Consider the following 112296-nt stretch of genomic DNA (forward strand, 5'->3'; position numbering starts at 1 on the left):
GGTGCGCTTGACACAATCAGCAAAAACGAAGAGTTCATCAAAATGACACTGGCGTTGCTGATGGCGCCGGAGTGATGTCGTCTGGGGGACACATGCCGCGCGGCGCCTAATTCCTCCGTGGGCGAAAGTATCCAAACTATCCCGTTGGGTAACTGCCTGAAAAACGCTTCTGCAACTCGACCGCTGTCACCCTCCTCAGACTGCCATTATCTGTTGACAAAAGGCAACAATCGGCCAAAAGCAGACGCTCAGCGATGGGGGCTAAGCGATGTATTTCATCCCATAATAAGCTTCAGAAAGCTTTCAGCCTCAGAACGGTTATGGAACATCAAAGTGAAGGTGCCCAGCGTAAGCAAGCAGCAAGGGGGAGATTCGATTTCTTCGAAAACGATTTTCACAGACGTCCTCCAGTCAAACCTTAATTACGTAGTTACAGGAAGTAGCGGTTTGACCTGCCTTCCATCCTGAAACACCCGATCCTTACCATCATGCTTGGCTTTATACATATTGCTGTCGGCGCATTTGAGCACCGTTGACATGTCCGATGTCGCTCGGAACGGCGCGACGCCCGCGCTGCAAGTGAATTGATGCGGAGGCAATACGCTGCTACGGATGTTGGCCAGCAGGCGCAACGCATATTCATTAGCAACCGCATCATCTTCGCCCAACAACAAGACACCGAACTCCTCACCTCCAATCCGTCCGACACTGTGGCTGCCAGCGGTGGTTTTCAGGCACCCGGCCATGGCACACAAAATCTTGTCGCCGACATCGTGACCGTACTGATCGTTTTTTAATTTAAAGTCGTCAATGTCCAACATTATGAAGTAGCCGCTAGGACCTTCAGCCAATGCCTTTTTGAAGGTCTCTATAAAGGCCCGCCGGTTAAGTAAGGAGGTGAGAAAGTCTGTCTCCGCCAATGTCCTGAACTCACTTTCGACCAACAATACCGACCGCATGCTTCTTAAAAAGGTAAAGCTAAGAGTAAAACCAATGGACATGGAGGCAACGCAAAAAATCACCACATAAACTTCCAGTCCCCGGTAAAAGCCAACGTCCAAAGTGGGCCACATCAGCATCCAGACCAGTAATGTAGAAAAAAGATAGTCCTGAACTGTGACGAATAAGATAGCACTGCTTACAACGATGATCACAGCAAGGGGCAGCGTAAAGACGCGTAACTGCACATCGGTGTCAATCACATATGCAAAACCGAGTGACAAAATCAATATATAGACGCCGCCAAGCATTCTCCATATGCGGAAATCAGCAACTACGCGATGGACGTACCAAATAACAAACAACAATGTTGTGACCAATAGGTTGGGTAGATTTAACGTTGTCGCAGGCTCAATCAGCAAAACGCAAAGCCAGGAAACAATTCCTGCCATTTCAATCTTGGTAACCGCTGGTGACAGCAGCGTTCGCATTCTTGGTCGGATTTTGAAAATCGCCGGCATCCCTAAACTCCTTTTCCGAAACGGCCTGAATGTGACGTGAACGTGTGACCAATGACTTAAGTGTATTTCGGCATCTATACTCCTGTTATCAATCGGAAAAGACTGCACGCAAAAACTTTCATATTGCTTTCACCATCAACGAAGAGGCGTTACCGCGACGCAGATAGAGCATTCAATGCAGGTCGCTGGTGACTCTGCCAATGGCTTTCACGACTTGCTTTGCGCCTGACTGGATAGCCACCATCGCCATACCTGCCTGTTCGGACAGTTCCAATAAAACGTCGGCTTGGTCTCTGCTGCACTGGACATGCAACGCTGCTGCGCCGGCCAATTCTCGGTTTTGCCTGACCACGCCGTTAATCTCCCGCGTGGCTGCACTGGTACTGCCGGCGAGCTTGCGCACTTCATCCGCCACAACAGCGAATCCTCGCCCATGCACTCCAGCGCGTGCAGCTTCGATAGCGGCGTTAAGCGCTAAAAGATTGGTCTGAGTGGCAATGGCGCCAATCGTGTCGACGATGGAACCGATCAACTGCGACTGCGATTCAAGCGCGGTCATGCTGTCGGTCACCAAGGCCATCTGTTGGGCGATATTCTGTGTTCCAAGTACGGAGTCGGCGACCAATTCCATACCTCGGTTAGCTTTTACATCGGTATCTAGCGACACGTCGTAAGCCATGGTCGCTGCTTGTTTGATTTGGTCGGCTTTTTCAACTTGCTCGGTCACTACACTAGCGAATTTGGCAATTTTATAAACCCGACCGGAAGCGTCTCTGATGGGATTGTAAGTGGCCTCTAGCCACACCACTTTTCCGCTTTTATCTACCCGGCGAAAGCGACCAGCGTTAAACACGCCCTTGTTCAGACTCTTCCAGAACTCGGCGTAATGCGCCGACGCCACGTCCTCCGCCAGGCAGAACAGGCGGTGATGCTTGCCCTGTATCTCCGCAAGGCTATAACCCATGGCCTGGACGAACGATTCATTGGCGTAAATGACCTCACCCGCGAGACTGAACTGAATCATCGCCATCGAGCGGTTCAGTGCGTTGAACATTTCGATGACCTCCTGTTCGTCTTGCGCCAGAGGTGGTGCAACCATGCCGTAGCCTTGAAACGTCCGGTTCGCTGCAGCGATCCAACCTACATTGAGTGTCACAGCACGGCCGTCGGAGGCACGATAGCGTTGCCGTTGGATGGCGCACAGGTTGGGTGCAAAATCATTCTGCGGTTCCGTGTTGATGTTACTCATTGCCATATTTGAAAGCTGTTCCAGCGAGTATCCCAGCGTTTGCGCAAACCGCTGGTTGGCCGAGATAATCCGACCAGCACCATCGACACGTATTGAAAGAAAAACCGCTTCGATACCGGCAACTGTACCGAGCGACAGGGACAGTTCCTCTTGGCAGGCAAAAAGAGCATTCTTTATCTGGCGATTAAACACGCTGAACTCCGGTATAAACAATTACAACAGAAAAAGACATTGCTCAGTGTTTAAGTCGATCCCGAGAGGGAAGGTTAAATAACAAACGAACTTATTGGGGCTAGCGTCCACAAATAATGCAAATACCGCCAGACTTGTTTTCCACTTCGCTTTCATCAACTCCCAGTTCCATGCTGACCCGTGCAACTGCGAAGTAAATTGACATGGCCCGCCGCATCAGTTCGAGAAAGGCTGAGCTCAACTCCACCAAGCGTTTATCGCATTTGAAATAGCCGTGTAACTGGCCTTCCTTGATCATGCGCTGCATGTGTGTTTTGGATACGCCCAGACGCGATGAAAGCTCAACGTAAGAGGATACTTTGTAGCCAGTCTCTAACGAGCCGTTGCGCAAGGCATCAGCATAGAGTGCGAGCATCGGCAGGTGACCGCCATCCCGGTTGAGAATCCATTTCGCTTCAGGCAAAAGCTTGTCGAGCAGGAAGTCGCCTTCAAGTATTCTGGCAAATCCTCGAAAAAAAACGCGCAATAGATCCGCACTTTTCCCCAGGCCCGACAACCAACTGTCGTATGGAGAGATCATCTGCGAAGGCAGTAGATACGATTTGATTAGCTGCGCGGTATTGCACAGCGCTTTATCCGTGGGTCGGAAGCTACGTTGGCGTCCGTCCTGGACATGTAACCGGACATCCAGATATCCGGCGATAGATAAAAACGAGCAATATGAGTCCAGGCTGTTGCGAGACATATAGCCACGCTCTTGGCAAAATGCTTTCACTTTGGACAAGGGAACTTGCTCATCTTTATAACTAAAGCTCAACAAAGACAGTGCTACCATGAATCGGTCATATTTCAACAGGTTTTTATAGAATGAAGGCTTTTGTCGATAGTTCTCCATAACCAAATCGAAATGCAGGAGAACAGCTTCGTCTATATTGCCTCGGGTCATTTCGTAACTGGTCTCTTTCAAATTCTCAAGCAGATCAGTCTTGTTCATCGAGTACACACCCCTTAATCGGCAATATCAAACGGCTACCATTCGCAATACGCACAGTATATGTGTATTCGAACCGCTGGCAGGTTCACCCCAAAAATGTTTTATGACCTGACGCGCTTCGATTATCGGTCATCCGCAAGCGTGTCTGATCGATGCCCTCCGGCTTAAAGACGCGCTGCGTGCATGAATCTGTTCGACCAATTGCAGCCAACAACACATCACGATAATTCCCGCCCGTTCTTGCATCATGATCCTCGCCACGTTCCCCTCGTGCCACCGAACTATAGTTGTAGGATCTAACCCATCTTGGAGTAGGCCGGCGCGAATTCATCGTCCAGGATCCTGCTGACGGTTGTCTCGTCAGGTTGGTAGCGCGGTTGGGTGAGAGGCCGACTTACTCAATCTGAATTTGAATCTAAGCCAAGCCGATGTTCAGGTTTCGGGTTCAGCGGACGTAGTTCATCGTCCGCTAATGGCCGATTCTGTTGAAAAAGTCGGTTCGTCCAGACTGCCCAATCCTTGGATCGACTGGGCTCGCAAGCAGGCTGATCTCTTGGATCCTTTGAAGGGGAATCTGGCATTMATTACCACKTTGGASGTAGAGYTAGAAAGCTGGTTCAGTGGCTCACACTACGGACAGGCAGARAAAGGTTGGTGGTCTGAGTAGTCGGCRACGATGTAGACCTCAGGAAACACGACTTTGAATKGGCYCTAATCGCAACGTTTAGASAATTGGTCATCGCAAATTTYCCTACTGCTACGCTKTCCTCACACGGAGAATAACCAATGACCAATTCAGACCTGCTCCCTTCCCTGCTTTTCAAGATCAATCAAAACCAACTCGCCCTCGRAGCTGCCATCATGGAGCTAACACTTTGGGTCGAGCATCGCGGRTCTGCTGAMGTMGCCGAGAATGTTCGCGGTGCGCTTGACACAATCAGCAAAAACGAAGAGTTCATCAAAATGACACTCGCGGTGCTGATGGCGCCGGAGTGACGTCGTCTGGAGAGTCGCAAGTCATTGCGAACACTCAGTACAGTACGAGTTTCTAGATACTACGGAGTGCTGGAACTTCTCCTTCATCGCTGAATTACGAAAACGCAACATCATGATTTTTCTAAACAAATACTGGGCTTCGCGGTTTTTTATATACGGAAAAAATAGTGCGTTTGATGACCCAGTTTGAAAATCGCCTGACCGGCATTAATCAGAATACGAGCGATCAGCGTTCGACGCATTTCCGATTAGAAAAGAGACGTTTATGAGCGATACTAGTAAGCGACTTAGGGAAGAGCGTGTGCGATTGGAATACACGCAGGCTGCTTTGGCTAAGGTGGGCGGTGTTTTGGTAAATACGCAATATAAGCATGAGGAGAGTAAGCGAAGTCGAGCGCTTTGTATCTTGCTCTATTAGCTAAAATTGAAGTGACCTTGTGTATGTGTTGACTGGGAGACGTTCCCAACAGGTCTGAATGGGCGCCATCCACCCTGCTAAAAAGGGCTGGTACTGTGTTGTGCAAATGGGCGTACACTCGTCATTCAATCGTATGCATCATGATGCAGGGAAAGTAAGCCATGAACGACGAGAAAAATGAGCTGCATTCAAACAGCCTAGAAGCCTTCGAGTTACTTTCCAAGATCGCTACGGCAACCAGCCGATTAGAGGCAATCAAGCTTGATTTTTCTATGCATGCTCTGTTGTGGGGTTCGGAAGCTCATGGAAAGTTAAGCCGACTCGACGCGGATAATTTATGTATTGTGTTCCGAGTCGCATTTGAAAAGCGCATGTTTGAACTGGCTTCTTCACAAGAGAACACCAAAATTCCAAGATAACTTCCCCAGATCTGGAGACACCTTTATCTTGCCTGGGCTGCCGTCGACACGGTTAATATCTGTGTCTGCCTAGACTGGTTCGTCGACTTGCAAATCGTTTCCAATGCATCGCTCCCCTCCCCCCTAACGCACATCATTCAGTCGTCAATCAGTTCACTTTTACGCATAGTCGAGCGTCCTGCTATCCGGTGTTTACGAGCTCGGTCCATCAGCTCATTTTTGCTCATGTCCTCTAATAGCTGATCAGGACGCGGGACCGCTCGTCGTGTCGCTGCAGCTCGCAGGACTGATGATTCTCGGGCTTTAGCTTTTGTAGCTCCGCTTGTCTTCTGGCCAGAGCCACCCTTCCGGTTACCGCCACCTGATTGTTTATTTACTGTTCCCCAAGCACGGCTTTCGGCCTGATCTTTGGACACCCCGTTTGCCACGTAGCTATCTTCAATATGTTCTGCTTTACGTTTTTGCTTGTCGGTGTACTTATCTTTATTCCCACGTGGCATAGTTCCACCCTCCTAGTTGCTAAGCAATTCGCCTAAAACTGTAGAGCGCCGAAACGAAACCGGGTTCAGGCCAACCGATAAAAGTTTTCTCGAATACCATTGCCAATGTCAACTGCTTTCGGGCAAGAAAGCCTCATCATTAATATGGGCACATCACTCGTTTAGCAGCGCCTAACCAAATCAGGCAATTTATCTCAATCACCACTAATTGATGTATATGTCTTTGGCCTAAGCGATTAACGACCGCCCGGGCCATCAATCACTACTCATTATCATCGGCCCTGCCCTCTTGCATCTGTACAGAAGACTTCGTGCCACTCGAATTGCCTTTCGTTGCGTTATCGGCGTTGTCAAAACATCCATGTAGCATGAAGGCGCTGCACAAAGCTAAACAAATAGATAACCTTTTCATGATCGTTCACCTTCCAGCAAGTAGTTCATAAAAGGCACGAGATTTCAGACCGATCATCGCACCCCATTTAGCTTACTTTTCAAAGTCCGACTTTAAGCGCGAGCCACCATAAACTTAGGCGTGCTGTGCTTTTTTCCACTACTGAGGTGCCGAACGCTCGCGCGTCGCACCTAGGTACAGCTTGTTCTCCACTCATACCTGCGCCTTTAACGGCATCAGCCATCGTTGGTCGTTGACGCACCTCAGCCGGAATAATTTTTGAATGGCTAGTAGCCATCAAAACCAGCAAGCTTATTCAGCACCTTCTGCATCTCGGTAAAAAGTACGTAACATCCTCTTTGTGCCACTCAAGGCGAGCGGAGAAACAGAAAGTTTGTCCGGCTCACGAGTGGATCTTCCAATAAACACTGCCCCCCCCCGATTGTCGAGAGCGCAATGGCGAACTTATGACGGCTTTTGAACATCCCCCCTCAAACTGCCTTGACTCTAAGCGCTCAATACACTTCAGTAAGCAAAGAGATTTATCTTCACAAAAAACCATTCCGATACCAGCCGGCAAAGAATTGGCTAATCAGCTCACACTGCTGGTTTGAGCACGACCTTCGTCCAGCCATCGTCACGTGCGTCGAAATGCTTATAAGCATCTGGGCCCTCAGCGAGCTTGAGACGGTGAGAAATGATCTGAGAAGGTTTAGCACGTCCATGGTGAATGAGCTCGGCAAGGCGGCGGTTGTAGACCTTGACATTGGCCTGGCCGGTTCGAATCTGCTGGCCCTTAAACCAAAAGGCACCGAAGTCGAAGGCCATCTTTCCCGCCTTTGCCAGCTCATTTTTTGCACCTAGATCCTGCGGAACGAATACGCCTACAACGCCGATCCCGCCGGTGGCTTTGGTTGAAGCGACAAGGTTATTCATGGTCAGGTGATTTACTTCATGACCGTTGCGATCGCAGCATTGGTAACCCACACACTCACAGCCGCGATCCGTACCTTTGCCATGGGTCAGATTCAATATTTGATCCACTGCTTCCTTTTCGAGCGAGTTGATGGGCGTGGCGCCAATCTGAGCGGCCAGCTTCAAACGGTCAGGATGGTTATCGACCACAAAGACTTGGGAGGCGCCCTTGATCATGGCTGAATGGGCTGCCATCAATCCCACCGGTCCGGCGCCGTAGATGGCGATGCTTTCTCCAGGAAGCAGGCCGGCCAACTCGGTCGCATGCCAACCCGTAGGGAAAATGTCAGATAGCATGACGTAGTCCTCTTCACGCTCTTGTGCGTCATCGGGCAACACCAGACAGTTGAAGTCGGCGTACGGCACTCGAAGCAGCTGAGCCTGCCCGCCTTGATAGGGTCCCATGTCGGCAAACCCATAGGCCGCACCGGCACTCCCTGGGTTAGCCGTCAGGCAAAAACCGGTCAGGCCCTTCTCACAATTTTCGCAAAAACCGCAGCCGATGTTGAACGGCAAGCAAACTCGGTCGCCTATCTTGACCCGATCAACCCCTACACCAACTTCAATCACCTCGCCCAAATTCTCATGCCCAAAAACTCTTCCAGCTTCAAACGAGGTTCGGCCTTCGTACATGTGCAGATCAGATCCGCAGATGTTGGTGGCGGTTACGCGCACCAAAACATCGGTAGGCTTTTCGATCTTAGCGTCCGGTACATTTTGCACACTGACGTCACGAGGGCCGTTGTAAACAATAGCTTTCATTGCGTTCTCCCAGAGGCAAGACGAAAGGGAATTTTCGTCAGCGCATGTTTATCTGTCCGGAAGAGGAAATCGTATGTTCAAGAAATCCACCTGCAGCCTGACGAGCGGTAATTCTCAGATCCGATCAAAAAAGTCTGAATTATTCGCCCGTACGTCCCTCTCTCATCTAAACCGTTAGGAGATTGATTGGAGGAGTTGTCTTGAGTTATCTGGACTGGGTTCAGTGGCCTGCCATGGCAGTAACAGTGGTCGCGGCGTGGCTTATCGGCTCTCAACGCCCGGCGACAAGAATGGCGGGGTTCTTCTGCTTCATATTGAGCAATATTCTTTGGGTTATATGGGGTGCTTACGCTGGGGCCTATGCATTGATCGTGCTGCAGATCTGCCTCTGTTCGATGAACCTGCGCGGGTTTAAGAAGAATTTTCAGAGTCAGTAATCGCGATTCAACCGGAGGCCCGGTTGCCGCGTTGATTTTTCCTGAACCCGCGAGCGTTCATGCCCAGCAAAATGCACTCGAGCGTAATCAGACCGAAAGCATTTGCGTGCCATCCCCAAACAACCCACAGCGCATTGCTGAGGATGAAGCCCCAGAAAGCAATCATGCGTCGGCGCGGTCGTTGAGATCCGATAAACCAGGCCGAGATGACCGTCACGACCATGGCTGGCCATTGCACCCAGTCAATCAGATCCACACATCACCCCTTCCGGGGCTGAGAGCTGAACTCATGGAAGGTTCAACTCCGTGGGGGGCATGGTAGGCATAGGGAAGCCAGGTACGTTTTGGGCAGAAATCACACCCCCCTATCATTGATATCCCCTCCACCTTGCCAAGTGTCTTCAGCAATCGACACTGCGCGAACGCGAAAGGTTTAAGTCAGCTGGATATTCGGACTTAACCCGATCTCGACAAGGGGCGCCCGCACTCCAGTGCCACCACCGCGCCAGTATTTACGTAAATATATTCTGAGCTAGCCTTGGGGTGTCCAAATCTTCAAGCACGGTGATCAAATGGACACACTGACCAAAATGGAAATTGAGATAGCCCTTTCGACCCGCCTGCCTAATTGCGGGGTGAAGTGCAAAATCAATCCGGATGGCACCTTGTCCATCACCGTGTTGGCACATGGCGCTGACCAATTCACCATCGCCAACATCGATCGCGCCCGGTATCACGGAGAACAGGGAGTCACCAGGCTCATCCGTGAAATATTGGAAGAAATGGTGATGTCCAGACAGTCTTCCCGACTGTCGTCCACAGGGTAGAAATGCGAGGTCTTTTTATGTCTGATTTTATTGAAGCCACCGCGCGGGTCATCAAGATCGACTACCTTCAAGACACACTGTTCGGTGTGAATGCGCTTACCTGTGAGTGCATGGCACATGTCGCGCGTACTGCTTCCGGGTGGCAGTTGCGGCTGACTCCGCCATGGCCCTCGCGGTTAAAGGATGCCCATACGATTGCGTTCGAATGGGACGGTGTTGCCTGCCATGGCCTCATCAAGGACGTGCAACCATTGCCCCCAGGTGAACTGCTAGTGGCAATTGAAATACAGCCGTGAAAGCAAAAATGTCCCGCAGCAACGCATTGACGTTATGCGGCATACCGGCTCAACCGCAAGCAAGCGAGAGGCTCCAGCAAGCCGGATAACCGGTCTTAACTGCGAGGAAAGTATCGATGAAAACGTCATCCGTCACTGCGCTGAAGGCATCGATGGCTTTAATGTTCGTTTTGGCCACCTCTTCGGCCCTGGCTGCCGGCTGCGATGTGGTTACGCGCCCTCAAAGTGACAAGGTACCCATGGTTGAACAACACACCTGTTACGCCTACGAAGGTGTGCCGGCAGATGACATCGATTGGTCGTGTAGCAACGAACACACTGACATGTTGGCCACGCAAAAAACCAGGGTTGCCCAATGTCCCGGCGACTTTTCCGCCAGTTGCAAGGCCACGTTGACCCAGGAGGCGCTTGCCAATCCTCATGCAACGTCCAAAGCTCCCGGTCATGCCGGGGCTATGCTCCCCAACAATGCCCGGGTGGTGACTTACCACTATGCCGCTCAGGATCTCAAACAGGCCAAAGTCGATTGTGAAAAAGACGGCGGGCAGTGGACATGGCAGTCAGCCCAATAGCCGTCACACGCTCAATCGGAGTTTTTAGATGACTGTTTCTAAGACTGATTCACCGACGCCAACGTCCCTGATGTTCGAGCCCAATCACCCCGTGCCGAACAACTCTGACCTCCCGGTGCTCGTGTACACCCAAGTGCTATCACCACAGCTCGTCGACCTGGCCACGCGCTTTGAGGAAATGTTCACCACTCAGGGCTGGCCGCCCAAGTGGCGCAGTCGGGTTTATGACTATCACCACTACCATACCGAAGGGCATGAGGTGCTTGGTATCGCGACAGGCCATGCCCAACTGATGCTTGGTGGCCTTAACGGGCATGTTCTGGAGGTGCGCACTGGAGATGTCCTGCTGCTGCCCGTCGGGACCGGGCACCGCAATATCAGCGCCAGCGAAAACTTCCTGGTGGTAGGCGCTTACCCGCCGGGCCAGCATGCGGACATCTGTCGCGAAGCGCCCAGCCAGGCGCAGTTGGCGAGGATCAAACAGCTGCCGTTTCCTGATCAAAGTCCCGTAAAGGGTGATGACGAGACGTATCGCGGCCTTTGGATAGGTCGACGTACCGGCTAACCCTGCGCACCCAAGCTGCGCGAACAGTAGGCGGTTAGGGCCGGCTTTAACCTTTCAATTTGAACGCACGCAACAGGATGGAACCTATGAGGCTTGACACTGGAACGCCGCGGGCTGCCGCCTCACTTTGCCTGGCCGCGCTCCTTGCCCTGCTCAGCGCATGCGCCGGCAACACTTCACCCTCAAACGTCGAAGCACCCGGCAAGCCTGAAACCCCAAGCACACAAACGCTGGAGGCCGGCGCCGCCCTGTTGCAGTCGCGTCCGCCGATAGACGCACTGAACGCCTACCTGGATGGTTTCCACTTCTACAACGGGCATCCCGATGTGCAGATGGAAGCCCATCATTACTGCGCGATTCTCAACGAGGAGGTGATCCAGTGTGTGATCTATGACGGCAATCGCAAGGACGCCAAGCTGATGGGTGTGGAATACATCATCAGTGAAGCGCTGTTCAAAGGCCTGCCCACGCCGGAGAAAGCGTTGTGGCACAGCCATGTGCATGAAGTGAAATCGGGTCAACTGGTCGCACCAGGGATCCCTGCGGTAGCCGAGCATGCCCTGATGGAAAAGCTGGTGCATACCTACGGCAAAACCTGGCACACCTGGCATACCGACCTCAACAAACGCCTGCCCTTGGGCATGCCTCAACTGATGATGGGCTTCACCGCCGATGGGCAGGCGGACGCACACATGGTCGCTGAGCGGGACCAGCGGATGGGGATCGACAGCGCCCGGAAAAAACAGGCACGCACAGACATCGTCGCACCGCCCATTGCGCCAGGCGCAGATGCCTGGCGTCAGGGCAACATCATTCAGATCGTCGACCCGACCGCGCCGCCGCACGCCCACTGACAGTGCCTTTCGGTCATTCCGATGGAACGATCATTTACGCCGCCTTCTCTATCGCAAAACACGTGAATGGAGGATGTCGTGATGATCGACTCAGCAACCGGCATGAAGCCCGGCGAACGGTATGCTGTGCACAACCTGGAGCGAACCCACAATTTCGGCGGGTTTTTCCTCGATGGAAAATACTACCTCGGCCCGGAACTGATGACGGCGGTCGGGTGGCTGGAAGGCCAGACGTTTTTGTACGACGAACTCGATGCGTCGGGAGAACCGGTTTTTCCAGACCGGGTCACAGGCGTTATCGATGACCTGACCCTGTTAATGAACGATGGCGCGCGGCTGAAGTTGCATACCGCGCAGGTGCATGTGCAGCCTCCCAGCGATCACCCCGAGTTCTCACACACCCCGGCTAAAATAAGCGGGCAACTGCTCGGTAAGACCGTAGTGATTACGGGTGCCTCCAGCGGGATTGGCCGTGCCGCCGCGCACGCCTTCGCCGAGCAAGGCGCACGTCTGGTGCTTGCCGCCCGGGACGACAGCGCGCTGGCCAACGTCGTCGAAGAATGTGCCGCACGCGGCGCCGAGGCGGTTGCGGTCAAGACCGACGTGATCCACAGCGATCAGATGAGGGCCCTGGCCTCCAAGGCCGCTGCGTTCGGTCATGGCCGTATCGATATCTGGATCAACAACGCCGGCGTGGGCGCCGTAGGCAGCTTTGAAGACACGCCCCTGGCAGCCCACGAACAGGTGCTGCAGACAGACTTGCTGGGTTACATGCGCGGTGCCTACGTGGCATGGCCGTATTTCAAGGCACAAAAGGCCGGCATCCTGATCAACACACTGTCACTCGGTAGTTGGGTTGCCCAGCCCTACGCCGTCGCCTATTCGGCGAGTAAATACGGCCTGCGTGGCCTCAGCGAAGCGCTGCGCGCAGAGTTGACAGGGCTGCCGAATATTCACGTGTGCGACATTTACCTGGCGGTGATGGACACGCCAGGCTTTCGGGATGGCGCCAACTTCACTGGTCATGCACTGAAGTCGCCATCCCCAGTGTATGACCCTCAGCAGGTGGCAGAGGCGATGGTTGCCTGTGCGCTCCAGCCTCGCAAAAGCACCACCGTGGGCGGCGCTGCAATAGCTGCTCGGGTTGCACACTTCCTGGTGCCGGGCTTCGCACAGCTTTCCGGCTGGCTGACGCGCTTCGCGCTGGGTCGTAGCCCCCAAGCCGATACCTCGTCGGGCAACCTGTTTAGCGCTTCCGCGGGGCAACGCCGGGTAGAGGGGGGATGGCGCCAAGCCAACCGACCCGCGCCCTTTCTGCTCATAGCAGTTGGCGCTGCGTTGTTACTGGGCGGCGTTGCGATTGCGCGCACCTATCAATCAACTAACAAACATCAACAATGACCGCTCTCGTTAAATGAGGTAGCCCTAATGCCTTACGATTACCAAGGTAGTGCCAGTGTGATTACCGCCTCACGGCACCTGGGAACACAATCGGATGAACGCCTGAACGCGTCCGTCTCGATCCACCTGACCAGCAGCGGCAAACCCACGCTTGCGCGGTTGAGCTTCGAGATCCCGCTCGACTGGCCCGGCAACCCCAACTTTGTCACGGTCAACTTGCCCGACGGCTCTTCCGTGAGCGGTGTAATTGCCGAAATTGAACGACCGAACACTGGCCCGGGCTGGGTGACGTTCACGGTGGACGACTGATGGTTTTCGCAGGTCGTGTCGCTCATCGAATTGTCGAACAATTTCTTTGAATTTTTTTTGACGCCAAAAATCTGTAGTTCATGAGCATAAGGAGGCCTCATGAACCACAACGAATTATTTACGATCAGCTATCAACTGCACGGTGAGCGCAAGTCGTTCATCGTGCGGGCGCAGGGCATGGACAACGGCGAAGCCTGGCATTGGGCCAGTTGCGATGCCGGCGTCGCGGTCATACCTAAGTTTGGCCAGCAAAAACTCAAACGTGTCTCCAAACCGATGGCCGAAAAATACGGCATCACTGACGTGCACTGGCGCGGCGCGGCAGCGATCCGGTGGACGGAGGGTGTATCGCAATGAGCGGTCAACTACTCAGTTACACATCCCGGCAGGCCTGGAATGACGAAATGGCGCGCACCCACCAAATGTTTTTCGAGGCCGATAGGCTGGATGCAATAGCCTACAAAATTATCGGGACCTACCAAGGTGATGCGCACACCTGGGCACGCTTTATCGAGGCCAAGAAGATTGCGGACGCGCAACGTACCGCCGCGTACCAAGAGTGGATGCGTATTAACCGCGCGAAGCGCAAATGAACGGCCAGCCCTGCCGAAAACAGGGCTGGCGCGCCAGCGTGGTGTCACGCCCCTGACTCTGGGTCTTTCGAAGGCCCGCCAGGGGCAACGCCGCCCTGCTCGGTCTCGACTTTCCAAGGGCGGTCGACATTCGGGTTTTCCGATTTGTCGTTTCGTTTGGCCGTTTCAGGGCGTACTTTTTGCCCGGCATGGGTGCCTGGGATGGGTTTTGAATGCTCGCTCATACCACCTCCTCAATCGCTGACGTGCAATACAACTTTGCCGTGCACGTGTCCGTTAGCAAGGAAGTCCAATGCTTGCTTGGCCTCTTCCAGTTCAAATGTCTTGGCCACATACACCTGCACATTGCCCGCCGCGATCAGCCCGGCGATCTCGGTCAGTTCCTCACCGCGCGGGTCGGCGGTGAACCGTGTGCCGGTCTTGCCTGCCGCTTGGGGATGGTGCGCATCGGGCATGGTCAGGGTCGAGACCAATCGCCCGCCCTCGCCAAGCACCTGCCATGAACGCGCTTGGGTGTCGCCGCCGATCAAATCGATAACCAGGTCGAAGTCCTTGCAGATGTCCTCGAACCGTTCGGTCTTGTAATCAATGGCGCGTTCGACGCCCAGCTCGCGCAGGAACGGCAGGCTGTCAGTGGATGCGGTGGCATACACTTCGGCGCCCTTGACCTTGGCAAATTGCACCGCGAAATGGCCGACGCCACCGGTGCCTCCATGGATCAACACCTTTTGCCCTTGCTCGAGCTGACCGTGCTCGACCAAGGCCTGCCAGGCAGTGTGCCCGGCCAGCGGCACGCCGGCAGCGGACGGCCAATCGAGGCCTTCAGGGATCAGCGCCAGATGCTCGGCAGGCACCCGCGAGTACTCGGCATAACCGCCGTCGGCACCGATCATGGCAAACACGCGGTCGCCCGGCTTGAAACCACTGACGCCTTGCCCAACCTTTTCAATCACCCCGGCGACTTCCCGGCCCAACGTCAGCGGCAATTTGTCCTGCTTGACCTCAGGGTACTGACCCTCGCGAATCTTGTAGTCCACGGGGTTGATACCCACAAAGACATTCCTGACCAGCAACTCACCCGCCTTGGGTTCCGGCACCTCGACCTCGCGTACGTGCATGACCTCGGGGCCGCCAAATTGCTCAATCCTGATTGCTTTCATGCCACTTACCTCTTCGTCTTTTCAGAACACACAGGGGTGTGGAGGACGCTCGGCGGCCATGGGTTCACTCGGTGTTGCGCAGCGCAGACAAACGGCACCTCCCGTCCGGCATTCCGCTCGAACCTTTGCCCTGACGGCCCGTCCCAAGGTTATCCAGCCAGCGCCCGGGAGTGCCACGATGCTCATTCATCCCAAGACCCATTTCCAGCCCTACACCCACGCGAGCGGAGGCTGGGGCTCGGCCAAATCGGTGATGCAGATCCTGTGGCGCGAACAGGCCCTGATCAAGGCGCCCGTTGCGCTGCTCAAGCAAAACAAGCCCGACGGGTTCGCTTGCGTCAGCTGCGCCTGGGCCAAACCCGGTCGCCCGCATGCGTTGGAGTTCTGCGAGAACGGCGCCAAGGCCACTGCCTGGGAGCTGACCTCAATGAAGACCGACCCGGCGTTTTTTGCCGCACACACCCTCAGTGAATTACGCGACTGGCCCGACTATGCGCTTGAGCAACAGGGCCGCCTGACCCATCCGTTGCGTTATGACCCGCAGAGCGACCGCTACCGTGAGACGTCGTGGGACGAGGCCTATCAGGCAATTGGCGTGCAGCTCAAGGCGATGGAGCCCGACAGCGTGGTGTTCTATGCCTCCGGGCGCGCCTCGCTGGAAACCTCGTTCATGTACCAGTTATTCGCCCGGGCCTACGGCACCAACAACCTGCCCGACAGTTCCAACATGTGCCACGAGAGCACCTCAGTCGGCTTGCAGGAAAGCATCGGCGTGCCGGTCGGCACGGTAACCCTGGACGACTTCGAGCACACCGACTGCCTGTTTTTCTTCGGCCAAAACGTCGGCAGTAACAGCCCGCGCATGCTGCATCAATTGCAGGACGTGCGCCGGCGCGACGTGCCGATCATCACCTTCAACCCTTTGCGCGAGCGCGGGCTGGAGCGCTTCGTCAATCCGCAATCGCCCAGCGAAATGCTCACGCCCGAGTCGACCCTGATCAGTACCCAATACCACCAGGTGGCGATCGGCGGGGACACGGCCGCCATCACCGGCATCGCCAAGGCGCTGCTGGAAATGGATGACTGCGCCACTGAACGCGGCACACCGGCCATGCTCGACTACGACTTCATCGCCACCCACACCGAAGGTTTCGAGGCGTTCACCACCTACGTGCGTGACTGCACGTGGCCGCAACTGGAGCACAAAAGCGGGCTCACGCGCGGCGCACTCGAAGCCGCCGCCACGGTGTACGCCAGCAGCCAACGGGTGATGTTCGTCTATGGCATGGGCCTGACCCAGCACCGGCACGGGGTGGCGAATGTGCAGATGCTGGTGAACCTGATGCTGATGCGCGGCAATATCGGCAAACCCGGCGCCGGCATCTGCCCGGTGCGCGGCCATTCCAATGTGCAGGGCCAGCGCACCGTGGGTATCACCGAAGACCCGAAAAAGGTCCCGGCGGACCTGATCGAGCGGCACTTCGGCTTCAAGGTCCCGGCGCAAAAGGGCCTGTGCACCGTGGACGCCTGCGAAGGCATTCTGCAGGGACAGGTGCGCGGGTTCATCGGGCTGGGCGGCAATTTCCTGCGGGCGATACCCGACACCTCGCGTATGGAGCCGGCGTGGCAAGGGCTGGAACTGAATGTGCAGGTCGCCACCAAACTCAATCGCACCCACCTGCTGCCCGCCCGAAATATGTGGCTGCTGCCGTGCCTGGGGCGCATAGAAATTGACCGGCAAAAAGGCGTGGCGCAAACCTACACCACCGAGGACAGCACCGGTTGCATCCACGGCTGGCACGGCAGCGCCGAACCGGTCGGCCCGCAGGTGCGCGCCGAAGCCAGCATCGTCGCCGGCCTGGCCATGGCCGCCTTGGCGCCCGGTAACCGCATCGACTGGCAAGCCTGGAGCGACGATTACTCGACGGTCAGGACCGCCATCGGCACGATCTACCCGCAGATTTTTCATGACATGGAAACCCGCATGGCTGAGCCCGGCGGTTTCCACAGGCCGATTGCCGCCGCGCAACGCGAATGGCTGACCCCGACGGGCAAGGCGCAGTTCATCACCCCCGTGACGCTGGCCGAAGACGATGACGTCAACCTCGCCGAACCGGCGCGCGACGTGCTGCAACTGATGACGCTGCGCAGCAATGACCAGTTCAACACCACCATCTATGGGTATGACGACCGTTTTCGCGGGGTCAGCGGCACGCGCGAAGTGATTTTCATGCATTGCAACGACATCGTGCGCCTGGGGTTCAAGGTCGGCGAGCAGGTGCTGTTGACCACCGCCATCGAGCCGGAGGTAAAGCGTCAGGTCGGCCCGTTCGAAATCATTGCCTACGATATTCCCGAAGGCTGCGCCGCCGCCTACTACCCGGAGTGCAACCCGCTGGTGCCGCTCTGGCACCACGCCGAACGCAGTAAAGTGCCGGCGGCCAAGTCGGTGCCGGTGCGCCTGAGTTCAGCGGGTGGCTGATTCACCGAGGATAAACACCACCATCACCAGCAGCCACAGCAGGTACACCCAGCCAAACAGGCGCGCCCAACCGCGGTGACGGTAAAGCCCTAGGTAGAACAGCAACGACAGCAGGAACTGCGCACCGGCGGCGAGCATGACCACACCGCCCTGTCGGGGCCAGAACGTTGCACACAGCGACTGCAGCGCCAACAGCAGCAGCAATCCGGCGTAGACCTTCAGTGCGCCCGCCTTGCTCATCTCAACGCCCTACCAAGTAGAGGGTGGGGAACAACACAATCCAGATCCCGTCGACCAAGTGCCAATACAGGCTGATCATTTCCAGCCGCGTGTCGGCCTGATGCACCGCCAGCGTGCCGCGTCCCAGCGAACGGTACAGCCACAGCGCCAGGCCGACGGCGACCAGCACATGCACGCCGTGCAGCGCCGTGGCGATGAAATACAGGTTCATGAACAACTGCGCCGAGGGCACTTGCCAATGCGATGCCTGGGCGAAACCAGGCAACACGCCCTCTTGAATCTCCAAGCCATACTCAATGCCCTTGCAGCCCAGGAACAGCACGCCCAACAGTGCAGCGCCGAGCAGCCAGTGACGCACGCGGCGCGGCTCACCGGCGGCCATCGCCAGAGTCAACAGCAAGCTGCTGGTCAACAGCAGGAACGTATTGCCGGCCGCCAGCCAGTAATGCAGCCCTGCCACCGCCTCCGCCACCCCGTCCGGGTGCTGCAACCGCAGCAACCAGGCGACCATGATCAGGCTGCCGAACATCATTGCTTCGCTGGCCAGGAACAGCCACATGCCCAGGCGTGCGGCGTCGCGCTGCTGGGCCCAGGCCACGAACGGCTCGGCCGGTTTCTCGTCAGAGCGGATCACGACGCGCCTCGGGAGAATAGTCGTAGGCTTCGAAATCCACCGTCACCGACGCTTCGAAATTATGCACTGGCGGCGGTGATGCCACGCGCCACTCAAGCCCGGCAGCCTCCCAGGGATTGATGGGCGCCCGCTCGCCCCAACGCAACGAGCCCAGCAGGTAAAAGAACGGCAGCACGTAGGCCACGGCCAGGATCGACGCGCCGGCGGAGGACAACACATTGAGGAACTGAAAGTCAGGGTCATAGCTGTGATAACGCCGGGGCATGCCCAGGTAGCCGAGCAAAAACTGCGGGAAAAACGTCAGGTTGAACCCGCAGAAAATCAGGATCGCGGTGATCTTGCCCCACAGCTGCGAGTACAGCCGGCCAGTGATTTTCGGCCACCAGAAATGCAGCGCGCCAAAGTACCCCGCCACCGCCGCCCCGACCATGATGTAGTGAAAATGCGCGACCACGAAATACGTGTCGTGCGCATGCAAATCTGCCGCCAGCAGCGCGAGAAACAGCCCGGTGACGCCACCGATGATGAACAAGCCGATAAAGGTCAGGGCGAACAGGAACGGTGCGTGCAGCGTCAGGTCACTTTTGTACAGCGTGGCGCTCCAGTTGTAGGCTTTGATCGCCGATGGAATCGACACCAGAAAACTCAACAGCGAGAACACCAGGCTCGCGTACATCGACTGCCCGGCCACAAACATGTGATGGCCCCATACCAAAAAGCCAATGACAGCAATCGCCACGCTCGACCAAGCGACAAAGCGATAACCAAAAATGCGCTTGTGCCCCGCCGCCGTGATCAGTTCGCTGACCACGCCCATGGCCGGCAAAATCATGATGTACACCGCCGGGTGGCTGTAGAACCAAAACAAATGCTGGAACAGCAACGGGTCGCCGCCCAGTTTTGGGTCGAACACGCCAATGTTGAACAGGTGCTCGGCAGCCACCAGCACCAGCGTGATCGCCAGCACCGGCGTGGCCAGTACCAGGATGATTGAGGTCGCGTACATCGACCAGATAAACAGCGGCAGGCGCATCCAGGTCATGCCCGGCGCGCGCAAGGTATGCACGGTGGCGATGATATTGACGCCGGTGAAAATCGACGAAAACCCCGCGATAAACACCCCGCAAATCACCGCGACCACATGACCGTTGCTGAACATCGTCGACAACGGCGTGTAGAAGGTCCAGCCAGTGTCGACCCCACCCAACAGCAGCGCGAGCAGGGTGAACAAACCACCGCCCAGCAACAGGTACCAACTGAACAGGTTCAGGCGCGGAAACGCCATGTCTTTGGCCCCGATCATGATCGGCACCAGAAAATTGCCGAACACGCTGGGAATCGAGGGAATCAGGAAAAACCAGACCATGATCACCCCGTGCAGGGTAAACGCGCGGTTGTAACCATCGGCGGTGAGCAAGTCGCCTTCCGGGGTCACCAGTTCAATACGGATCAGGCTCGCCGCCAGTCCGCCGGCAAAGAAAAAGAAGGTCACGGTGAGCATGTACAGCACCGCGATGCGCTTGTGGTCGCGGGTCAGGAACCACGAGCGCAGACCTTGTTTATGCAGGTAGCTGGGTTGGCTCATTTGGGATCTCCAGGCAGTGCGCGCAGATAGGCCACCAGGCGCTGCACGGCCTCTTCGTCCAGCAGGTTGCTGTAGGTCGGCATGATCGGCAGGTAGCCGGCCACCAGTTGTTTTTGCGGCAACAGGATACTGTCGCGCAGGTAGGCTTCATCAGCCTTCACCTGGCTCCCATCGGCCAGCTGTACTGTGCGATTGAACACCCCGGCCAGCCGCGGCGCGTTGCCCGAATCGTGGCAACTGCCACAGCCGTATTGGCGGTACAGGGTTTCGCCCTGGCTGGCGAGGTCGGCGGCGCTGCCGTTTTCAGTCAGCCAGTGCTCGTAGTCGGCGGGGTCCAGCACCACCAGGCGTGCCAGCATGGCCGCATGGTCGGTGCCGCAGTATTCGGCGCAGTACACCTCGTAGGTGCCGCTGTGCTCGGCCTGGAACCACAGCATGCTGTAGCGTCCTGGCAGCACGTCCTGCTTGATGCGCAGGCTGGGGAAAAACAGACTGTGGATCACGTCCTCGGAAATCATCGTCAACTTCACCGGGCGCCGGGCCGGCACATGCAAGGTGTTGATCTCGCGCTGGCCGCCCTGGTGCTGGAATTTCCACATCCATTGCCGGGCGGTGACCTGCACTTCCAACGCGTCATCCGGCGGCGTACGCGCGATGAAAAACAACCGCGCGGAAAACAGGAAGACCACCAGCGAGCCAATGAACGGCAGGATGATCCAGGCCAGTTCAATGGGCAGATTGCTTTGTGGACGGTGGTCGCGGTCTGCCACGCGGCCGCGTCGATAGCGCCAGATAAACACCCACAACGCCACGAAGACCGGCACCACAAACAGCGCCATCATGGCGGTGAAGCCAATCACCAGCCAATCCACCGACACCGCATAATCCGAGGCTTGCGCCGGCCACAGGCGCAGGAAATGTTCGTTCATGGCGCCCTCCGACGTTCGCGGCGCACGGCAACGCCGATAAACAGGCCCAGCACCAACACGGTGGCGACGCCGGCCACTTGCAGCAACAAGATAATCCGGCTGCTGTAGGTGCCGCTTTGGGGGTCGTAGTGGTAGCACAGCAACAACAGCTGCTCCTTGATTGCGCCGAGCTTACCCTGCCCGGCTTCGGTGAGTGCCAGGCGCAGGTCGCTGGCCTGGTAGCCCAGGCCATAAAGCCAGCGCGACAAACGTCCGTCAGCGGTGACCAGAGCCACCGCCGAACTGTGGGCGTATTGTTGTTGCTGCGGATCGAAGCGGTAACCGAACCCGATCGAGTCGGCCAAAGCCTGGCTGGCAGCCGCGTCGCCGGTCATTAGGTGCAGGCCGGGCGCGTTGGCCAATGCCGGCCAGTGCTGGCTGAGCTTGGCCAGTTCTTCGCGGGCGGCGCTCACGTCCTCACGCGGGTCGAAGCTGAAGGCGATGACCTGGAAGTCCCGTCCCAGGCGATAAGGCTGGTTGGCCAGTTGGCTGAACAAGGTCGAGAGCGCCGCACCACACACATTCGGGCAGCGGAAGTACAACGGCACCAGCAGCGTCGGTTGGCCGTTTAGCAAATCGCCCAGGCGCACCGAGCCGCCGTGCTGATCAGTAAAGCGCGTGTCCAGGGCCAGGCGGCTGCCCACGCGGCTGCTGTCGATGCCGGCGGCGGTAAACGGGTCGAAGCCTTGGGCCATGACCGGTTGCAACACCAGGCACGCCAGCAGCGCCAGCACGGGTTTAATGCTCATGGCCATCGTCCTCTGGTGCAGGCCAGCCTCGCTCCAGCATCAACTGTCGGGCCTGCGCCAAGGGCAGATGCACGATGTGACGCTCGCGGTCGACCCAGCCGAAGCTGTCCAGGTGCACGCGCTGGCGGGCGAGTTGTGCTTCGCCGGCCTGCCTGGGGTTGGCTTGCAAGCGCGGTTCGGGCGGCAGCAGGCGCTGGCGTTCCAGTTCGCTCAAGGGCGGCTGTTGCGCATGCTGGCGATAGCCACTCAACAGCCAGGCCACGCCACCCAATGCCAGCGCAACCGCCATGAACAGCAGCAGGATCACGCGCCAGGCTTTTTTGCCGTCAAAATTGTTGGGTTGGTAATCAGGTGTCATGGCGCCTCCTTTGCCATTGCCGACGCCACCACATGAACAGGCCCGCCGCGTAGACGCCCTGGCAAAGCACGGCGGTCAGCACGGGGCCGGCGCCTGCTTCAGGGAATATCGACGGCAGGCTGATCCAGATGGACTCCAGCGCCCCCAGCAGCAGGATCGCCACGCAGCCCCACATCAATACCCACATCCGCGCGCCCCACGGCGACGCGAGCACCAGCAGACACGCCAGTTGCCCCAGCATCAACAAAGCGGTCAACACGCCCCACAACCCGGCTTCCCGCAGGCGATACCAGAGCGTTTCATGCTCCAGGTTCACCGACCAGATAATCAGGTACTGCATGAAGTGCACATACACCCAAAATCCCAGGGCACTTACCAACAGGCCACGCAATACGACGCACTGCCGGGCCGGCAACAGCACCACGTTCCAGCACATCGCACAAAGCCCGGCGAACGCCAGGCCATCGAGTAAGTGCCTGGAAATCAACAACAGGCCGAAAATGCTGGAGACAAACTCCTGCTGCAGCGACATCAGCCAGTCCACCGCCGCCAGGCTGGCCGTCAACCCGTAGAGGATCAGCCCCGCGGCGTTGTGCCGACCGGCCCAGCGCAGCACCCGCCAAGCCAGCCCGGCATACAGCAAGGTGCGCAGCGCAAAAAACCACGGTGACAACCAGAGTCCGCGAAAACCCTGGGTCTCCTGGCTGTACCACGGGTACACCCACGCCATTGCCAGCAGCACCGGCAGCAGCATCGGCACCATCAGGATCACCGCGCTCGCGCCCAGGCGGCTGCCCGGTTCCAGCAACGGTTGCCAGCGCCCGCTGACCAAGGGCGTCAGCACGGCGAGCAGCACGCAGCCGAGCACGATGCTGGTGCAATTCACTGCCGCCGCCAGGGCGCCCGCGCCGACCCAGGCCGGCTGCCAAAGGCCAAACAGCGCGAGCCCGAGGGCTGCGATGGCGACCAGCAGCGGCAGGCGTTTCATTGCGTGTGCGCCCCGAACGCCTGGCGCAGCGGCGCCGGCAGGCTGTCAAGGTCGGCATGTTGGCTCAATTGCAACACGCGCAGATGGGCGACGATGGCCCAGCGCTCCTGCGGCTGGATGCGCGATTCGTAGCCATACATCAATCCTTGCCCATGGGCGATGACGTGCATCAGTTGCTCATCGGTTGCGTTCAACAGCCGAGGCTCGATGAATGACGGCGGCGCCGGAAAACCGCGACCGACCACCAAGCCATCGCCGAGCCCGCTCAGGCCATGGCAGGGTGTACAAAAGGTTTGATAGCCAGCCTCGCCCCGGGCAAGCAATGCCGCACTCAGCGCCGGGCGCTGCTGCACGCTTGCCTCGCGCTGCAACTGCCCGCGCGCCACGCTGCCCGCCGGTGGCTGACGGCTGCTGAGGCCGTCGGCGAACAACGCACCCGCGCGCTGCTCCAGCACCTTGGCCTGACGCGACATATCATCGCAGCCACTGCACAGCAACGCCAGGCACAGCGCCCACGGCCAGCGACTCACGGTTGCACCGCCTGCACGTTGAGCGCGTATTCGGCCAGCCAAGCACGGGTGTTTTCAAGGTCGAACAGCGGGTCACGCGCGTCGATAAACAGGAAAAACCCGTCATCACTGGCGGCGTCGAACCCCTCTGCCGCAAATAACGGATGGTGCAGGCGTGGCAGGCGGATGCAAATCAACCACGTCAGCACCGCCGCCGCGCCAGCAAACACCACCGCGAACAAAAACGTCACCACCCACAACTGCGGCAACGCAATCAACGGACGCCCGCCGACGTTCAGCGGATAAACCCACACCGAGCCGATCTGCATCAACAGTGCCAGCCCGGCGCCGACTGCGGCGCCGACACACGCCATGCGCGGCACGCGGTTGGCCCTGGCCGCCAATACCGGCTCCAATGCTTCCAGCGCAAACGGCGCAAACGCGTCCAGGCGTCGATAGCCCAGGTCCCAGGCGCGCAGCCCCGCCTCCACCAGCGGTCGGGGTGCGGAAAAACGCGCGAGCAGCCCCAGGCAGTCAGCCATCGCCGCGCTCCTGATGCAGCGCCTGCTTGACCTCGAACGCCGAGACCATCGGCAGGTACCGCAGGAACAGGCTATAGGGCACCAGAAATACGCCGAAGCTGCCAATAAACAGTGACCAGTCCCACAGCGTTGGCGAATAGTCGCCCCAACTCGACACCAGCAGGTCGCGAGTCTGGGGCGGAATCAGCAACATGAAGCGTTCGGCCCACATGCCCACCAGCACCGTCAGCGCGACTAGGGCCAAGCGCCTCGGTTGCTGGCGCACCTGGCGCCACCACAGCGCCTGAAGTACGCCGACATTGCAGACAATCGCCAGCCAGAAACTCCAGGCATGCGGGCCATTGATGCGCGTGAGCAGCACCTCGATTTCATGTGCATCGCCGCTGTAGATCGGCATGAACAGATCCGCCAGGTAACCGTAGGCCGTCAGCCAACCGGTGGCCAGCAGCAAGCGGCCGAGCATGTCCAGATGGTGCGCGGTAATCAAGCTTTCGATGCACAGCATCCAGCGCACGCCAATCGCCAGCAACGCCACCAGAGCAAACCCGGAAAACACCGCGCCGGCGACGAAATACGCCGGGAACAACGTTGAATGCCAGCCGCTCTGGGGGCCCATGGTCATCAGGAACGAGTAACCGCTGGAGACCGCAAACACCAGCGGTATCGCCAGGATCGCCAGCACCCGCGTGGTGCGTCGCCATAACGCCCAGTGCCGTTGCGAACCGCGCCAACCGACCGCGAGCAGGCCATACAGAACTTGCCGCAGCGGCGTTCTGGCGCGGTCACGGGCGGTGGCGAAATCCGGTATGGCGCCCACCAGCAGGAACAACACCGACACCGTGAGGTACGACAGGATCGCAAACATGTCCCACGCAGTGGGGCTCTTGAATTGCGGCCATAGCCCCATATCATTCGGGTACGGCATGGTCCAGTAGAACAGCCAGGGACGGCCCAGGTGCAGGATCGGGTACAGCGCGGCGCAGATCACCGCCATCAGCGTCATCAATTCGGCCAGGCGATTGAGGGTATGCCGCCAAGGCCGTTCGATCAGCAGCAATAACGCCGAAATAAACGTGCCGGCGTGGCCGATGCCCAACCACCAGATGTAATTGAGAATGCCGAAGCCCCACAGCACCGGCTGGTTATTGCCCCACATGCCCACGCCCTTGGCCAACAACACCGCGACCGAGCCCAGGTAGACCAGCAACAGCACGACGCCGACGCCAAACAACCAGCGCCAGGCCACACGCCGTGGGAACTGTTGCAGCGACCCGAACACCTGGCGCGACACCTGCTGGTCACTCAGGTCTTTCGGCAAGAAATGCACGGTGTCGTGCAGCAACGGCTCAGTGCTCATCGGCGGCGCCCTCCTCTTCGATCCGCGCCAGGTAACTGGTGCGCGGTCGCGTGCCGAGGGCTTCGAGCAGGCGGTAATGGCGTGGGTCCCGGCGTGCCTGGCTGACGGCGCTCGCCGGGTCGGCGATGTCACCAAAACGGATGGCCTGGCTGGGGCACGTTTGCTGGCAGGCGGTGACCACGCCGGAAGGGTCGAAGTCAGCGCCTTGCTGCTTGTCGTCAATTCGCGCACTGCTGATGCGCTGGATGCAGTAGGTGCACTTTTCCATGACGCCTCGGGCGCGCACCGTCACCTCGGGGTTGCGCTGGGCCTGGAGTGACGGCGCCGCATCAGCGCCGTAGTCGAGCCAATTGAAGCGGCGGACTTTGTACGGGCAATAGGAGGCACACGTGCGCGTGCCGATGCAGCGGTTGTAGACCATCTGATTCAAACCATCGCGACTGTGCACCGTGGCATTGACCGGGCAGCCGGTTTCGCAGGGCGCCTGTTCGCAATGCATGCACGGCAACGGCTGGAAGCGTGAGCGCGGTGCCTCCAGCGGGCCCTGGTAGTAATGGTCTATGCGCAGCCAGTGCAGGCTGCGGCCTTGGGCGACCTGGTCGGCGCCGACCACGGCGATGTTGTTCTCGGCCTGGCAGGCGACGACACAGGCGTTGCAACCGGTGCACAGGTCAAGGTCAATGACCATGCCCCATTGCGGGCCGCTGTCGGCGGCCGGGCTGTAGAGCGACACCGGAATCGATTCGGTGGGCAGTTGCGGCGCATCGCGCGCGACCACTCGGATGGGTGGGTCTTCATCGCCGGGAAGGTGGTGATGGGCCTGCGTGGCGGCCAACCGATAACGCTCGCCCGTGGCACGCAGGGTCGCGCCAACGGAAAGCTGTTCGAGCGGCCTGACGGCGTAGCCGAGGTGGTTACCGACACGCCCGGAGTGGGTTCGGCCATAACCGGTGTACAGGGCGATGACCTCGTCGGCCTGTCCTGGCTCGATCCACACGGGCCCGCGCACGACCTGGTCGGCCAGGGTTGCTTCAACACCGTCACCATTGCCAAGGCCCAACTGCTCCGCCTGGCGCGGCGAAAGCCCGATCACGTTGCTCCAGGTGAGGGTACTGATCGGCTTGGGCAACTCTTGCAGCCAACCGCAATTGGCGAAGCGCCCGTCCCACACCGTCGGGTCCGGGCGGATGACCGCCTGTAGGCCGTCGATGTCGGTCAACGCGGGCGTTGCCGCTGGCGCGTCGGCGACTTCTATGCGCGGCGCAGCCGGTTCGATCCAGCCGTCCGCCAAGGCCTGGCGCCATTGAGCCTCAGGGATATGCGCCCACGTGGCGCGCACCAGTTGCAGGGCATCGACCTCCGCGGCGTTGAACAGCATGTCGACCACCTGATGCAGCGTACGGGTCGCGTACATCGGTTCGATCAGCGGCTGCACAATGCAGGCGCTGCCATCCGCCGCGCGGGCGTCACTCCAGCCCTCCAGTGCATGGTTGAGGGGCAGGTGCCAGTGGCATTCAGCGGCGCTTTCGTCGTAATAGAGCCCGGCGTGCAGGCGGAACGGCACCTGCTGCAGGTCGCGCGCAAGCTGTGAAGTCTGCAGCGGGTTGCAATCAAGCATGAGCAAGTGAGTCACGCGCCCCGCTGTCAGCTCGCGATTCAGTTGATCCAGCGAATCCCAACGGCGTTGCAGCGCATAACCCAGCAGGCTCGGCACCTGCCAGTCCGGATGGCCGAGACGCTGGTTCAGGTGCATGACCTGCGCCTGCAGCGCCTCAGGCGCCTGAGGGCTGACGCCGATGAACCCTCGGCCTGGATGCGCCTTGAGCGCGGCGGCGGCCGCGTCAACCCAATGCTGCTGCGCTGCCGTCAAGCGCGTCGTGGTCGAAAGCGTTTCGCCCAAGGCTTGGCTCAAAGCCAGCAACAGGTCCGGCAGGCGTGATGGCGCAATCGGCAGGCGTGCCGTGGCGGCTGCGCCGGTGAGGGTTGGAATGCTTTCAGCCACGAACGCCAATGCGGCGCCCTCGCCTTTGGCCGCCCGCCGCCGCCGCTCGGCCCAGCCGCGCTGCAACGCCGTCTGGCGGGGACCGCTGCCCAACGGATCGTATTCCAGGCACACCAGCACGTCAGCCTGTTCGAAGTGCACGCGCGGGCTCAGCGGCTGGCCGAACACCCGTTCGCTGCTGTGCAGGGCGACGGTCTCGTTGAATGCCTCAGCGTGGTACAGCCTCGCCTCGGGCCAGCGTTCTTGCAGTTGATCGAGCTGTCGCCCGAGGGTCGGCGAACTGCTGGCGCCGCAGGCGATGTGCAGGCCTTTGCCGTGGACGCCATCCAGCGCCTGTTGCATGCCCGACAGTGCCGCAAGCACGTGCGACCAGCTGGTTTCGCCGCCTTTGAAGCGCGGCGCCTGGGAGCGGTCGGGGTCATAGAGTTGCAGGATCGCCGCCTGGGTGAACGCGTCACAGGTGCCGCCGGACATCGGGTGTTCGGGGTTGCCTTCCAGCTTGATCGGGCGTCCGGCGACAGTCTTGCCCAACACCGGCTGAGCGACGCCGCAAAAGGGTATGGCGGTGGCATACCAGGCGGCGACACCCGGTGTCAGTGAAACCGGCTGATTAACCGCCGTAACGGCCTGTTCCGGGGTTTTGCCGCACGCGGCCAACCCGGCCATGGCGAGGCTGGCCGCCATCAGTTGCAGGAAGCTTCGGCGGTCCATCAACGGTGCCGCTCCCGGAAACTCCGCTTCCATCAGCGCTTGGGTCTCGGGGGACGCCGCCAGCGCCTCAAGCCCGCGCCAATAGGCCTGGCCCTTGAGCCCGGCCAGTTGCCCGCGCAAGGTGGCGAAATCCAGTGGCGCGCTCATCGGTGGCACGTCCCGCAGTCGGTCAGACCTCGGATTTCAATAGGGTGCGTCTTCATAAGCCGCTCACCCAGCGCGCGGCGATCCTCATCGCTACGCCATTGCATATTGGTCACCTGATCCACCGGCCGCAGGTGCGGTGCCGGGTCGCGGTGACAGGCCAGGCACTGGCCCATGTTCAGCGGCTGGGCCTTGAACATCAGTTGCATACGGTCAACCTGGCCGTGGCATTCGCTACAGCCAACACCGGCGTTTACATGCACGCCGTGATGGAAGTATACGTAGTCCGGCAACTCGACCACGCGCTGCCAGTGCATCGGCTCATGCTCGCGCAGGCTCTTGCGCAACGGCGCCAGCACGTCGGCGTTTTTCCAGACCTGGGAATGACAGCTCATACAGGTTTCGGTGGGCGGCAGGCTGGCGATAGCCGAGGACTGCACCGCGCTGTGGCAGTAGCGACAGTCAATCTTCAGCTCGCCCGCGTGGTGGGCATGACTGAAGGGCAAGGGCTGTTCGACCACCCAATTACGCCCGGTGCGGTAGTCGGTGCCCTCCAGGGTCAATGCCACAAGCAAGCCTCCCGAGAGGCCGACGATCAGCAGCAGCAGTCCCACGCGCAACCAAGTGTCGGCCGAGCGCCTGAAAATCTGCGTCATCGCCGGATTCTCATGTCCATGTCCTTACAGATATGGCTGCGCGGGTGCGCAGGAGTTCGTTATTTTTGTTATCGGCGCGGGCTGTCTATGGCTTCGCGCGCCCCGGCAAGACACTCGCCAGCACTTGCTTGGCAGTTTGCACAATCACCCCGGCCTCATCCGGATCGCCCTGGAGCAGCGTGGAAGCAAATTTCTTCGCTTGTTCCAGCTTGAAATGCGGTGGCAGCGGCGGCACGTTGGGGTCGGTCTTGAACTCGATCAACACCGGCACATCCGACGCGAGCGCTTGCTCCCAGGCCGACGCGACGTCTTCTTCGTGCTCGACGAAGATACCCTTGAGCCCCAGCGAGATCGCAAACAGGTGGTACGGCACGTCGGGAATGTTCTGCGAAGCCTCGAACTTGGGATCGCCTTCCATCACCCGTTGCTCCCAGGTGACCTGGTTCAAGTCCTCGTTATTGAAGACTGCGCAGATCCATTTCGGGCTCTGCCACTGCCGCCAGTATTTGGCGACGGTGATCAACTCGGCCATGTTGTTCATTTGCATCGCGCCATCGCCTACCAGCGCGATCACCGTTTGCTGCGGATGGGCGAATTTGGCCGCAATCGCATAGGGCACGGCGGCGCCCATCGACGCCAGGCCGCCGGACAGCGAACACTGCATGCCTCGGCGGATCTTCAGGTCACGCGCATACCAGTTGGCGCAGGAGCCGGAGTCGCTGGTGATAATCGCGTGGTCGGGCAAGCGCGGCGAAAGTTCGTATACCACGCGCTGTGGGTTGATCGGCTTGGCCTTGGCCAGGGCGCGTTTCTCCAGGGTTTTCTCCCAGCTTGCGCGCCAGCCTTCGACCTTTTTGCGCCACGTGCGCGTGGTTTTGTGTTCCAGCAGCGGCAGCAGTGCGGCGAGGGTTTCGGCCGCATCGCCGAGCAGGTTCACCTCCATAGGGTAACGCAGGCTCAGCATGTCGGGTTGCAGGTCAATCTGTATGCCGCGGGCTTGGCCTTCCTTGGGCAGGAATTCGGAATAGGGAAAACCCGAACCGATCATCAACAAGGTGTCACATTCGGTCATCAACTTGTAGCTGGGCTCGGTGCCGAGCAGGCCGATGCTGCCGGTCACCCACGACAGGTCATCGGGCAACACCGCCTTGCCGAGCAACGCCTTGGCGGCGCCTGCACCCAATGCTTCGGCCACGGCGATCACCTGGTCAGTCGCCGTCAGTGCCCCGGCGCCGACCAGAATCGCAACTTTTTTGCCAGCATTGAGTACGTCAGCCGCGCGTTGCAGGTCGGCGTCATAGGGTACGACCTTGGGTTTGCTGTAGCCCACACCGGAATGCACCGTGCCATGGGTCCTGGCGGGCAGCTCGTAGGCAGCTTCCTGCAAGTCGTTAGGCAATATAATCGCGGTGACCCGGCGCTCGCCAACAGCGGTACGCACCGCGCGGTCAATCAGGTGGCGCACCTGCGACGGCACCAAGGCCTGTTGCACAAAGGCGCCGGCCACATCCTTGAACATCGAGACCAGGTCCAGCTCTTGCTGGTAATGGCCGCCCAGCGCCGCCCGGGCTTGTTGCCCGACAATCGCCAGTACCGGCATGTGGTCCATACGCGCGTCATACAGTCCAGTGATCAAATGCGACGCACCCGGCCCGGAGGTGGCAATACACACGCCCAGTTCGCCGGTAAATTTAGCGTGGGCCGAAGCCATGAAGGCGGCCATTTCTTCGTGACGGGCCTGGATGAACTCAATCTTGCCGTTAGCGCGACTCAAGGCACCAAACACGCCGTTGATGCCGTCACCCGGATAACCAAAAATCCGCGTGACGCCCCACTGGGCAAGCCGTTCAACCAGAAAGTCACCTACTGTCGTTGTCATTGGAACCCTCGCTTAAAGCAGGTCGAATGAAAACCGGCGCAACACGTTGCGCCGGTCATGCGTCAGAGAATAGGTTTACCGCCCGTCACGCCGTAGCGTTCGCCGGAGATGTAACTGCCCTCATCGGATGCCAGCAGTACATAAATCGGCGCCACTTCGACCGGTTGGCCTGGGCGACCCAGGGGCGTATTGCTGCCGAAGTTCTTCACCGACTCTTCAGGCATCGTCGACACAATCAAAGGCGTCCAGATCGGCCCTGGCGCGACGCTGTTAACACGAATACCGCGCTTACCGAGCAACTGCGCCAGGCCTGCGGTGAAATTGGCGATGGCGCCTTTGGTGGCCGCATAACACAGGAGTGTCGGGTTGGGCGCATCGGAGTTGACGGAGCTGGTGTTAATGATCGAGCTGCCTGCGGCCATATTGGGCAGCGCGGCCTTGCAGATCCGAAACATGGCGGTGACATTGACGTCGAATGTCTTCACCCATTCCTCGTCAGCAATTTCTTCCAACGTTTCATGGGTCATCTGAAAGGCTGCGTTGTTAACCAAAATATCGATACGCCCAAAGGCCTTCACCGTGTCATTCACGATGGCCGCGCAGTGCGGCTGGCGGCTCAAATCACCCGGCAAAAGCACGCACTGGCGGCCGGCCGCTTCGACCCAGCGCGCGGTTTCCTTGGCGTCCTCGTGCTCGTCAAGATAAGAGATCGCCACGTCCGCACCCTCACGTGCGAAGGCAATGGCGACGGCTCGGCCGATGCCGCTGTCGGCGCCGGTGATCAAGGCTATTTTGTTCGCCAGACGGCCTGAACCCTTATAGGTTTTTTCACCACAATCGGGTTGCGGGTCCATCCGGTATTGGTCGCCGGGCACCGCTTGCTGTTGGGGTTTGAACGGTGGTTTTGGGTAGTTGCTCATCGGAGGTCCTCCTTCGTCTGCCTATTCTTGCGAGGACTCACCGCAGGCAATAGTTCAGACGAAATTGCAAAATCCGGATTAGCGTTGCGGTGGCGCGATACCACCCGTCGATCTGAATAAACCTTCCGCAAGGTTTGCGCCTCAACCGAATAACAGGGATTATCGTGCGATCTAAAAACGTCTTTGCTGGCCAGTTTTTAGGCTATATTTCGCACTTCTTTATCAATCCTTATCCGTCTGAATCGAGGCCGTGTGATAACGGACTTTCAGCGCGCTGTTAACCAAGGTTTACCTCATGAAGTCTGCCCCACCACGGTCCCCGAATGTTCCGCAACGCACGGACCTGACGCCCAGTAACCTGAAATTTCCGGTCGTAGGTATCGGTGCGTCGGCGGGCGGGCTGCAAGCGGTGAAGGCATTTTTCGAACACATGCCCAAAGACTGCGGCATGGCCTTCGTGGTGATTCTGCATCTGTCGCCCGACCATCAAAGCGTGGCCGACAAAATCATCCAGGAGTCGACGCGGATGCCGGTGCTGCAAGTCACCGACACCACACCCATCGAAAAAAACCACGTCTACGTCATCTCCCCCGCACAACATTTGGCGATGAATGATGGCTACCTGGCGGTTTCGCCTTCGATACGCGAAGGCGGCTCGCACATTGCAATCGACCTATTTTTCCGCGACCTGGCAGACACGCATAAGGAGCGCGCCTTTTGCGTGATCCTTTCCGGCACCGGCTCCGACGGCGCAGTTGGGTTGTCGCGTATCAAGGAGCAAGGCGGAGTCACCTTGGTACAAACGCCGGAAGATGCCGAGTTCGACGGCATGCCGCTCGCCGCCATCGAAACGCAGATGGTCGACCTGGCGCTTCCGGTGGTGGAAATGCCGCAAAAACTGCTTGAGCTGTGGCGTAACGCTCAATCGATCATCCTGCCCACGGCCGGTGACCCAGAGATTCACACCACCCCGCCGGCGACCGAACGGGATGTTGCTTTGGCCGAACAACTGCTGCTGGACATCCTGATCCAGTTGCGCGCCACTACCGGGCATGATTTCAAGCACTACAAGCGGGCCACGGTGTTGCGCCGCATTGAGCGGCGCCTGCAGGTGACCGCCCAACCGGACCTGGCCAGCTATTACAATTTTCTGCAGGCCCACCCCGAGGAAACCAAGGCGCTGCTCGGCGATATGCTGATCGGCGTCACGAACTTCTTTCGCGACCGCGAGGCTTTCGAAGCGCTTGAGCGTGACGTGATTCCCAACCTGGTCAAGACCCTGGAAGACAGCGTCCCGCATCGCGAGGAGGTGCGTGTCTGGTCGGCCGGTTGTTCGACTGGCGAAGAAGCCTACAGCTTGGCGATGCTGGTCGCCGAGCAACTGGTGCTGGACGCCAGCGGGGCAAAAATGCAGGTGTTCGCCACCGATATCGACGAGCGCGCGATCAGCCATGGCCGCAATGGCGTGTACCCCGAAGCGATCATCACCGACGTGCCACCCACGCGCCTGCGCCAGTATTTCTCCAAGGAGCAAAACCAACATTACCGAGTGCGCAAGGAAATTCGCGAAAAGGTATTGTTTGCCAAACACAGCCTGATGGCCGACCCGCCGTTCTCGCAGATCGACCTGATTGTGTGCCGCAACCTGCTGATCTACCTGGACCGGGAAGTACAACGCGACATCCTGCAGATGTTCCATTTCGCCTTGCGCCCCGGCGGCTATCTGTTCCTTGGCTCGTCGGAATCAGCCGATGGCTGCCTTGACCTGTTTGTGCCGGTGGACAAGCGCAACCGCATCTTTCGCGTGCGCGCCGGCTCGACCTCGGTGCGCCGCGCGCCCACCATGCCGCGTGGTGGCTACTTGCGCCCCAACATCCTGCCAGCCATCACTGAAATCAAGATGCCAACGAAGGTCTCGTTCGCCGAGATTCACCTGCGCGCCCTGGAAAAAGCTGCGCCGCCGAGCGTCATCGTCGATGTACACGCCGATATCTTGCACATCAGCGAAGGGGCCGGGCGCTTCCTGCGCTACGTAGCAGGGGAAATGACGCGCAATTTGCTCGCGTTGGTGCACCCCGACCTGCGCCTGGATATTCGCACGACGCTGTTTCAGGTCCAGCAATCCAGTCTGCCGGTCACCTCGCGCAAAGTGCAGATGGAGCGTGGCCAGGAATTGTTCATGGTGGACATCACTGCCCTTCCCCACCGGGATGACGCCACCGAAAGCGATTTTGTCCTGGTGATTTTCAAAGAGACCCGGGTCGACTCACCGCAATCGGGCGAGTCCACCGTCAACCTCGTCGAAAACCAGATGATGAGCAATCTGGAACGTGAGCTGCAGCGTACCAAGCTGCACCTGCAGGACACCATCGAGCAATCGGAAGTCTCCAGCGAGGAACTCAAGGCCTCCAACGAAGAGATGCAGGCGGTCAACGAAGAATTGCGTTCGGCCACTGAAGAATTGGAGACCAGCAAGGAAGAGTTGCAGTCGATCAACGAAGAGTTGCTCACCGTCAACTATGAACTCAAGACCAAGGTTGAAGAAACCGACAAGGTCAACGACTACCTGACCAACCTGATTGCGTCAACCGACATCGCTACCGTGTTTGTCGACCGCAATATGCGCATCCGCTGGTTTACCCCGCGCGCCACGGACATCTTCAGCATGCTGCCGGTGGACACCGGGCGCTCCTTGATGGACATCACCCACCGCCTCAACTACCCGGAAATGGCAGGTGACGCGACGAATGTCTTCGAATCATTGAGCATGATCGAGCGCGAGATCAGCAGTAAGGATGAGCGTTGGTACATCGCGCGTCTGCTGCCTTACCGCTCCAGTGAAGACCATATCGACGGCACCGTGTTGACCTTTATCGACATCACCAAACGTCGCCTGGCCGAGGAAGAACTCAGGTTGGGAGAAGAGCGCATGCGTCTCGTGGCCGAAAGCACCCATGACTTCGCCATCATCATTCTGGACGACCATGGGGCTATCACCGACTGGAATACAGGCGCGGAATTGATCTTCGGCTACACCAAAGAAGAAGTGCTGGGCGCTTACTACGACCTGATCTTTTCCCCGGAGGACCGCACCGACGGCGTGCCGGAAAATGAACTGCGTTCTGCCCGCGAACATGGCCGGGGTGAAGACGAGCGCTGGCATGTGCGCAAGGACGGCAGCCGGTTCTATTGCAGTGGTGAAGTCACTCAGCTCAAGAGCGACAGCCTACGCGGCTACGTCAAGATCGCCCGCGACCTCACTGGCCATAAACGCATGCATGATGAGCAACACAAGCGGCTGATGGAAACCCAGACCAACAGCCATCTCAAGGACGAGTTTTTCGCGGTGATGTCTCACGAGCTCAAACACCCGTTGAACCTGATCCAGCTCAACGCCGAATTGCTGCGCCGCCTGCCGGCCACCAAGTCGGCGGGCCCGGCGATCAAGGCCGTTGATACGATCTGCGAGGCCGTTTCCAGCCAGGCACGGATTATTGACGACCTGCTTGACGTGGCAAGGGTGCGGACCGGCAAGCTCAAGCTGAAGAAACAGCCAGTCGACCTGGTTAAGACGCTTCAGGACATCTACAACGTGGTGCTCATCGATGACCACCGTTGCCAGGTGACGCTGGATATTTCCCTCGCGCCGCAGACCACGCTGCTCGTCGATGCCGACCCTACGCGGCTTGAGCAGGTGATTTGGAACCTGGTCAACAACGCGCTGAAATTCACCCCGGACAATGGCCGCGTGCAGTTGATCCTCAGCCGCGTGGATGGGCACGCGCGGCTGGACGTCATCGACAGCGGCATTGGGCTGGCCGAGCAGAGCCAGGACAAGATTTTCGACCTGTTCAGCCAGGCCGAAAACCAGCACCAGACGCATCAGCGTGAGGGCCTCGGGATCGGCCTGTCGCTGGTTCGACAATTGGTTGAGGCTCACGGTGGTCATGTGAGCGTGCACTCCAAGGGGCTGGGCTTTGGCTGCGCATTCTCGGTGCTGTTGCCCCTGAGCGAGCAGCACGATGATCTACCGGCCACCCCGGAAACCTCGGATGAGGATAACCGTCTCGGCGGGTTGACAGTCCTGCTGGTCGACGACTCCGAAGACGTGCTGCTGGTGCTGCAGATGCTGCTTGAAATGGAAGGTGCCGACGTAAAGGCCTTCGGCGATCCGCGACTGGCGCTTGAAGCCGCGAACACCAACCGATATGACCTGATCATTTCGGACATCGGCATGCCGGTCATGGACGGCCATGAATTGATGAAAAAGCTTCGTAAGCTGGATCACTTGCAGGCCACGCCATCCATTGCACTGACGGGCTATGGCGCCGCAAACGATCAGAAAAAAACCGCCGAGTCAGGCTTTAACCATCATGTCAGCAAGCCGGTGGCTCATGAGTCGCTGATTGAACTGATCAATAGTTTGCGCAGCGCGCGCGATTGAGGACAAGCGCTCACGTTATCGTTGCTGGCGCCGCGCCAGCAATGCATACAATTTATTGACACTTTCCTGTAACGCATCTTCGACGCGTTGATCAAGATTGATTTTTCGGCAGATGGGGCAGCACGGATCATGCCCAATGAATGCCATATGCGCTTGGCTTTCAAGCGAGGGAAAGTACTCCACCTGACAGGCCACACAGCTTCTTCCCACTTGTTGATGAGACATACCCACTCCATCCCTTGACGTCTAGTTCGCATCATTAACAAGCGATATCAATAAGCCTGCCAAGTTTCAAGCCACGTCCTCAAAAATCTTCAAACAAGCGCTTACTTGATTTCACTGTGCCGCTACCTGAAATCCTGCCAGCACACCGCTCAATCCGCGCCGTCGTTATCCGGCCCAGGCACGATGTCGATGCCGGGGGTGCCGTTGGGTGGAGGCTGCGAGTCTTCGTCCGTGCCTTTGCGGTGTTGCGGGTCATCGGGATGATCCCAGTCGGTCGTGGCGTTCGGGTCTTCATCCCGCCCGGCAGTGCCGACGACGAAGCCGTCATCATTCGGCTCTCGAGGATTTTTTACTGGGGCGGACTCGGTATTGGACGGGTCGTTTGTCATGGCGAAACTCTCCAATTAATAGCTAACAGCGTATGGATCTGTTTCGAGTCGCTAGCGGTGTCGAAGTGCAACGTAAAAGATGAATGGCACGCAGGTCAACTCGCCAGAACGATTTGCCCCTCTCGACTCTCTGCCGCCAGCCCGTCTACCACGGCCTGCCAGCGCTCCTCGGCAGGCGCCGCGCTTGCCTCATACCAACCTGACTGCCGCTGAGCGCTGGTGCCATCGCTGAGTATGTTCCGGGCCTGGGCAAATACGCCCTCCTCACCCAACGCGCAGGCAGTGGCGCCAAAGCGTCGCTCTGCCAGCGTCAGCCATTGTTCAAGCGACAGCGCGGGCGTCTGGGGCGCCAACACGAAACGCCCCTGGTGCCCCCAACGCCTGGCTTGATTCCGGTTTTCCTTGAGCAACCAATGGCATTCGATACTGTATTGACTGCCAGGCACAGGCAACATGCAGGCATGTTTGACCATCACCCGAAACAGCCCGGCCAAAGCCAGCGCGTCGCTCAATCGCGGGCAGGCGTCGGTCATGCGCAGCTCCAGCGTCGGGTAGCTCAAAGAGGGGCGACAACCCCACCAGATATTTGCGTCGCTGGCCACCGCGCCGGTCCGTTTGAGTAAGCCCAAGTAGTGCTGGAAACCGGGCTCATCCAGCAGGTATTCGGGGATGCCCATACGCGGCCACTCGTCACACACCACTTGCCGGTAGCTGCAATAGCCACTGAGTTGGCCCTGCCACAACGGCGATGAAACGCTCAGGGCCAGCAGCATCGGCAACCAGGGCAATACCTCGTTCATCACCGCGATGCGATCGACACCTGTCGGGATCTCTGCGTGAACGTGCAGACCGCTGAGCACGCTACGCTGCGCGACGATTCGGAACTCATCGAACAACCGCTGGAAATGCGCCTGCGGGGTAGCCCGTTGCGCCTGCCAACCGGCCATTGGGTGCGCGCCGCTGCTGATAAACCCCAGCCCGTGTTCGGCCAATGCCTGGTTCAGTTCTCGGCGCACGCGGCCAAGGTAGGTGGCAGCGTATACGGCATCGTCAAACACCGGCGATGCCACTTCGACCTGGCCTTGGAACATCTCATAGGAAAAGCCCTCGCCAATTGCCTCGCGACAGGCTGCCAACACCCCCGCCGACGGTTCGGCAAGCAGGCGTCGGCTGCGCAGATCGATGATGAAATATTCTTCTTCAATGCCAAAGCGCTGTCCGCGGTCCCTGGCCACTCAGCTCAGGCGGGTAACGGTCAGCGCCACTGCGGCAATGCGCTCGACCCGCTCGTAGCCGGGCTTTTCCAACTCTTCGCCGAACACGTCGGGGTCCAGTTCGCGGTAGATCCAGCCAAAGGCGTCGCTGGTCAACACGGCACGGGCGGCCTCAAGAAACGCATCGCGACCGTCGACCATCGCCACGCCGGTGTAGAGCAACAAGGTGCCGTCGCGCGCCAGGCGCGGCAGCGCTTCACGCAAGATGCGCAACGACAGCGCTTCACCCAGTTCGCCGCCGCCGTGGCGGTAGGCCCGCTGTTGACCGTCCTTCATGTAGGGCGGGTTGGCGAGGATCAGATCAAAGCAGCCGTCGACGCTGTCGAGTACGTCACTGTGGTACACGCTGACGTTCGGCGTCTCGGCTAGTTCGGCATTGACCGCGCTCAGGCGCAGCGCCCTGGGGTTGATGTCCACCGCCAGCACCTCAGCGTTATGCCGTGCGCGCGCCACCAGCAAGGCACCGGCGCCCGAGCCACAGCCGATGTCCACGGCGCGGCGGATCGGCGCAAAGCGCTCGCGCAGACAGTCATCAATGACGCCGGCAAAACGGTAGGTGTCGGGGCCGAAAAACACCGAGTCTGCGTCCTCGGTTGGAAACGCCGAATGCGCCAACAGCAGCGGGCCCAGGGTCGACCAGCGTACCGTGCTGTACCAGCGCCCGTGCGCCTTGACGACAATGCCAGCTTCTTGCAGCTCCCGCCATTCGGCGGGCTCGAACACCTGCGCATCAAAGGGTCGCGACCAGCCGAAAATCCCGCGCATGTCGCTGGCCGGCGCGTTATCTAAACGGGTAATCACCCGTGTGTGGGTCAACGGCGTGGGCGTGATGAAGCGATAGTCATCCGCCTGCAGGCGTCGGCCCAAATGCAGCAGCGCGCGGTCGGCGCGTGATTGGGCCGATGAAATGGGAGACGATGAATACAGCAGCGGATCGACCATGAGTGCATTCCTTTGTCAGTCAGCGCAGGCCTGCGCGCAATTGAATAAAACGCCGGGTGGCAAACAAACCAGCGGGGCGATGATGCCGGTCAGGGCGCAGCCATGGTAGTAACAGAGTTAACTGCTGCTCGCCGCTGCGCAGCGCCAGTGCCTCTTGGAGTGCATGAGCCTCGGGGTCGTCGGGCGCATACGCGCTTGACGACACGGGCATCGCCGGGCGTGGGCGCGCACTACGTTTTGCATCGCACCAATCCCCGGCGATCCAGTCGCGCAGCAATTGTTTTTCATAGCCACTGAACACGCCGAACATGGCAGCCCCCGCGCCGTCAATCAGTTGCCAGAAACGACTGTCTTCAGGGGGCTGGTTCTGCTTAATCCAGCCCTTGTTCTGCAAGGCCCGCAAGAAATTGCGAACCTGCCCCGGCTGCGCTAACCATTGATTGACAGTCTTGCCTTCAAAGCGGCAGTAATCGGAATGCATGTGCTGGCCGAATGGACGCTTGCGCTCAAGCATTGCGACCAACTCCTGCTCCAGGTCAAACGCCTGGATCACCGCCGTGGATCCCACGCCCAGATCGTTCAGCTGGTAACCGCGACATACCCGTTGCCAATATTCGGTCGCATCCATGCCCTCGGGCATCAACGCCAGAACCGCTTGCACCGCGCGGCGGGCATGGCCGCTGCTGGCGTTGTCGATGGTCACATGAAGACTGAAATAATAGGGGTCGATTCCCAGCTCCGTGAGCTCGTAAGCGCAGATGAGCAGGTGCAGCGGCAGTTGCTCATAGCCGAGGTTATAGCCGAGGATTTCCGGCATGTGCGCCTGGGCGCTGTGGCCAAGCGCCAACTGGATGGCGCCTTGGTGGAAGTGCTGATCCTGCCAGTCAAAATCGCCGTCGCAGCCTTGCTCGGCCAACAGGCGTTGGTAAATCGCGACATGGTTCTGTGCCGGTTCGCCATCACCGAGTTCTTCTAAGTAGGTGGTCAAAAGCCCGTCGTAGCGATAATCGCGCCAGTGCGTAAGTACGCCGTAAAGCCAGGCCCCATCGACGTGTTTGGTCGGCGCCACGCACTGCAGGAAATACAGGGCGTGCGCTTTATTTTGAAAATAGCGGCGGTCTTCGCCTTGCTGCCGACCGTGCAGGTACTGCGCGTACTCCTGGGCAACCGCCGTGCAATTGTGTTCGACCCACTTCATCAGTTGGTCAAGCGACGCGGGCAACGGCGCGCCCTCAACGGGCCCGACAAGTCCCAGCTGCGCCTGCAGAAAATCCGATGCCCGCTGCGAAGATTCGGCATCCCATTCGGCAAGCAAATATTGGTACTGGCTACGCAAAGCGCCCTCACGCTGCCACTGGCTGGATGCATTTTTCAGGGTTTGAAAGACAGTCATGAAAAGCTCCTTGGGTGGCTTACCCGGCACATCCGCCAGCGGCCACCGACGGGCAAGTACACGCCGAGCGCAACGGGACAAAACAGGAAAGCTATGTAACCGGGCAATGCAGGCATGGCAGGCTCCATCCGCATATTTTTATTCGGGCCTCGGCGACTGCCGACACCTATTACGGGGCGTTTTTTCGCCTCTATTACGAAAGAGCCGCACACTGCGCAAAAAATTCCATCGGCGTGCGCCAGCGCTGGACCAAGTGATGGGGCTGCCCGCGGAGCGTCCAGTGAGTTCAAGGCTTCAAACGCTTTTCATCTTCAGGGCCTGGGGTAACCCGCGCGCCCTTACCGTTTGAATCCGGATTGCGATCGCCTTCCCTGGACACACGCTCATCGTCACTGAGCCCTTGGCCGAGGTCCTTTTCCGGAAGCTGTTCAGGCGCGTCGGCGTCAGGTTGGGTGGTGGTAGATGGCGTGTTCATCGGCATAGCCTCCTCTGCTGAATCATAGGGAATGATTGAAATTTTTCCGTTGCGCTCAAGAATCGCGAATTTAATCTGACTCATATCCGTAATGCCCTGTGCGGACCGCGACGCTTCAAGGATGTCTTCTTCGTCCAGCCGCGCGTGCTTCAAGCGTTGGTGCAGGGCGCGGCCTTGCTCAACCAAAATTGTCGGGCCGCCGTCGAGCAGGCGCGAAAACCATCGCGAACGCTGCTTGACCAATGAGAAACCGATGTCGATTGCAATCAGCGTAACGATCACCAGCACTGCATTGACCAACGAGAAATCATCGCCCAACAACGCCTGTTGTGTGGCCTCGCCAATCACCATCAACAGCACCAAGTCGAACGTGGTGAGTTCCGCCAAGGAGCGCCGGCCAGCGATCTTGAACAGCACCATCAGCACTAAGTAAATCGCGGCTGCACGCAGGACCGAATCCATGAGAGTCCCTAGGGATAAATGAATTGAGAGAAGCGCACGGAGGCGCCACTGGTTCGCGTCACTCGGGTCGCGAATTTGCCTACGCCGTCGCTGCGCAGGGTCATGTACAACGTCGCCTGGCCGTCGCTATCGCTTAGTACCCAAAGCTTCACGCCCTCATCGGCGGCGCTGGCTTTGAGCGGCTGCGGCTGCAACATTTCGATATTGAAACCGCGTAGCAGCTCGCCATTGATCTCGACTTCAAGGGGCTCGCGCGCCCGCCCCTGCAGGTGAATGACCAGCCCGCCGGAGGAACCGTTGCGCAGGAACCGCTGGTATTCCACACGCACTCGTCCGTCAGCACTGCGCACCTCGCCTTGGCTCAGCGGCCCCTTGGAAAACAGCCCGGCCAACGTCAGCCCTATCAGCACGACCAGCGCATACCAGCCCAGCCGCTCAAAGCGCCAGACCTTGCGTTGCAAGACCATGTCCTCTCTCACCGGAGCGTTGCGGCTTTGCAGATCGTCAGATTCAGGAGCGTTCATATCAGGCCCGCATTCAACCCTTGCTGTGCTCGGGCGAGGACGGCCCCTTAGTTACGCCGCGCGGGCCGGCGACGGCCCATATCGCGGCGCCTAGAAATGGCAATAGCACGACCACGGCGGTCCAACAGGCCTTGCTACCCGATGCGCTATCGCTTCGCCAGACACTATTGATGATCCACAAGTCGATCAGTATGAGAACAACGGCCAAGCCTATCCAAAAGTACGTGGTTTGCATGATTCACCTCCGGGTTATGCATCTTTAGGTTTCGAATGCACATGCAGGGTTCATTATTTTTGTGTGCAAGATCCAAGCGGTAAGCACGGCCTCGACAACGCCACTAATTCAACATCATCCACACTCAAAACGTTGCACGACGGGGCGTTCTTCAGCGAGCCTTTAATATATTTACGTTTCGTTTTTACCGTTCATCTTCTTTTCATTAATTTTTTTAAGTGAAATTAAAACATATTGGTCCGAGTAGACATTAGGAGCATTAATTCACAACTAGCGAACCGAGACTTTATTCCAGATGGATCTCGATTTCGTCGAAATTAACCTCGTAGTCTACGTTGAGTACTCGCAGCTTTAACCAACATGAGCCCTTGACCGATGCCATCAGCGCCTATAAAAGTTTGGTAGCCGGACACGAGTTAGGATCAAGGTCAGCTTGGAGACAGATGGATGAGCAGCGCATTCCGTTATGCTAAAGCTATTCGTATAGCACTACCCGACATCATGATCTGGTTTAACGGACTGTTGTCGAGATATCTGCAGCCACAGTCGGTAGCGCATCCTTGATCACGCTGAAGCCCGCCGAGACAGTCGTACTCTTCGATGGCACCTGCAAACTCTGTAACGGCTGGGCGCGGCTTATCATCCAGCATGACGTAGCACATCGCATCAGGCTGGCCACGGTCCAGTCAGAACAGGGGCAAGCGTTATTAGCATGGGCAGGACTACCACAGCACGCATTCAACACAATTGTATTGGTCGCTGGTGATCGATTTTATGTGCGATCTGAGGCCATGTTCCAAATAGTCACGCGTCTGCCCTGGTATTGGCGCTGGGCATTGGTAGCGCGCCTAATTCCTGGGCCATTCCGGGACTGGCTTTACGACAAAATTGCGATGAATCGCTACCGGATATTTGGAAAGTACAGCTCATCCCGAACGCCAGTCGCCGATCACAAATATCGTTTCTTGAGTTAAGGAAAAGCGGGGCGACCGCCGTCGTCTAATAAAAGCGCCCTATTAGGTAACTACTGCTAGGCATAGACCAGATCAAAAAATAAGATAAGTCATGGCGACAACAATCGTTAAAGCTATCAAATTTTCAGGTCAAATCCTTTGGATACCAAGTCGAATAGCTTCGGTCAAACACCTATGAAAGCGCGAACACGTACAACCAGTTGATTAGGTGACTTTTATGCAACTTAACCATAAAGATACAAAACTAATGGCTCGCCGCCGCCTTGCGTTTGAGCAAAATCAACGGATTTTCCGTGAAGCAAACGCAATCAACTGCAGCGCATGGGCGCTTCTGGATCGTCCAGACCTTGACTGCGAAATATTCGATGAATACTTACACGTGCGACTCAGAGCCAATGCGCTGTTCCGAGAAGCAATTGTCCACCTCAAATTGCTCAACGAGATTTTTCCACAGTCCTTTACGTTCGCGACGGCTGAACGAACGACCGTACATGAAGATCTAAAGGAAACTGCCTGATGATGGATAGTAAATCCCAAGCCTGGGCGCTAGCGATGGCCCTGATTGCCAGCGGAAAAATCCCGTTCGATCCCGCGAATATGGCGGGATCAATACACATTTTGGCTCGATACCTACAGGAACTGGAAGACGCCCTTGAGGGCGAAAACATCACAAACGAACCGGCTGCATCGGCCACAGCCTAATACTGGTTTACCGCGCTGCACCGCCCAACAACGCGGCCTACTGGATTGCGCCAACCCCTCCCAGTGATCCGGTTATGCTCTTCGCCACAACCCGTGCAAATACGCACGCCACGATAGTCACGCTGGCAGAACAGGGAGTCAGGGATATTTCACGGACACTTCCGCTACCGTGAATTTTCACAGTGATACAACACCCCAGTTGCAATGCGGACAGGTCATTCCTCGCGCCGGCTAAGCTTGTGAACGCTTATAAAGCCTAGCGAAATAGTACAGCCTTCCAAGTTCTGTGGGTCGGATCTAGTTCCTCACCAAATGCAGTGCTCCAACGGACCGATGGCGGCTTGGGCGCTAAGTTGACCATAGATTTCCAGCGGTAGCGCCACCTGTACTGCAGCTACTGCAGCGCTTTACAGGTATATACCAACCCACACGGCCCAATCGAAATGCTTATTGCCACGACGATACATGCAGCGATCAATTGATTATCGCTGATATTCAGGGCAGCCTCGATACTCGGGAATATCAGTGAACCGAAACTCGCGGCGAGCATCATCACAGCAGCGAATCCCAACCCAGCGGCCTATCTGCGAGTGGCAACATCTCACAGCACACCGCGATCAACGCAACTGGCCATCGCGGCAAAGTCGCTGAGCCCTGCGGGGGCCCACCAGCGCACTACAACCGCTGGCCCAAGAGCAAAAAGACCAATGCCAGGTTGAAGAACCAGAACATAGTGGCCGTCCGCCCTTGGTCCGAAGCATGTCGTAGCTAACTGCACTGCTCATGCTGACGACAAAAGGTCAGGCAGCAACCTTTCCCGCTTGCACGAATGAATATATGAAATGGCTCGCCGTGCTAAAGCCGCTCCCTTGGTTATCTGAAAGTGCGAAGCGCCAAATTTTGAAACAAATTCAGTCTGCCACGATGAGCGGCAGCCGGTTACCGCACTGACCGTCATGCGAGTGCTGATCAGACGCCAATAACCGCAGGCGCTCCTAGAAAAGCAAGGCGTTACAGCTTCGCTATGTTTCCCGCCGCCTCACCAATCCCAGCCAAGACTTCCTCCATATCCGTTATATCGTCCGCAAGCCTTTTGAATGACATGTGCAGCGCTTCATCGTCGTCTACTGTCTGTCTTCCTCGGAGAGTAGCCAGATGGTTTTCTTCAGTAAGTTGAAGGGCACTCACGGCAGTTCGAATCGTCCCCAATTGCTGGAAGATAATAGCTATCTGATCGGCCGAGCGGCGGCTCATGGTCGTATCCCTTTGCGTCAAGTACGCTTTTTAGAGCTCCGGTTTTTGGACAAGTTCAGCAGCGTTCCCTAGAGGCACATCTTGCAGTCTCAAACGCTGGATAGCGTGGCGATGCAGTCCGAGCATGCACGGTATCGATCTGCTCGGCCATATGGTAGGCAATGAGCAGATGGTTTGATTAACGAGGACGAAAAGCCCACAGTGATTACAGTGTATGCGTCCGGCCAAGTCATCTACGTTTGAGCGCAATAATGAGGAGGGCTAACCCGCGTAGCTTTATTCAGAATGCATTCTCCTGTCCCAGCCAAAGGTGTCAGCACAGGGTGCCAACCACTGCTGGATTTTTGCATTGTGCGCTAGCTCATTGGGCTTCAGTAAGCGTGCGCCAAAATCGACGTGGCGAAGGAATTGAATCTCAAGACTCTGTTCCAACTGCTCTGCCAGCAGTGGAAAGTCCATAAGCCTCTGCATGCGCGGCCACCTGACGAGCTTACGGTAGCGTAGTTGCTGAGACTCAATACGCAGATCATCATTCGGGCGCCACTGGACATTGAATAGGTCGTCATGACGTGACAAATCGACGCGCCAGTTACCGTTGGATGGGATACACAGATCGAGCTTAAGGCTGTCAGGCCGCAATTTGTTGCGTTTGAAAAACCAATGCTCAGGTGGTTCGGTCATCAAATCTATAGAGCAAACGCTGTATGACACCTCAGCTATGTCGAATCGAGAGAACCATTCGGCGATTTCGGGACAGACCGGATGATCGAACACACTTGACCTCTTCCTGAGTAGTTGTCGGATAGCCGGGCAGCTTACTCGCTTGAGCCCTGCGGGTCATTCAACGTTGCCCTAGCATGTATGATCAGAAGGCGATTGATCGAGCCCAGGAAACAAAGATTCGGACACCATTGGCGTGGTCTGACATAAATTAAGGACAAAATATGTTTACCAAATCTCAAATTATTACCGTCCCAGTCTTGATCTCATAGGTACTTTTACTCACCGGCTGCCCGCCACCAGCATCTTTCACCCAATGGAAACGCATTTCTACCCCTGTCGATGGTGTCAGAGCAGCAATGGCACAGTGTGGAGACCCTGTAGCAGGGCCACAAAACCATTATCCTATAACGAACAGGTGCTTCACTTTCAATGCATGAAGCGCCTCGTTTTTACTCGCAAAGACGGCTTTGAATACTGTGCAATAATGAAGAATATGCCAGCCTGCGTCGAAGAACGGCAGGGCCGTCCGCTCAGCTTGTTCCAGCTCGAAGCGTTGCCGTTTGTCGAAGATGGAGCATTTCATCTAATCAAGCCTAATTCAGGCCGGGATGAACGTATGCAGGTCTCATGGCGTAAAGCGGGAGCATCACTCCATTTCTCATTCGAGGTAGCCAATGATAGTGAAGCCCTGCCGGTAATGTATTCGTGCGGCTATGCGAAACCACTTGGGTCGAATCTGGACGTCGCCAGCATCGGGCGCACTGCAGAAGTGCAGCGCTGCATGATTGATAATGGTTTTGAGCCCAAAAAAACGAAATTATGCTGGTTTGCCAGACTTACCCAAAAGTGACGGGCTGTTCGTTGACAACTCCACTGAGTTGACGCAGATAGAGAGCAGAGCCAAGAAGGTTTGCTCTTTAGAGTAGGCGCACGACGTTTCAACTCATCGGCCCAGCTGCGCTTTCTACATTGATTTAACCGATACCAATTCCACGTACTTGTATTTCTTCCTGGCAGTCTTCACAGCCTCCTGCTCAGCAAGCAACGAGCTCAACGTATCAGCCTCGTGAATCAACTCGATCATTTTTCCCTCAAACTCGTTCCCAACGCGTACCGTGACCCTCAGCCTAGGCGTAAATGCTTTCGCCACTTTCTTCTTGGCTGCTGGAGCGACCACCGGTTTTGCGAGCACAACCTCTTCCACAGGCTCCTTTACTAGAGGAGCAGATATCTGCTCTTGGGGCTGAGTCGCACCGAACAGGGCACGACGCATTTCTTCTTCAGTTAATTCAGCGTTCATAGAACATCTCAAAGGGGGCGGTAGTCAGCTCGACGATTCTACTAGGATCGCTGCTCCAGCGTGTCCTCTGGAAGCGTTTATGACCACTGTGAGTTCGGGTTACATGCGCGCAACATTTCAGCGTGGTAATGGGTCTCATAGCGATAAAAATGATACAGCGTTAGCTAGGCTATTGAGGGCTTAGGGGTTCATCACAATGGTTGTATAGCTTCGTCTTCGACAACTGAGTGAACTGCTCCAACGCGTTTTGGAAGTCCTCCGATGCAAAGCTTACCGGCTTGCTCTCGGCGATCCATTTTGTCGAGATTCCAACTTCCAGTTTGTTCGAAATACTTCGACCGAAGCGCCGCCAATGTAAGGTGTCAGCATCGATTACCTGCTCTGCGGCCAAGACGGTACAGTTAAAGTTCATGTCATCGCTACAGACCAGCAACGGCACGATTGTAGAGCTTCCATCCGCCGCCGGGATGATGCGACGGTTCGCAAGAGCGTGTTCGTCTTCGTCGATAAGCCAGATCAGAGAAAGACCAAGCCTTGCGACGTCTGACCATTCGAGATGAGTGGACAGCCATTGCTCAATGCCAATGCCGTCAATCATTAACCATGCGCAAGCGCTCCTGGCGAATACAGGTCGGTGGTAGGTGTGTTCGCCATCCGCTTACATTGCAGTAGCTGGCCATAGGCCTAATCGGTGCAGGGGAATCGCTTGGGGTACTTGCGCATGGAACAACTCAGCTAAGACACTGATAACCATCGCAATATTCATCGGGTCGCCGTAGATATCGCCGACCATGAGATCAGGATGCAACGCCACATAATCCCAACGGCTATGCTCTGCACGCTTTCTCAGTTGGGCTTCCTGAGCAACGTACAGGTTCGGTGGCGTATGCCCCGCATCTCTCTCTCGTGCAGGCGTGCGAACCTTGCCCCAAGGTGGGAGCGGTAAATTTTAAAGCCCTAATAGATGACCAGCGCCGCAACCCAGAATTGGCTTGCTCCAGTCCGTCGAGCACGTTGGCCAACATGGCGGCGCTGCGACTGGCTTCCACCACCAGACTCCCTCCGACTGCCTGATGAGCCGCCAACTAGGTCCATCTCCGCCCTCCATCACCAAACTTCCTCGGGGGAGCATTGGCGCACCGAAATCTTGCGCCCATCTCCTCCCCAAGAGGTGAGGATTCCACCGAAAGCCGGCCGTTTTGTAGGGGTAAAAACAATCAAAAATAAAAAGGGGTCGCGAGATAAAATCTCGCAACCCCTTGATTTATATGGTCGGGACGGAGTGATTCGAACACTCGACCCCTAGCACCCCATGCTAGTGCGCTACCGGACTGCGCTACGCCCCGACTAGGCGTGTTACTGGGTTCGCTTCGCAACGAAGCGATCAGGAATATACCGCAAGCTTTTGAAATGTGGAAGTATTTTAAAAGCCGGAATTACTTCTTCAAAACCACCAGCACATCTTCGAGTTCGGAGATCATCTGGCGGATCATTTGCTTGTATTGGGTGGTGTCGTCTTTGGCTTCATCACCGGACATACGCTGGCGCGCGCCGCTGATGGTAAACCCCTGGTCGTACAGCAACGCACGGATCTGTCGGATCATCAGCACATCCTGGCGCTGATAATACCGACGGTTCCCGGTGCGTTTGACGGGGTTGAGTTGAGGAAACTCCTGCTCCCAATAGCGCAGCACGTGCGGCTTTACCGCACAGAGCTCGCTGACTTCACCAATGGTGAAGTAGCGTTTGCCTGGGATGACGGGCAGTTCGTCGTTATGACTTGGTTCCAGCATAAGCCTCAACTCGGGCCTTCAACTTCTGCCCTGGACGAAAGGTGACCACACGGCGAGCCGTGATCGGGATTTCTTCTCCCGTTTTTGGATTGCGGCCAGGCCGCTGGCGTTTGTCCCGCAGGTCAAAATTGCCGAAACCGGACAATTTGACCTGTTCGTTGTCTTCAAGTGCGTGCCTGATTTCTTCAAAGAACAGCTCGACCAATTCCTTGGCCTCGCGCTTGTTCAGGCCCAGCTCTTCATACAGACGTTCCGCCATCTCAGCTTTCGTCAAAGCCCCCATACGTCACTTCCTTAACGTGGCGTTCAACCTTTGTTCGAGCGAGGTGAGGATATTTTGCGTCGTCGTATTCACCTCATCGTCATTAAGAGTGCGCGATGGATGCTGCCAGGTCAAGCCAACTGCAAGGCTTTTTCTATGCGGATCAATGCCTTTACCCTGATAGACGTCAAATAGCCTGAGGTCTGTCAGCCATTCCCCTGCATTTTCACGGATTACGTCCAGAACAGCACTGGCCGCAACACCTTGATCGGCAATCAGCGCCAGATCACGTCGTACTTCAGGGAAACGCGACAACTCGCTGAATTTAGGCATTTTGCCCGAGGCCACTTCAGCCAAGACTAGCTCAAAAACGAAGACTGGACGGTCCAGCCCCAAGGTTTTCGACAGTTCGGGGTGAATCGCGCCAACGAAGCCCACCAGGCGACCTTCACGTTCGATACGGGCGGTCTGGCCCGGGTGCAACGCCGGGTGTTTGCCAGGGGTGAAAGTGAAGGCATCCAGCGCACCGGCAAAGCCCAGCACCGCTTCCACATCGGCCTTGACGTCGAAGAAGTCGACAGTGTCGCGACCTTGTGCCCAGCCTTCCGGCAGACGGCTGCCGCAAACCACGCCAGCCAGCATCGGCTCTTGCTTCAGGCCATCCAGCTGACCGACGAAACGCAGGCCGCTTTCAAACATGCGCACGCGGTCTTGCTGACGGTTCAGGTTGTGGGACAGCGCCTTAACCAGACCCGGCCACAGCGACGAGCGCATGGCGGCCATGTCGTTGGAGATCGGGTTAGCCAGCAACAGCGGCTCGACACCCGGGTTGAACAGTTCGAATTGCTTTGGATCGATGAAGCTGTAGGTCACTGCTTCCTGATAACCACGGGCAACCAGCAGGCGACGCAGTTCCGGCAGGTGTGCACGGGCTTCGGCTTTCGGCTGCGGCGCCAGGCGCGCTTGCGGGTAACGAACCGGCAGGCGGTTGTAGCCGTACAGGCGGGCCAGTTCTTCGATCAGGTCGACTTCCAGGCTGATATCGAAGCGATGGCTTGGCACTTCTACGTGCCACTGCCCTGCTTCACCGGCCGAGATGCCGAGGCCGAGTGCCGACAGCAGGCGCTCGATTTCAACCGGCTCGATCACTAGGCCGAGCATTTGCTCAACGGCCTTGGCGCGCAGGATGATCGGTGCAACCGACGGCAGGTGCTGTTCGCTGACGGTTTCGATGATCGGGCCGGCTTCGCCGCCAGTGATTTCCAGCAGCAGGCCAGTGGCGCGCTCCATGGCTTCACGGGCCAGCTGCCAGTCCACGCCACGCTCGTAGCGGTGCGAGGCGTCGGTGTGCAGGCCATAGGAACGGGCCTTGCCAGCGATGGCGATCTGATCGAAGAAAGCGCTTTCGAGAAAGATGTCGCGAGTGGTTGCGGACACGCCACTGTGCTCACCCCCCATCACGCCGGCAATCGCCAGGGCGCGGGAATGGTCAGCGATCACCAGGGTGTCGGCACGCAGGCTAACTTCCTGGCCGTCGAGCAGTACCAGCTTCTCGCCTTCTTCGGCCATGCGCACGCGGATGCCGCCGTTGATTTCGGCGAGATCGAAGGCGTGCAGCGGTTGGCCCAGTTCCAGCATCACGTAGTTGGTGATGTCGACGGCAGCGTCGATGCTGCGCACTTCGGAACGGCGCAGGCGCTCAACCATCCACAGCGGGGTTGGCTTGGACAGGTCGACGTTACGGATCACGCGACCCAGGTAACGTGGGCAGGCATTGGGGGCGAGCACTTCGATCGAACGCACTTCGTCGTGCACGGCAGGTACCGCTGCAACCACCGGGCGGGTCACGTTCGCGGCGTACAGTGCGCCGACTTCACGCGCCAGGCCCGCCAGCGACAGGCAGTCGCCACGGTTCGGGGTCAGGTCGACCTCGATGCTGGCGTCTTCCAGTTCCAGATAGACACGGATGTCCTGGCCCACTGGCGCATCGGCCGGCAGTTCCATCAGGCCATCGTTGCCTTCACCGACCTGCAGTTCCGCCTGGGAGCACAGCATGCCGTTGGACTCAACGCCACGCAGCTTGGCCTTCTTGATCTTGAAGTCGCCTGGCAGCTCGGCACCGATCATGGCGAACGGGATTTTCAGGCCCGGGCGCACGTTTGGCGCTCCGCACACGACCTGGAAGGTTTCCGCGCCGTTGCTGACCTGGCACACACGCAACTTGTCAGCGTCCGGGTGTTGCTCGGTGCTCAGCACCTCACCCACAACCACACCACTGAAAACACCGGCGGCCGGCGTAACGCTATCGACCTCAAGGCCGGCCATCGACAGACGAGCAACCAGCTCGTCGCGACTTACCTGCGGGCTTACCCAGCCACGCAGCCATTGTTCACTGAATTTCATCCTGCTCTCCTAAAGATCCGTTACGACTAGCGAAATTGCGCGAGGAACCGCAAGTCGTTGTCGAAGAACAGACGCAAGTCGTTCACGCCGTAACGCAGCATGGCCAGACGCTCAACGCCCATGCCGAAGGCAAAGCCCGAGAATTCTTCCGGGTCGATCCCGGACATGCGCAGTACGTTGGGGTGAACCATGCCGCAACCCATCACTTCCAGCCAGCCGGTCTGTTTGCAGACGCGGCAGCCTTTACCGCTGCACATCACGCATTCCATATCGACTTCAGCGGATGGCTCGGTGAACGGGAAGAATGAAGGACGGAAACGTACCGCCAGCTCCTTCTCGAAGAACACCCGCAGGAATTCTTCGATGGTGCCTTTGAGGTCGGCGAAGTTGATGTCGCGATCAACCAGCAGGCCTTCGACCTGGTGGAACATCGGCGAGTGGGTGATATCGGAGTCGCTGCGATACACACGGCCTGGGCAGACGATGCGGATCGGCGGCTTCTGCGATTCCATGGTGCGGACCTGTACCGGCGAGGTATGGGTGCGCAGCAGCATGTTCGCGTTGAAATAGAAGGTGTCATGCATCGACCGGGCCGGGTGGTGGCCTGGGATGTTGAGCGCCTCGAAGTTGTGATAGTCGTCTTCGACCTCAGGGCCTTCGGCAATGCCGTAGCCGATGTGGGTGAAGAACTGCTCGATACGTTCCAGAGTCCGGGTAATCGGATGCAGGCCGCCCGAGGTCTGGCCACGGCCAGGCAGGGTCACGTCAATGGATTCGGCGGCGAGCTTGGCCGCAAGATCAGCCTCCTCGAGCGACGCCTTGCGCGCATTGAGAACCTCTGTAACACGCTCCTTGGCCACGTTGATCAGCGCACCGACTTGCGGACGCTCTTCAGCCGGCAAATTCCCCAGGGTCTTCATCACCTGAGTCAATTCACCCTTTTTGCCAAGGTAGTGAACCCGGATTTGCTCCAGGGCATTGATATCTTCTGCGCTTTGCACAGCCTCTAGTGCTTGAGAGACCAGCGCATCCAGGTTTTCCATGTACAGACTCCAGATACAAAATAGGGGAAGAGCTTGAAGGCTCTTCCCCTATTTAAGACGTTTAACACCGTGGGCCGCGGAAGCGACCCAGGGTGACTGTCGGGGGTACTTAAGCCAAGGTGGCTTTAGCTTTCTCGACAATCGCAGCAAACGCCGCTTTTTCGTTCACTGCCAGATCAGCCAGAACCTTACGGTCGATCTCGATGGACGCTTTTTTCAGGCCAGCGATGAAACGGCTGTAGGACAGACCGTTAACACGTGCACCAGCGTTGATACGAGCGATCCACAGAGCGCGGAACTGACGTTTTTTCTGACGACGGTCACGGTAGGCGTATTGGCCAGCCTTGATAACCGCTTGCTTGGCAACACGGAATACGCGTGAACGCGCGCCGTAGTAGCCTTTAGCAAGTTTCAGAATTTTCTTGTGGCGCTTACGCGCCATGACGCCACGCTTTACACGAGCCATGAGTTACTTCCTCTATTCTTGACTAAAATTAACGAAGGCGCAGCATGCGCTCGACTTTTGCCACGTCAGACGGATGCAGCAAGCTGCTACCGCGCAGTTGACGCTTACGCTTGGTCGACATTTTAGTCAGGATGTGGCTCTTGAAAGCGTGCTTGTGCTTGATACCGTTAGCAGTTTTCAGAAACCGCTTAGCAGCACCACTTTTAGTTTTCATCTTTGGCATGTTCGGTACTCCGCATTCAGTTGATAAACATAATCAGAAGGCCTGCCGTGCCCTATTGATTACTTCTTCTTTTTCGGGGCGATGACCATAATAAGCTGGCGTCCTTCCATCTTAGGATGCTGTTCGACCGAACCGTACTCGAGCAGGTCAGCTTCAACCCGCTTGAGGAGTTCCATCCCCAGCTCCTGGTGGGCCATCTCACGGCCGCGGAATCGCAAGGATACCTTGGCCCTGTCCCCATCACTCAGGAAACGTACCAGGTTGCGCAGTTTTACCTGGTAATCCCCTTCCTCCGTCCCTGGACGAAACTTGATTTCTTTTACTTGAATCTGCTTCTGGTTCTTCTTCGCCGCGGCAATCTGCTTCTTCTTCTCGAAGATCGACTTGCCGTAGTCCATCACCCGGCAAACGGGTGGGATTGCGTCGGCGGAGATTTCCACCAGGTCCAATTTGGACTCTTCAGCAATACGAAGCGCTTCATCAATCGAGACGATGCCAATCTGCTCGCCGTCAGCGCCAATTAACCGAACCTCGCGTGCCGAGATATTCTCGTTGATCGGGGCTTTCGGTGCAGCTCGTTTATCTTGTCTCATTTCACGCTTAATAATAATTACTCCGAATCTGGGCGACCACGCCGGGAAACCGCTTGCGCGAGGAACTCAGCGAACTGGGCGACGGGCATCGAGCCCAGGTCAGCACCTTCACGAGTACGCACAGCGACAGTCTGCATCTCGACTTCCCGATCTCCGATAACCAAAAGATAGGGAACCTTGAGCAAAGTATGCTCGCGGATTTTAAAGCCGATCTTTTCATTTCTCAAGTCGGACTTGGCACGAAATCCGCTTTCATTGAGAGTTTTTTCAACTTCAGCGGCAAAATCTGCCTGTTTATCAGTGATATTCATGATCACTGCCTGGGTCGGAGCCAGCCACGCAGGGAATGCACCCTCGTAGTGCTCGATCAGGATCCCGACGAACCGTTCGAACGAGCCGAGGATCGCCCGGTGCAGCATAACCGGGTGTTTACGGCTGTTGTCTTCGGAGACGTATTCGGCTCCCAGACGGATCGGCAGGTTAAAATCGAGCTGCAGGGTACCACACTGCCAGACGCGACCAAGGCAATCTTTCAGCGAGAACTCGATCTTCGGACCGTAGAACGCGCCCTCGCCCGGCTGCAAGTCGTATGCAAGCCCCGCACTGTCCAGCGCTGCGGCCAGTGCAGCTTCGGCTCGGTCCCACAGCTCGTCGGAACCGACGCGTTTTTCCGGACGAGTGGACAGCTTCATCTCGACTTCGGTGAAACCGAAATCGCGGTACACGTCCATGGTCAGCTTGATGAATGCAGCGGATTCGGCCTGCATCTGCTCTTCGGTGCAGAAGATGTGGGCGTCATCCTGAGTGAAGCCGCGCACGCGCATGATGCCGTGCAGTGCACCCGATGGCTCGTTACGGTGGCAGGCACCGAACTCGGCCAGGCGCATCGGCAACTCGCGGTAGCTCTTCAGGCCCTGGTTGAACACCTGTACGTGGCACGGGCAGTTCATCGGCTTGATGGCGTAGTCGCGGTTTTCCGACTGGGTGGTGAACATGTTGTCGGCGTAGTTGGCCCAGTGCCCGGATTTCTCCCACAGGCTGCGGTCAACGACTTGCGGCGTCTTGATCTCCAGGTAGCCGTTGTCGCGCTGAACCTTGCGCATGTACTGCTCGAGCACCTGGTACAGGGTCCAGCCGTTCGGGTGCCAGAACACCATGCCCGGCGCTTCTTCCTGGAGGTGGAACAGGTTCAGGCGCTTGCCGATCTTGCGATGGTCGCGTTTTTCGGCTTCTTCGATGCGCTGGATGTAGGCCGCCAGCTGCTTCTTGTCAGCCCAGGCAGTGCCGTAGATCCGCTGCAGTTGTTCGTTCTTCGCGTCACCGCGCCAGTAGGCACCGGACAGCTTGGTCAGCTTGAACGACTTGAGGAAGCGTGTGTTCGGCACGTGCGGGCCACGGCACATGTCGACATATTCTTCGTGGTAATACAGGCCCATGGCCTGCTCGTCCGGCATGTCTTCCACCAGGCGCAGCTTGTAGTCTTCGCCGCGGGCGGTGAACACGTCGATCACTTCGGCACGCGGAGTGACTTTCTTGATGACGTCGTAATCTTTTTCGATCAGCGCGTGCATGCGCTGTTCGATAGCCGCCAGGTCGTCCGGGGTGAAAGGACGCTCGTAGGCGATGTCGTAATAGAAGCCTTCGTCGATGACCGGGCCGATGACCATCTTCGCGGTTGGGTACAGCTGCTTGACCGCATGGCCAATCAGGTGCGCGCAAGAGTGGCGAATGATCTCCAGCCCCTCTTGATCCTTGGGCGTGATGATTTGCAGGCTGGCATCGCCGGTGATCAGGTCGCTGGCGTCGACCAGCTTGCCGTCGACCTTGCCGGCCACGGTGGCCTTGGCCAGGCCGGCACCAATGGATGCGGCGACCTCGGCTACGGAAACCGAATGATCGAATGAACGTTGACTGCCGTCGGGAAGAGTAATAGTTGGCATGGCGCCTCCTCTCCTAGTGGTGACCCCTACCAAAGGTCACGTGGGTTGGGATGAGCCAGTACAAGATCCAATACCAGGCCGTTCAGTGATGAACGCCTGCCTTACAGCGGCAGGAGCCTTTCGGCCAACCGATAATCGAACCAGAGTGACTGGAGTTAAACAAAAAAGACCTTGGCAAGGCGGCATAGGGCGCGCCGGAAAATAGCCAAGCGGAAGATGCTAGCACAGATGAACGGTCATGGCGCCGAAGCCGCTTCACGAAACGAAAATTCCCGGCTTTTAAGGGCAAAAGTGAACTTGAACTGTACGGCAGCCCTCAAACACACCGAGAATCGCCGTTCGTCCACGACTCCAGGAGCATTTGATTATGCGTTTTACCTCGACTTTCGCCCTTGCTGCATCCCTGACCCTCATGTCCCTGGGTGCGCACGCCGCAGCCCCGTCGAACTGGCCTGCCGGTGCGCGGGACAGCTTCATCAAGGATTGCAGCGCAGCCGCCCAGCAAAGTGTTGATGCCAAAACCGCCAAAGACCACTGTGAATGTGGCGCGGACAAAATCAATGCCGAATTGAGCAGTGCCGAAATCAAGGAACTCATGACCAACCAGAACGCAGATCCCGCGCTCAAGACCAAAGCTGTGACGGCTATTTCGTCCTGCAAAGTCGTGAAGAAAAAGTAATTTTTACACCCTGCCGGACCGGCTGAAGGACCAAAAATCGCCATGAAAACTGCCATTTCTCACAAATTACGCAGCTTTTACGGCTTTTTTTAATAGCTGATATTTCGCCTGAAAGCCCCGTAGATCGGGGCTTTCAGCCAACCAAGGCATGAAACACAACGCGATTGATTAGCAAACAATGCCTTGGGGGGGCTCCCAAGCCGAACATTTCGACTATGATAGCTCGGTGTGCCCAGTTGGCCTGAGCAGCACAGCACTACTGAAAATATATGTTTCTTGGAGATACACCATGTCTAATCGCCAAACCGGCACCGTTAAATGGTTCAACGATGAAAAAGGCTTCGGCTTCATCACTCCTCAAGGTGGCGGTGACGACCTGTTCGTACACTTCAAAGCTATCGAAAGCGACGGTTTCAAAAGCCTGAAAGAAGGCCAAACCGTTTCCTTCGTGGCTGAGAAAGGCCAAAAGGGTATGCAAGCTGCACAGGTTCGCCCAGAGTAATTCTGCGCCGAACTAAAAAAACCCCGTCCATGTGACGGGGTTTTTTATGGCCTGGAGAAAAGCGCTGGAGCAATCAGCCGCAATTGACCCGATTGATCACAAGGTTGTCATCGGTATTGAGGTTCAGGCGATCGGAGCGGTATTCCAGCGTGACCATGTCATCTGGCTTGAGAATGCGTGCGTTCTGCGCTCCGGCGCGGCTACGGGCCTGTTCCAGCAATTGTGGCGAAGCTTTCTGGCCGATTGCGAACTCGGCAGCTTTCGCCTCACAGCGGCTATGACCAGCATCGGTCACGGCAGTGTCTTTGGCTGGCTCAGAGGTACCCGGGGTGCTGCAACCCGACAAGGCGAGCGCAGCCAACAAAGTACCGAATGATGCGAGCTTCCAAGGCATGAAGCCTCCTTTGAGAAAAAATGGACAGAGATCGTGCGACCGTGGTTTGGCCGATTGGTTTCAGAATTGTCACAATTGGCTGTGGGCCAGTCTGCCTGAGTCGACACCGGGCGCTGGCGAATCAATCGTCACCAGATATGAACGCACTCAGTAGATGTCGATGTAATCAAACGGCGGGGTTGGCCAATTCTGCTTGAGCGCGTTGAAAATCTGCATCACCCACACCTCGTCGCTGGCTGCGACGTTGCCGACATAACCCGAACCCGCCGCCCAGGTCTCCAGGCGGAACAGAAGGCCGTCGATATCGACGCCACCCACCACGCCCGAAGAAATGTAGGCAATGCCGGCCTTGGTAACGCGCAATTGGGTGTGAACGTTGTCACTGGCGGACGCAAGCAGCTGCCGCACAGCGTCCAGCGTCAGGTTGTCGGGGTTGTTCAAGTCGATCTGCACGCGGTTTGCCCTGGCAATTAAACAGGCGGACAGTGTCGCACAGCCCTCCCCTCATGCCTAAGTAGCAGTGCCAAACACGGCGCAAAATGGTTAACTCCACACGCAGAACGCACTAACCGCCTTTCAGCCCCGCGAGACACCCATGACCATCGTCACGATCCACGCCGACATCAAAGCCAAGTGGCCCCACGGGCAAAGCTCCTATAGCCCGGGCAGCCCGGAGGAGTTGGCAATCATCGGTATCGACCTGCTGGTCAAGGAACTGGGCACACAGGCCGCGCAGGCATTCATCGGCCAGGTATTCGAGAAATACCCGGCCGATCACATGGGGGCGCCAGACCCCGAGCGCGAATAAGACCCGGCCGACGAACGTCGACCGGCAGGCTGTTTACTTCAGGCGACCAAGGCGTTCGGTCAGCAGATCGAAGAAGCCCTGGGCATCGCCATTTTCAACCCAGAACGCGTTCTTCGGTTGTTTCAGGCCATCGTACCAGTCGACGATGGTCTGGCCGAAGGTCGGGCCTTCACGGCTGTCCACCACCACGTTGACCTCACGGCCGCTGAACAGCGCAGGCTTGAGCAGGTAGGCAATGACGGTAGCGTCATGCACCGGGCCGCCCGGGATGCCGTAGTGCTCCATGTCGCCCTTGACGTATTCATTGAGAATATCGCCCACCACCTTGCTCGCGTTGTTGTTCAGCGCAGCGATTTGCTTCAGGCGTGCGTCGCTGGTCAGGACCTTGTGGGTCACGTCCAACGGCAGGTAGGTCAGCTTGACGCCGCTCTTGAGCACGATCTCGGCCGCGATCGGGTCGGCGAACAGGTTGAACTCGGCCACCGGCGTGATATTGCCGCCGTTGAAGTGCGCGCCGCCCATCACCACCACTTCCTTGATGCCTTGAGTGATCTCCGGCGCCTGGGTCAATGCCAGCGCCAGGTTGGTCTGCGGACCGAGCATGGCGATGGTGATGCTGTGGGGCTTGGCGGTGCTGAGGGTCTTGATCAGGTAATCAACGGCATTGCCTTCGGCCAGGCCTTTTTTCGGCTCATGCACGGTGACGCCGGAGATGCCTTCCTTGCCATGGATGTTTTCAGCGTAGATCGGCGTGCGCAGCATCGGTTTCGGTGCACCGGCATATACCGGGATGTCCTCGCGCCCTGCCCATTCGCGGGCCAGGCGTGCGTTGCGGGAGGTCTTGTCGAGGCGCACGTTACCGGCAACGGTGGTCAGCGCGCGGATCTGCAGTTCATCGGGCGAAGCCATGGCGAACAGCAAGGCAACCACGTCGTCGGCACCGGGGTCGGTGTCGATGATCAGGTCGATTTTTTCCGCCGCGTGGGCGCTTGCAGCAGTTAGCACGGACAAAAGCAGCACACTCCGGAACAGGTGTCGCAGGGTTTGGGTACCACGTTGCATGACGCACTCCTTGTCGTTGGGGAATTCTAGAACGTTACGCCGGAAACCAGCGCGATATTGCAGTAGGGCTGGCACTCGCCGGTGCGCACCACCGCCCTCGCCTTGCGGCTGAGCTGCTTGAACTCTTCATGGCTGACCAGGCGGCGCTCGCCGAGGGCGGCCTGTTCGGTCAGGGTATTGAGATCCGCCAGGGCCGGCGGTTGCTTGAGCAGGATTTCTTCCGCGAGCACGTGGCTTTCCACCTGCATCTCGCTGAGGACGATGCGCAAGGTACTGACGAAATCCGGAATGCCTTTGGTCAGCGCCAGGTCGATCAGCTCGACACCCGGCGGCACCGGCAAGCCGGCATCACCGATCACCAGAATGTCGCCATGGCCAAGGGATGCGATCACCCGCGACAGCGCGATATTGAGCAAGGGAGTCTTTTTCATGAGGGCACAAAACCTTGGACGTCATGCAATGTGGGAATAGAGGGTTGCGCACCCGCGCGGGTCACGGACAGCGCGGCGGCTACCTGGCCGAAACGAATGGCCTCGGCCTCGCTCCTGCCGTTGGCCAGCGCGGCTGCGAAACCGCCGACGAAGGTGTCACCGGCAGCCGTGGTATCGACCGCCTTGACCTTGGGCGCGACCAGGTGCTCGAAGCCTTGGCCATCGGCAAACAACGCGCCTTCGGAGCCGAGGGTAATGATCACTTTGCCAGCACCGGCCTTGATCAGGCGTGTCGCGGCGGCCTTGGCGCTGTCCAGCGAGTCGACCACCACGCCGCTCAAGGCCGAGGCTTCGCTTTCATTGGGAATCAGGTAGTCGATGGCGGCGTACCAATCCTCGGGCAGCGGACCACTGGCCGGCGCCGGGTTCAGGATCACCGTTTTGCCCAGCTCGCGACCGCGCTTGAGGGCATGGCCGACAGTCTCCATCGGCGTTTCCAGCTGGCAGACAATCACGTCGGCAGCCTGCAGCACACTGTCAAATGCCTGTAATTTGGCTGGGGTCAGCTCGCCATTGCTACCGGCGACAATAACGATCGCATTCTGGCTGCTGTCATCCACCACGATCAGCGCCACGCCGCTGGAACCGTCGACGGTGCTGACGGCCTGGCAATCAATGCCCTCCACCAGCAACGCGTCGCGCAATTGCGCGCCATAGGCATCGGTGCCCACGCAGCCGACCATGGCGACCTCAGCCCCGAGGCGCGCCGAAGCGACCGCCTGGTTCGCGCCCTTGCCGCCGGGAACGGTGGAAAACGATTGGCCGATCAGGGTCTCACCGGCGCGGGGCAGCCGGCTGGCCCGGGTGACCAGGTCCATGTTCAGGCTGCCTATTACCACTACTTTTGCTGGCATACATCAGTACTCATCAATTCGGTTCAGCGGTATTGGGCAAACACACCGGCCAACGGCGCCGTCGACTCGCGCAGGACAATACTCGGCGTCACGATGCGCTGATCGATCGGCAATTGGGGTGTCGCAATTCGTCGCAGTAAAAGCTCGGCCGCCATCTCTCCCAACTGCAGGATCGACTGGCCCACGGTGGTCAGCGCCGGGTACACGTACTGGCTCATCTGGATATCATCAAACCCGATCACCGACAGCTCACCGGGCACCCGGATATTACGTTCGGCAGCGGCGCGCAAGACGCCGAAGCCAATCATGTCGTTGCCGGCAAAAATCGCGCTGGGGGGATTATCCGCCAGCAATTGCGCCGCGGCCGCGTAACCACCGGTACTGGTGAAATCACTTTCCAGCACACGGCCGGCCGGCACTTCGAGCCCCGCCTCGGCCAAGGCGCGGTAGTAGCCCGCCATCCGCATTTGCGCCACGCGGGTATGACTCGGGCCACCAATGCAGGCAATGTCGCGATGCCCCAGATCGAGCAAGTGCCGGGTCGCCAGGTAAGCGCCCTGTTCATGGTCGATGCGCACCAGGTCGACATCAATCCCGTCCAGTGCACGGTCGACGATGACCATCGGCGTGCGTACCGCCTTGAGGCCTGTCGCCAGGCCGCTGTCGTCGCCGCCCACCGAGGTCACGATCAAGCCGTCGATGCGTTTTTCCAGCAGCACCCTCAGGTAGCTGCGCTGCTTTTCGGCATTATCGTCGGAGTTGCAGAGGATCACGCAATAGCCGTTACGCTCGCAGTAATCCTCGATGCCCCGGGCCAGTTCCGCAAAATACGGGTTGAGGCTGTTGGGCACCAACAGGCCGATGGTGGCTGTGGTCTTGGCCTTCAGCGAGCGCGCGACCGCACTGGGTACATAGTCGAGCTGCTTGATGGCCGCCTCGACCTTGATCCGTACCGGCTCGCTGACCGGGCGCGTCTTGTTCACCACATGAGACACCGTGGTGTAGGAAATCCCCGCCAGCGCGGCCACATCCTTGATCGTTGCCATGGCTCAGGCTCGCCGACTGGCGCGCTGGCTGCGGTAAGTATCGAGCACCACCGCGATCACGATCACGGCACCGGTGATGATACGTTTGGTCGGCTCGGTGGCGCCAATCTGCGCCAGCCCTGCCGCCAGTACCGAGATGATCAGCACGCCGAAGAAGGTACTGATGACCGAGCCACGCCCGCCCATCAGGCTGGTGCCACCGATCACTACCGCAGCGATCACTTGCAGCTCCAGGCCGGAACCGGCGTTGGGATCGGCCGCTTCCAGGCGCGAAATCTGGAACAGCGCCGCCACACCCGCCAGCAGGCCCATCAGGCTGAACACCAGGATCTTGTAGGGCTTGGGATTGATACCCGCCAGGCGCACGGCCTCTTCGTTGGTGCCGATGCCGATCAGGTAGCGACCGAACACGGTACGGGTCAGCACCAGCTGCGCGGCGATGATCACCAGCAACGCGATGATGAACGAAGGTGAAATGCCGAAGGCCACCGGATTGGACAGCCAGGCAAACGAATCACCGATGTATGCGGTACGCGAGCCGGTCATCTGGTACGCCACGCCGCGCGCCATTTCCAGCACGCCGAGGGACACGATGAATGACGGGATCCGCCAGGCCACTGTGATCGAACCGGTAATGGTCCCGGCCAACGCGGCGCAGCCCATGCCCAGCACGGCTGCCGGCAACACACTCCAGCCCCAGCCGAGAATCGCCACGCTGACGGCCGATGCGGCCAGGGCCAGCACGGAGCCTACCGACAGGTCGATGCCGCCGATGATCAGCACGAAGGTCATGCCGACTGCCAACACCATCAGGTCGGGAATCTGGTTGGCCAGGGTGCTGAAGGTGTCGTACGAGAGGAAGTGGTCGCTCAGGAACGAGAACAGCGCAATCATCGCCAGCAAGGCGCCGGCCAGGCCCAGGTAGGTGCCCAGGCCATAGAAGTTGCCGCCACGTTTTGCGGTGGAGGAAGTGGTTTTCATGGGGTATTCCTAGGCGCTGCGTCGTTGAGCAGCGCATCACGTTTCTGATAGCCGGCAAAAGCAGCGGCAAGCAATTCGTCCTGGGTCCAGCTGTCGCGCTCGAAGGTCTCGATCAGGCGCCCGGCGGAAAGTACCCCGATGCGGTCGCAGATCAGCATCAACTCACGCAGGTCGCTGGACACCACCACCAGCGCCTTGCCCTGGCGGGTCAGGTCGCCGAGCAACGCATAGATATCGAATTTGGCGCCGACGTCGATGCCTCGGGTCGGTTCATCGAACAGCATCACCGCGCAATCGCGCTCCAGCCAGCGGCCAATCACCACCTTCTGCTGGTTGCCACCCGACAGCTCGGACACCAGCTGCGCCGGACTGGAACTGCGGATACGCATGGCGTCGACCTGGCGCTTGGCCAAGGCCGTTTCGTCACGACTGTTCACCAGGCCACCGCTGGACACCTTCGGCATGTTGCCCAAGGCAATGTTGGCGCCGATGGATTGGGTCAGCAGCAGGCCTTCGCCCTTGCGGTCCTCGGTGATCAGGGCGATGCCATGGCCAACCGCGTCGACGGGCGAGCGAATGCTGACGACTTGCGCAGGTGTGCCCAGGGCCACGGTGCCGCTGTCGGCCAGGTCGGCGCCGAAGATCAGGCGCAGCAACTCCGTACGGCCCGCACCGATCAGGCCGGAGATGCCGTAGATTTCGCCGGCACGCACTTCAAACGACACGTCGCGGACCTTGTCCGAGCGGGTCAGGCCTTTTACCGTCAACAGCGGCGCGCCGATGGTGCGCGGGCCCAGGTCGATTTTCTCGCCCAGTTCGCGGCCCACCATCAGCGTGACCAGTTGCTCACTGTTGTAGTTGGCCATCGGCTCGACACACACCAGCTTGCCGTCACGCAGCACCGCAATGCGCTGGGCAACCCGGGCCAGTTCTTCGAGCCGGTGGGAAATATAGATAATCGCCACGCCCCGGGCCTGCAGGCGGGTGATTTGTTCGAACAGCATCTCGACTTCACGGGCGGTCAGCATCGCCGTGGGTTCGTCGAGGATCAGTACGTGGCAATCGCCGATCAGGTTGCGGGCAATTTCGACCATCTGTTGGTGGCCGATGCCGAGGCTGCCGACCAGGGTGTCCGGGTCGATAGCGTCCAGGCCGACCTGGGCCATGGCTTCAATGGCGGCCTTGCGCAGTTGCTTGCGGCTGATCCAGCCACCGTGGCTGGGCAGGTTATCGAGGAACAGGTTTTCAGCGACCGTCAGGGTTGGCAGCAGGTTAAGCTCCTGCATGACCATGCGGATGCCCTGCTCTTCAGCCTGGGTCCGACTGCCTGGCGTGTAGGCCTGGCCATTGAACTGCATCTGGCCGTCGGTCGGGGTGACCAGCCCGCCGATGATTTTCGACAGGGTGCTTTTCCCCGCGCCATTCTCACCGGTAAGCGCCAACACTTCCCCACGATTGAGCGTCAGGGTGATGTCGGATAGAACCGGTTGGGCATAGGTCTTGCCGATACCGCTGACCGAGAGGACAGCGTTCGGTGCGGAAGATGACATAGGAACGTCTCCAGGCGTCCGCTCGGGTGAGCGGACGCTGTTTTGTGCTGCCGGGGAATTACTTCTTGAGGATGAGTTCGACCGGGGTTTCGATCATGCCATCCACGGCATCGACTTTTTCACCCTTGACCAGCTTCAGAGCGTTCTGGATACCGAAAACGGCTTGCTGGGCAGCAGCCTGGTCGGCGGTGGCCAGGACACGGCCGTCCTGCAGCATCGGCTTGATGGCCTCGATGTTGTCGTAGCCTACGACCAGCACCTTGCCAGCCTTGCCGGCGCCACGTACGGCGGATACTGCGCCCAGTGCCATGTTGTCGTTACCGGCCAGCAGTGCCTTGATGTTCGGGTTTGCCTGGAGCATGGCAGCGGCAATCGCGTTGCCCTTGTCGATTTCCCACTCACCGGATTGGGTGGAGACGATCTTCATGCCGGCGGCATCCATCGCGTCCTTGAAGCCAGCGGTACGCTGCTGGGCGTTGGTGGTGGTGGACACACCTTCGATGATGCCAACCTGGTCACCCTTGGTGAGGTGCTTGGCCAGTTCTTCACCGACCAGGCGCGCGCCCTTGCGGTTGTCTGGACCTACGAACGGGATATCAAGGTTTTTGCTTTTCAGTACATCCACATCAAGACGGTTGTCGATGTTGACGATCTTGATGCCTTTGTCGGAGGCCTTTTTCAGCACGGTGACCAGGGCTTTCGAATCGGCGGGAGCAATGACGATCGCGTCAACCTTGGACAGGATCATCTGATTGACGATATCGATCTGTGCACTGGTATCGGTTTCGTTCTTGATCCCGTTGGTGATCATGTCGAAATCGGCGGAGTGGGCCTTCTGGTATTCCTTGGCACCGTCTTGCATGGTGACGAAGAATTCGTTGGCGAGGGATTTCATGACCAGGCCGACCTTGGGTTTGGCGGCGGTCTCGGCAGCAAATGCAGAGGAAAGAGGCAGGGCAGCGGATGCGGCAGCAAGCACAGCGACAGCAAGAAGACGTCCAGCAAATGGCAGCTTCATGGGTTCACTCCGATCTTATGATTATTGTGAGCAACGCTTGCACCGAAGAACGCTTCGGCAGCCAACCCACCCGGGCGGCTGATACGAGCTTTCACGACACTCGAGGAGGACCCCGTGAAACATCTCGCAAACGTTTGCGTTAGGTCAAACTATGAGAAGCTTGTCGAGATTTGTCAACGGGAGAAAACAGCCTTTTGATGAATCCGCTTTACGCCCTGCCCTCGAAGCCATCCGGTACCCCCTTTAAACATCCGCGTTGCTGGATCGTTCTCTGAAACGACAGGTCGCGGCGTGCCTCCTGCGTTTAAAACCAAACTTTTCCGTCATCCTTTTCGGACAACCGAACACCCGTGCACCGCTTTGTTCGGAAAGCCGGACAGAAGACCAAGCCATTTACTTACAAATCAAACAAATATAGATATAAATCAATAGGTTAAATTCTATTGCCAAACAAAATCCCGCTGGTACAAATCCTGCTCTTACTCAGCACCTCGTGGCGTTCAGAACCGCCCGAGTGTTTCTAGATGAACCTGCATCAGCACTCATCAAAACTAGAGAGAAGAATAATGAAATCTGCGTTGAAAACTTTCGTACCGGGCGCGTTAGCCCTCCTGCTGTTGTTCCCCGTTGCCGCTCAGGCAAAAGAAGCTGAAACCCAGCAAAAACTGTCCAACGTGGTGATCCTTGCCACCGGCGGCACCATCGCCGGCGCCGGCGCCAGCGCGGCCAACAGTGCGACCTACCAGGCCGCCAAGGTCGGCATCGAACAATTGATCGCCGGTGTTCCTGAGCTTAGCCAGATCGCCAATGTCCGCGGCGAACAAGTATTGCAAATTGCCTCCGAAAGCATCACCAACGAAAACCTCCTGCAACTGGGTCGTCGTGTCGCCGAACTGGCCGACAGCAAGGACGTCGACGGCATCGTGATCACCCACGGTACCGACACCCTGGAAGAGACTGCCTACTTCCTCAACCTGGTGGAAAAGACCGACAAGCCAATCGTCGTGGTCGGCTCGATGCGCCCAGGCACCGCCATGTCGGCTGATGGCATGCTCAACCTGTACAACGCCGTTGCCGTCGCCGGCAGCAAGGACGCCCGCGGCAAAGGCGTACTGGTGACCATGAACGACGAGATCCAGTCGGGTCGCGACGTCAGCAAGATGATCAACATCAAGACTGAAGCGTTCAAGAGCCCATGGGGCCCGCTGGGCATGGTGGTTGAAGGCAAATCCTACTGGTTCCGCCTGCCAGCCAAGCGTCACACCATGAACTCGGAATTCGACATCAAGACCATCAAAAGCCTGCCGGACGTCGAAATCGCCTATTCCTATGGCAACGTAAGCGACACCGCCTACAAGGCCCTGGCCCAGGCCGGCGCGAAAGCCATCATCCACGCCGGTACCGGCAATGGTTCGGTGTCGTCCAAGGTGGTGCCTGCCCTGCAGGAACTGCGCAAGCAAGGCGTACAGATCATTCGCTCTTCCCACGTGAATGCCGGTGGTTTCGTTCTGCGTAACGCCGAACAACCAGACGACAAATACGACTGGGTAGTTGCCCATGACCTGAACCCGCAGAAAGCCCGCATCCTGGCCATGGTCGCCCTGACCAAAACCCAGGACAGCAAGGAACTGCAACGGATGTTCTGGGAATATTGATCGCTCCCGGGCCCGGCCGGCAACGGTTGGGCCATCCCGCTCGTGGCGTACCGCGAGCGGGTCTGATTTCCCCCGCTTTATCCCCCGCGCAAAAAAAACTTTGAAAAACAAAGCGTTCCTACACCAAATCGGCAAAACCACTGTCAGAAGAACTTCTTGAATTTTAAGCAGTTGCGAAATTGCCCACAGTTAAATACTGTATGCACGTACAGCCTAATAAGGAATACTCCGTGGCAAAGCCTTCTTCCGCAGCACCCGCAGCGCCTGACGCCTATCAACGCCTGGCCGTTCGCGTGCAAAAAATCATCAATTCCACCAACGCCCAGAAGAACAAGGCGGCGTTGATCTTCCGTTTGCCGGAGGAACCGGAAGACGAGTGGGCACGACTACTGGAGGAGATCGCAGAAAACGACAACGTCACCCTCGCCTATCGCGATGACGGCGGCGTGCAGATTTTCTGGGTTGTGCCGAAGGAAGATTGAGTCAATGAGTGTCCGTTTTATCAGTCTGTTGTGTGTGTTTTTTGCTGTTACCGCTCAAGCCCAAGCCCCCAGGACATTCAGCGAAGCCAAGAAAATCGCCTGGAAACTGTATGAACCGCAATCCACGGAGTTCTATTGCGGCTGCAAATACAACGGCAACCGGGTAGACCTGAAAGCCTGCGGCTATATCCCGCGCAAAAACGCCAACCGGGCAGCACGTATTGAATGGGAACACATTGTTCCGGCCTGGCAGATCGGCCATCAGCGCCAGTGCTGGCAGGATGGCGGGCGCAAGAACTGCACCCGCAAGGACGCGGTCTACAAGCGGGCCGAAGCCGACCTGCACAACCTGGTGCCGAGCATCGGCGAGGTGAATGGCGACCGAAACAATTTCAGTTTTGGCTGGCTGCCGGTACAAAGCGGCCAATATGGATCATGCCTGACCCAGGTGGACTTCAAGGCCAAGAAGGTCATGCCCCGCCCTTCCATTCGCGGCATGATCGCCCGAACCTATTTCTATATGAGCAAGCAGTATGGCCTGCGCCTGTCGAAACAGGATCGCCAGCTGTATGAAGCCTGGAACAAGACCTACCCGGTACAGCCCTGGGAACGCCAGCGCAATCAAACCGTGGCGTGCGTGATGGGGCGCGGCAATGAATTTGTCGGCCCGGTGAACTTGAAAGCCTGCGGCTGAACGAAAAAAGCGGGAGCGCCATGGCCTCCCGCTTGTCGACTCTTTACTGCGCAACCTTGTGTTCGATGACCTCGGACACCGTGTCATTCTTCTTCGCAGTGGCCAGTTTCTCGGTCAACTGCGCTTGTTTCGCCTCGGCCTCGGCCTTGGTGCTGAATGGGCCCAGCAGCACCTGGTCCTTACCGTCTTCCTTCGCCAGATAGAAACTGAAACCGTGTTCCAGCAACCACGCGGTCAGGTCAGTCATCGCCTGCAGCTTGTGATCCGGCGGCCCCACCCATACATCCCATTCTTGAGAGGCGATCGCGCCGACCGCAGGTTGCGCCTGGGCGGGCGCCTCGGCAACGGCAGGCCTGGCCTTGGGGGCGTCGACACTTTTACCTTCACCGCAACCGGCCAATGCCAACACCGCAATTGCCATCGCTACTTTACGCACTACCCTGCTCCTTAGAGGATCAAAGAGGCGACTTTATCATTCACTGTCTATTCTGGCCGTCATAAACGTTGGCTTAAACAATGCGAATGATGTATCGCAGACCTGTATGATGGCGGCATGGGAATTAATGCCGCCTCTATGCGTCCTAAAAGAGGCAGCCACAGGGAAGCGCTTCGCAGTAAGCTACACACATCCGACATCTGCCCTGTCTGAAACATGTGTCCTTCAAAGCAATCAAGGAGAAGTCCATGCTGATACTCACCCGCAAAGTCGGTGAAAGCATAAACATCGGTGATGACATCACGATCACCATCCTGGGCGTTAGCGGCCAGCAAGTAAGAATCGGCATCAATGCTCCAAAGGACGTTGCCGTGCATCGCGAGGAGATCTACCAACGTATCCAGGCGGGCCTGACGGCTCCGGATAAAAACCAGACACCTTGAAGCGCCTCCAGTAGCCAGCCCTTTCGTTCACTGTAACGGCTGGCGAAAACCTCTTTCAGCCTGCTCGCGGCTTCCCGCGGCCAGCGCGCCCTATTCCCTTGTTCCAGCGTCAGGCCAGCGTCATCCCAGGCCGACACCGCGTGCCATGCCACTCGCTGCAATCATCATCAGCACCAGCAGTAACGCCTGCACATGGCTGATGCGCGCAAAAAGACCTGCCTGGTGCAAATCGAGGCGCGTGCCACGCGCCAACGCGATGCGCCATTTGATAAAGCGAATCATCGGCGCGAGCTCCAGTAACAAAATTAATACAAGCAGCGTCATCTTCACGTGAAACAACGGCTGGTGCAGGTAATAATCACTGCCCTTTTCGTAGCCGCCAAAGGCCCGCAGGCCACCGGTTACCAATAACACCAGGGCACTGATTCCCCAGATGTTGTCCGCGATCAATACGCGGCGCAGGGTGGATGGGTCACTATCAGATACACCGCGCAATGCCTTGCCACGCGCAAGCACGGCCGACAATGCCATGGCGAATGCCAGTAAATGGACTGCTGCAAGAAACCACTGAACCAACATAAGGCGTACTCCCTTTTGTATGACACATGGCAGGAACACTTCTCAGTAATAGTCGCTGGCTGCGTTCTACGCATGAACCATCCTGCAAACAAAGGGAACTTGTGGAGTTTTCCAGGGCCGAATCTCGTGACAAATCCCCTACAGTCTGCAGCGCGCCAAGGAGCACGTTGATGAGGCGTACCGTTAAACAGCCTTACTTATCCAAGTCTTGGTTGATTGTCACGCTGATCAGCGTGGCGTTTGTGGCGCTGGAGTATGGCCTCAAGTTCGAAATCGAAGGTTCCTCCGACAAAGCCTACTCATGGCTGGACCTGACGCTGTTCCTGAGCGCGTACTTGTTTTTCTTCTGCCTCAAGCCCATTCAGGTCGCCGTCCATCGCAGACTGTGCCGGCGCGCGCCTCACAGTGATCGCCGCAAAGCCTCATCCTGACGGCTTTGGGTTTCATCTTGAAGTTCGTTGCCCCAGCGCGGTGTATCCCGCAAGCGGGTTGAAACCGTCGCCGCACTTGCTATCAGATCGCCGGTATTTACAGCTGCGCGACACAACCTATGCTTGGGCATGCACGGTCGGTGAAAGGTTGTAGCGCTGATGGACACACTGAGTAAAAGCGAAATCGAATCAGCACTGGCAGCGCGCCTGCCGAGCTACAAAATCGTCTGCACCCTGCATGCCGATGGCACGCTTTCCGCGATTCTCAGCGGCCCGGAAGCTGATCACTTTGCGGTGACCGGCATCGTCCGCGCACACCATCGAGGGCCGGAGGCGATTGCCAGGCTTGCCAGCGAAATCCTCAAGGAAATGGTCTTGTCCCGCCAGGGGCTCAAGGGCAACCGCCTGCAGACGCTCACTGGAAACGGCTCCAACGTTGAACCGCCCCTTTACGAAGAAGGCCGATCCGGGTAACCGGGTCGGCCTTTTTTTTACGCCAGGCGCTGTAGATGCAACAGCCCGGCTTCGTCCCGCTGAACCTGTAGACGCTCATACCCGTCAATCGACGGATGCGCGGTGACCATGGGCACAAGGTGGGTCGACGTCACCACCATCACATCGGCCCCCGCCGCCTCGCCGGCGCGAATCCCGACGCTGGCATCCTCAAACACCAGGCAGTCCTGTACCGGTACTCCCAGCCGTTGCGCACCGAGCACATAACAGGCCGGATCCGGCTTGCCGCTGGCGACATCCTCCGCGGTGACCAGCACCGCCGGCGGGTTGATCCCGGCCGCCTGCATACGGCGCAGAGCCAGTGCCTTGGGGGCAGACGTAACCAGCGCCCATTGATCGCCGGGCAATGCGTTGAGGAATTCCACCGCGCCCGCAATAGCCACCACCCCTTCCACATCCTCAAGTTCAGCCTCGGTAATCCACTGCGCCTCAGCCTGCGCGTCCACACCGGGCAACGCCTGGCGGGTGATGGTATCGATGGCCCGGGCACCATGGATGGTCTTCAGAAAGGCCTCGACATCCAGCCCATGGCGTTCAGCCCAGGTGGCCCATACGCGCTCGGCGGCGGCAATGGAGTTCAGGAGTGTGCCATCCATATCGAACAGAAAGGCGCGGTAACGGTGGGCGAATACAGCTGAATCGCGGGTGGACACTGCTCGGCTTCCTCTTGCTTTCGTCACCCGGTCTTGGGCGCTGACGAACCACTTGCCTGGTGCAATCTACGGATCGGCCCAAACGCTGTAAACCTTCCCGTGGTTTGTATCGGACTGTATGGGAACCCCGCCTGGATACGCGAACCCGCATTTCGCCATGCCTGGGCACACATGGCAGATACACCCCGGCGATTAACTACGACCACCAGCCAATCCGGCTGACTCACGCGTAGGAGCCTCATCATGTTCAATCTCTCGAAAGCTTCGTCCCTGGTACTCGGCCTGACTGTCATCGCGGGCCTCGGGCTGTCATCCATGGCGTCGGCCGACACCCACGCTGGCGCGGTCAAAGACCAGCCATCCCACCTGCTCGCCGAGGGCGGCGCAGATCGCCTGCACGAACGCGGCCTGGCGGAAGGCGGCGCTGAACGCCTGCAAGCAGCCCGTACTGTCTGATGGGTCACCGTCCAACCAGGGCAGCCTTCCGGCTGCCCATTGCATTACAAACTTGTCATCAAGCTGTCAGTGTTGCCCGCACCCTCACTTCATACAGTGAAGTCGTCAGTCACCCACAGCGGGTGACCCAACTTCCCACTGAAAATGAAGCGAGGCCGCCCATGAAACCTGCAAGCAAACTCTGCCTGATCGCCGCCAGCCTGTTGATGCTGGGGACCGGCGCCGCCGTGGCCGGCCCGATTGCACCGGTGAAAGCCAATAACGTAGTGCTGGTACACGGCTCCTGGGCCGACGGTTCCAGTTGGTCCGAAGTGATTACCCGCCTGCAGGCCGCCGGCTTGCATGTAACCGCCGTGCAAAACCCGCTGACCTCAGTGGCGGATGACGTTGCCGCCACCAATCGCGTACTCGATCAACAGGACGGCCCTACCGTGCTGGTCGGCCATTCCTACGCCGGCACCGTGGTCAGCGACGCCGGGGCCAACCCCAAGGTCAGCTCCCTGGTATACGTCGCCGCCCGCGCTCCGGACGCCAACGAAGACTTCGTCGCCCTGTCCGCCAAGTACCCAAGCACACCCGTGCGGGCCGGTGTGGTGGAGCACGACGGTTACCTGACCCTGAACCAGGACGCCTTCCTCAAGTACTTTGCCGCCGATGTACCCCACGCCAAGGCCATGGAGCTGTACGCCGTGCAACAACCGATCGCCAAGACCCTGTTCAGCGGTCGCACCGTCAACGCCGCGTGGCACACCAAGCCGTCCTGGTATGCGGTGTCCAGCAATGACCAGACCATCAACCCGGACCTGGAACGCTTTCTCGCCAAGCGCATGAACGCCACCACCATCGAGGTGCCATCGAGCCACTTGTCCCTGGTTTCCCACGCCAAGGAAATCACCGACCTGATCCTCGAAGCGTCCGGCCGCCAGCCTTAAGCCCTTCATTACGATCTTGTCATCATCCTGTTGGCTGGCTGTTTGTGTCGCCTGGTTACTGTGAACTCACTGCCGGATACCGGCAGCCAACCCTTAAAGAGAGATACCGCCATGAAACTGTTTATCCTCGGCTTTGCTGCCCTCCTCGCCACCGGCTCGGCCTTTGCCGATACCACCGCCACCACCTCGGTGATCCATGACACCCCCGGCTTCTTCATGCACATGGACGTGGCCAAAGTACTGTCGAGCACCGATACCTACGGCCAGTGCGGCATTGTCCCTGCGCGCCTCGACTACCTCGACAGCCAGGGCCGCGAACACGTGCTGGACTATCAAGTACAGGGCATCGGCTGCCCCAATGACAATTGATCGGGCTACACTTGCGCCACGCAAGAACTGCACATCACCAGGGCGAATCCCATGAATATCCTCGTAGTCGAAGACGAGCCCAAAGCGGGCAACTACCTGCTTAACGGCCTGCAGGAACTGGGTTACTCCGTGAGCCTTGCCCGCGATGGCGTGGACGGTTTGCACCAGGCCCTGGAAACCCCGTTCGACGTGATCGTGCTGGACGTGATGATGCCGAAGATGGACGGCTGGGAAGTGCTGCGTCGCCTGCGCAAGGAAGCCGACACGCCGGTGCTGTTCCTGACCGCCCGGGACGATATTGCCGACCGCATCAAGGGCCTGGAACTGGGCGCCGACGATTACCTGATCAAGCCGTTTTCCTTCGCCGAACTGGTGGCGCGCCTGCGCACCCTGACCCGGCGCGGGCCAAGCCGTGAAGAAGAACACTTGCAGATCGCCGACCTGCAGATCGACGTGCTCAAGCGCCGCGTCAGCCGTGGCGGCGTGCGCATCACCCTGACCAACAAGGAGTTCGCCTTGTTGCACTTGTTCGCCACCCATCAGGACCAGGTACTCTCGCGCTCGCTGATCGCCTCAAGGGTGTGGGACATGAATTTCGACAGCGACACCAATGTGGTCGACGTGGCCGTGCGCCGCCTGCGCCTGAAAATCGACGACCCGTTCCAGCTCAAGCTGATCCATAGCGTGCGCGGCATCGGCTATCGCTTCGATACGCAACCATGAGCAAGCCCCGGCATTACTCCCTGACGCTGCGCCTGGCGCTGATCTTCGCCCTGCTGGCGTTCGCCCTGCTGGCAACCCTCGGCGTGGCGCTGTACCGCGACCTTGAGCGCGAACTGATCCACCGCGACGACGCTGCGCTGATCTACCGCGTCGACCAACTGCGCAACCTGCTGAACGACAGCAACACCCTGGACCTGATCAAGACCAAGCCCGAACTGTTCCAGAACATGCTGGGCAACCGCGAATCGGTACTGAGCATCGCCGCACCCGGGCAGAAACCGCTGCTGGAAGTGAACCCCGGCAACATCGACATGCCCGACGTTGCACCGGTGCCCCGGGACCACGCCCTGGAATTCGCCGACGTGCAGCATTTACCCGGCGTCAATGGCGTCCCCTTCTCCACCCTCGCCGCCACCATCGATTCAGGCGACCTGGGCAGCCTGCAAGTCACTACCGGGCGGTTGATGACCGAGCGCACCGCAGTGCTCGCCAGCTACCGGCTGAGTGTCTATATCCTCGCCAGCATCGCGGCATTGGTACTGGCGGTGGTCGGCTACCTGATGGTGCATCGCGGCCTGCTGCCATTGCGGCGCCTGGCCGTGCATGCCCAGGGCATCGGCGTCGGCAACCTCGCCGCGCGCCTCGACAGCCACGGCGCCCCCAAAGAACTGCTGCCGATGATTGATTCGTTCAACACCATGCTCGAACGCCTGGCCAAGGGTTTTGTGCAACTGGGCCAAGTCTCCACCGACATGGCCCACGAACTGCGCACGCCGATCAATAACTTGCTCGGGGAAACCCAGGTGGCGCTGCAGCAACACCGTAGCATCGAGGCCTACCAGCAACTGCTGGCCTCCAACGTCGAAGAACTCGAACGCCTGGCGCGCATGCTCGACAACATGCTGTTCCTGGCCCGCACCGACCCGGCCAGTGCGCTGCGCCAGCGCCAGGAACTGGACGCGGCCGACGAAGTGGAACGCATGGCCGACTACTTCGAAGGCCTGGCGGGCGATGTCGACATCAGCATCCTCGCCCAGGGCGCCGGTGTGATCTGGGCCGAGCCGATGCTGCTGCGCCGTGCCCTGGCCAACCTGTGCGCCAACGCCATCAAATATGGTGCGCCCGCCTCTGAACTGCTGATCCAGGCCACACCCTGCGCCGAAGGCATCAACCTGACAGTGACCAACCACGGCGCGACCATCCCGGCGGAGCACTTGCCCAGGTTGTTCGAGCGGTTTTATCGCGTGGATGAATCACGGGAGCGTTCGGCGCATTCCAATGGATTGGGGCTGTCAATTGTCGCGACCATCATGCAGTTGCATAACGGCCGATACAGCGTGAGCAGCGAGAGCGGTGTGACCTGCTTCGCGTTGTTTTTCCCGGGACGCGAAGCCGAAAACCTCAGCTGACTTGCCCACCCGTTTCAGTGATATCCACCAGGGTATTCCAGGCCGTCAGCAGCGCAATCCGCAAGCCCTCGACCTGCATCGGCAACGCCATCGAGGCCGGCTCGGGTATTCGGCCCACCACCTGCTCGGGCAGCCACGGCACATGGATGAAACCGCTGCGTACCCCTGACCCGGCGAGCGCGTGCTGCAACAGATAGAACACCTGGTTGCACACGAAAGTGCCGGCGGTTTGCGACACGCTGGCCCCAATGCCGGCCTCGCGCACGGCCCTCACCATGGCCTTGCTCGGCAAGGTGCCGAAGTAGGCCGCAGGGCCGCCGGGCAGCACTTCCGTGTCGACAGGTTGCTCACCCAGGTTGTCCGGAATCCGCGCGTCGTTGAGGTTGATCGCGACCCGCTCGATGGAAATATCACTGCGCCCGGGGCCCAGCCCGACAGCAATGACCATCTGCGGGCGGTGTTCGGCCAACAGCTGAGCCAGGCGCTCGCCCGCCGTGGCAAAGGCACAGGGTAACTGGCGCGCGACAATCCGCACATCAGCGCCCAACTGCACACCCTCCAACAGGCGTACCGCCTCCCAGGACGGGTTGACAAGGTCTTGGTCAAACGGTTCGAAACCCGTCAGCAATACAGTGCGCATTACAGCCTCACATCAGCAGGTAGAGCAGGACAATATTGACCACCAGCATCATCAACGCGGTCGGCATCTGTGCCTTGATGACCGCGTTTTTATCCGGCAGCTCCAGCAACGCCGCCGGGACAATATTGAAGTTGGCCGCCATGGGTGTCATCAGCGTACCGCAGTAACCGGAGAACATGCCGATGGCAGCCATCACCGCCGGGTTGCCGCCGTAGATGCCCACCAGCACCGGTACGCCAACGCCGCCGGTCATCACCGGGAAGGCGGCAAAGCCATTGCCCATGATCACGGTAAACAGTGCCATGCCCAACACATACACCATCACCGCTACCAGCTTGTAATCCAGGTTGATATAGGTGGTGGTGATGTGCGCCACCGCTGTGCCCACGCCCGCTTCGTTGAACAACAGCCCGAGCATCGCCAGCATCTGCGGCAGCACCATCGCCCAGCCCAGCGCTTCGGTGAGGCGCCGGGATTCGCGAAGGGCTTGCACCGGCGTGTCCCGCGTCAGCCAGCAGGCCAGCGCCAGTGCAATCAGGCAGCCGATACCCAGGGAAACAAAGGTGGTGTTCTTCGGGTCCAGCAGCGGCACGCCGCCGATCTCGGTGTGTTTGAGCAATACCGAGCCGATCACCGTGGTCAACGGAATGGCCAATGCCGGGATAAACAGTTTATGCCCCAGGCGACCTGCGCTGGCCCGTGCGGCCTTGTCATGCAACTGGGCATGCGCGCCGCGGCCTACGCCGCCCAGGCCCGCGATGAGTGCCATCACCACCACGCCCACGCCGACCACCACCGAGGGCAGGCGCTCCCCCACCAGGAACGGAATGGCAAACAGCAGCCAGAACAACGAACTCGACCAGCGCTTGGGGTGGGTGCGATCCATCAGGATCATCCCGGCGGTGATCACCAGCAGAACGCCGGCCAGCCAGTACAGGTATTGAATGGAAATGATCATTGCGCCGCCTCCGCTGTGTTGGCCGGTAACAGCTCTCGGGTCAGCATTCGGTCAAAGCGGTGCAAGCGAATGGCGTGAATGATGAAGGCGCAGATCGCCGTCGGGATGCCCCAGACCGCAATGTGCAGAGGTTCGACATCAATCCCCGAACCCAGCAGGAAGGTGTGCATCAACGCAATCGCACCAAAGGCGACGAAGATATCCTCGCCAAAAAACAGCCCGACGTTGTCGGTCGCGGCACACATGGCCAGGACCTTGTGGCGAAGCTTGTCGGGGAGTTTGCCATAGCGTTTTTCCGCCGCACCTTCGGCCATCGGCGCCAGCAACGGGCGCACCATCTGCGGGTGCCCGCCCAGACTCGTCAGGCCCATGGCCGCTGTGGATTCACGCACAAAGAGATAGATGATCAGCAAGCGCCCGACCGTGGCCCGCTCAAAGCGCGCGATCCAGTTTTGCGCATGCAGGCGCAAGCCATGGCGCTCCAGCAAGCCGATGACAGCCAGGGGCAACAACAGGATCAATTGCAAGGCGCGAGTCTGGAGGAAGCCGTCGCCCATGGTGGCGAGGATCTTTTCCAGTGGAAAGTGGGCGGCAAACCCGGTGGCAATCGCTGCCGCCGTGACGACCAGCAGCGGATTGAAGCGCAACACAAAGCCGACCACGATGACGAGTACGCCAATCAGCGGCCATAGGTTCACAACAGTTTGCATGGTGGTGAGGTCCTTAAGTGCGCGCTGCGGCGCCAGTAAAGCAGGTAGTGAACAAAGGGTTCACTGCAAGAAAACGGCGTGCAGCCCGGCTCGATTTTTTATTGTTGACCTGGAAGGTCGAGCGTCAGTGGCCGCATCTTTGCTGCTTGGGGAGGGAGGTGTCCAACAAGAAAAATTGTTGCTGCAATCCAATAAAGTTTGTGGGTGTTTGAAGCGTTAGAGGGCATTTGTCGGCCCGTTTGAAGAGAAGGCCCAGGCGCAGAACGTGCTCAGGTACTTGAAGTCCGATAAAGGGCTGGACGGCTTGGTCACGTGGCGGTCGGTGACCCGCTAGCCCTCAGCCCAGGTGCTTCTGGAAAAAGTGGCGCGTGTGTCCTGGCGGGTACTCGGCAATATGCCCGAACTCGCTGAAACCCATCTTCCGGTAGAACCCGGGCGCCTGGAAGCTGAAGGTGTCCAGCCAGATCCCCGCACACCCTTTCTCCCGTGCCAGCTCCTCAGCCGCGAGCATCAGCCGCGAGCCCATGCCTTGAGTGCGCATTGACTCAGGCACGCTCAACAGCTCAATGAACATCCAGCCATAGGAAATTTTCCCGTACAGGCCGCCCACCACTTCCTGGCTGGCGGGATCACGCAGTAACAGCCCGAACGTTTCGAACGGGTTCTCGCCGCATTGGCTGATGTTGTATGCCCTCAGCGGCTGAAGGATGGCCTGGCGCTCTTGCTCCGTCACCTCAAACGACAGTTCCATTGCCACGTCCATCTTGATCGTCCTGTGTTGAATTCCAGATCAGCCCACAAAAACACCACCCCTTCAAGGATTGAGTTTTTCCAGGGCCGCTCGCAACGCGGTGTTGTTGCCGCCCAACGCGCTGGTGGCGATCGCCGCGTTGCGCAGCAGGATCGATGCGGCGTGGGGGATGTGTTCTTTCAGCAATCGGTCGGAGGGGCCCGACAGCGTCAACGCGCCCTTGAGCTCACCGCCCATTGCAAACACGGGGACGGAGACGGCGGTGGTTTCCGGGTCGCGTTCGCCGAACGAGCAGGCCCAGCAGCGTTCACGCTCCTGAGTCAGTGTGGCGTCACCCTGGCGTGAGAACGCGCGCAGGACCTTGCCGGAAGCCCCGGCATGCAGCGGGAACCGCGCGCCTTCCAGCACCGAGACCCGCACCGCGCGCTTGGGCTCGACACGGAACAACACCACCCGGCTGCCGTTTTCATAGACGTAAAAAGACGAGGTCTCGCCGCTCTCTTCGGTGATGGATTCCAGCAGCGGCAGGATCACATCCCGCAAGCGGAACGAGGCTTGATATAGCTGGGACAGGCGCAGAGGTTCAGGCCCGACGGCGTATTGGCCGTCACTCAAGCGCCGCACAAACCCGGCTTTTTCCAGCGAGGTGATCAGGCGCAGGATGGTGCTTTTATACAAGCCGGTGCGCCGGGCGATCTCCGCCAGGCTCAAGCTCTCCTGGTCGATATTAAAGGCCGCGAGAATGGAAAACGCGCGATCGACTGCAGCAACGCCGCCTTCCGGACTGCCGGCTTGATCAGCAAGACTGTTGTTGGGTTCGGTACTCATGGCCACTCATTGGGTATTCATCGCCGGCGCAAGCGGCGGCATCATTGCCGTCCCGGTCGCGCCAGACACTTTCAGTCGCCGTAACATACCCTTTTGCGCCGGGGTGCAGCCACCGCATTATGCTTCCCGCAGGAAAAGCCGCAGCGACATAACCATCGCGGCCGCGACGAACATGATGCACCCCATCACCATCAGGCCCGCCGTGAACGAGCCGGTGTAATCCTTGAGAAAGCCCATCAGGTATGGCCCGACAAAACCGCCAAAGGCACCAATCGAGTTAATCAGCGCAATACCACCGGCAGCGGCCTGGCCACGCAGGAACTTGCCCGGCAAGGTGTAGAAAATGGTCTTGCCGGCAATCGTCCCCACCAGCGCCAGGGTGATCCCGGCCAGGGCGGCCACCAATGTGTCCATCTGCAAGGCGACCAATAGCGCCAGGCCAGCCAGCAGCATGGCCACGGTCAGGTTGAAAATCCCCTTGCCGGTGCGGTCCACGTGTTTCGCCCAAACCAACAGGCCGATGGTTGCAAAAAAGTAGGGAATCGCCGCCACCCAGCCAATCATGCTGATCTCGACACCGTGGGCCTTGAGCATCTGCGGCAGCCAGATTCCAATGCCGTAGGAGCCCAGGGTAAAACTGAAGGTAATCGAGCTGAGGATCCACACCCGAGGGTCTTTCAGGGCAGCCTTGAAGCCGTGGCGGTGCTGGCCCTGGCTTTGCTCTTCAGCCAGCAAGCCGGTGAGCACGGCACGTTCCTTTGCCGACAGCCATTTGGCTTCGGAAGGCTGGTTGGTCAGCACTTTCAACGTGATCAGCCCGAGGATGCACGCCGGGACGCCCTCGATCAGAAACATCCATTGCCAGCCTGCCAAACCCCAGATGCCGTGCATTTGCAGGAGCCACACCGACAGCGGGCCGCCCACCAGGAACGAAATCGGCGTGGCCGCGGTAAACCATGCCAGCACCCGCGTGCGGTACTGCGCCGGAAACCACAGGGTCAGGAAAAAGATCACGCCGGGAAAGAACCCGGCCTCGGCCACACCCAGCACCAGGCGCATGGCGTAGAAGCTGTAGGGGCCGACGACCCAGGCGGTGGCAGCCGCCGCAATCCCCCAGGTAATCATGATGCGCGCCATCCACCGCCGGGCGCCAAAGCGGTACATCGCCAGGTTGCTCGGCACCTCACACAGGCAGTAGCCAACGAACATAATCCCCGCACCCAGGCCGAATTGCGTGGCGGTCAAACCCAGCTGTTCGGTCATTTGCAAGGCGGCGTAGCCAGCGCTGGTGCGGTCCAGGTAGTTGAAAAAGTAAGCCAGGGCGAGCAGCGGGATCAGACGCCAGGCGGCCTTGTGCAGGACGCGGGTTTGCTCTGCATCCAGCACCACGGCGGTGATGGCTGGGGCGCCTGATGCAGGTGTCGTGACAATTGCCATGACGGGTTTCCTCGACATTATTGTTATTGGAATGGCGACAAAAGGACCTAGCGGACCACGCCACGAGCGCGCAAGGCGTCGACATCGCTGGCGGCATAACCCAGCTCTTCAAGTAACGCCTGCGAATGGCTGCCCAGTTGTGGCACGTTCAGGCGCGTATCGAAACGCCGGCCATTCATTTCAAACGGCAGCATCGGCACCTTCACTTCCTCGCCGTTATCCAGCGTCAGGTGCGCCAGGCCGCCGGAGGCATTCAGGTGCACATCGTCAAACAGATCCTGAGGCCGCTGGATCGGCGAGAACGGCAAGCCGGCCTGCTCGCACATGTCCATGATTTGCTGCTTGGGCAGCGTGGCCAGCCGCTCCCGCACCAGCGGCAGGATTCGCGAACGGGCATGCACACGCTGGGTGTTGCGCGCCAGTTCGGGGTCGCTGCCCAGTTGTTCAAAACCAAACGCCTGGCAGAAGCTCAGCCATTGGCTGTCACTCACCACGCCCATGAACACCTGCTCGTCATCCCGGGCGTTGAACACGTCATAGATCGCCCACGCTGAAAGACGGCTGGGCATCGGCGCTGCCGGCTGGCCGGTGGTCGCCATCTGCATCATGTGCTGGCCGACCAGGAACGCGGAGTTCTCGAACAGGCCGGTCTGCACAAACTGGCCCTCCCCGGTCGCCTTGCGTTGCCACAGTGCGGCCAGGATCGAGATGGCGCTGAACATCCCGCCCATCACGTCATTCACCGAGGCACCAGCGCGTAGCGGGCGGCCTTCGGGGCCGGTCATGTACGCGAGCCCGGACATCATCTGCACCACCTCATCCAGTGCAGTGCGGTGTTCGTAAGGGCCCGGCAAAAAGCCTTTCATGGAGCTGTAGATAACGTCGGGCTTGATCGCCTTGACCTGCTCAAAGCCCAGGCCGAGTTTTTCCATGGCGCCTGGACGAAAGTTTTCGGTGACCACGTCGGCGCTTTCGATCAGCTTGCGCACCGCCGCCATCCCTTCCTCGGTCTTGATGTCGACGGCGAAGCTTTTCTTGTTGCGGTTGTAGGTCATCCAGTAGCCGGCGCCCGAACCGGTCAACCGCCGGGTGTTGTCGCCAGCCGGCGTCGGTTCGACCTTGATCACTTCGGCACCAAGATCGGCCAGCACCAGCCCGCAGGTCGGGCCCATGACCATGTGCACAAACTCGACCACGCGGATGCCCGCCAATGGCAGCGCCTGGATCTTGTGATTCTGCGTGTTCATCGTACAGCCCCTGCGTAGTGGAAGTTCTTGCCCACGCCGGCATCCGGAATGAACCCGTAGAGCGGCTCGCCTGGCAGGCCTTTTTGCAGCCATTCACGTGCCGCCACCAGCTTGTCGATATCGACGCCGGTACGCAGGCCCATGGATTCGAGCAGGTAAACCAGGTCTTCGGTCACGATGTTGCCCGACGCGCCCGGCGCATATGGGCAGCCGCCAATCCCGCCCTGTGAGGCGTCGAACGTGGTGACCCCCACATCGAGCGCCGCCACCACATTCGCCAGCCCCTGGCCGCGGGTGTTATGGAAATGGGCACTGCCAGCCTTGGCGCCGATTTCGCTGTGCAAGCGGATAAACGCCCGGCGCACCTGAGCCGGGTTGGCATAGCCGACGGTGTCCGCCAGCCCTACCTCATCCACGCCCAGCTCGGCCATGCGCAGCGCCATGCGAATCACATCGTCCTCAGGCACTTCGCCCTGGATCGTGCAACCGAATACCGTCGACAACCCAGCCTCCACTTGCACCTTCGGGAAGTGTTCGTTGCGCAGGGCAATGACCTGGCGAACCTCCTCGAACACCTGTTGATGAGTCTTGCGGATATTGGCCAAGGAATGCGGCTCGCTGACGGAGATCGGCAGGGTGATTTTCTGCACGCCGGCGTCGAAAGCGGCCTGGGCGCCCTTGAGGTTCGGCACCAGCGCCGTGACAAACACGTCCCGGCGTTGACGCATATGCACCACTAAGTGCGCCGCATCGGCCATCTGCGGCAGCAGCTTGGGGGAGACGAATGAGCCTATCTCGATTTCCTTGAGGCCGGCGTCGGCCAAAGCCGTTAGCCACTGCAATTTCAGCGCGGTAGGCATCGTCGCGGCGACGCTTTGCAGGCCATCACGCGGGCCTACCTCGCTGATCAGAATGTCGATGTTTTTATTAGGGGTCATCACCAGGCCTTTAAAGGTCAATTCGCACTTGTTCTATCTGACAGAACGATGTTCTGAAATAAATAATGAGCGCGTTAATTTTCACTGTCAACATCCGAAAAGCGCCCAGCGCTTTTTACTTATATTTGGTTGATCAACGGGCAAGCCAATTCATTGCATTGGTCTGATATGGCAAAAGACAGGGTTGACAGCCCAAGAAATAACCTCGACATTTGTTCTACTAGAAAGCACATTGTTCTATCCAGCAGAACAAAACAATAATGAGACAAGGCTTACCTCCTTTTCAGAGGTGCCTTGCCCGTTCCGTAGGAGTTGATCCTGTGAGCCTGTATGCCCCGCCTCGTGATTTGCCCACTCGCGTCTTCAGCACATTGCCGCAGGTTTTCTGCAAGGACGGAGACTCCGAGTGGGTGCACGCCAACAAACCCGGCCAGCGAGTGAAAAGCTTCCTCGAAGGACCGTCCTTCGATGTGCAGGGCAATCTCTATGTCACGGACATTCCCTACGGCCGGATCTTTCGCATCGACCCGCACGGCAACTGGACCCTGGTGGTGCAATACGACGGCTGGCCCAACGGCCTGAAGATCCATCGCGATGGGCGTATTTTCATTGCCGACTACAAGCACGGCATCCTGACCCTGGACCCTGCCAGTGGCGTCATCACACCGTTTCTGACTCACCACCGCAGCGAAGGCTTCAAGGGTGTGAACGACCTGTTCTTCGACACTGGCGGCAAGCTCTACTTCACCGACCAGGGGCAGACCGGCCAACAGGATCCCACCGGTCGTGTATTCGCCTACGACCTGGAAAATGAGACGCTCACCTGCCTGATCAACAACGGCCCGAGCCCCAACGGCCTGGTCATGGACCTGGCGCAAAACGCGCTGTTCGTCGCCATGACCCGAGGCAACGCGGTGTGGCGCCTGCCGATCCAGCGCGACGGCGGCACAAGCAAAGTCGGGATCTTCACCGCACTGGCGGGCGGCGTGAGTGGCGCCGACGGCATGGCCCTCGACGCGCTCGGCAACCTCTACGTGTGCGATGCCGGCAATGCCTGCGTCTGGGTATTCGATCCCCACGCCGTACCGCTCTATCGCATCCGCAGCTGCACCGAGGGCCGCACCCTGACCAACCTGGCGTTCGGCGGCGAGGGCAACCGGCAACTGTTCATCACCGACTCATCGACCGGCTCGATCCTGGTCGCCGACCTGGAGCACGCCGGCCAACCGATGTTTTCCCACCGCTGAATCCACCGGCACTGAACGCTGCGCGCAGCACGCAGGGACTTCGTTCGCCCTGAAAAAAGCCGGCAGTCACTTGCCTGGCGCCCTATAAGACCAACAAGAAGGCACACCCATGTTGATATTCCTGAGCTACGCCATGATCGTCTGCTTCATGTACCTGATCATGAGCAAGCGCCTGTCACCGCTGGTGGCGCTGCTGCTGGTACCAATCGTCTTCGGCTGCCTGGCCGGCTTCGCCCCGCAACTGGGCGGCATGATGTACGACGGCCTGAAGATGCTCGCCCCCACCGGCATCATGCTGACGTTCGCGATCCTGTATTTCTGCCTGATGACCGACGCAGGCCTGTTCAACCCGCTGATCAAAGTGATCCTGCGCCTGGTCAAGGGCGACCCGCGCAAGATCGTGGTCGGTACCGCCGTACTTGGCCTGTGTGTAGGCCTGGATGGCGACGGCGCCACCACTTACATCATTGCGACCGCTGCGTTTTTGCCGCTGTACCGGCTGACCGGCATCCGCCTGCAAGTCATGGCCACCGTGCTGCTGATGTCGATTGGCGTGATGAATATCCTGCCGTGGGGTGGGCCGTTTTCCCGGGCGGCCAGTGCGATGCATGTGGACATCACCGAGCTGTTCGTGAGCATGGTACCGATCATGCTGGCCGGTGCAGTGTGGGTGTTGTTCGCCGCCTGGTGGCTGGGGCGCATGGAATTCCGCCGCCTGGGCAGAGTGAGCATCAGCGAGGAAGAAGTGCTCAAGGGCTATGCGCATATTCGCCTGAGCGATCCGCGTTTTCTGTTCAACGTGGTGCTGACCATCGCCCTGATCACCTGCATGATGATCAGCCTGATGCCCTTGCCGATCCTGTTCATGATCGCCTTCGGCCTGGCCTGCCTGGTCAACTTCCCGTCCATCAAGCAGCAAAAGGAAGTCATCGCGCGGCATGCCGACAACGTGATGGCGGTGACCTTGCTGATCTTTGCCGCGGGGATTTTTGTCGGGATCATGGGCGGCACCGGCATGGTCAAGGCGATCTCCGACAACCTGATCGCGCTGCTGCCGCAACAGTCCGGGCCTTACCTGTCGGTGATCACCGCGCTGCTGAGCATGCCGTTCACCTATGTGCTGTCCAACGATGCATTCTATTTCGGCGTACTGCCCATCTGGGCACAGACCGCTGCCCACTACGGAATTGATGCGAAGGAAATGGCGATTGCCTCGCTGATCGGTCAGCCGGTGCACTTGCTCAGCCCGTTGGTGGCCTCGACGTACCTGCTGTGCGGCCTGCTGGACATCGACTACGGCGACAACCAGCGCGTCTCGCTGAAATGGACCGTGGGCACGGTGATGGTGATGTTGCTGGCGGCGATTGCGATAGGTGCAATCACCGTCATCAACTGAGGAACGACTGTCGCGGGCGGGACAGTCCTTGCGCCCTCAGCTACATACAGGTCGCAACCGCCGCTGAGGAAATACCGCGCCGCCGGTACTCTGGGGCGACCGCCCGGGAGATTTCCAATGACACTACGCACTTGCTTGGCCGCTCTATTGGTACTGACCGCCTCCACCGTCTTTGCCGCCCCTGGTTACGATCATCTTTTTGCATTCGGTGATAGCTACTCCGACAACGGCGCGGGCGAACGCTTCACCAAAACCCTGGCCACGCAGAAGGTCAAGGACGCGCAGGAACTGCCCGGTTCGTTGTATTGGAAAGGCCGCTGGAGCAACGGCCCGACTGCCGTCGAGAACCTGGCACACGCCTTGAAAATACCCTTGACCGACTACGCGGTCGGCGGGGCCAAGAGTGGCAACGGCAACTACTACACCTGGATGGAGCCGGCGCGCGACACCGGCGTTTCGGGCCAGATCGCTGATTACCTGACGTCCGCCAAGGCACACAAGGCGGACCCGAGGGCGCTGTATTTCATCTTCATTTCCGCCAACGACTTTTTTGAATGGGCGGATTTCTCGCACCCGGAATCGGTTGCAGTGCTCAGCCAGAACAGCGTGGCAAATATCCAGACGGCCACCGAGACATTGATCGCTGCAGGCGCGAAGCAGGTGATGGTGGTGGGCACGACGGATTTGACTCATGTGCCGGCGGTGGTGCAGGGCAATCAAGTCGAGAATGCAAAAAACTATCAGCAGACGCTAGAACAAAAACTTCCGGTAGTGCTGAACACATTGGCCAAAACCCACCAGGTCAGCATCAGCTACTTCGACCATGTGGCGTTCAGCGACAAACTGCGCGCCGCCCCCGAGGTTGCTGGGTTCAAAGACCTCGATACGCCCTGCCAACACACCTATCCGGACGTGAAACCGGTGTGTGAAAACCCGGATGCGCATTACTACTGGGATGAATGGCACCCGACGCGCAAGGTCCATGCCCTGGCCGCCGAGGCGATGCTTGAAACCCTGAAGTCCAGCCGCTGACAGCCGGGTTTATTCCGGCTTGAGCAGCGCCTCGTAGTCCGGGCTGATTTCCGCCAGGATCATCAACGCCGCCGCGCCCAGCGCCACGGCGTCGTGCCCGGCGGTGCCCATTTGAATGCGTGGGTGCAGGCGATCCGAGCGGCTGCTGATGGAGCGACTCAGGGGTTCGAGGCGGGCGATCAGCCGGACCAGAATCGCTTGGGGCAGAAAGCCGCTGATGAGGATTGTCTGCGGGTCGAGTACCGACTCAAGAATGTTGATGGCCTGCTTCAACGCGGGCGCCGCTTCGTCGAGCCAGGCGTCGACGCCTTCATTGAGTTCCTCGTCATTCATGACCCACGTCGCCAGGTCCTGCTCGGCCGGATGCCCCAGGTGCTCCAGCAGCGCGGCGATGGAAATGTAGCGCTCCAGGCAGCCCTGATTACCGCAGTAACAGGTCTTGCCGCCAGGGATCACGGTCATGTGCCCGATCTCGCCGGCGTTGTGCCAATGCCCGGAATACAGGCGGTTGTCCAGGTACAGCCCAGCCCCCAGGCCGCTGCCGATAAACAGATGGACGAAGTTATGCAGGCCGCTGGCGATGCCATACAGCCGCTCGCCCATGGTCGCTGCAGTGGCGTCGTTTTCAATCAGCACCGGAAGGCCGATTTCCCGCTGCAACCTTAGCGGGATGCCCGGGTCGTCCCAGCCGGACATCGCCGTGGGTCCCACGCAGGTCATGCCTTCAACACTGAAAGGCCCCGGCAAGGCAATGCCGACGCCGAGGAAGCGGCCGCCCGCACGCTGCCCGCGCAAATCCTTTACGCAGCCCACGATCAGCGGCAATGCCTGATCGAATGTAGGGTAGCTGACCGTCAATGTCACTTGCGCCACCGTCTCGCCGAGCAGGTCCAGCAACACGGCAATGATGCGATGTTGTTCGACGTGAAAGCCGATCGAGTAGCCGCCTTCGGGGTTCAGCGACAACGGTACCGGTGGCTGGCCACGGCCGCCCTTCTCGGCCGCATGGGCCAGCAAGACCCCCTCTTCCTGCAGCTCGGTGACGATGTTCGACACCGTCTGCGCCGTCAGCGAGGTCAGCCGCGTGAGATCAGCGCGGGTCAGGCGCCCGCTCTGGCGAATGGCTTCCAGGATCACCCGACGGTTGTGCTGTCGGGCATGTTCGGCGTTGGTGCCGGTGGTCACCGCACGTTTGAGCTTGGGATTTTTCATGAGCTGATAATCCGTCGCCGCGATTAATTAAATCAAGTTGAATTAATACTCGCATCGTGCTTTTCTTAGCGCCTCGGACGATTGCGCCTGCAGCAATTTCCGATTACGCCCCATAAAAACAATGACGGGTCGATAGAAGCCCTTGATGGCACGCAATCCCTTTGCAACTGCCCTTGTCCCCTTCTGTCACTCGATTAAGAGGTCGTTCCCCCATGAGCACGTTGACACCCGTCGATCCGGACTTGCCCAACGGCAAACGCAAAATCGGTCTGTTCCCCGCCATTACCCTGAACATGAGCCAGATGTGCGGTGTCGGGCCATTCATCACCATTCCCACCATGATCGTGATCATGGGCGGCCCCCAGGCTTACCTCGGCTGGATCCTCGGCGCCTTGCTCGCCCTGTGTGACGGGTTGGTATGGGCCGAACTCGGTGCCTCGCTGCCCGGCGCGGGCGGTACTTACAATTACCTGCGGGAAGCCTTCGGCAAGCGCACGGGCAAGCTGCTGCCGTTCCTGTTCGTATGGACGGCCATGTTGTTTATCCCGCTGATCATGTCCACCGGCATCATCGGCTTCGTGCAATACCTCACATGGTTCTGGCCCAACATGAGCCAGACCGCCGGCAACCTGATCGGCCTCGCCGTGATCTGGCTGGTGATCGTGATGCTGTGGCGCAAGATCGAGTCCATCGCCAAATTGAGCATCGTGCTGTGGGTGATCATGCTGATCAGCATTGGTGCGCTCATCGCCGCCGCCTTTACCAATTTCCATGCCGACCTGGCCTTCAGCTTCCCCGAGGGCGCCTTCAACCTCGGCGACAGCAGCTTCTGGCTGGGCATGGCCGGCGGCCTGACCATCGGTATTTATGACTACCTGGGCTACAACACGTCGGCGTACCTGGCCGGTGAAGTCGAGCAACCCGGGAAGGTGATTCCCAAGTCGATCGTGTTTTCGATCATGGGCATTCTCGCCATCTACCTGTTGATGCAAGTGGGTGTTTTGGGCGTGGTGGATTGGCACCGCATGCTCGACCCCGAATCCGCGGCCTACAAGTCCGTAGCCTCGGTCGTACTCAGTGAAACCTGGGGCAGCACTGCCGCCGGGATCGTCACCGTACTGATCTTGATCACTGCCGTCGCTTCAGTGTTTGCCGGGCTGCTCGGCGGTTCCCGGGTGCCGTTCGAAGCCGCAAAAGACAAGGTGTTCTTCAACGCCTTCAGCAAGGTTCACCCCAGGCACGCGTTCCCGACCTACGGCATCCTGAGCATGGGCCTGCTGACATCTGTGGGGTTCATGATTGGACGCCTGACTGACCTGAACACGCTGATTCAGCTGCTGACCACGGTGATGATCCTGGTGCAGTCTGTGGCGCAGATCATCTCGTTGCTGGTGCTGCGCAAGACCAAGCCGCACCTGGCCCGGCCTTACAAAATGTGGCTGTACCCGGTACCAGCGATTATCGCGCTGCTGGGTTGGGTTTATATCTATATGGCGTCCAACCATAACGCCCCCGGTGCTTACCCAATCCAGTGGTCGCTGGTGTGGGTAGCGGCCGGCAGCGTGGCCTATCTGCTGTGGGCGCGCGTGCAAAAACTGTGGCCTTTCGATAAGTGATGAGCGTTATGCACGAACCATTGAAAACAACGGGCGCTGCGGCGCCCCGGCAAGGGCTGCTGCTGGCGATTGATGTCGGCGGCACCAAGACGCAGGTCGCCTGCTACAACATTGCACACCCGCGCATGAACACGCGGATTCTCGCGACCCACGCCGACGGTTTATCCGGCGTGCCGGCACTGCAACGCATCCTGGATGCCGCCCATGCCTGTGTGGCCGAGTTCGGCGACCTGCCGGTGCTGAGCGTGGCGGCGGTGTTTCCCGGCGTGGTGCGCGGGCCCACCTTGCTGATGGCGCCCAACACCCCGGGCTTCGAACGCCTCGACCTGCAAGGGTTGATCGCCCAGGCGTTTGGCAATGCCCCGGTAGCCCTCGATAACGATGTAAAGGCCGGCGCCCTGGCCGAAGTCCGCTGGGGCTCGCTGGCCGGTGTCGACAACGCGATCTACCTGAACCTGGGCACGGGCCTTTCGGCGGCGGCGATTGCCAACGGCAAACTGATTCGCGGCCACAACGGCGCCGCCATGGAAATCGCCTACCTGCTGTCACCGTTTCTCGACCCAGCGCAGCCTGATCAGTGGCGTACCTATGAGCACGGTGGCGCGCCGCTGGAAGAGCTGTTTTCCGGTAACGCCTTGAGCGAGTTGGCGGTGCAGATGCTTGGGCACGGGCATCAGGCGCTGGACCTGTTTTCCAGCGTCGACCCGCAGGTACGCCAGGCGCTGGAGCTGCGGATCGCCGCGTGCGCCGTGCAAGTGGCCAACCTGGCGGTGGCGCTGGATGTGGAGCGCATCGCGATTGGTGGTGGCCTGTACCGCCAGGCCTCGACACTGGCGCCGATCCTCGAACAACTGATCCGCCGCGTGGTGCCCTTCCCGCCCACTATCGCCGCTGCGCATTTCACCCACGACGCACCGCTGTGGGGAGCCCTGAGCATGGCCATGGAAGCCGTCGGCTTGAACGCCATCGCGCAGCAGGTGCTCAACGCCGGCAACACCCTTTATCAGGAGTTGAGTCATGTCATTGATGCTCAGTGAAACCGCGTCGATCCCGACTATCCTGCAACGCATGCTTGATGATGACCGCGCCGTGCGCGCACTGGTCGCGCAGTTGGAAAGCGACTTGCCCGAACTGATCATCACCGTCGCGCGCGGCAGTTCGGACCACGCAGCCGCCTATTTCAGCTACGCGATGATGAGCCTGGTGGGCGTGCCCTGCCTGTCGATCCCGCTGTCACTGGCCAGCCTGCAACAACCGCCGCTGCGCCTGAAAAAATGCTGGGTGGCCGCCTTTTCCCAGTCCGGTAAAAGCCCGGACTTGATCGACAGCGTGAGGTATCTGCAACAACAGGGTGCGGCCTCGGTCGCACTGGTCAACACGGCGGACTCGCCACTGGCGGCCATCACCGGGCATGAAATCCTCTTGCCCGCCGGCCTGGAACAAAGCGTGGCGGCGACCAAAAGCTATGTAGCGATGTTAATGGCAAGCGCTCAAATCGTGGCCCGCCTGGCCGCAGATAACACCTTGGGTCAAGCGCTACTCTCGCTGCCACGGCAGATGAATGAAGCCGCGAGCGAGGACTGGTCACCGGTGCTCAACGTACTGCAAAGCGCCGACAAGATGATCGTGATCGGTCGCGGTGCCGCCCTGCCGATTGCCCAGGAAGCCGCGCTCAAACTCAAGGAAACCTCAGGCATTCAAGCCGAAGCGTTTTCCAGCGCCGAGGTCCGGCACGGGCCGATGGAAATCATTGAGGAAGGTTATCCCGTGCTGGCGTTCGCCCCTTCGGGCCCCGAGCAAGCGGGCACGCTGGCGTTCGCCGACGACATGCGCGCACGCGGCGCCAAGGTGATGGTAGTGGCGCCACGGGGCACCGCTTGTGCGGGATTGCTGCCCAGCGTTCCAACCGCGCATCAATTGCTGGAGCCGTTCACCATGATCCAGGGGTTTTACCTGATCGCGGCGCAACTGGCCGTGGAGCGGGGGCGTAATCCGGATCAGCCGAGGTTTTTGAAGAAGGTCACGCAAACCCACTGAGTCAGGGGGAAACCGCCCGGCGGGCGTTGGCCAGTGGCGATTGTACGTAGAAGATATCAATTAGAATCACTGCGCACTCGTCGCCTGCCGATACTGGCGCGGCGTAAACCCGGTCAACGCCTTGAACTGCCGGGTAAACGCACTGTGGTCGGTATACCCGCACTGCAACGCCACCTCAGTGATCGGCAGCTCGGTATGCAGCAGCCGGTGCGCATGTTCCAGGCGTACCTTCTGGATCATCTGGCGCGGTGTCAGGTGGAACACGCGCTTGCAGTAGCGCTCCAGCTGCGCCACGGAAATCCCGGCGATCCGCGTCAGTTCACCCAACGTGACCCGCCGATTGAAATGCGCCCGGATGTGCTCGTCCACCGCCGCCAGCCGTTGATAGGCCGGGTGGGTTTCGCTGGCGGTTTGCAGGTCGACCGAGATGCCCGCCAGGCCGATGATTGCAGCGTCGCGGCTGTACAGCGGCCATTTGTGGGTCAGGCACCAACCCGGCTCGCGGGTACCGTAGAGGTGCAGTTCCAACTGGTCTTCGAGGACAAATCCCTGCTCCAGCACCCGCCGATCCTGCTCGGTATAGCCGGGCCCCAACTGCGCGGGAAATACCTCGGCGCTGGTTTTTCCCAACAGCGGTTGCAAGTCCTTCAAGCCGCACCGCTGCACCAGGGTGCGGTTGGCCAATACGTAGCGCGCCTGCACGTCCTTGATAAAGATCGCGGCATTGGGAATCACGTCCAGCATCGGCAACAGCAACCCCACGCCGGCCAGTAATTCTTCGATGGTCTGTGGACGATTCGACTCGCTCCCTTGGCATAGGGTGGCGAACGCGCTCTGCATCATGACGCTCTCTCCTGCATTTTGCGGACAGGCCAGGCGCCCGGCGGGCGGTGCCTGGCGAGCAGATTGCCGCATGGCGGTGGCCCTGTCGAGCACTCGCAATTGTGCTGATTTCGTCATCGCAGCCTGCGCAAAACATCAATCGCGGCGCCGTCGATGGGTTCACTGTATGGCCACTGCATGCCTATCCAATAACCCACAAGAAGGCGCCGCCATGTCAGCCCAAGGCAAGTTCAAGAAACAGCTTTCATTGATCGACCTCACCTTTATCGGACTGGGAGCGATCTTCGGTTCGGGCTGGCTGTTCGCGGCCAGTCACGTCTCCGCCATCGCCGGACCGGCGGGGATTTTTTCCTGGTTGCTGGGCGGCTTCGCCGTGTTGCTGCTGGGCATCGTGTATTGCGAACTGGGGGCGGCATTGCCCCGCGCCGGCGGTGTGGTGCGCTACCCGGTCTATTCCCACGGCCCGCTGCTGGGCTACCTGATGGGCTTTATCACGCTGATCGCGTTTTCAAGCCTGGTAGCAATTGAAGTGGTCGCCTCGCGCCAATACGCCGCGGCGTGGTTTCCCGAGTTGACGCAGGCGGGTTCCAGCAACCCCACCGTCCTCGGCTGGTTCGTGCAGTTTGCGCTGCTCTCGCTGTTTTTCGCCCTCAACTACCGCAGCGTGAAGACCTTCGCCATGGCCAATAACCTGGTCAGCGTGTTCAAGTTCATCGTGCCGCTGCTGGTGATCGGCGTGCTGTTCACCTTTTTCAAGCCGGAGAATTTCCACGCCCAGGGCTTCGCGCCGTTCGGCCTGTCGGGGATTGAAATGGCCGTGTCTGCCGGCGGGGTGATTTTCGCCTACCTGGGTCTGACGCCAATCATCTCGGTGGCCAGCGAAGTGAAGAACCCGCAACGCACCATTCCGATTGCACTGATCCTGTCGGTGCTGCTCTCCACTGCAATCTACGTGCTGTTGCAGACCGCTTTCCTCGGCGGCATCCCCACCGAAATGCTCGCCAACGGCTGGGCCGGCGTCGCCAAGGAACTGGCCCTGCCGTACCGCGACATCGCGCTCGCCCTGGGCGTGGGCTGGCTGGCGTACCTGGTGGTCGCCGACGCCGTGATCTCCCCCAGCGGCTGCGGCAATATCTACATGAACGCCACGCCACGGGTGATCTACGGCTGGGCGCAAACCGGGACCTTCTTCAAGATCTTCACCCGCATCGATGAAAAGTCCGGCATCCCGCGCCCGGCGCTGTGGCTGACCTTTGGCCTGTCGGTGTTCTGGACCCTGCCCTTCCCGTCGTGGGAAGCGCTGATCAACGTGGTGTCCGCCGCGCTGGTGTTGAGCTACGCCGTGGCGCCGGTATCCGTGGCCGCCCTGCGCCGCAATGCACCTGACCTGCCGCGCCCGTTCCGGGTCAAGTGGATGGGCTTGCTCGGCCCGCTGTCGTTCATCATCGCCGCGCTGATCGTCTACTGGTCCGGCTGGAGCACCGTGTCGTGGCTGCTCGGCCTGCAAATCCTGATGTTCGTGGTGTACCTGCTGTGCGGCCGTTTTGTGCCGACCCTGCACCTGAGCCTGGGCCGCCAGGTTCGCTCCTCCGCCTGGCTGATCGGCTTCTACGCCGTGACCATCATCCTGTCGAAGCTCGGCAGCTTCGGTGGCCTGGGCATCCTCGGCCATCCCTTCGACACCGTGGTCGTCGCCGCTTGCGCGCTGGGGATTTATTACTGGGGCGCGGCCACCGGCGTGCCGGCGCACCTGGTTCGCCTGGAAACCGAAGACGACGAAAGCGAAGCCCCTGAGCCCGACATCGGCCGAGTGCAGCTTGCTTCCTGAGCCTCAGCCAACCACTGGATGGATTGTTCTATGAAACGAGTGCACATCATTGATTCCCACACCGGCGGCGAACCCACCCGCCTGGTGATGACGGGGTTTCCCACGCTGGCCGGCGAGACCATGGTCGACAAGCTCGACGACCTGCGCACCCGGCATGACCAATGGCGCAGGGCGTGCCTGCTGGAGCCCCGTGGCAACGATGTACTGGTGGGCGCGCTGTATTGCGCGCCGGTCTCGGCCGATGCCACCTGCGGCGTGATTTTCTTCAATAACGCCGGCTACCTCGGCATGTGCGGCCACGGCACCATCGGCCTGGTTGCCTCGTTGCACCACTTGGGGCAGATCGCGCCGGGGGTGCACAAGATCGACACGCCGGTAGGCCCGGTGAGCGCCACGTTGCACGCCGACGGCGCGGTCACGTTGCGCAATGTGCCCGCCTATCGCTATCGCCAGCATGTCTCGGTGCAAGTGCCTGGACATGGCTTGGTCCACGGCGATATCGCCTGGGGCGGCAATTGGTTCTTCCTGGTTTCCGATCATGGCCAAGCACTGGAAATGGACAACGTCGAAGCCCTGACCGACTACACCTGGACAATGCTCAAGGCCCTCGAAGCCCAGGGCATCCACGGCGAAGACGGCGCCCTGATCGACCATATCGAACTGTTCGCCGACGACCCCCAGGCCGACAGCCGCAACTTTGTCATGTGCCCAGGCAAGGCCTACGACCGCTCGCCCTGCGGCACCGGCACCAGCGCCAAGCTCGCATGCCTGGCGGCCGACGGGAAACTCGCCGCCGGTGAGCCGTGGATACAAGCCAGCATCACCGGCAGCCAATTCGAAGGCAGCTATGAATGGGAGGGCGAACGTGTGCGCCCTTCCATCACCGGCCGCGCCTACATGACCGCCGACAGCACCTTGCTGATCGACGAACAGGACCCCTTCGCGTGGGGCATCTGAACCGCCCCCGCCCCTTCAATCAAACTGGAGCTGAAACAATGAATACCACTATCTTCACCGGTTGCATCCCTGCATTGATGACGCCGTGCACCGCCCAGCGCAAACCGGACTTTGACGCACTGGTCGCCAAGGGCCGCGAACTGATCGATATCGGCATGAGCGCGGTGGTGTACTGCGGCTCTATGGGCGACTGGCCGTTGCTGACCGAGGCCGAGCGCCAGGAAGGCGTGGCGCGCCTGGTGGCCGCCGGTGTGCCGACCATCGTCGGCACCGGCGCGGTCAACAGCCGTGAAGCCGTGGCCCATGCAGCGCATGCGGCGAAGGTCGGCGCCCATGGTTTGATGGTCATCCCGCGGGTGCTGTCCCGTGGCGCATCGGCGACGGCGCAAAAAGATCACTTTGCAGCCATCCTCAAGGCGGCGCCAAACCTGCCGGCGGTGATCTACAACAGCCCTTACTACGGCTTCGCCACCCGCGCCGACCTGTTCTTCGAACTGCGTCGCGAGTACCCGAACCTGATCGGCTTCAAGGAATTCGGCGGTGCTGCAGACCTGCGCTACGCGGCCGAACACATCACCTCCAAGGACGATGACGTGACCTTGATGGTCGGCGTGGACACCCAAGTGGTGCACGGTTTCGTCAACTGCAACGCCACCGGCGCAATCACCGGCATCGGCAATGCACTGCCACGGGAAGTCCTGCAACTGGTGGCCTTGAGCAAGAAAGCCGCCAATGGCGACGCCACTGCACGTCGCCAGGCGCGGGAGTTGGAGTCGGCGCTGGCGGTGCTGTCGTCCTTCGACGAAGGCTGCGACCTGGTGCTGTTCTACAAGCATCTGATGGTGCTCAACGGCGACAAGGAATACACCCTGCACTTCAACGAGACCGATGCCCTCAGCGATGCCCAGCGTCGTTATGCAGAGAACCAGTACGCGCTGTTCCGCCAGTGGTACGCCAACTGGTCGGCCGAGCAGAACGTCGCTTAAAAATACTCAAGGCAGCAAAGATCAAATGTAGGAGCTGTCGAGCTCCGGCGAGGCTGCGATGGGATCACTGCGGTGTACCTGCCAGACCGCAGCGCCTGCATCGCAGCCTCGCTGGGGCTCGACAGCTCCCACAGTGGATTCTCTTCGCCAAGCCAATCTTTACTTTCCAGGACTACGCCATGACTCTGACGGGCACCATGCTGATTGGTCAGCACTCCATTCCAGGCAGCCGCGAGGCCATCCGGGCGATCAATCCTGCCACCAACCTTGCGTTGGAACCCGCCTACGCCGGCGGCACCGCCGAACATGTCGAACACGCCTGTGCGTTGGCCTGGAGCGCCTTCGATAGCTATCGCGAAACGCCGTTGGCCGCTCGCGCCGAATTCCTTGAAACCATCGCCAACGAAATCGAAGCCCTGGGCGATGAACTGATTGAACGGGCGATGGCCGAGACCGGCCTGCCCCGCCCACGCATCCAGGGCGAACGCGGGCGCACCTGCCAGCAATTGCGCACCTTTGCCCGCACCGTGCGCGCGGGTGAATGGCTGGATGTGCGGGTGGATACTGCACAACCGGAACGCCAGCCGCTGCCTCGCTCGGACCTGCGTCAACGCCACATACCGCTGGGGCCGGTGGCCGTGTTCGGCGCGAGCAATTTTCCGCTGGCATTCTCGGTGGCGGGCGGTGATACCGCGTCGGCACTGGCGGCCGGTTGCCCGGTGATCGTGAAGGCACACGGCGCGCATCCTGGCACCAGCGAACTGGTGGGCCGCGCGGTGGCCCGGGCCGTTCAGCAATGTGGCCTGCCTGAGGGTGTGTTTTCGCTGTTGTATGGCTCGGGCCGCGAGGTCGGTATCGCGCTGGTGTGCGATCCGCGCATCAAGGCCGTGGGTTTCACCGGCTCGCGCAGCGGCGGTATTGCCTTGTGCCAGGCGGCCCAGGCGCGCCCCGTGCCGATCCCGGTGTATGCAGAGATGAGCTCGATCAATCCGGTCTACCTGTTTCCCGCTGCGTTGAGCGCACGCGGTGAAGCATTGGCACAAGGTTTTGTCGTGTCCCTGACCCAGGGTGCCGGCCAGTTCTGCACCAACCCCGGGCTGGTGATTGCCGTTGCAGGGCAAGCGCTGGACCACTTCGTCGGCACGGCTGCCAACCTGCTTCAACACAGCACTGCCCAGACCATGCTGACACCGGGGATCTTCAAGGCTTACGAAGACGGCGTCAGCGCCCTGACCCGGCATGCTCAGCTCGCAGGTACCGGTCTGCCGGCAGAAGGGCCGAACCAGGGACAGGCCCATTTGTTCGTGACCCAGGCCCGGGACTTTCTCGCCAATCACAGCCTGCAAGCCGAGATATTCGGCGCCACGTCATTGATCGTGCAATGTGCCAACGTCGATGAGGTCCGCCAGGTCAGCGAACACCTGGAGGGCCAACTGACCGCAACCCTGCATCTGGATGACGACGACCTGGCAACTGCCCGCGCGCTGCTGCCGACCCTGGAACGCAAGGCCGGCCGCCTGCTGGTCAACGGCTGGCCGACCGGCGTTGAAGTGTGTGATGCGATGGTGCACGGAGGACCATTCCCGGCCACCTCGGACTCACGCACCACCTCGGTGGGCACCGCCGCGATCCTGCGATTCCTGCGGCCGGTGTGCTACCAGGATTTCCCGGATAGCTTGCTGCCGACGGCCCTGCAACACGGCAACCCATTGCTGCTGCGGCGCTTGCTCGACGGTCAGAGGGAAGCCTAGAACATGTCCGATAACGTCATGCCAGACGTCGCCGTAGTGGGCGCCGGCATCATCGGCGTCGCCTGCGCGCTGCAACTGGCGCGCCAGGGCCGGCGGGTGGTCATCATCGATCAGCAGGAACCTGGCCACGGCGCCTCGTTCGGCAATGCCGGCCACCTGGCGACCGAGCAAGTGTTCCCCATCGCGGATGCGTCGATCCTGACGCGTTTGCCCGCCATGCTCATGGACCCGATGGGCCCGCTGCGCCTGGACTGGAAATACCTGCCGCGTGCACTGCCGTGGTTTACCCGGCTGCTGCTGAACCTGCGCCCGGCGCCCTTCCAGCGCACCGTCGCCGGGATCCGCGCGCTCAATGAAGGCAGCCTGGGCGCCTGGCACCGGCTGCTGGGCAGCATCGAGCGCCCGCACCTGATGCGCGAAGACGGCTCGTTGCTGGTCTTCGAGCGCGCCGAGTCGCGACAGGCCATTGATGCATTGCAGGCACGCATGAGTCAGCAGGAAGTGCCGGTGGACCACTGGCACGCGAGCGTGGTGCAGGACGCGGCGCCACAACTCAGCAAAGGGATTCAGGGCGGGTTGTTTTTTCCACGCACCGGGCATTTTCTCGATCCCTATGGGGTGGTTTGCGAGCTGATGGAGGCGGCCAAAGCCAGCGGGGTGCAATTTCTCAAGCGTCAGGTCGTGGGCGGGAAGCTGGACGAGCACGGTGTTTCATTGCGGACCGACCAAGGCATCGTGGCCGCGTGCCAGGTGTTGATCGCATGCGGTGCGCACTCAGCCAGCCTGACCGGCGCACTGACTGGCAAAAAGGTCCCGCTGGATACAGAGCGCGGCTATCACCTGATGTTGCCCCATGAGCATGGACGGTTGCCGTTTGCGGTCACGTCATTGGAGCGCAAGTTCATCATGACGCCCATGGACGGCGGATTGCGGCTGGCAGGTACCGTGGAGTTCGCCGGCCTTGATCGCCCACCGAACATGGAACGCGCGTGGCAGTTGCATCGACTGAGCCAGGGGCTGTTTCGTCGTGACTTGAGTGCCGAGGACGCGACGCCGTGGATGGGGTTTCGCCCTTCCCTGCCGGACTCGCTGCCGATTATCGACAAGGTGTGCAAGGGCAAGGTGCTGCTTGCCTTTGGGCATCAGCATCTGGGCCTGACGCAGGCTGCGGTGACGGCGGAGTTGATTGCACGGCTGGCATCGCCTGCGGCCGCGTCCAACGGGCTGCCGGCGCTTGAGCCCTACCGGCTGGATCGTTTCTGAGATCATCGGAAACGTCTTGCTACTGTTTCGCACTTTCGGCGATACAAGGCAGGTCATTATCGTGCATGACCTTACGGTTACGCTCCGTTGAGAACCTGCCTTGAACAACCACACCTGTATGCAGCCCCGTCCATCGATGCGCAGAACGCTCCGAAGCGTTGCTTGCGGCATGCTCGCCCTATTGCTCTGCACGACAGCCCTGGCAGAACCGGGCATGCCGCTTGGCCAGAAATCATTCGAAGCGTATCGCGCCGCTACCTTGCAATGGCTGCGGGACCATCGTGACTTCCAGGGCACCGACAAGGATGCCGAACTCAACTGGAACGCCCCGCAGGAATGGCGCCCGGCTGGTGCCCCCAAGCGCGGGATCATTCTCGTGCATGGCCTGGGTGACTCACCCTGGTCTTTCCACGATATCGGCAGCGCACTGGCCGCCCGCGGCTTCCTGGTCAGGACCGTGCTGCTGCCCGGCCACGGCACGCAACCGGCCGACATGCTGCAGGTACGCATGGAAGACTGGCGCCGGGTGGTGGACGAACAGGCTGCGATCCTTCGCGCAGAGGTAGGAGAAATCTACCTCGGCGGCTTTTCCACCGGCGCCAACCTGGTACTCGACTACGCCTACAAACACGACGACGTCGCGGGGCTGCTGCTGTTCTCTCCCGCGTTCCAGTCCAGCATGACCTACGACTGGCTGACACCCCTGATCAGTTGGGCGCGCCCCTGGCTGCTGGCGCCAGACGCCAGCCGGCCACAACAGAGCCTGGTGCGCTACATGACAGTGCCCACCAACGGTTTTGCCCAGTTCTACCGCAGCAGCCGGCTAGCCCGCCAGGACCTGGAGCGGCGCCCCTATGACAAGCCGGTATTCATTGCCGTCGCAGCCCACGACTCAGTACTCGATACGCACTACGTGCTGGAGACCTTCCAGCAACGCTTCAGCAACCCCCATAGCCGCCTCGCCTGGTACGGCGCATTGCCAGAGAGCGCCTGGGATACTCGCCGTGTAAAAGCGCGTACCGACTACCTGCCGGAGTTGCGGATCAGCCAGTTCTCCCACATGGGGTTGCTGTTCTCACCCGACAACGCTCTGTATGGCGAACAGGGCAGCCTGCGGTTTTGCTGGAACGGCCAGACGGACGACGCAACCCGCGCCTGCGAACAAGGGGCCGACGTGTGGTATTCGGACTGGGGCTACCGTGAGCCGGGCAAGATGCACGCGCGGTTGACGTTCAATCCGTATTTCACCTGGCAGCTTGGGGTGATTGACGAGGTCCTGGGCAAGCAGGACCTGGCGAGTCATTAAACGGCAAATCCGGTAAACCGCGTTTATCCCGCGACGCCCAGGAACGGCAGCGCCAGGTACAACTTGATCACGATCGCATTGGTGATATCGATGAAAAAGGCGCCCACCATCGGCACCACCAGAAATGCAATCTGCGATGGCCCGAAACGCTGGGTCACCGCCTGCATGTTCGCAATGGCAGTTGGCGTGGCACCGAGCCCGAAACCGCAGTGCCCCGCCGCCAGGACCGCCGCGTCATAGTTGCTCCCCATCACCCGGAACGTCACGAAAATCGCAAACAGCGCCATCATCAACGCCTGCGCAGCCAGCAGGATGAAAATCGGCAGGGCCAGCGCGGCGAGGTCCCAGAGCTTGAGCGACATCAATGCAATCGCCAGGAACAACGACAGGCTGACATTCCCTAGCACCGAGACTTCGCGCTCGAATACCTGGTGCCAGCCCAGCGCCGACAGGCCATTACGCAACACCACACCGACAAACAAGACACACACAAACGTCGGCAGCTCAAAGGCCGTGCCCTGGATAAAACCGCTGAGGAACGTGCCCACTTGCAGGCTGATGGCGAGCAGCGCCAGGGTCTCGATAAACGAGAAGGAGGTGATCATGCGCTCTTGATTCGGCTGCTCGAATCCTTTTGGCCCTCGCGGTTGTACTGGCGCCAGGGCGGGCGTCTGGACGCGCTTGATCAGCAGGCGAGCGACCGGGCCGCCAATCAGGCCGCCGAGCACCAGGCCAAAGGTCGCGGAAGCAATGGCCAGTTCGGACGCCGACGCCACGCCATACTTCTCGCTGAACACCGCGCCCCAGGCCGCGCCGGTCCCGTGCCCACCCGACAGCGTAATGGAGCCCGCCAACAACCCCATCAACGGATCGAGCCCCAGCGCCTTGGCCAGCGCAATCCCCATCGCGTTCTGGACCACCAGGAGCGCCGTCACCACCAGCAGGAAAATCCCCAGCACCCGCCCGCCTTTCTTCAGGCTGGCGAAATCCGCATTCAAACCAATGGTGGCAAAGAAAGCCAACATCAGTGGCGTCTGCAGCGACGAATCAAACCGGACCTCAATGCCAGCGAGCATACGCAGGACCAGGAGCAGCACCGCCACCACTAAACCGCCGGCCACCGGCTCCGGAATATTGTAAGTGCGCAGGAAACCGACTCGAGCGACCAGCCCGCGCCCAAGTAAAAGCACCAGGGAGGCGGCGACCAGCGTTGAATAGAAGTCGAGTTGAAGCATGGGGCAGCTCTCTGTAGTTATTTATGACGAATCGGGGCAGGCTTATCGATCCTTCGGAACAACACAGGAAGAGTAGTAGTACGACGCCATCTTTAACCTCGGAAAAGTCCTAACGTTGCCGAACGGAATCCCCAGGACATTCAGGCGAAAGACTTGCGAAGCGCAATCTGAAGGGGCAAGACGAGAAAATCGAGTGCATGACAAGGGCTGCAGAACTGCGTCTGGACGGGCGCTTTACAGGTCCGCGGCATCCTGCCGACTCAGCGCCCATTCGAATTTGACAATCTCCGGCGTCCTGTCCAAAGCCACCTATAATCATGTCCAGTCGACAGGATCGTCGATGATAAACAGGACAACATCATGCAACGGATCGCTTTCGCAAACGCTTTGCGAGGTATTGCGGCGCTCAGCGTCGTCATTGCCCATTACATTCTGATGTTCAACTACCTCAAAGGTGGCTTCGGTGGCCTGCCACCCCTAGCTGAGCCACCCTTTCCAGCCTGGATGATCAGCATCTTTAATCCGCTCAACAACGTGAACATGGGCGGGTTCGGAGTGGGATTGTTCTTTCTGATCAGCGGTCTGGTAATTCCAATCTCGGTATCCAGCCTGAGCGGAACGGCTCTTGCGAAAACGAAATTCGTGATTGGCCGGCTTTTTCGAATATGGCCTACTTATATCATTGGCCTTCTAATCACCCTGGGTAGCCTTGAAATAGCTGCCTCATATATGGGGAACATCACGACCTACACGACTCTCCAGGTCCTCGCGCAAATGTCTTTGTTTCGAGACTGGTTTGGCAGTTCCGCACCGCTGGATGGCGTGGTGTGGACACTGGAGGTTGAAATCAAGTTCTACCTGATCGTGCTTCTGTGTTGGTCAATGATTACCAAGGGAAAATTGCTGCCGCTCGTGTTGCTGGGCGTCGCAACTGTGCTGGCCGCGAACCTATACCCTGGAAATATTTATCTCACCGGTCCGTTGGCCGCGTTCGTCTTCCCGTTCAAATACATTTTTTTCATGATGATCGGCGTTGCGTTCAACTATTACTACCGTGGACTGTTAAGCCTTGAAAAGCTGTTCGGCATAACCATCTGTATGCTCTGCGTATTCGGGTATAGCGGGTTCACTGAAGGCTGGCCGTTTGAAGTGATCGCTGCCTACTTTATGGCATTTGCGCTGTTTACCGTGTTCTACCTGTTTTGCAGCAACTGGACGGGGCCCCCGGTATTCAATTTTCTGGCCGATATCAGCTATCCGCTATACGCCTGCCATGGGGCGTTTGGTATTGTCGGGATGCGGATTATGATTGACCAGGGGATCAGCCCGATTCCTGCCCTCGTTATCCAGTCACTAGCCACCATTTTACTGTCCTGGCTTATCCATCAGGGGGTTGAAGCCCCTACCCACGTACTCGGAAAAAGAATCGCCGGCCTGTTCAGTACAAAGCCAACTAATAATTTGCTACCTGGACAATCCCAATAAAAAGCCCGCTCAATGCGCAATGCTGTTCACTTAAGCGGAGCAGCATTGCGGGTAATCGAATACCGGTTTTTTGACAGCCTCACCGCCCTAAGCCTCGCTGGCCTGGGGCGTTTTGTTATGAAGAGCACACCTATGCTGCCGCGAAGCTCTTCCATGCGTCTTGGCGTGTGTGATGGCGACACGGCGCCAGCCATGGCCACCAAGGAGTCCACGCCAGTCGTCTTGTAGGTAGCGCTCATATCCCCAGGCGTTGGCGATCCTGGGACAGCCCGCTCTTGCCCAGGAGCATCTCCTTGGCAATTCCATCGGCGCAGATATTTAATCAACGGGCGACTTCAATGACCGGCTCGCCCCTGAAAAGGGCCATCCCGACAACCAGCCAAAGCACCATATCCGAAGGCAGACGGCGACGTCGGATCGTTGCTTTATCAGCCAGCGTGGCCGCTGCTGTTATCCATCAGGAATATGATCGGCGAACACCTCAAGACGTGAGAGTGGTCGCTCAGCAAAATCCAGAACGGTGTTTAAATCCTGAGCAACAGGCATAAAAAATCCGAAGTCCTTATCAGACTCCGGATTTTCCGGCTGCTTGAGGATTAGTCAACAATCCTTAAGTGAACAGCATTGCGCTCAATGCGGGCTTTCTTTTCCATGATTATCAGGAAAAAGGTATGGGCTCAACCATATAGCAATCAACGCAGTCTGAAGTGATGACGTTATCCAGAATCAGAGGGGACTCGGTCGCAGGTCGAAGGAACCCGGTACGAATAGACGCTGTATAGACCCCAACGTTTACTGTATTGAGGCGAGCCCTAGCGTTAATCGACACACAATCAATGCTGTAATTCATCCCCATCCCCAAGCCGCAATTTTCACCACCTGAATTAATCACGCGGGTAGAGTCCTGCCCCTCAATGACAACACCCCAGGCGGTCTGTTCAGGATCAACACCTGGCTCAGTAGCCGTGCAATAACTATCAAGAATGGTGTTGTACTCGCCACCGTTGTCCAGCAGCAGCATGCAGCGCCCGGTCCAGTCAACCGACGTGATGTTCTCTATAACACAGTGTTGTGCGTAGTGCAGATGCAGGCCAACCGCAGCGTCCCCGGTGAACTCAAGGTTGCGGATATACACGTTTTTAATCGGGTCACATAAAGCCACGATTGCGCCCAGGGGATGATCACGTTTGATTACGCGATTAACAATCAATGAGTTAGCCAGCACATATATAACCTGGCGAACCTCCAGGGGGCCGTCAAGTGGCATAGGGTAGGTTGCAAAATCGGTTGAAGCGTCCGAGATGACGATCCAGGAACCGTTTGTGTACGGAGTCGTGTCGGCCACGGAGATTTCGGTCGTATTGACGTAGGCCGGCGCGGTCAAATAACTGCCCGGGCGAACATTGCCTTGGTAGTCGATGGCGGCATAACTTGGATCTGTGGGGTCCAGCGGGTTACGGCCGATCCCTGAAACGTCAATAGTGACCTTATCGATCCCTGGGGCAGGCTCGATGATCTGCCCACTGTAAGGCCAGTTGTCATCACGGTTTAGCAGGACTGTTGTCCCGATAGGGCAGTCAGTGCCATTGATTTGAATCCAACGGTATCCGGCCTTCATCACCGACTGGAGTTGAGGGCCGTTATCCGCAGAGGGATTCGGGGTAAAAACATAAGGGGTATCGATGTAAATTGACATATGACTTCTCCTGATTTCCCATGGCCATTTTTCGGCGAAACAACTGTACATGCATACAGCTAAAAATCCTACAAAAGCAGCATTCTCAATGCTCACTTTATTGCCCACAGACACCGACATACGCATCACACGCGCCGGACGCGTGATCAAGCCGTTATCGCGTTCAGTGAGGCTCATGGGAGACGGGAAAAGAAGATGCCGAAGCACGCTCAGAAAGGCGCAACGGGAAAAAATCGACAAGCCAGGAGGAGCCGCCGAATCGTCATTCTGAGGGGGTAGGTTGCAAAGGCTTCGCAAATCGCAACAAAAAAGGGCCCACCTTTCGGTGAGCCCTTCTAGACCGCCCAGCAGAGCGGATTTTGTTTGGTAGGCGCGATTGGACTCGAACCAACGACCCCCACCATGTCAAGGTGGTGCTCTAACCAACTGAGCTACGTGCCTGCTGTGAGGCGGCATTCTACGGAATTCCCGAGGGGTGTCAACACCTTTTTTGCAGCTAAGCCTATGAATATGCGAATTTTTTATTTGTGGCCAGCACAACCGTATTTTCCGGCGGCTGGCAGCGGATTTTCAACTCAGGTAGGATCGGCGCACTCGTAAAAAATATAAAACAGAGGTTCCAGGATGGCGAACACCCCCTACCCCCAGTCGTATTACGCCGCGTCTGCGAATGCGGTACCTCCTCGCCCAGAGCTGCAAGGTGAAGTCGAAACCGATGTGTGCGTGATTGGCGCCGGTTATACCGGCCTGTCCAGTGCGCTGTTCCTGCTGGAAAACGGCTTTAGCGTGACAGTGCTGGAAGCTGCCAAGGTAGGCTTTGGCGCGTCGGGCCGTAATGGTGGGCAGATCGTCAACAGCTACAGCCGTGATATCGATGTGATCGAGCGCAGTGTCGGCCCCCAGCAGGCGAAATTACTCGGCGACATGGCATTTGAAGGCGGCAGGATCATTCGGGAGCGGGTGGCCAAGTATCAGATCCAGTGCGATCTGAAGGACGGCGGTGTATTTGCGGCACTGAACAGCAAGCACATGGGCCACCTGGAGTCGCAGAAGCGCCTGTGGGAGCGCTACGGCCACACCCAGCTGGAGCTGCTGGACGAGCGGCGCATTCGAGAAGTGGTCGCCTGTGACAACTATGTGGGCGGCCTGCTCGACATGAGCGGCGGGCACATTCACCCGCTGAACCTGGCGCTGGGCGAAGCGGCAGCCGTGGAGTCCCTGGGCGGCACCATTTATGAGCAGTCGGCGGCGACTCGCATCGAGCGCGGCGCCAATCCGGTGGTGCATACGGCGCACGGCAAGGTCAGGGCCAAGTTCATTATTGTCGCGGGCAACGCCTATCTGGGGAACCTGGTTCCGGAACTGGCGGCCAAGTCGATGCCGTGTGGTACGCAGGTGATTACCACCGCACCACTGGGCGATGAACTGGCGAAGACGCTGCTGCCACAGGATTACTGCGTCGAGGACTGCAATTACCTGCTGGACTACTACCGCCTGACGAGCGACAAGCGCCTGATCTTCGGCGGTGGCGTGGTGTACGGCGCGCGTGACCCGGCGAATATCGAGGCGATCATCCGGCCGAAGATGCTCAAGGCCTTCCCGCAGCTCAAGGACGTGAAGATCGACTACGCCTGGACCGGCAATTTCCTGCTGACCTTGTCGCGCCTGCCGCAGGTCGGTCGCCTGGGGGATAACATCTACTACTCCCAGGGCTGTAGCGGCCATGGCGTGACGTATACCCACTTGGCGGGCAAGGTACTGGCGGAAGCGCTGAGGGGCCAGGCAGAACGTTTTGATGCGTTTGCCGGCCTGCCGCACTACCCCTTCCCCGGCGGACAACTGTTGCGCACGCCGTTTGCGGCGCTGGGGGCCTGGTATTACGGGTTGCGGGACAAGCTGGGATTCTGACCCCGGACCACGGGGCTGGCTTGCCGGCCCCTGTACTTGTCGCGCCGGCACCCAATCGCAGACACAAAAAACCCCGGTCTTTCGACCAGGGTCTTTGCTATCGATCCAACCAAGCCGGCGGCTTGCTTTGGCGTCTCAGGGCGTTCAGTGGGCCCTGGAACAGATATGGCGCAGCGGACGGGACTCGAACCCGCGACCCCCGGCGTGACAGGCCGGTATTCTAACCGACTGAACTACCGCTGCGTATCGCTCAGACTGCTGAAGTGTCACCTTCAACCGCCTTCAAACATCTGACTGACCAGCCTTGGCTGTTCAATCTCAAATCTGAAACATCAGACCTGGAAAATATGGCGCAGCGGACGGGACTCGAACCCGCGACCCCCGGCGTGACAGGCCGGTATTCTAACCGACTGAACTACCGCTGCGCGTCGGTGCAACCTTTAACGTGGCGTCTTGCCCTAGGGCAAAACTCTCAAGAAGTGGTGGGTGATGACGGGATCGAACCGCCGACCCTCTGCTTGTAAGGCAGATGCTCTCCCAGCTGAGCTAATCACCCTTTGCTTCGTTGAGGCCGCGAAATTTACGCAGGTAGCGGACCTAAGTCAATAGCCTGCTTGAAGTTTTTCTGAAAAAGACAAAATGGCTTCAGGACCGCGACCCGCCCTACTCGGTGTAAATCATCTTCTTGCTCATGCCGCCGTCGACGACGAACTCTTGCCCGGTGACAAACCCGGCATTGCGCGACAGCAACCACGCCACCATCGCCGCTACGTCTTCCACAGTGCCTACCCTGCCCGCCGGGTGCTGGGCGTGATCCGCATCCGTCAGCGGCTCGGCACGGCGTGCAGCCGGGTCACGGGCATCGATCCAGCCCGGGCTGACGGCATTGACCCGTACTTCCGGCCCGAGGCTGATAGCCAACGCGTGGGTCAGGGCCAGCAAACCGCCCTTGCTCGCCGCATAGGCTTCGGTGTCCGGTTCCGACTGGCGTGCCCGGGTCGACGCCAGGTTGACGATGGCGCCGCCGTGGGCCCGCAGGTAGGGCGCACAGTGCTTGGCCAGCAACATGGGACCACTGAGGTTCACCGCCAGTACACGATTCCAGTAAGCCAGGTCGAGACTTTCCAGGGTGATATTGCGCGGGTCGGCCACGGCGGCATTGCACACCAGCGCATCCAGGCGCCCGAACTGGCCAAGTACCTCGGCCACGCCCTGGGCAACCTGCCGCTCATCGGCCACGTCCATGGTAATAAACCAGGCGTTGTCGCCGAGCACCTTGGACACCTTGGAACCGCGCTCACGGTCCAGGTCCGTCAATACCACCTGCCAGCCTTCGCTGATCAACCAGACGGCAATCCCCAGGCCGATGCCCCGCGCCGCGCCGGTCACCAGCGCGACCCGCCCGTTACTGGCGCTCGCCGCCTCCATGGACCACTCGATCACAGGGCAGCCAACCCACGGGCCAGGTCGGCCTGCAGGTCAGCGACGTCTTCCAGGCCCACGGCAATGCGGATCAGGCTGTCACGAATCCCGGCAGCTTCACGCTCCTGCGGCGCCAGGCGACCGTGAGAGGTGGTGCTTGGGTGAGTAATAGTGGTCTTGCTGTCACCCAGGTTGGCGGTGATGGAGATCAGGCGAGTCGCATCGATAAAGCGCCAGGCGCCCTCTTTGCCGCCCTTGACCTCGAAACTCACCACGGCGCCGAAACCACGTTGCTGGCGCTGGGCCAACTCGTGTTGCGGGTGGCTCTTGAGGCCGGCGTAGTGGACCTTCTCGATACCGTCCTGTTGCTCCAGCCACTCGGCCAGGGCCTGGGCGTTGGCACAATGGGCCTTCATCCGCAGGCTCAGGGTCTCCAGACCTTTAAGGAAGATCCAGGCGTTGAACGGGCTCAGGGTCGGGCCGGCGGTGCGCAAGAAGCCCACCACTTCCTTCATCTGCTCGCTGCGGCCGGCAACCACGCCACCCATGCAACGGCCCTGGCCGTCGATGAACTTGGTGGCCGAGTGCACAACGATGTCTGCGCCCAGCTTCAGCGGCTGCTGCAATGCAGGGGTGCAGAAGCAGTTGTCGACGATCAGCATCGCGCCCTTGGCGTGGGCCACTTCGGACAATGCGGCAATGTCCACCAGCTCGGCCAACGGATTGGACGGCGACTCGACGAACAGCAATTTGGTGTTGGCCTTGATGGCCGCGTCCCAGCCGGACAGGTCCGCCAGCGGCACGTAGTCGACTTCAATACCAAAACGCTTGAAGTACTTTTCGAACAGGCTGATGGTCGAACCAAACACGCTGCGCGATACCAGGACGTGGTCGCCGGCGCTGCACAGGCTCATGACTACCGCGAGAATCGCAGCCATGCCCGTGGCAGTGGCGACAGCTTGCTCGGCGCCTTCCAGCGCGGCGATACGCTCTTCGAACGCGCGCACGGTCGGGTTGGTGTAACGCGAATAAACGTTGCCCGGTACTTCACCGGCAAAACGCGCAGCGGCGTCGGCCGCAGTGCGGAACACATAGCTGGAGGTAAAGAACATCGGGTCACCGTGCTCACCTTCCGGGGTGCGGTGCTGGCCGGCGCGCACAGCCAGGGTATCGAAAGCTACGCCATCGAGGTCGCTGTCCAAGCGACCGGCATCCCATTCCTGACTCATGCTCTACTCCTCAACTCGAATGCTTTATCAAAGATACAAAACCGGCCCCTCAGGGCCGGTGTCTACTCAGTTGTTGTACAGGTCGATGATCGCGCTGACCGCCTGGGTCTTGATCTTCGAGGAATCGTTACGGGCCTGCTCGATCTTGTTCAGGTAGGCCTCGTCGACATCGCCGGTGACGTACTTGCCGTCGAACACCGCGCAATCGAACTCCTCGATCTTGATCTTGCCACCACCGACGGCTTCGATCAGGTCCGGCAGGTCCTGGTAGATCAGCCAGTCGGCGCCGATCAGGTCCGCAACGTCCTGGGTCGAACGATTGTGGGCGATCAGTTCGTGGGCGCTCGGCATGTCGATGCCGTACACGTTCGGGTAACGCACGGCAGGCGCGGCGGAACAGAAGTAAACGTTCTTCGCACCGGCTTCGCGGGCCATCTGGATGATCTGCTTGCAGGTGGTGCCGCGTACGATGGAGTCATCCACCAGCATCACGTTCTTGCCGCGGAACTCCAGCTCGATCGCGTTGAGCTTCTGGCGCACCGACTTCTTGCGCGCAGCCTGGCCAGGCATGATGAAGGTACGGCCGATGTAACGGTTCTTGACGAAGCCTTCGCGGAATTTCACGCCCAGGTGGTTCGCCAACTCCAGCGCAGCGGTGCGGCTGGTGTCCGGGATCGGGATAACCACGTCGATGTCGTGATCCGGGCGCTCGCGCAGGATCTTGTCCGCCAGCTTCTCGCCCATGCGCAGGCGCGCCTTGTACACCGAAACACCGTCGATGATCGAATCCGGACGCGCCAGGTAGACGTGTTCGAAGATGCACGGGGTGAGTTTCGGGTTCAGTGCGCACTGACGGGTGTGCAGCTTGCCCTCTTCAGTGATGTAGACCGCTTCGCCCGGCGCCAGGTCGCGAATCAGGGTAAAGCCCAGCACGTCCAGGGACACGCTTTCGGAAGCGATCATGTACTCGACGCCTTCGTCGGTGTGACGCTGGCCGAACACGATCGGGCGGATGCCGTGGGGGTCGCGGAAACCGACGATACCGTAGCCGGTCACCATCGCCACTACCGCATAGCCACCGACGCAGCGGTTGTGCACGTCAGTCACGGCAGCGAACACGTCTTCTTCGGTCGGCTGCAGCTTGCCGCGCTGGGCCAGCTCGTGGGCGAACACGTTCAGCAGTACTTCGGAGTCCGAGTTGGTGTTGACGTGGCGCAGGTCAGATTCGTAAATCTCCTTGGCCAGTTGTTCAACGTTGGTCAGGTTGCCGTTGTGCGCCAGGGTGATGCCATAGGGCGAGTTGACGTAGAACGGCTGGGCTTCGGCCGAGGTCGAGCTGCCCGCTGTCGGGTAGCGCACGTGGCCAATGCCCATGTGCCCGACCAGGCGCTGCATGTGGCGCTGATGGAACACGTCACGCACCAGACCATTGTCCTTGCGCAGGAATAACCGGCCGTCGTGGCTGGTCACAATACCGGCAGCATCCTGGCCGCGGTGCTGGAGGACGGTTAGCGCGTCATACAGCGCCTGATTCACGTTCGACTTACCGACGATACCGACGATGCCACACATGCGACGCAACCCCTACTTAATGAATCTTGACTGAACACAACTTACTGAGGCGTTTTGGCCGGCAAGAGGTGTTCCTTGAACGGAAGATCAGCGGGTACGCTGATCCCGCTGGCCAGCCACTGACTGCTCCACCCCAAAATGAGGTTTTTGGACCAATCTGCAACCAATAGAAATTTTGGCACGAGTACCGACTCCTGCCACCACGAATCCTGCTGTACCGGCCCCAGGCTCAACAGCCCGACCGCCACGACCACCAGCAAGCCGCCACGCGCGGCGCCGAAGGCCATGCCGAGAAATCGATCGGTCCCGGAGAGGCCGGTGACGCGTATCAATTCGCCGATAAGATAATTGACCATTGCCCCCACCAACAACGTGGCGATGAACATGATGGCGCAGCCCGCGATGACGCGAGCCGAAGGTGTCTCGATGTATCCGGCCAGGTAGACAGACAATGAACCGCCGAACATCCAGGCTACAACTCCTGCGATGATCCATGTCAGCAGCGACAATGCTTCTTTGACGAAGCCGCGGCTCAGACTGATCAAAGCGGAGATGGCGACGATTGCAACGATCGCCCAATCAACCCAGGTAAATGGCACAGTTCAGCCTACAGACGGATAAGGCGGCGCATTTTAGCAGAGCGCTGGGCTATCGGTAAGCTGTGATTGGCAGTGCATTTGAAATCAATGAGTTATAGGGGAAACCGGCCTGTTGCGGCACACCCAAAATACTTGTGGGAGCGGGCCTGCTCGCGAAGGCGGTGGGGCAGCCAATAAATCTGCTGACTGATACACCGCTTCGCGAGCAAGCCCGCTCCCACATTGACCGCATTCCAGCTTGAATCCTTGCAGCCTCAGCCTTTTTCGGGCTGGAAGCGAACCACAAAACCCTTGAGGTTCTGCTGGCGATCCAACAGGTCCCGCAGGCGATCGGCTTCAGCCCGCTCGATCAGCGGCCCGATGAATACCCGGTTCTTGCCGTCGGCGCTGCGGATATAGGCGTTGTAACCCTGGGTGCGCAGCTTCTTCTGCAACGCATCAGCACTTTCACGGTTAGCCAGGCTGGCCAGCTGGATCGACCAACTGATCGGCAAGCCATTCGGGTCAATACGGCTCTGGCCCACGTCCGGCTTGCCTGGTGCCGCAGGTTGCGGGGCCACAGGTTTTGGCGCTGGCGCCGGCGCCGCAGACTTCGCAGCAACTGCAGGAGCAGCAGGCGCAGCAGGCGCAGCAGGCGCAGGCTTAACCACCGGCACGCTCGGCTGCACCGGCATCGACGGCGCTTGCTGTGCAGCCACTTCGTCATCGGTCGGCACCGGCTCTTCTTCCGGCAGCGCTTGCGGCTCGGGAACCACCACCGGCTCAACCTGAACCTGAGGCACCGCAGGCGCCTGAGGCGCAGCTGGCGCTTCAACGGTCACTTGGCGCTGCTCATCCTGACGGGAAAACAGCATCGGCAGGAAAATCACCGCCA

116 protein-coding genes, 5 tRNA genes and 4 pseudogenes (1 of these 125 only partly in view) are annotated in these 112296 nt (G+C 59.2%); 47 read left to right on the forward strand and 78 right to left on the reverse strand.

Annotated elements, in window-relative coordinates:
- Positions 1 to 422: 422 nt before the first annotated feature.
- The 4 genes and pseudogenes from A462_RS04775 to A462_RS04765 all read right to left on the reverse strand — a co-directional run bounded on the left by A462_RS04775 (position 423) and on the right by A462_RS04765 (position 3895).
- Complete coding sequence (locus A462_RS04775; RefSeq protein ID WP_008438602.1) at positions 423 to 1460, reverse strand: GGDEF domain-containing protein; 1038 nt, start codon at positions 1458 to 1460, stop codon at positions 423 to 425.
- A gap of 172 nt (positions 1461 to 1632) precedes the next feature.
- A pseudogene (locus A462_RS35325) lies at positions 1633 to 1998 on the reverse strand (methyl-accepting chemotaxis protein); the annotation flags it as partial.
- 183 nt (positions 1999 to 2181) lie between these two features.
- A pseudogene (locus tag A462_RS35330) lies at positions 2182 to 2901 on the reverse strand (PAS domain-containing protein); the annotation flags it as partial.
- A gap of 100 nt (positions 2902 to 3001) precedes the next feature.
- Positions 3002 to 3895, reverse strand: a complete 894-nt coding sequence (locus A462_RS04765; RefSeq protein ID WP_008438607.1) for a hypothetical protein — start codon at positions 3893 to 3895, stop codon at positions 3002 to 3004.
- A 311-nt stretch (positions 3896 to 4206) separates the two neighbouring features.
- Between A462_RS04765 and A462_RS34990 the strand changes: the two are divergent.
- The 3 genes and pseudogenes from A462_RS34990 to A462_RS04755 all read left to right on the forward strand — a co-directional run.
- A pseudogene (locus tag A462_RS34990) lies at positions 4207 to 4302 on the forward strand (VOC family protein); the annotation flags it as partial.
- A gap of 379 nt (positions 4303 to 4681) precedes the next feature.
- A complete protein-coding gene (locus A462_RS04760) occupies positions 4682 to 4891 on the forward strand; it encodes a hypothetical protein (protein WP_008438609.1) in 210 nt (69 codons plus the stop codon).
- A gap of 579 nt (positions 4892 to 5470) precedes the next feature.
- Entirely contained in the window at positions 5471 to 5728 is a 258-nt protein-coding gene (locus tag A462_RS04755; RefSeq protein ID WP_008438611.1) for a hypothetical protein, read from the forward strand.
- A gap of 137 nt (positions 5729 to 5865) precedes the next feature.
- On the opposite strand, the gene A462_RS33855 is transcribed toward A462_RS04755, so the two are convergent.
- Positions 5866 to 6228 (reverse strand): termination factor Rho, encoded by a 363-nt coding sequence (locus A462_RS33855; RefSeq protein WP_008438612.1) that lies wholly within the window; start codon positions 6226 to 6228, stop codon positions 5866 to 5868.
- 988 nt (positions 6229 to 7216) lie between these two features.
- Positions 7217 to 8356 (reverse strand): glutathione-independent formaldehyde dehydrogenase, encoded by a 1140-nt coding sequence (locus A462_RS04750; RefSeq protein ID WP_008438617.1) that lies wholly within the window; start codon positions 8354 to 8356, stop codon positions 7217 to 7219.
- A gap of 200 nt (positions 8357 to 8556) precedes the next feature.
- Between A462_RS04750 and A462_RS04745 the strand changes: the two genes are divergently transcribed.
- Positions 8557 to 8793, forward strand: a complete 237-nt coding sequence (locus A462_RS04745; RefSeq protein WP_008438619.1) for a hypothetical protein — start codon at positions 8557 to 8559, stop codon at positions 8791 to 8793.
- A gap of 7 nt (positions 8794 to 8800) precedes the next feature.
- Here the strand turns inward: A462_RS04745 and A462_RS04740 are convergent, their stop codons facing one another.
- Complete coding sequence (locus A462_RS04740; protein WP_008438620.1) at positions 8801 to 9049, reverse strand: hypothetical protein; 249 nt, start codon at positions 9047 to 9049, stop codon at positions 8801 to 8803.
- Positions 9050 to 9365: 316 nt separating this feature from the next.
- On the opposite strand from A462_RS04740, the gene A462_RS04735 reads away from it, so the two are divergent.
- The 9 genes from A462_RS04735 to A462_RS04695 all read left to right on the forward strand — a co-directional run bounded on the left by A462_RS04735 (position 9366) and on the right by A462_RS04695 (position 14210).
- Positions 9366 to 9620, forward strand: a complete 255-nt coding sequence (locus A462_RS04735) for a hypothetical protein (RefSeq protein ID WP_008438621.1) — start codon at positions 9366 to 9368, stop codon at positions 9618 to 9620.
- A 17-nt stretch (positions 9621 to 9637) separates the two neighbouring features.
- Positions 9638 to 9916 carry a hypothetical protein gene (locus A462_RS04730; protein WP_008438622.1) on the forward strand — a complete coding sequence of 93 codons (279 nt, stop codon included), beginning with the start codon at positions 9638 to 9640 and terminating at the stop codon, positions 9914 to 9916.
- A gap of 116 nt (positions 9917 to 10032) precedes the next feature.
- Positions 10033 to 10488, forward strand: coding sequence for a hypothetical protein (locus tag A462_RS04725; protein WP_008438623.1), 456 nt, complete (start codon positions 10033 to 10035; stop codon positions 10486 to 10488).
- A 28-nt stretch (positions 10489 to 10516) separates the two neighbouring features.
- A complete protein-coding gene (locus tag A462_RS04720; RefSeq protein ID WP_050550326.1) occupies positions 10517 to 11053 on the forward strand; it encodes a cupin in 537 nt (178 codons plus the stop codon).
- Positions 11054 to 11139: 86 nt separating this feature from the next.
- Positions 11140 to 11907, forward strand: coding sequence for an OBAP family protein (locus A462_RS04715; protein WP_008438625.1), 768 nt, complete (start codon positions 11140 to 11142; stop codon positions 11905 to 11907).
- Positions 11908 to 11988: 81 nt separating this feature from the next.
- A complete protein-coding gene (locus A462_RS04710; protein ID WP_008438626.1) occupies positions 11989 to 13308 on the forward strand; it encodes an SDR family oxidoreductase in 1320 nt (439 codons plus the stop codon).
- 27 nt (positions 13309 to 13335) lie between these two features.
- The gene (locus A462_RS04705) at positions 13336 to 13617 is read left to right on the forward strand and encodes a hypothetical protein (protein ID WP_008438627.1); all 282 of its coding nucleotides are present in this window, start codon (positions 13336 to 13338) and stop codon (positions 13615 to 13617) included.
- Positions 13618 to 13716: 99 nt separating this feature from the next.
- Entirely contained in the window at positions 13717 to 13974 is a 258-nt protein-coding gene (locus A462_RS04700) for a DUF6555 family protein (protein WP_008438628.1), read from the forward strand.
- Positions 13971 to 14210, forward strand: coding sequence for a hypothetical protein (locus A462_RS04695; protein WP_008438629.1), 240 nt, complete (start codon positions 13971 to 13973; stop codon positions 14208 to 14210). The genes A462_RS04700 and A462_RS04695 overlap by 4 nt, the downstream gene beginning before the upstream one ends.
- Before the next feature lie 44 nt (positions 14211 to 14254).
- Here the strand turns inward: A462_RS04695 and A462_RS34485 are convergent, their stop codons facing one another.
- Positions 14255 to 14434, reverse strand: a complete 180-nt coding sequence (locus A462_RS34485; RefSeq protein WP_157222883.1) for a hypothetical protein — start codon at positions 14432 to 14434, stop codon at positions 14255 to 14257.
- 9 nt (positions 14435 to 14443) lie between these two features.
- On the reverse strand, positions 14444 to 15370 hold the full coding sequence (locus A462_RS04690; RefSeq protein ID WP_008438639.1) for an NADP-dependent oxidoreductase: 927 nt from the start codon (positions 15368 to 15370) through the stop codon (positions 14444 to 14446).
- A gap of 178 nt (positions 15371 to 15548) precedes the next feature.
- On the opposite strand from A462_RS04690, the gene A462_RS04685 reads away from it, so the two are divergent.
- Positions 15549 to 17852, forward strand: a complete 2304-nt coding sequence (locus A462_RS04685; protein WP_008438641.1) for an FdhF/YdeP family oxidoreductase — start codon at positions 15549 to 15551, stop codon at positions 17850 to 17852.
- On the opposite strand, the gene A462_RS04680 is transcribed toward A462_RS04685, so the two are convergent.
- The 14 genes from A462_RS04680 to A462_RS04620 form a co-directional block, all read right to left on the reverse strand.
- Entirely contained in the window at positions 17838 to 18092 is a 255-nt protein-coding gene (locus A462_RS04680) for a hypothetical protein (protein ID WP_008438642.1), read from the reverse strand. The genes A462_RS04685 and A462_RS04680 overlap by 15 nt on opposite strands.
- 1 nt (position 18093) lies before the next feature.
- A complete protein-coding gene (locus A462_RS04675; RefSeq protein ID WP_008438643.1) occupies positions 18094 to 18726 on the reverse strand; it encodes a cytochrome c oxidase subunit 3 in 633 nt (210 codons plus the stop codon).
- On the reverse strand, positions 18713 to 20311 hold the full coding sequence (locus A462_RS04670; RefSeq protein ID WP_008438644.1) for a cytochrome c oxidase subunit I: 1599 nt from the start codon (positions 20309 to 20311) through the stop codon (positions 18713 to 18715). The genes A462_RS04675 and A462_RS04670 overlap by 14 nt, the downstream gene beginning before the upstream one ends.
- Complete coding sequence (gene coxB, locus A462_RS04665) at positions 20308 to 21240, reverse strand: cytochrome c oxidase subunit II (RefSeq protein ID WP_008438645.1); 933 nt, start codon at positions 21238 to 21240, stop codon at positions 20308 to 20310. Before coxB ends, A462_RS04670 begins: the two co-directional genes overlap by 4 nt.
- A complete protein-coding gene (locus A462_RS04660) occupies positions 21237 to 22028 on the reverse strand; it encodes an SCO family protein (RefSeq protein ID WP_008438646.1) in 792 nt (263 codons plus the stop codon). The genes coxB and A462_RS04660 overlap by 4 nt, the downstream gene beginning before the upstream one ends.
- Positions 22018 to 22386, reverse strand: coding sequence for a hypothetical protein (locus A462_RS32945; protein WP_008438648.1), 369 nt, complete (start codon positions 22384 to 22386; stop codon positions 22018 to 22020). The genes A462_RS04660 and A462_RS32945 overlap by 11 nt, the downstream gene beginning before the upstream one ends.
- The gene (locus A462_RS04655; protein ID WP_008438659.1) at positions 22376 to 23374 is read right to left on the reverse strand and encodes a hypothetical protein; all 999 of its coding nucleotides are present in this window, start codon (positions 23372 to 23374) and stop codon (positions 22376 to 22378) included. Before A462_RS04655 ends, A462_RS32945 begins: the two co-directional genes overlap by 11 nt.
- Entirely contained in the window at positions 23371 to 23904 is a 534-nt protein-coding gene (locus A462_RS04650; protein WP_008438661.1) for a c-type cytochrome, read from the reverse strand. Before A462_RS04650 ends, A462_RS04655 begins: the two co-directional genes overlap by 4 nt.
- Complete coding sequence (locus tag A462_RS04645) at positions 23901 to 24425, reverse strand: DUF3341 domain-containing protein (RefSeq protein WP_008438662.1); 525 nt, start codon at positions 24423 to 24425, stop codon at positions 23901 to 23903. The genes A462_RS04650 and A462_RS04645 overlap by 4 nt, the downstream gene beginning before the upstream one ends.
- Positions 24418 to 25782 carry an NrfD/PsrC family molybdoenzyme membrane anchor subunit gene (gene nrfD, locus A462_RS04640; protein ID WP_008438663.1) on the reverse strand — a complete coding sequence of 455 codons (1365 nt, stop codon included), beginning with the start codon at positions 25780 to 25782 and terminating at the stop codon, positions 24418 to 24420. The genes A462_RS04645 and nrfD overlap by 8 nt, the downstream gene beginning before the upstream one ends.
- Positions 25772 to 28642, reverse strand: a complete 2871-nt coding sequence (locus tag A462_RS04635; protein WP_008438664.1) for a TAT-variant-translocated molybdopterin oxidoreductase — start codon at positions 28640 to 28642, stop codon at positions 25772 to 25774. Before A462_RS04635 ends, nrfD begins: the two co-directional genes overlap by 11 nt.
- A complete protein-coding gene (locus tag A462_RS04630; protein WP_008438665.1) occupies positions 28639 to 29295 on the reverse strand; it encodes an ammonia-forming cytochrome c nitrite reductase subunit c552 in 657 nt (218 codons plus the stop codon). The genes A462_RS04635 and A462_RS04630 overlap by 4 nt, the downstream gene beginning before the upstream one ends.
- A gap of 85 nt (positions 29296 to 29380) precedes the next feature.
- Positions 29381 to 31174, reverse strand: a complete 1794-nt coding sequence (locus A462_RS04625) for a thiamine pyrophosphate-requiring protein (RefSeq protein ID WP_008438666.1) — start codon at positions 31172 to 31174, stop codon at positions 29381 to 29383.
- Positions 31175 to 31236: 62 nt separating this feature from the next.
- Positions 31237 to 32094, reverse strand: a complete 858-nt coding sequence (locus A462_RS04620) for an SDR family oxidoreductase (RefSeq protein ID WP_008438667.1) — start codon at positions 32092 to 32094, stop codon at positions 31237 to 31239.
- A gap of 295 nt (positions 32095 to 32389) precedes the next feature.
- Between A462_RS04620 and A462_RS04615 the strand changes: the two genes are divergently transcribed.
- Entirely contained in the window at positions 32390 to 36538 is a 4149-nt protein-coding gene (locus tag A462_RS04615) for a CheR family methyltransferase (protein WP_008438668.1), read from the forward strand.
- Positions 36539 to 36553: 15 nt separating this feature from the next.
- On the opposite strand, the gene A462_RS34490 is transcribed toward A462_RS04615, so the two are convergent.
- The 8 genes from A462_RS34490 to A462_RS04585 all read right to left on the reverse strand — a co-directional run bounded on the left by A462_RS34490 (position 36554) and on the right by A462_RS04585 (position 42457).
- The gene (locus A462_RS34490) at positions 36554 to 36763 is read right to left on the reverse strand and encodes a hypothetical protein (protein WP_157222884.1); all 210 of its coding nucleotides are present in this window, start codon (positions 36761 to 36763) and stop codon (positions 36554 to 36556) included.
- Between the two features lie 149 nt (positions 36764 to 36912).
- Complete coding sequence (locus A462_RS04610; protein ID WP_008438669.1) at positions 36913 to 37152, reverse strand: hypothetical protein; 240 nt, start codon at positions 37150 to 37152, stop codon at positions 36913 to 36915.
- Between the two features lie 95 nt (positions 37153 to 37247).
- On the reverse strand, positions 37248 to 38387 hold the full coding sequence (locus A462_RS04605; protein WP_008438670.1) for a carboxylate-amine ligase: 1140 nt from the start codon (positions 38385 to 38387) through the stop codon (positions 37248 to 37250).
- Positions 38388 to 39368, reverse strand: coding sequence for a methyltransferase (locus tag A462_RS04600; protein ID WP_008438671.1), 981 nt, complete (start codon positions 39366 to 39368; stop codon positions 38388 to 38390).
- A 19-nt stretch (positions 39369 to 39387) separates the two neighbouring features.
- Positions 39388 to 40761: an iron-containing redox enzyme family protein gene (locus A462_RS04595; protein WP_008438672.1), complete on the reverse strand. Its 1374-nt coding sequence runs from the start codon at positions 40759 to 40761 to the stop codon at positions 39388 to 39390.
- Between the two features lie 286 nt (positions 40762 to 41047).
- On the reverse strand, positions 41048 to 41698 hold the full coding sequence (locus A462_RS0132780; RefSeq protein WP_008438673.1) for a DUF421 domain-containing protein: 651 nt from the start codon (positions 41696 to 41698) through the stop codon (positions 41048 to 41050).
- Positions 41699 to 41706: 8 nt separating this feature from the next.
- Positions 41707 to 42222: a hypothetical protein gene (locus A462_RS04590; RefSeq protein ID WP_032899809.1), complete on the reverse strand. Its 516-nt coding sequence runs from the start codon at positions 42220 to 42222 to the stop codon at positions 41707 to 41709.
- Positions 42223 to 42235: 13 nt separating this feature from the next.
- On the reverse strand, positions 42236 to 42457 hold the full coding sequence (locus A462_RS04585) for a PLD nuclease N-terminal domain-containing protein (protein WP_008438675.1): 222 nt from the start codon (positions 42455 to 42457) through the stop codon (positions 42236 to 42238).
- A gap of 560 nt (positions 42458 to 43017) precedes the next feature.
- On the opposite strand from A462_RS04585, the gene A462_RS33860 reads away from it, so the two are divergent.
- The 3 genes from A462_RS33860 (at position 43018) to A462_RS04580 (ending at position 44133) form a co-directional block, all read left to right on the forward strand.
- Positions 43018 to 43431: a thiol-disulfide oxidoreductase DCC family protein gene (locus A462_RS33860; protein WP_008438676.1), complete on the forward strand. Its 414-nt coding sequence runs from the start codon at positions 43018 to 43020 to the stop codon at positions 43429 to 43431.
- A 217-nt stretch (positions 43432 to 43648) separates the two neighbouring features.
- Positions 43649 to 43948 (forward strand): hypothetical protein, encoded by a 300-nt coding sequence (locus A462_RS0132785; RefSeq protein ID WP_157222885.1) that lies wholly within the window; start codon positions 43649 to 43651, stop codon positions 43946 to 43948.
- Positions 43948 to 44133: a hypothetical protein gene (locus tag A462_RS04580; RefSeq protein ID WP_008438681.1), complete on the forward strand. Its 186-nt coding sequence runs from the start codon at positions 43948 to 43950 to the stop codon at positions 44131 to 44133. Before A462_RS0132785 ends, A462_RS04580 begins: the two co-directional genes overlap by 1 nt.
- 1011 nt (positions 44134 to 45144) lie before the next feature.
- Here A462_RS04580 and A462_RS04575 read toward each other — a convergent pair.
- Together A462_RS04575 and A462_RS04570 are read right to left on the reverse strand one after the other, a co-directional pair.
- Positions 45145 to 45387: a hypothetical protein gene (locus A462_RS04575; protein WP_008438682.1), complete on the reverse strand. Its 243-nt coding sequence runs from the start codon at positions 45385 to 45387 to the stop codon at positions 45145 to 45147.
- 276 nt (positions 45388 to 45663) lie between these two features.
- Positions 45664 to 46161, reverse strand: coding sequence for a hypothetical protein (locus A462_RS04570; protein WP_008438683.1), 498 nt, complete (start codon positions 46159 to 46161; stop codon positions 45664 to 45666).
- A 382-nt stretch (positions 46162 to 46543) separates the two neighbouring features.
- Here A462_RS04570 and A462_RS34995 point away from each other — a divergent pair, with 382 nt between their 5' ends.
- Positions 46544 to 46960 carry a hypothetical protein gene (locus A462_RS34995; RefSeq protein WP_238544269.1) on the forward strand — a complete coding sequence of 139 codons (417 nt, stop codon included), beginning with the start codon at positions 46544 to 46546 and terminating at the stop codon, positions 46958 to 46960.
- 114 nt (positions 46961 to 47074) lie between these two features.
- Here A462_RS34995 and A462_RS04560 read toward each other — a convergent pair whose 3' ends face one another.
- From A462_RS04560 to thrS, 11 genes are all read right to left on the reverse strand, one after another.
- Positions 47075 to 47410 (reverse strand): hypothetical protein, encoded by a 336-nt coding sequence (locus tag A462_RS04560; RefSeq protein ID WP_008438685.1) that lies wholly within the window; start codon positions 47408 to 47410, stop codon positions 47075 to 47077.
- A gap of 169 nt (positions 47411 to 47579) precedes the next feature.
- Positions 47580 to 48008 carry a hypothetical protein gene (locus tag A462_RS04555; protein WP_008438686.1) on the reverse strand — a complete coding sequence of 143 codons (429 nt, stop codon included), beginning with the start codon at positions 48006 to 48008 and terminating at the stop codon, positions 47580 to 47582.
- A gap of 671 nt (positions 48009 to 48679) precedes the next feature.
- A tRNA-Pro gene (locus A462_RS04550) sits at positions 48680 to 48756 on the reverse strand.
- A 90-nt stretch (positions 48757 to 48846) separates the two neighbouring features.
- Positions 48847 to 49203 (reverse strand): MerR family transcriptional regulator, encoded by a 357-nt coding sequence (locus A462_RS04545; protein ID WP_003219935.1) that lies wholly within the window; start codon positions 49201 to 49203, stop codon positions 48847 to 48849.
- Positions 49184 to 49486, reverse strand: a complete 303-nt coding sequence (ihfA, locus tag A462_RS04540) for an integration host factor subunit alpha (protein WP_002553164.1) — start codon at positions 49484 to 49486, stop codon at positions 49184 to 49186. The genes A462_RS04545 and ihfA overlap by 20 nt, the downstream gene beginning before the upstream one ends.
- Before the next feature lie 3 nt (positions 49487 to 49489).
- Positions 49490 to 51868: a phenylalanine--tRNA ligase subunit beta gene (gene pheT, locus A462_RS04535; protein WP_008438687.1), complete on the reverse strand. Its 2379-nt coding sequence runs from the start codon at positions 51866 to 51868 to the stop codon at positions 49490 to 49492.
- Positions 51869 to 51894: 26 nt separating this feature from the next.
- On the reverse strand, positions 51895 to 52911 hold the full coding sequence (gene pheS, locus A462_RS04530; RefSeq protein WP_003219939.1) for a phenylalanine--tRNA ligase subunit alpha: 1017 nt from the start codon (positions 52909 to 52911) through the stop codon (positions 51895 to 51897).
- A 109-nt stretch (positions 52912 to 53020) separates the two neighbouring features.
- Complete coding sequence (gene rplT / locus A462_RS04525; RefSeq protein WP_003219940.1) at positions 53021 to 53377, reverse strand: 50S ribosomal protein L20; 357 nt, start codon at positions 53375 to 53377, stop codon at positions 53021 to 53023.
- 28 nt (positions 53378 to 53405) lie between these two features.
- Positions 53406 to 53600 (reverse strand): 50S ribosomal protein L35, encoded by a 195-nt coding sequence (gene rpmI / locus A462_RS04520; protein WP_002553160.1) that lies wholly within the window; start codon positions 53598 to 53600, stop codon positions 53406 to 53408.
- 59 nt (positions 53601 to 53659) lie between these two features.
- A complete protein-coding gene (infC, locus tag A462_RS04515; RefSeq protein WP_169875357.1) occupies positions 53660 to 54211 on the reverse strand; it encodes a translation initiation factor IF-3 in 552 nt (183 codons plus the stop codon).
- Complete coding sequence (gene thrS / locus A462_RS04510) at positions 54211 to 56133, reverse strand: threonine--tRNA ligase (RefSeq protein WP_003219944.1); 1923 nt, start codon at positions 56131 to 56133, stop codon at positions 54211 to 54213. The genes infC and thrS overlap by 1 nt, the downstream gene beginning before the upstream one ends.
- A 364-nt stretch (positions 56134 to 56497) precedes the next feature.
- Between thrS and A462_RS04505 the strand changes: the two genes are divergently transcribed.
- Both A462_RS04505 and A462_RS04500 read left to right on the forward strand, forming a co-directional pair.
- Positions 56498 to 56812, forward strand: coding sequence for a hypothetical protein (locus tag A462_RS04505; RefSeq protein WP_080673250.1), 315 nt, complete (start codon positions 56498 to 56500; stop codon positions 56810 to 56812).
- A 289-nt stretch (positions 56813 to 57101) separates the two neighbouring features.
- Positions 57102 to 57314 (forward strand): cold-shock protein, encoded by a 213-nt coding sequence (locus tag A462_RS04500; protein ID WP_003179963.1) that lies wholly within the window; start codon positions 57102 to 57104, stop codon positions 57312 to 57314.
- A gap of 73 nt (positions 57315 to 57387) precedes the next feature.
- On the opposite strand, the gene A462_RS04495 is transcribed toward A462_RS04500, so the two are convergent.
- On the reverse strand, positions 57388 to 57708 hold the full coding sequence (locus tag A462_RS04495; RefSeq protein ID WP_008438688.1) for an I78 family peptidase inhibitor: 321 nt from the start codon (positions 57706 to 57708) through the stop codon (positions 57388 to 57390).
- A gap of 147 nt (positions 57709 to 57855) precedes the next feature.
- Entirely contained in the window at positions 57856 to 58161 is a 306-nt protein-coding gene (locus A462_RS04490) for a hypothetical protein (RefSeq protein WP_008438689.1), read from the reverse strand.
- A gap of 142 nt (positions 58162 to 58303) precedes the next feature.
- On the opposite strand from A462_RS04490, the gene A462_RS04485 reads away from it, so the two are divergent.
- Entirely contained in the window at positions 58304 to 58516 is a 213-nt protein-coding gene (locus tag A462_RS04485) for a hypothetical protein (protein ID WP_003219951.1), read from the forward strand.
- A 33-nt stretch (positions 58517 to 58549) separates the two neighbouring features.
- Here A462_RS04485 and A462_RS04480 read toward each other — a convergent pair whose 3' ends face one another.
- From A462_RS04480 to A462_RS04450, 7 genes are read right to left on the reverse strand one after another with little or no spacing between them, the layout of a single operon-like run.
- Complete coding sequence (locus tag A462_RS04480) at positions 58550 to 59578, reverse strand: nucleoside hydrolase (protein ID WP_003219953.1); 1029 nt, start codon at positions 59576 to 59578, stop codon at positions 58550 to 58552.
- A 26-nt stretch (positions 59579 to 59604) separates the two neighbouring features.
- Positions 59605 to 60009, reverse strand: a complete 405-nt coding sequence (gene rbsD / locus A462_RS04475) for a D-ribose pyranase (protein WP_008438690.1) — start codon at positions 60007 to 60009, stop codon at positions 59605 to 59607.
- Positions 60006 to 60923 carry a ribokinase gene (gene rbsK / locus A462_RS04470; protein WP_008438691.1) on the reverse strand — a complete coding sequence of 306 codons (918 nt, stop codon included), beginning with the start codon at positions 60921 to 60923 and terminating at the stop codon, positions 60006 to 60008. Before rbsK ends, rbsD begins: the two co-directional genes overlap by 4 nt.
- A 23-nt stretch (positions 60924 to 60946) precedes the next feature.
- Positions 60947 to 61969 (reverse strand): LacI family DNA-binding transcriptional regulator, encoded by a 1023-nt coding sequence (locus A462_RS04465; RefSeq protein WP_003219958.1) that lies wholly within the window; start codon positions 61967 to 61969, stop codon positions 60947 to 60949.
- Between the two features lie 3 nt (positions 61970 to 61972).
- Positions 61973 to 62950, reverse strand: a complete 978-nt coding sequence (locus tag A462_RS04460; RefSeq protein WP_008438692.1) for an ABC transporter permease — start codon at positions 62948 to 62950, stop codon at positions 61973 to 61975.
- Positions 62947 to 64500: a sugar ABC transporter ATP-binding protein gene (locus A462_RS04455; protein ID WP_008438693.1), complete on the reverse strand. Its 1554-nt coding sequence runs from the start codon at positions 64498 to 64500 to the stop codon at positions 62947 to 62949. Before A462_RS04455 ends, A462_RS04460 begins: the two co-directional genes overlap by 4 nt.
- Positions 64501 to 64558: 58 nt before the next feature.
- Positions 64559 to 65518 (reverse strand): sugar ABC transporter substrate-binding protein, encoded by a 960-nt coding sequence (locus A462_RS04450; protein WP_008438694.1) that lies wholly within the window; start codon positions 65516 to 65518, stop codon positions 64559 to 64561.
- A gap of 566 nt (positions 65519 to 66084) precedes the next feature.
- Between A462_RS04450 and A462_RS04445 the strand changes: the two genes are divergently transcribed.
- The 3 genes from A462_RS04445 to A462_RS04435 all read left to right on the forward strand — a co-directional run bounded on the left by A462_RS04445 (position 66085) and on the right by A462_RS04435 (position 68349).
- Positions 66085 to 67173: an asparaginase gene (locus tag A462_RS04445; protein ID WP_003219965.1), complete on the forward strand. Its 1089-nt coding sequence runs from the start codon at positions 66085 to 66087 to the stop codon at positions 67171 to 67173.
- A 230-nt stretch (positions 67174 to 67403) separates the two neighbouring features.
- On the forward strand, positions 67404 to 67655 hold the full coding sequence (locus A462_RS04440; RefSeq protein WP_008438695.1) for a DUF1654 domain-containing protein: 252 nt from the start codon (positions 67404 to 67406) through the stop codon (positions 67653 to 67655).
- Positions 67656 to 67659: 4 nt separating this feature from the next.
- A complete protein-coding gene (locus tag A462_RS04435) occupies positions 67660 to 68349 on the forward strand; it encodes an endonuclease (RefSeq protein WP_008438696.1) in 690 nt (229 codons plus the stop codon).
- Between the two features lie 43 nt (positions 68350 to 68392).
- Here A462_RS04435 and A462_RS04430 read toward each other — a convergent pair whose 3' ends face one another.
- On the reverse strand, positions 68393 to 68770 hold the full coding sequence (locus tag A462_RS04430) for a hypothetical protein (RefSeq protein ID WP_032899812.1): 378 nt from the start codon (positions 68768 to 68770) through the stop codon (positions 68393 to 68395).
- Positions 68771 to 69033: 263 nt separating this feature from the next.
- Here A462_RS04430 and csrA point away from each other — a divergent pair, with 263 nt between their 5' ends.
- Positions 69034 to 69228: a carbon storage regulator CsrA gene (gene csrA, locus A462_RS04425; RefSeq protein ID WP_003192511.1), complete on the forward strand. Its 195-nt coding sequence runs from the start codon at positions 69034 to 69036 to the stop codon at positions 69226 to 69228.
- Positions 69229 to 69348: 120 nt separating this feature from the next.
- On the opposite strand, the gene A462_RS04420 is transcribed toward csrA, so the two are convergent.
- Positions 69349 to 69807, reverse strand: a complete 459-nt coding sequence (locus A462_RS04420) for a DUF2214 family protein (RefSeq protein WP_008438699.1) — start codon at positions 69805 to 69807, stop codon at positions 69349 to 69351.
- Between the two features lie 170 nt (positions 69808 to 69977).
- Between A462_RS04420 and A462_RS04415 the strand changes: the two genes are divergently transcribed.
- Together A462_RS04415 and A462_RS04410 are read left to right on the forward strand one after the other, a co-directional pair.
- Complete coding sequence (locus A462_RS04415; protein WP_003219977.1) at positions 69978 to 70238, forward strand: hypothetical protein; 261 nt, start codon at positions 69978 to 69980, stop codon at positions 70236 to 70238.
- A gap of 159 nt (positions 70239 to 70397) precedes the next feature.
- A complete protein-coding gene (locus tag A462_RS04410; RefSeq protein ID WP_008438700.1) occupies positions 70398 to 70712 on the forward strand; it encodes a hypothetical protein in 315 nt (104 codons plus the stop codon).
- Positions 70713 to 70729: 17 nt separating this feature from the next.
- Here the strand turns inward: A462_RS04410 and A462_RS04405 are convergent, their stop codons facing one another.
- A complete protein-coding gene (locus A462_RS04405) occupies positions 70730 to 71404 on the reverse strand; it encodes an HAD-IA family hydrolase (RefSeq protein WP_003219982.1) in 675 nt (224 codons plus the stop codon).
- A 243-nt stretch (positions 71405 to 71647) separates the two neighbouring features.
- Between A462_RS04405 and A462_RS04400 the strand changes: the two genes are divergently transcribed.
- The 5 genes from A462_RS04400 (at position 71648) to A462_RS04380 (ending at position 75293) form a co-directional block, all read left to right on the forward strand.
- Positions 71648 to 71860 (forward strand): hypothetical protein, encoded by a 213-nt coding sequence (locus A462_RS04400; protein WP_003219983.1) that lies wholly within the window; start codon positions 71648 to 71650, stop codon positions 71858 to 71860.
- Positions 71861 to 72021: 161 nt separating this feature from the next.
- On the forward strand, positions 72022 to 72792 hold the full coding sequence (locus A462_RS04395; protein WP_008438701.1) for an alpha/beta fold hydrolase: 771 nt from the start codon (positions 72022 to 72024) through the stop codon (positions 72790 to 72792).
- A 111-nt stretch (positions 72793 to 72903) separates the two neighbouring features.
- The gene (locus A462_RS04390; RefSeq protein WP_003219985.1) at positions 72904 to 73161 is read left to right on the forward strand and encodes a DUF2790 domain-containing protein; all 258 of its coding nucleotides are present in this window, start codon (positions 72904 to 72906) and stop codon (positions 73159 to 73161) included.
- A gap of 51 nt (positions 73162 to 73212) precedes the next feature.
- Positions 73213 to 73884, forward strand: coding sequence for a heavy metal response regulator transcription factor (locus A462_RS04385; RefSeq protein ID WP_003219986.1), 672 nt, complete (start codon positions 73213 to 73215; stop codon positions 73882 to 73884).
- Complete coding sequence (locus tag A462_RS04380; protein WP_008438702.1) at positions 73881 to 75293, forward strand: heavy metal sensor histidine kinase; 1413 nt, start codon at positions 73881 to 73883, stop codon at positions 75291 to 75293. The genes A462_RS04385 and A462_RS04380 overlap by 4 nt, the downstream gene beginning before the upstream one ends.
- On the opposite strand, the gene pcp is transcribed toward A462_RS04380, so the two are convergent.
- The 8 genes from pcp to A462_RS04340 form a co-directional block, all read right to left on the reverse strand.
- Positions 75286 to 75933 carry a pyroglutamyl-peptidase I gene (pcp, locus tag A462_RS04375; RefSeq protein ID WP_008438704.1) on the reverse strand — a complete coding sequence of 216 codons (648 nt, stop codon included), beginning with the start codon at positions 75931 to 75933 and terminating at the stop codon, positions 75286 to 75288. The two genes, A462_RS04380 and pcp, sit on opposite strands and share 8 nt — an antisense overlap.
- A 7-nt stretch (positions 75934 to 75940) precedes the next feature.
- On the reverse strand, positions 75941 to 76891 hold the full coding sequence (locus tag A462_RS04370) for a DUF979 domain-containing protein (protein WP_003219989.1): 951 nt from the start codon (positions 76889 to 76891) through the stop codon (positions 75941 to 75943).
- Positions 76888 to 77601: a DUF969 domain-containing protein gene (locus A462_RS04365; protein ID WP_003219990.1), complete on the reverse strand. Its 714-nt coding sequence runs from the start codon at positions 77599 to 77601 to the stop codon at positions 76888 to 76890. Before A462_RS04365 ends, A462_RS04370 begins: the two co-directional genes overlap by 4 nt.
- Positions 77602 to 77938: 337 nt before the next feature.
- A complete protein-coding gene (locus A462_RS04360; protein ID WP_008438705.1) occupies positions 77939 to 78364 on the reverse strand; it encodes a GNAT family N-acetyltransferase in 426 nt (141 codons plus the stop codon).
- Between the two features lie 51 nt (positions 78365 to 78415).
- Positions 78416 to 79180 carry an IclR family transcriptional regulator gene (locus A462_RS04355; protein ID WP_003219993.1) on the reverse strand — a complete coding sequence of 255 codons (765 nt, stop codon included), beginning with the start codon at positions 79178 to 79180 and terminating at the stop codon, positions 78416 to 78418.
- 117 nt (positions 79181 to 79297) lie between these two features.
- Positions 79298 to 80617 carry an MFS transporter gene (locus A462_RS04350; protein ID WP_008438706.1) on the reverse strand — a complete coding sequence of 440 codons (1320 nt, stop codon included), beginning with the start codon at positions 80615 to 80617 and terminating at the stop codon, positions 79298 to 79300.
- Between the two features lie 47 nt (positions 80618 to 80664).
- Positions 80665 to 81864 (reverse strand): CaiB/BaiF CoA transferase family protein, encoded by a 1200-nt coding sequence (locus A462_RS04345; RefSeq protein ID WP_003219995.1) that lies wholly within the window; start codon positions 81862 to 81864, stop codon positions 80665 to 80667.
- The gene (locus tag A462_RS04340; protein ID WP_032899838.1) at positions 81861 to 82802 is read right to left on the reverse strand and encodes a hydroxymethylglutaryl-CoA lyase; all 942 of its coding nucleotides are present in this window, start codon (positions 82800 to 82802) and stop codon (positions 81861 to 81863) included. Before A462_RS04340 ends, A462_RS04345 begins: the two co-directional genes overlap by 4 nt.
- A 320-nt stretch (positions 82803 to 83122) precedes the next feature.
- On the opposite strand from A462_RS04340, the gene A462_RS04335 reads away from it, so the two are divergent.
- From A462_RS04335 to A462_RS04325, 3 genes are all read left to right on the forward strand, one after another.
- Entirely contained in the window at positions 83123 to 84049 is a 927-nt protein-coding gene (locus A462_RS04335) for an SMP-30/gluconolactonase/LRE family protein (protein WP_008438710.1), read from the forward strand.
- A gap of 109 nt (positions 84050 to 84158) precedes the next feature.
- A complete protein-coding gene (locus tag A462_RS04330) occupies positions 84159 to 85445 on the forward strand; it encodes a CitMHS family transporter (RefSeq protein ID WP_008438714.1) in 1287 nt (428 codons plus the stop codon).
- Between the two features lie 117 nt (positions 85446 to 85562).
- Positions 85563 to 86477: an SGNH/GDSL hydrolase family protein gene (locus A462_RS04325; protein ID WP_008438716.1), complete on the forward strand. Its 915-nt coding sequence runs from the start codon at positions 85563 to 85565 to the stop codon at positions 86475 to 86477.
- Positions 86478 to 86486: 9 nt separating this feature from the next.
- On the opposite strand, the gene A462_RS04320 is transcribed toward A462_RS04325, so the two are convergent.
- The gene (locus A462_RS04320) at positions 86487 to 87689 is read right to left on the reverse strand and encodes an ROK family transcriptional regulator (protein WP_008438718.1); all 1203 of its coding nucleotides are present in this window, start codon (positions 87687 to 87689) and stop codon (positions 86487 to 86489) included.
- Positions 87690 to 87901: 212 nt separating this feature from the next.
- Here A462_RS04320 and A462_RS04315 point away from each other — a divergent pair, with 212 nt between their 5' ends.
- From A462_RS04315 to A462_RS04305, 3 genes are read left to right on the forward strand one after another with little or no spacing between them, the layout of a single operon-like run.
- Positions 87902 to 89305 carry an APC family permease gene (locus tag A462_RS04315; protein ID WP_008438720.1) on the forward strand — a complete coding sequence of 468 codons (1404 nt, stop codon included), beginning with the start codon at positions 87902 to 87904 and terminating at the stop codon, positions 89303 to 89305.
- An 8-nt stretch (positions 89306 to 89313) separates the two neighbouring features.
- On the forward strand, positions 89314 to 90342 hold the full coding sequence (locus tag A462_RS04310) for an ROK family protein (RefSeq protein ID WP_008438722.1): 1029 nt from the start codon (positions 89314 to 89316) through the stop codon (positions 90340 to 90342).
- Positions 90323 to 91342, forward strand: coding sequence for an SIS domain-containing protein (locus A462_RS04305; RefSeq protein WP_032899814.1), 1020 nt, complete (start codon positions 90323 to 90325; stop codon positions 91340 to 91342). The genes A462_RS04310 and A462_RS04305 overlap by 20 nt, the downstream gene beginning before the upstream one ends.
- Before the next feature lie 66 nt (positions 91343 to 91408).
- Here A462_RS04305 and A462_RS04300 read toward each other — a convergent pair whose 3' ends face one another.
- Complete coding sequence (locus A462_RS04300) at positions 91409 to 92185, reverse strand: AraC family transcriptional regulator (protein WP_008438730.1); 777 nt, start codon at positions 92183 to 92185, stop codon at positions 91409 to 91411.
- A gap of 211 nt (positions 92186 to 92396) precedes the next feature.
- Between A462_RS04300 and A462_RS04295 the strand changes: the two genes are divergently transcribed.
- The 6 genes from A462_RS04295 (at position 92397) to A462_RS04270 (ending at position 100276) form a co-directional block, all read left to right on the forward strand.
- Positions 92397 to 94013: an APC family permease gene (locus A462_RS04295; RefSeq protein WP_008438731.1), complete on the forward strand. Its 1617-nt coding sequence runs from the start codon at positions 92397 to 92399 to the stop codon at positions 94011 to 94013.
- Between the two features lie 30 nt (positions 94014 to 94043).
- Complete coding sequence (locus A462_RS04290; RefSeq protein WP_008438732.1) at positions 94044 to 94970, forward strand: 4-hydroxyproline epimerase; 927 nt, start codon at positions 94044 to 94046, stop codon at positions 94968 to 94970.
- Positions 94971 to 95008: 38 nt separating this feature from the next.
- Positions 95009 to 95956 carry a dihydrodipicolinate synthase family protein gene (locus A462_RS04285; protein WP_008438733.1) on the forward strand — a complete coding sequence of 316 codons (948 nt, stop codon included), beginning with the start codon at positions 95009 to 95011 and terminating at the stop codon, positions 95954 to 95956.
- Between the two features lie 179 nt (positions 95957 to 96135).
- Positions 96136 to 97707 (forward strand): aldehyde dehydrogenase (NADP(+)), encoded by a 1572-nt coding sequence (locus tag A462_RS04280; protein ID WP_008438734.1) that lies wholly within the window; start codon positions 96136 to 96138, stop codon positions 97705 to 97707.
- 3 nt (positions 97708 to 97710) lie between these two features.
- A complete protein-coding gene (locus A462_RS04275; protein ID WP_008438735.1) occupies positions 97711 to 98970 on the forward strand; it encodes an NAD(P)/FAD-dependent oxidoreductase in 1260 nt (419 codons plus the stop codon).
- A gap of 214 nt (positions 98971 to 99184) precedes the next feature.
- The gene (locus tag A462_RS04270) at positions 99185 to 100276 is read left to right on the forward strand and encodes an alpha/beta hydrolase (protein ID WP_008438736.1); all 1092 of its coding nucleotides are present in this window, start codon (positions 99185 to 99187) and stop codon (positions 100274 to 100276) included.
- 23 nt (positions 100277 to 100299) lie between these two features.
- Here A462_RS04270 and gltS read toward each other — a convergent pair whose 3' ends face one another.
- Positions 100300 to 101511, reverse strand: a complete 1212-nt coding sequence (gene gltS, locus A462_RS04265) for a sodium/glutamate symporter (protein WP_008438737.1) — start codon at positions 101509 to 101511, stop codon at positions 100300 to 100302.
- Positions 101512 to 101871: 360 nt separating this feature from the next.
- On the opposite strand from gltS, the gene A462_RS04260 reads away from it, so the two are divergent.
- Complete coding sequence (locus A462_RS04260; protein ID WP_008438738.1) at positions 101872 to 102996, forward strand: acyltransferase family protein; 1125 nt, start codon at positions 101872 to 101874, stop codon at positions 102994 to 102996.
- Positions 102997 to 103237: 241 nt separating this feature from the next.
- Here the strand turns inward: A462_RS04260 and A462_RS35335 are convergent.
- The 3 genes and pseudogenes from A462_RS35335 to A462_RS04250 form a co-directional block, all read right to left on the reverse strand.
- A pseudogene (locus A462_RS35335) lies at positions 103238 to 103453 on the reverse strand (transposase domain-containing protein); the annotation flags it as partial.
- Positions 103454 to 103654: 201 nt separating this feature from the next.
- Positions 103655 to 104869: a hypothetical protein gene (locus A462_RS04255; protein WP_238544270.1), complete on the reverse strand. Its 1215-nt coding sequence runs from the start codon at positions 104867 to 104869 to the stop codon at positions 103655 to 103657.
- A gap of 187 nt (positions 104870 to 105056) precedes the next feature.
- Positions 105057 to 105133, reverse strand: a tRNA-Val gene (locus A462_RS04250).
- A gap of 183 nt (positions 105134 to 105316) precedes the next feature.
- On the opposite strand from A462_RS04250, the gene A462_RS04245 reads away from it, so the two are divergent.
- Complete coding sequence (locus A462_RS04245) at positions 105317 to 106600, forward strand: NAD(P)/FAD-dependent oxidoreductase (RefSeq protein WP_008438740.1); 1284 nt, start codon at positions 105317 to 105319, stop codon at positions 106598 to 106600.
- Positions 106601 to 106766: 166 nt separating this feature from the next.
- Here the strand turns inward: A462_RS04245 and A462_RS04240 are convergent.
- The 8 genes from A462_RS04240 to A462_RS04205 all read right to left on the reverse strand — a co-directional run.
- Positions 106767 to 106843 (reverse strand) — tRNA-Asp (locus tag A462_RS04240).
- Between the two features lie 105 nt (positions 106844 to 106948).
- Positions 106949 to 107025 (reverse strand) — tRNA-Asp (locus A462_RS04235).
- 55 nt (positions 107026 to 107080) lie between these two features.
- Positions 107081 to 107156, reverse strand: a tRNA-Val gene (locus tag A462_RS04230).
- 107 nt (positions 107157 to 107263) lie between these two features.
- On the reverse strand, positions 107264 to 108028 hold the full coding sequence (locus A462_RS04225) for an SDR family oxidoreductase (protein ID WP_008438741.1): 765 nt from the start codon (positions 108026 to 108028) through the stop codon (positions 107264 to 107266).
- An 11-nt stretch (positions 108029 to 108039) separates the two neighbouring features.
- Positions 108040 to 109251: an O-succinylhomoserine sulfhydrylase gene (locus tag A462_RS04220; protein WP_008438742.1), complete on the reverse strand. Its 1212-nt coding sequence runs from the start codon at positions 109249 to 109251 to the stop codon at positions 108040 to 108042.
- A gap of 66 nt (positions 109252 to 109317) precedes the next feature.
- Positions 109318 to 110823: an amidophosphoribosyltransferase gene (gene purF, locus A462_RS04215; RefSeq protein ID WP_008438743.1), complete on the reverse strand. Its 1506-nt coding sequence runs from the start codon at positions 110821 to 110823 to the stop codon at positions 109318 to 109320.
- 41 nt (positions 110824 to 110864) lie between these two features.
- Positions 110865 to 111422, reverse strand: coding sequence for a CvpA family protein (locus A462_RS04210; protein ID WP_003212681.1), 558 nt, complete (start codon positions 111420 to 111422; stop codon positions 110865 to 110867).
- A gap of 254 nt (positions 111423 to 111676) precedes the next feature.
- Positions 111677 to 112296: the 3' portion of an SPOR domain-containing protein gene (locus tag A462_RS04205; protein WP_008438744.1), read on the reverse strand. The gene runs 61 nt beyond the window's last position; only the last 620 of its 681 coding nucleotides appear in the window; its start codon lies off the right edge, out of view; it ends in the stop codon at positions 111677 to 111679.

This window comes from Pseudomonas sp. Ag1, from assembly GCF_000278565.1.
In the GTDB taxonomy this organism is placed as follows: Bacteria; Pseudomonadota; Gammaproteobacteria; order Pseudomonadales; family Pseudomonadaceae; genus Aquipseudomonas.

What these genes read in the sequence shown, in the direction of transcription:
- A462_RS04310 (WP_008438722.1), top strand. Translation starts at nt 89,314, where the DNA reads ATGCACGAACCATTGAAAACAACGGGCGCTGCGGCGCCCCGGCAAGGG.
- A462_RS04635 (WP_008438664.1), bottom strand. Translation starts at nt 28,642, where the DNA reads ATGAGCGCGCCACTGGATTTCGCCACCTTGCGCGGGCAACTGGCCGGG.
- A462_RS32945 (WP_008438648.1), bottom strand. Translation starts at nt 22,386, where the DNA reads ATGACACCTGATTACCAACCCAACAATTTTGACGGCAAAAAAGCCTGG.
- A462_RS04580 (WP_008438681.1), top strand. Translation starts at nt 43,948, where the DNA reads ATGATGGATAGTAAATCCCAAGCCTGGGCGCTAGCGATGGCCCTGATT.
- A462_RS04415 (WP_003219977.1), top strand. Translation starts at nt 69,978, where the DNA reads ATGAGGCGTACCGTTAAACAGCCTTACTTATCCAAGTCTTGGTTGATT.
- A462_RS04355 (WP_003219993.1), bottom strand. Translation starts at nt 79,180, where the DNA reads ATGAGTACCGAACCCAACAACAGTCTTGCTGATCAAGCCGGCAGTCCG.
- A462_RS04340 (WP_032899838.1), bottom strand. Translation starts at nt 82,802, where the DNA reads ATGACCCCTAATAAAAACATCGACATTCTGATCAGCGAGGTAGGCCCG.
- A462_RS04370 (WP_003219989.1), bottom strand. Translation starts at nt 76,891, where the DNA reads ATGATCATTTCCATTCAATACCTGTACTGGCTGGCCGGCGTTCTGCTG.
- A462_RS04710 (WP_008438626.1), top strand. Translation starts at nt 11,989, where the DNA reads ATGATCGACTCAGCAACCGGCATGAAGCCCGGCGAACGGTATGCTGTG.
- A462_RS04615 (WP_008438668.1), top strand. Translation starts at nt 32,390, where the DNA reads ATGAAGTCTGCCCCACCACGGTCCCCGAATGTTCCGCAACGCACGGAC.
- A462_RS04585 (WP_008438675.1), bottom strand. Translation starts at nt 42,457, where the DNA reads ATGCAAACCACGTACTTTTGGATAGGCTTGGCCGTTGTTCTCATACTG.
- A462_RS04700 (WP_008438628.1), top strand. Translation starts at nt 13,717, where the DNA reads ATGAACCACAACGAATTATTTACGATCAGCTATCAACTGCACGGTGAG.
- ihfA (WP_002553164.1), bottom strand. Translation starts at nt 49,486, where the DNA reads ATGGGGGCTTTGACGAAAGCTGAGATGGCGGAACGTCTGTATGAAGAG.
- A462_RS04305 (WP_032899814.1), top strand. Translation starts at nt 90,323, where the DNA reads ATGTCATTGATGCTCAGTGAAACCGCGTCGATCCCGACTATCCTGCAA.
- nrfD (WP_008438663.1), bottom strand. Translation starts at nt 25,782, where the DNA reads ATGAGCACTGAGCCGTTGCTGCACGACACCGTGCATTTCTTGCCGAAA.
- pcp (WP_008438704.1), bottom strand. Translation starts at nt 75,933, where the DNA reads ATGCGCACTGTATTGCTGACGGGTTTCGAACCGTTTGACCAAGACCTT.
- A462_RS04350 (WP_008438706.1), bottom strand. Translation starts at nt 80,617, where the DNA reads ATGGCAATTGTCACGACACCTGCATCAGGCGCCCCAGCCATCACCGCC.
- A462_RS04480 (WP_003219953.1), bottom strand. Translation starts at nt 59,578, where the DNA reads ATGCAACGTGGTACCCAAACCCTGCGACACCTGTTCCGGAGTGTGCTG.
- A462_RS04365 (WP_003219990.1), bottom strand. Translation starts at nt 77,601, where the DNA reads ATGCAAACTGTTGTGAACCTATGGCCGCTGATTGGCGTACTCGTCATC.
- A462_RS04600 (WP_008438671.1), bottom strand. Translation starts at nt 39,368, where the DNA reads ATGGTCGATCCGCTGCTGTATTCATCGTCTCCCATTTCATCGGCCCAA.
- A462_RS34995 (WP_238544269.1), top strand. Translation starts at nt 46,544, where the DNA reads ATGAAGCGCCTCGTTTTTACTCGCAAAGACGGCTTTGAATACTGTGCA.
- A462_RS04755 (WP_008438611.1), top strand. Translation starts at nt 5,471, where the DNA reads ATGAACGACGAGAAAAATGAGCTGCATTCAAACAGCCTAGAAGCCTTC.
- A462_RS04720 (WP_050550326.1), top strand. Translation starts at nt 10,517, where the DNA reads ATGACTGTTTCTAAGACTGATTCACCGACGCCAACGTCCCTGATGTTC.
- A462_RS34490 (WP_157222884.1), bottom strand. Translation starts at nt 36,763, where the DNA reads ATGTCTCATCAACAAGTGGGAAGAAGCTGTGTGGCCTGTCAGGTGGAG.
- A462_RS04730 (WP_008438622.1), top strand. Translation starts at nt 9,638, where the DNA reads ATGTCTGATTTTATTGAAGCCACCGCGCGGGTCATCAAGATCGACTAC.
- A462_RS33855 (WP_008438612.1), bottom strand. Translation starts at nt 6,228, where the DNA reads ATGCCACGTGGGAATAAAGATAAGTACACCGACAAGCAAAAACGTAAA.
- A462_RS04465 (WP_003219958.1), bottom strand. Translation starts at nt 61,969, where the DNA reads ATGGCAACGATCAAGGATGTGGCCGCGCTGGCGGGGATTTCCTACACC.
- A462_RS04670 (WP_008438644.1), bottom strand. Translation starts at nt 20,311, where the DNA reads ATGAGCCAACCCAGCTACCTGCATAAACAAGGTCTGCGCTCGTGGTTC.
- A462_RS04750 (WP_008438617.1), bottom strand. Translation starts at nt 8,356, where the DNA reads ATGAAAGCTATTGTTTACAACGGCCCTCGTGACGTCAGTGTGCAAAAT.
- A462_RS04715 (WP_008438625.1), top strand. Translation starts at nt 11,140, where the DNA reads ATGAGGCTTGACACTGGAACGCCGCGGGCTGCCGCCTCACTTTGCCTG.
- A462_RS04270 (WP_008438736.1), top strand. Translation starts at nt 99,185, where the DNA reads ATGCCGCTTGGCCAGAAATCATTCGAAGCGTATCGCGCCGCTACCTTG.
- A462_RS04595 (WP_008438672.1), bottom strand. Translation starts at nt 40,761, where the DNA reads ATGACTGTCTTTCAAACCCTGAAAAATGCATCCAGCCAGTGGCAGCGT.
- A462_RS04630 (WP_008438665.1), bottom strand. Translation starts at nt 29,295, where the DNA reads ATGACGCAGATTTTCAGGCGCTCGGCCGACACTTGGTTGCGCGTGGGA.
- A462_RS0132780 (WP_008438673.1), bottom strand. Translation starts at nt 41,698, where the DNA reads ATGGATTCGGTCCTGCGTGCAGCCGCGATTTACTTAGTGCTGATGGTG.
- rbsK (WP_008438691.1), bottom strand. Translation starts at nt 60,923, where the DNA reads ATGCCAGCAAAAGTAGTGGTAATAGGCAGCCTGAACATGGACCTGGTC.
- pheT (WP_008438687.1), bottom strand. Translation starts at nt 51,868, where the DNA reads ATGAAATTCAGTGAACAATGGCTGCGTGGCTGGGTAAGCCCGCAGGTA.
- A462_RS04400 (WP_003219983.1), top strand. Translation starts at nt 71,648, where the DNA reads ATGTTCAATCTCTCGAAAGCTTCGTCCCTGGTACTCGGCCTGACTGTC.
- A462_RS04275 (WP_008438735.1), top strand. Translation starts at nt 97,711, where the DNA reads ATGTCCGATAACGTCATGCCAGACGTCGCCGTAGTGGGCGCCGGCATC.
- A462_RS04695 (WP_008438629.1), top strand. Translation starts at nt 13,971, where the DNA reads ATGAGCGGTCAACTACTCAGTTACACATCCCGGCAGGCCTGGAATGAC.
- A462_RS04555 (WP_008438686.1), bottom strand. Translation starts at nt 48,008, where the DNA reads ATGATTGACGGCATTGGCATTGAGCAATGGCTGTCCACTCATCTCGAA.
- A462_RS04255 (WP_238544270.1), bottom strand. Translation starts at nt 104,869, where the DNA reads ATGAGCCTCACTGAACGCGATAACGGCTTGATCACGCGTCCGGCGCGT.
- A462_RS04775 (WP_008438602.1), bottom strand. Translation starts at nt 1,460, where the DNA reads ATGCCGGCGATTTTCAAAATCCGACCAAGAATGCGAACGCTGCTGTCA.
- A462_RS04575 (WP_008438682.1), bottom strand. Translation starts at nt 45,387, where the DNA reads ATGAGCCGCCGCTCGGCCGATCAGATAGCTATTATCTTCCAGCAATTG.
- A462_RS04220 (WP_008438742.1), bottom strand. Translation starts at nt 109,251, where the DNA reads ATGAGTCAGGAATGGGATGCCGGTCGCTTGGACAGCGACCTCGATGGC.
- csrA (WP_003192511.1), top strand. Translation starts at nt 69,034, where the DNA reads ATGCTGATACTCACCCGCAAAGTCGGTGAAAGCATAAACATCGGTGAT.
- A462_RS04545 (WP_003219935.1), bottom strand. Translation starts at nt 49,203, where the DNA reads ATGCTGGAACCAAGTCATAACGACGAACTGCCCGTCATCCCAGGCAAA.
- A462_RS04280 (WP_008438734.1), top strand. Translation starts at nt 96,136, where the DNA reads ATGACTCTGACGGGCACCATGCTGATTGGTCAGCACTCCATTCCAGGC.
- A462_RS04455 (WP_008438693.1), bottom strand. Translation starts at nt 64,500, where the DNA reads ATGTCATCTTCCGCACCGAACGCTGTCCTCTCGGTCAGCGGTATCGGC.
- A462_RS04685 (WP_008438641.1), top strand. Translation starts at nt 15,549, where the DNA reads ATGCTCATTCATCCCAAGACCCATTTCCAGCCCTACACCCACGCGAGC.
- A462_RS04450 (WP_008438694.1), bottom strand. Translation starts at nt 65,518, where the DNA reads ATGAAGCTGCCATTTGCTGGACGTCTTCTTGCTGTCGCTGTGCTTGCT.
- A462_RS04590 (WP_032899809.1), bottom strand. Translation starts at nt 42,222, where the DNA reads ATGAACGCTCCTGAATCTGACGATCTGCAAAGCCGCAACGCTCCGGTG.
- A462_RS04680 (WP_008438642.1), bottom strand. Translation starts at nt 18,092, where the DNA reads ATGAGCAAGGCGGGCGCACTGAAGGTCTACGCCGGATTGCTGCTGCTG.
- thrS (WP_003219944.1), bottom strand. Translation starts at nt 56,133, where the DNA reads ATGCCAACTATTACTCTTCCCGACGGCAGTCAACGTTCATTCGATCAT.
- A462_RS04445 (WP_003219965.1), top strand. Translation starts at nt 66,085, where the DNA reads ATGAAATCTGCGTTGAAAACTTTCGTACCGGGCGCGTTAGCCCTCCTG.
- rpmI (WP_002553160.1), bottom strand. Translation starts at nt 53,600, where the DNA reads ATGCCAAAGATGAAAACTAAAAGTGGTGCTGCTAAGCGGTTTCTGAAA.
- A462_RS04435 (WP_008438696.1), top strand. Translation starts at nt 67,660, where the DNA reads ATGAGTGTCCGTTTTATCAGTCTGTTGTGTGTGTTTTTTGCTGTTACC.
- A462_RS04460 (WP_008438692.1), bottom strand. Translation starts at nt 62,950, where the DNA reads ATGAAAACCACTTCCTCCACCGCAAAACGTGGCGGCAACTTCTATGGC.
- A462_RS04610 (WP_008438669.1), bottom strand. Translation starts at nt 37,152, where the DNA reads ATGACAAACGACCCGTCCAATACCGAGTCCGCCCCAGTAAAAAATCCT.
- gltS (WP_008438737.1), bottom strand. Translation starts at nt 101,511, where the DNA reads ATGCTTCAACTCGACTTCTATTCAACGCTGGTCGCCGCCTCCCTGGTG.
- A462_RS04410 (WP_008438700.1), top strand. Translation starts at nt 70,398, where the DNA reads ATGGACACACTGAGTAAAAGCGAAATCGAATCAGCACTGGCAGCGCGC.
- coxB (WP_008438645.1), bottom strand. Translation starts at nt 21,240, where the DNA reads ATGAACGAACATTTCCTGCGCCTGTGGCCGGCGCAAGCCTCGGATTAT.
- A462_RS04330 (WP_008438714.1), top strand. Translation starts at nt 84,159, where the DNA reads ATGTTGATATTCCTGAGCTACGCCATGATCGTCTGCTTCATGTACCTG.
- A462_RS04285 (WP_008438733.1), top strand. Translation starts at nt 95,009, where the DNA reads ATGAATACCACTATCTTCACCGGTTGCATCCCTGCATTGATGACGCCG.
- A462_RS04560 (WP_008438685.1), bottom strand. Translation starts at nt 47,410, where the DNA reads ATGAACGCTGAATTAACTGAAGAAGAAATGCGTCGTGCCCTGTTCGGT.
- A462_RS04620 (WP_008438667.1), bottom strand. Translation starts at nt 32,094, where the DNA reads ATGAGCAACTACCCAAAACCACCGTTCAAACCCCAACAGCAAGCGGTG.
- A462_RS0132785 (WP_157222885.1), top strand. Translation starts at nt 43,649, where the DNA reads ATGCAACTTAACCATAAAGATACAAAACTAATGGCTCGCCGCCGCCTT.
- A462_RS04500 (WP_003179963.1), top strand. Translation starts at nt 57,102, where the DNA reads ATGTCTAATCGCCAAACCGGCACCGTTAAATGGTTCAACGATGAAAAA.
- A462_RS04380 (WP_008438702.1), top strand. Translation starts at nt 73,881, where the DNA reads ATGAGCAAGCCCCGGCATTACTCCCTGACGCTGCGCCTGGCGCTGATC.
- A462_RS04420 (WP_008438699.1), bottom strand. Translation starts at nt 69,807, where the DNA reads ATGTTGGTTCAGTGGTTTCTTGCAGCAGTCCATTTACTGGCATTCGCC.
- A462_RS04360 (WP_008438705.1), bottom strand. Translation starts at nt 78,364, where the DNA reads ATGGACGTGGCAATGGAACTGTCGTTTGAGGTGACGGAGCAAGAGCGC.
- A462_RS04645 (WP_008438662.1), bottom strand. Translation starts at nt 24,425, where the DNA reads ATGGCTGACTGCCTGGGGCTGCTCGCGCGTTTTTCCGCACCCCGACCG.
- A462_RS04430 (WP_032899812.1), bottom strand. Translation starts at nt 68,770, where the DNA reads ATGGCAATTGCGGTGTTGGCATTGGCCGGTTGCGGTGAAGGTAAAAGT.
- A462_RS04705 (WP_008438627.1), top strand. Translation starts at nt 13,336, where the DNA reads ATGCCTTACGATTACCAAGGTAGTGCCAGTGTGATTACCGCCTCACGG.
- A462_RS04625 (WP_008438666.1), bottom strand. Translation starts at nt 31,174, where the DNA reads ATGACAACGACAGTAGGTGACTTTCTGGTTGAACGGCTTGCCCAGTGG.
- A462_RS04300 (WP_008438730.1), bottom strand. Translation starts at nt 92,185, where the DNA reads ATGATGCAGAGCGCGTTCGCCACCCTATGCCAAGGGAGCGAGTCGAAT.
- A462_RS04260 (WP_008438738.1), top strand. Translation starts at nt 101,872, where the DNA reads ATGCAACGGATCGCTTTCGCAAACGCTTTGCGAGGTATTGCGGCGCTC.
- A462_RS04735 (WP_008438621.1), top strand. Translation starts at nt 9,366, where the DNA reads ATGGACACACTGACCAAAATGGAAATTGAGATAGCCCTTTCGACCCGC.
- A462_RS04390 (WP_003219985.1), top strand. Translation starts at nt 72,904, where the DNA reads ATGAAACTGTTTATCCTCGGCTTTGCTGCCCTCCTCGCCACCGGCTCG.
- A462_RS04495 (WP_008438688.1), bottom strand. Translation starts at nt 57,708, where the DNA reads ATGCCTTGGAAGCTCGCATCATTCGGTACTTTGTTGGCTGCGCTCGCC.
- A462_RS04325 (WP_008438716.1), top strand. Translation starts at nt 85,563, where the DNA reads ATGACACTACGCACTTGCTTGGCCGCTCTATTGGTACTGACCGCCTCC.
- A462_RS04485 (WP_003219951.1), top strand. Translation starts at nt 58,304, where the DNA reads ATGACCATCGTCACGATCCACGCCGACATCAAAGCCAAGTGGCCCCAC.
- A462_RS04245 (WP_008438740.1), top strand. Translation starts at nt 105,317, where the DNA reads ATGGCGAACACCCCCTACCCCCAGTCGTATTACGCCGCGTCTGCGAAT.
- rplT (WP_003219940.1), bottom strand. Translation starts at nt 53,377, where the DNA reads ATGGCTCGTGTAAAGCGTGGCGTCATGGCGCGTAAGCGCCACAAGAAA.
- A462_RS04345 (WP_003219995.1), bottom strand. Translation starts at nt 81,864, where the DNA reads ATGAACACGCAGAATCACAAGATCCAGGCGCTGCCATTGGCGGGCATC.
- A462_RS04320 (WP_008438718.1), bottom strand. Translation starts at nt 87,689, where the DNA reads ATGAAAAATCCCAAGCTCAAACGTGCGGTGACCACCGGCACCAACGCC.
- A462_RS04660 (WP_008438646.1), bottom strand. Translation starts at nt 22,028, where the DNA reads ATGAGCATTAAACCCGTGCTGGCGCTGCTGGCGTGCCTGGTGTTGCAA.
- A462_RS04655 (WP_008438659.1), bottom strand. Translation starts at nt 23,374, where the DNA reads ATGAAACGCCTGCCGCTGCTGGTCGCCATCGCAGCCCTCGGGCTCGCG.
- A462_RS04290 (WP_008438732.1), top strand. Translation starts at nt 94,044, where the DNA reads ATGAAACGAGTGCACATCATTGATTCCCACACCGGCGGCGAACCCACC.
- pheS (WP_003219939.1), bottom strand. Translation starts at nt 52,911, where the DNA reads ATGGAAAACCTGGATGCGCTGGTCTCTCAAGCACTAGAGGCTGTGCAA.
- purF (WP_008438743.1), bottom strand. Translation starts at nt 110,823, where the DNA reads ATGTGTGGCATCGTCGGTATCGTCGGTAAGTCGAACGTGAATCAGGCG.
- A462_RS04295 (WP_008438731.1), top strand. Translation starts at nt 92,397, where the DNA reads ATGTCAGCCCAAGGCAAGTTCAAGAAACAGCTTTCATTGATCGACCTC.
- A462_RS04395 (WP_008438701.1), top strand. Translation starts at nt 72,022, where the DNA reads ATGAAACCTGCAAGCAAACTCTGCCTGATCGCCGCCAGCCTGTTGATG.
- A462_RS04225 (WP_008438741.1), bottom strand. Translation starts at nt 108,028, where the DNA reads ATGGAGGCGGCGAGCGCCAGTAACGGGCGGGTCGCGCTGGTGACCGGC.
- A462_RS04765 (WP_008438607.1), bottom strand. Translation starts at nt 3,895, where the DNA reads ATGAACAAGACTGATCTGCTTGAGAATTTGAAAGAGACCAGTTACGAA.
- A462_RS04690 (WP_008438639.1), bottom strand. Translation starts at nt 15,370, where the DNA reads ATGAAAGCAATCAGGATTGAGCAATTTGGCGGCCCCGAGGTCATGCAC.
- A462_RS04725 (WP_008438623.1), top strand. Translation starts at nt 10,033, where the DNA reads ATGAAAACGTCATCCGTCACTGCGCTGAAGGCATCGATGGCTTTAATG.
- rbsD (WP_008438690.1), bottom strand. Translation starts at nt 60,009, where the DNA reads ATGAAAAAGACTCCCTTGCTCAATATCGCGCTGTCGCGGGTGATCGCA.
- A462_RS34485 (WP_157222883.1), bottom strand. Translation starts at nt 14,434, where the DNA reads ATGAGCGAGCATTCAAAACCCATCCCAGGCACCCATGCCGGGCAAAAA.
- A462_RS04315 (WP_008438720.1), top strand. Translation starts at nt 87,902, where the DNA reads ATGAGCACGTTGACACCCGTCGATCCGGACTTGCCCAACGGCAAACGC.
- A462_RS04385 (WP_003219986.1), top strand. Translation starts at nt 73,213, where the DNA reads ATGAATATCCTCGTAGTCGAAGACGAGCCCAAAGCGGGCAACTACCTG.